At 48.9% G+C, this 115343-nt stretch carries 102 protein-coding genes and 1 tRNA gene (2 of these 103 running past the window's edge); 37 read left to right on the plus strand and 66 right to left on the minus strand.

The features are described from left to right. From hprK to lptC, 7 genes are all read right to left on the minus strand, one after another. Window positions 1-875: the 5' portion of an HPr(Ser) kinase/phosphatase gene (gene hprK, locus R2103_RS10430; RefSeq protein WP_132428131.1), read on the minus strand. It extends 79 nt beyond the left edge of the window; 875 of the gene's 954 nt are visible here — the first part of the coding sequence; its start codon is at window positions 873-875; its stop codon lies beyond the left edge, outside the window. Next, a complete protein-coding gene (locus tag R2103_RS10435; protein ID WP_317531341.1) occupies window positions 862-1329 on the minus strand; it encodes a PTS sugar transporter subunit IIA in 468 nt (155 codons plus the stop codon). Before R2103_RS10435 ends, hprK begins: the two co-directional genes overlap by 14 nt. Window positions 1330-1400: 71 nt before the next feature. Beyond that, window positions 1401-1727 (minus strand): ribosome hibernation-promoting factor, HPF/YfiA family, encoded by a 327-nt coding sequence (gene hpf, locus R2103_RS10440; RefSeq protein ID WP_317531342.1) that lies wholly within the window; start codon window positions 1725-1727, stop codon window positions 1401-1403. Between the two features lie 18 nt (window positions 1728-1745). Then, on the minus strand, window positions 1746-3197 hold the full coding sequence (locus R2103_RS10445) for an RNA polymerase factor sigma-54 (protein WP_317531343.1): 1452 nt from the start codon (window positions 3195-3197) through the stop codon (window positions 1746-1748). 54 nt (window positions 3198-3251) lie between these two features. Next, the gene (gene lptB, locus R2103_RS10450; protein ID WP_317531344.1) at window positions 3252-3974 is read right to left on the minus strand and encodes an LPS export ABC transporter ATP-binding protein; all 723 of its coding nucleotides are present in this window, start codon (window positions 3972-3974) and stop codon (window positions 3252-3254) included. Between the two features lie 34 nt (window positions 3975-4008). Further along, window positions 4009-4542 (minus strand): lipopolysaccharide transport periplasmic protein LptA, encoded by a 534-nt coding sequence (gene lptA, locus R2103_RS10455; RefSeq protein ID WP_317531345.1) that lies wholly within the window; start codon window positions 4540-4542, stop codon window positions 4009-4011. An 11-nt stretch (window positions 4543-4553) separates the two neighbouring features. After that, window positions 4554-5120, minus strand: coding sequence for an LPS export ABC transporter periplasmic protein LptC (lptC, locus tag R2103_RS10460; RefSeq protein WP_317531346.1), 567 nt, complete (start codon window positions 5118-5120; stop codon window positions 4554-4556). Window positions 5121-5334: 214 nt separating this feature from the next. Between lptC and nadA the strand changes: the two genes are divergently transcribed. The 5 genes from nadA to smbP all read left to right on the plus strand — a co-directional run bounded on the left by nadA (window position 5335) and on the right by smbP (window position 10034). Continuing rightward, window positions 5335-6432, plus strand: a complete 1098-nt coding sequence (gene nadA / locus R2103_RS10465; protein WP_317531347.1) for a quinolinate synthase NadA — start codon at window positions 5335-5337, stop codon at window positions 6430-6432. A gap of 124 nt (window positions 6433-6556) precedes the next feature. Then, complete coding sequence (gene clsB / locus R2103_RS10470; RefSeq protein WP_317531348.1) at window positions 6557-7729, plus strand: cardiolipin synthase ClsB; 1173 nt, start codon at window positions 6557-6559, stop codon at window positions 7727-7729. Window positions 7730-7788: 59 nt separating this feature from the next. Further along, entirely contained in the window at window positions 7789-8811 is a 1023-nt protein-coding gene (locus tag R2103_RS10475) for an L-threonylcarbamoyladenylate synthase (protein ID WP_317531349.1), read from the plus strand. A gap of 25 nt (window positions 8812-8836) precedes the next feature. Beyond that, window positions 8837-9607: an HAD family hydrolase gene (locus tag R2103_RS10480; RefSeq protein WP_317531350.1), complete on the plus strand. Its 771-nt coding sequence runs from the start codon at window positions 8837-8839 to the stop codon at window positions 9605-9607. A gap of 73 nt (window positions 9608-9680) precedes the next feature. Further along, window positions 9681-10034, plus strand: coding sequence for a small metal-binding protein SmbP (gene smbP / locus R2103_RS10485; protein ID WP_317531351.1), 354 nt, complete (start codon window positions 9681-9683; stop codon window positions 10032-10034). An 84-nt stretch (window positions 10035-10118) separates the two neighbouring features. Here smbP and R2103_RS10490 read toward each other — a convergent pair whose 3' ends face one another. The 23 genes from R2103_RS10490 to R2103_RS10600 all read right to left on the minus strand — a co-directional run bounded on the left by R2103_RS10490 (window position 10119) and on the right by R2103_RS10600 (window position 32963). Next, window positions 10119-11186, minus strand: coding sequence for a peptidoglycan DD-metalloendopeptidase family protein (locus R2103_RS10490; RefSeq protein ID WP_317531352.1), 1068 nt, complete (start codon window positions 11184-11186; stop codon window positions 10119-10121). 16 nt (window positions 11187-11202) lie between these two features. After that, on the minus strand, window positions 11203-11865 hold the full coding sequence (locus tag R2103_RS10495) for a protein-L-isoaspartate(D-aspartate) O-methyltransferase (protein ID WP_317531353.1): 663 nt from the start codon (window positions 11863-11865) through the stop codon (window positions 11203-11205). A gap of 45 nt (window positions 11866-11910) precedes the next feature. Then, window positions 11911-12654 carry a 5'/3'-nucleotidase SurE gene (surE, locus tag R2103_RS10500; RefSeq protein ID WP_317531354.1) on the minus strand — a complete coding sequence of 248 codons (744 nt, stop codon included), beginning with the start codon at window positions 12652-12654 and terminating at the stop codon, window positions 11911-11913. 96 nt (window positions 12655-12750) lie between these two features. Further along, window positions 12751-12827: transfer RNA gene (locus R2103_RS10505), tRNA-Pro, on the minus strand. A gap of 72 nt (window positions 12828-12899) precedes the next feature. Beyond that, complete coding sequence (locus R2103_RS10510; RefSeq protein ID WP_317531355.1) at window positions 12900-13280, minus strand: MerR family transcriptional regulator; 381 nt, start codon at window positions 13278-13280, stop codon at window positions 12900-12902. Beyond that, the gene (locus R2103_RS10515) at window positions 13258-13566 is read right to left on the minus strand and encodes an integration host factor subunit alpha (protein ID WP_317531356.1); all 309 of its coding nucleotides are present in this window, start codon (window positions 13564-13566) and stop codon (window positions 13258-13260) included. Before R2103_RS10515 ends, R2103_RS10510 begins: the two co-directional genes overlap by 23 nt. A 184-nt stretch (window positions 13567-13750) precedes the next feature. Then, window positions 13751-16117: a phenylalanine--tRNA ligase subunit beta gene (gene pheT / locus R2103_RS10520; protein WP_317531357.1), complete on the minus strand. Its 2367-nt coding sequence runs from the start codon at window positions 16115-16117 to the stop codon at window positions 13751-13753. Between the two features lie 43 nt (window positions 16118-16160). Next, window positions 16161-17180, minus strand: coding sequence for a phenylalanine--tRNA ligase subunit alpha (gene pheS, locus R2103_RS10525; RefSeq protein WP_317531358.1), 1020 nt, complete (start codon window positions 17178-17180; stop codon window positions 16161-16163). A 111-nt stretch (window positions 17181-17291) separates the two neighbouring features. Further along, a complete protein-coding gene (gene rplT / locus R2103_RS10530) occupies window positions 17292-17651 on the minus strand; it encodes a 50S ribosomal protein L20 (protein WP_108698729.1) in 360 nt (119 codons plus the stop codon). 12 nt (window positions 17652-17663) lie between these two features. Beyond that, the gene (gene rpmI, locus R2103_RS10535) at window positions 17664-17861 is read right to left on the minus strand and encodes a 50S ribosomal protein L35 (protein ID WP_090321993.1); all 198 of its coding nucleotides are present in this window, start codon (window positions 17859-17861) and stop codon (window positions 17664-17666) included. 84 nt (window positions 17862-17945) lie between these two features. Further along, window positions 17946-18500 carry a translation initiation factor IF-3 gene (gene infC, locus R2103_RS10540; protein WP_317531359.1) on the minus strand — a complete coding sequence of 185 codons (555 nt, stop codon included), beginning with the start codon at window positions 18498-18500 and terminating at the stop codon, window positions 17946-17948. Between the two features lie 51 nt (window positions 18501-18551). Next, a complete protein-coding gene (gene thrS, locus R2103_RS10545; protein ID WP_317531360.1) occupies window positions 18552-20459 on the minus strand; it encodes a threonine--tRNA ligase in 1908 nt (635 codons plus the stop codon). A gap of 92 nt (window positions 20460-20551) precedes the next feature. Next, window positions 20552-21307 (minus strand): hypothetical protein, encoded by a 756-nt coding sequence (locus R2103_RS10550; RefSeq protein ID WP_317531361.1) that lies wholly within the window; start codon window positions 21305-21307, stop codon window positions 20552-20554. A gap of 160 nt (window positions 21308-21467) precedes the next feature. After that, window positions 21468-22160, minus strand: coding sequence for a NapC/NirT family cytochrome c (locus R2103_RS10555; protein WP_317529995.1), 693 nt, complete (start codon window positions 22158-22160; stop codon window positions 21468-21470). After that, window positions 22160-22879: a cytochrome c-550 CycA gene (cycA, locus tag R2103_RS10560; RefSeq protein WP_317529994.1), complete on the minus strand. Its 720-nt coding sequence runs from the start codon at window positions 22877-22879 to the stop codon at window positions 22160-22162. Before cycA ends, R2103_RS10555 begins: the two co-directional genes overlap by 1 nt. A 97-nt stretch (window positions 22880-22976) precedes the next feature. Continuing rightward, window positions 22977-23969 (minus strand): hydroxylamine oxidation protein HaoB, encoded by a 993-nt coding sequence (gene haoB, locus R2103_RS10565; RefSeq protein ID WP_317532046.1) that lies wholly within the window; start codon window positions 23967-23969, stop codon window positions 22977-22979. Window positions 23970-24004: 35 nt separating this feature from the next. Beyond that, a complete protein-coding gene (locus tag R2103_RS10570; RefSeq protein ID WP_317529993.1) occupies window positions 24005-25717 on the minus strand; it encodes a multiheme c-type cytochrome in 1713 nt (570 codons plus the stop codon). Between the two features lie 379 nt (window positions 25718-26096). Beyond that, complete coding sequence (locus R2103_RS10575) at window positions 26097-26804, minus strand: hypothetical protein (RefSeq protein WP_317531362.1); 708 nt, start codon at window positions 26802-26804, stop codon at window positions 26097-26099. A 132-nt stretch (window positions 26805-26936) separates the two neighbouring features. Continuing rightward, window positions 26937-28184 (minus strand): glycolate oxidase subunit GlcF, encoded by a 1248-nt coding sequence (glcF, locus tag R2103_RS10580; RefSeq protein WP_317531363.1) that lies wholly within the window; start codon window positions 28182-28184, stop codon window positions 26937-26939. Further along, entirely contained in the window at window positions 28185-29258 is a 1074-nt protein-coding gene (gene glcE, locus R2103_RS10585; protein ID WP_317531364.1) for a glycolate oxidase subunit GlcE, read from the minus strand. A 5-nt stretch (window positions 29259-29263) separates the two neighbouring features. Further along, the gene (locus R2103_RS10590; RefSeq protein WP_317531365.1) at window positions 29264-30718 is read right to left on the minus strand and encodes an FAD-linked oxidase C-terminal domain-containing protein; all 1455 of its coding nucleotides are present in this window, start codon (window positions 30716-30718) and stop codon (window positions 29264-29266) included. Window positions 30719-30722: 4 nt separating this feature from the next. Next, window positions 30723-31628: a 2-hydroxy-3-oxopropionate reductase gene (locus R2103_RS10595; RefSeq protein WP_317531366.1), complete on the minus strand. Its 906-nt coding sequence runs from the start codon at window positions 31626-31628 to the stop codon at window positions 30723-30725. Window positions 31629-31721: 93 nt separating this feature from the next. Further along, complete coding sequence (locus R2103_RS10600) at window positions 31722-32963, minus strand: SUMF1/EgtB/PvdO family nonheme iron enzyme (protein WP_317531367.1); 1242 nt, start codon at window positions 32961-32963, stop codon at window positions 31722-31724. Window positions 32964-33240: 277 nt separating this feature from the next. Between R2103_RS10600 and R2103_RS10605 the strand changes: the two genes are divergently transcribed. The 3 genes from R2103_RS10605 to R2103_RS10615 are packed head-to-tail and all read left to right on the plus strand — an operon-like array spanning window position 33241 to window position 35999. After that, window positions 33241-34410, plus strand: coding sequence for a L,D-transpeptidase family protein (locus R2103_RS10605; protein ID WP_317531368.1), 1170 nt, complete (start codon window positions 33241-33243; stop codon window positions 34408-34410). Window positions 34411-34454: 44 nt separating this feature from the next. Next, window positions 34455-34952: a DUF6970 domain-containing protein gene (locus R2103_RS10610; protein WP_317531369.1), complete on the plus strand. Its 498-nt coding sequence runs from the start codon at window positions 34455-34457 to the stop codon at window positions 34950-34952. A 54-nt stretch (window positions 34953-35006) separates the two neighbouring features. Beyond that, a complete protein-coding gene (locus R2103_RS10615; protein WP_317531370.1) occupies window positions 35007-35999 on the plus strand; it encodes an isoaspartyl peptidase/L-asparaginase in 993 nt (330 codons plus the stop codon). A gap of 14 nt (window positions 36000-36013) precedes the next feature. On the opposite strand, the gene R2103_RS10620 is transcribed toward R2103_RS10615, so the two are convergent. Further along, window positions 36014-37831 carry an adenosylcobalamin-dependent ribonucleoside-diphosphate reductase gene (locus R2103_RS10620; RefSeq protein WP_317531371.1) on the minus strand — a complete coding sequence of 606 codons (1818 nt, stop codon included), beginning with the start codon at window positions 37829-37831 and terminating at the stop codon, window positions 36014-36016. Between the two features lie 161 nt (window positions 37832-37992). Here R2103_RS10620 and R2103_RS10625 point away from each other — a divergent pair, with 161 nt between their 5' ends. The 4 genes from R2103_RS10625 (at window position 37993) to R2103_RS10640 (ending at window position 41463) form a co-directional block, all read left to right on the plus strand. Beyond that, entirely contained in the window at window positions 37993-38265 is a 273-nt protein-coding gene (locus R2103_RS10625; protein ID WP_317531372.1) for a BrnT family toxin, read from the plus strand. Beyond that, window positions 38252-38506 (plus strand): hypothetical protein, encoded by a 255-nt coding sequence (locus R2103_RS10630; protein WP_317531373.1) that lies wholly within the window; start codon window positions 38252-38254, stop codon window positions 38504-38506. The genes R2103_RS10625 and R2103_RS10630 overlap by 14 nt, the downstream gene beginning before the upstream one ends. Window positions 38507-39097: 591 nt before the next feature. Further along, on the plus strand, window positions 39098-39916 hold the full coding sequence (locus tag R2103_RS10635; RefSeq protein ID WP_317531374.1) for a polyphosphate kinase 2 family protein: 819 nt from the start codon (window positions 39098-39100) through the stop codon (window positions 39914-39916). A gap of 56 nt (window positions 39917-39972) precedes the next feature. Next, window positions 39973-41463, plus strand: a complete 1491-nt coding sequence (locus R2103_RS10640) for a CHAD domain-containing protein (protein WP_317531375.1) — start codon at window positions 39973-39975, stop codon at window positions 41461-41463. A 20-nt stretch (window positions 41464-41483) separates the two neighbouring features. Here R2103_RS10640 and R2103_RS10645 read toward each other — a convergent pair whose 3' ends face one another. Both R2103_RS10645 and R2103_RS10650 read right to left on the minus strand, forming a co-directional pair. After that, entirely contained in the window at window positions 41484-42413 is a 930-nt protein-coding gene (locus R2103_RS10645; RefSeq protein ID WP_317531376.1) for a GIDE domain-containing protein, read from the minus strand. Between the two features lie 12 nt (window positions 42414-42425). Continuing rightward, window positions 42426-42989, minus strand: coding sequence for a LemA family protein (locus tag R2103_RS10650; protein WP_317532086.1), 564 nt, complete (start codon window positions 42987-42989; stop codon window positions 42426-42428). A gap of 216 nt (window positions 42990-43205) precedes the next feature. On the opposite strand from R2103_RS10650, the gene R2103_RS10655 reads away from it, so the two are divergent. The 7 genes from R2103_RS10655 to R2103_RS10685 all read left to right on the plus strand — a co-directional run bounded on the left by R2103_RS10655 (window position 43206) and on the right by R2103_RS10685 (window position 49572). Then, a complete protein-coding gene (locus tag R2103_RS10655; protein ID WP_317531377.1) occupies window positions 43206-43598 on the plus strand; it encodes a DUF4156 domain-containing protein in 393 nt (130 codons plus the stop codon). A 207-nt stretch (window positions 43599-43805) separates the two neighbouring features. Further along, the gene (locus R2103_RS10660) at window positions 43806-46049 is read left to right on the plus strand and encodes an EAL domain-containing protein (protein WP_317531378.1); all 2244 of its coding nucleotides are present in this window, start codon (window positions 43806-43808) and stop codon (window positions 46047-46049) included. A 165-nt stretch (window positions 46050-46214) separates the two neighbouring features. Continuing rightward, the gene (locus R2103_RS10665) at window positions 46215-47270 is read left to right on the plus strand and encodes a cytochrome-c peroxidase (RefSeq protein WP_317531379.1); all 1056 of its coding nucleotides are present in this window, start codon (window positions 46215-46217) and stop codon (window positions 47268-47270) included. Between the two features lie 252 nt (window positions 47271-47522). Next, window positions 47523-47954: a glycine zipper family protein gene (locus tag R2103_RS10670; protein WP_317531380.1), complete on the plus strand. Its 432-nt coding sequence runs from the start codon at window positions 47523-47525 to the stop codon at window positions 47952-47954. A 324-nt stretch (window positions 47955-48278) separates the two neighbouring features. After that, the gene (locus R2103_RS10675) at window positions 48279-48509 is read left to right on the plus strand and encodes a hypothetical protein (RefSeq protein ID WP_317531381.1); all 231 of its coding nucleotides are present in this window, start codon (window positions 48279-48281) and stop codon (window positions 48507-48509) included. Between the two features lie 76 nt (window positions 48510-48585). Beyond that, window positions 48586-49194: an ADP-ribose diphosphatase gene (gene nudF, locus R2103_RS10680; RefSeq protein ID WP_317531382.1), complete on the plus strand. Its 609-nt coding sequence runs from the start codon at window positions 48586-48588 to the stop codon at window positions 49192-49194. A 177-nt stretch (window positions 49195-49371) separates the two neighbouring features. Next, a complete protein-coding gene (locus R2103_RS10685; protein WP_317531383.1) occupies window positions 49372-49572 on the plus strand; it encodes a hypothetical protein in 201 nt (66 codons plus the stop codon). Between the two features lie 76 nt (window positions 49573-49648). On the opposite strand, the gene R2103_RS10690 is transcribed toward R2103_RS10685, so the two are convergent. Next, window positions 49649-51352 carry a diguanylate cyclase gene (locus R2103_RS10690; RefSeq protein ID WP_317531384.1) on the minus strand — a complete coding sequence of 568 codons (1704 nt, stop codon included), beginning with the start codon at window positions 51350-51352 and terminating at the stop codon, window positions 49649-49651. Window positions 51353-51643: 291 nt separating this feature from the next. Here R2103_RS10690 and R2103_RS10695 point away from each other — a divergent pair, with 291 nt between their 5' ends. Then, entirely contained in the window at window positions 51644-52900 is a 1257-nt protein-coding gene (locus R2103_RS10695; protein ID WP_317531385.1) for a putative Na+/H+ antiporter, read from the plus strand. 50 nt (window positions 52901-52950) lie between these two features. Here the strand turns inward: R2103_RS10695 and R2103_RS10700 are convergent, their stop codons facing one another. From R2103_RS10700 to R2103_RS10710, 3 genes are read right to left on the minus strand one after another with little or no spacing between them, the layout of a single operon-like run. Then, window positions 52951-56139: a CusA/CzcA family heavy metal efflux RND transporter gene (locus tag R2103_RS10700; RefSeq protein WP_317531386.1), complete on the minus strand. Its 3189-nt coding sequence runs from the start codon at window positions 56137-56139 to the stop codon at window positions 52951-52953. A gap of 6 nt (window positions 56140-56145) precedes the next feature. Further along, window positions 56146-57312, minus strand: a complete 1167-nt coding sequence (locus R2103_RS10705) for an efflux RND transporter periplasmic adaptor subunit (protein ID WP_317531387.1) — start codon at window positions 57310-57312, stop codon at window positions 56146-56148. Continuing rightward, a complete protein-coding gene (locus tag R2103_RS10710; protein ID WP_317531388.1) occupies window positions 57309-58577 on the minus strand; it encodes a TolC family protein in 1269 nt (422 codons plus the stop codon). Before R2103_RS10710 ends, R2103_RS10705 begins: the two co-directional genes overlap by 4 nt. A 215-nt stretch (window positions 58578-58792) precedes the next feature. On the opposite strand from R2103_RS10710, the gene R2103_RS10715 reads away from it, so the two are divergent. Then, window positions 58793-60883: a di-heme-cytochrome C peroxidase gene (locus R2103_RS10715; RefSeq protein ID WP_317531389.1), complete on the plus strand. Its 2091-nt coding sequence runs from the start codon at window positions 58793-58795 to the stop codon at window positions 60881-60883. Window positions 60884-60955: 72 nt separating this feature from the next. On the opposite strand, the gene R2103_RS10720 is transcribed toward R2103_RS10715, so the two are convergent. Then, window positions 60956-61309: a DUF3579 domain-containing protein gene (locus tag R2103_RS10720; protein WP_317531390.1), complete on the minus strand. Its 354-nt coding sequence runs from the start codon at window positions 61307-61309 to the stop codon at window positions 60956-60958. Between the two features lie 393 nt (window positions 61310-61702). Between R2103_RS10720 and R2103_RS10725 the strand changes: the two genes are divergently transcribed. Beyond that, window positions 61703-62794, plus strand: a complete 1092-nt coding sequence (locus R2103_RS10725) for an aminopeptidase (protein ID WP_317531391.1) — start codon at window positions 61703-61705, stop codon at window positions 62792-62794. A 36-nt stretch (window positions 62795-62830) separates the two neighbouring features. Beyond that, the gene (gene chrA, locus R2103_RS10730) at window positions 62831-64183 is read left to right on the plus strand and encodes a chromate efflux transporter (protein WP_317531392.1); all 1353 of its coding nucleotides are present in this window, start codon (window positions 62831-62833) and stop codon (window positions 64181-64183) included. A gap of 36 nt (window positions 64184-64219) precedes the next feature. Here chrA and R2103_RS10735 read toward each other — a convergent pair whose 3' ends face one another. Then, a complete protein-coding gene (locus R2103_RS10735) occupies window positions 64220-65413 on the minus strand; it encodes an HD domain-containing phosphohydrolase (protein ID WP_317531393.1) in 1194 nt (397 codons plus the stop codon). A 142-nt stretch (window positions 65414-65555) separates the two neighbouring features. Here R2103_RS10735 and R2103_RS10740 point away from each other — a divergent pair, with 142 nt between their 5' ends. From R2103_RS10740 to R2103_RS10750, 3 genes are all read left to right on the plus strand, one after another. Next, window positions 65556-66833, plus strand: coding sequence for a DUF2130 domain-containing protein (locus R2103_RS10740; protein WP_317531394.1), 1278 nt, complete (start codon window positions 65556-65558; stop codon window positions 66831-66833). A 175-nt stretch (window positions 66834-67008) separates the two neighbouring features. Then, entirely contained in the window at window positions 67009-68730 is a 1722-nt protein-coding gene (locus tag R2103_RS10745) for a flagellinolysin (protein ID WP_317531395.1), read from the plus strand. A gap of 198 nt (window positions 68731-68928) precedes the next feature. Further along, a complete protein-coding gene (locus R2103_RS10750) occupies window positions 68929-70542 on the plus strand; it encodes a multicopper oxidase family protein (protein WP_317531396.1) in 1614 nt (537 codons plus the stop codon). A 25-nt stretch (window positions 70543-70567) separates the two neighbouring features. Here the strand turns inward: R2103_RS10750 and R2103_RS10755 are convergent, their stop codons facing one another. Continuing rightward, on the minus strand, window positions 70568-72955 hold the full coding sequence (locus tag R2103_RS10755) for a PAS domain S-box protein (protein WP_317531397.1): 2388 nt from the start codon (window positions 72953-72955) through the stop codon (window positions 70568-70570). Between the two features lie 436 nt (window positions 72956-73391). Between R2103_RS10755 and R2103_RS10760 the strand changes: the two genes are divergently transcribed. Next, window positions 73392-74306: an HDOD domain-containing protein gene (locus R2103_RS10760; RefSeq protein ID WP_317531398.1), complete on the plus strand. Its 915-nt coding sequence runs from the start codon at window positions 73392-73394 to the stop codon at window positions 74304-74306. Between the two features lie 156 nt (window positions 74307-74462). Here R2103_RS10760 and R2103_RS10765 read toward each other — a convergent pair whose 3' ends face one another. Beyond that, window positions 74463-74876: a multidrug ABC transporter permease gene (locus R2103_RS10765; RefSeq protein WP_317531399.1), complete on the minus strand. Its 414-nt coding sequence runs from the start codon at window positions 74874-74876 to the stop codon at window positions 74463-74465. Between the two features lie 73 nt (window positions 74877-74949). Between R2103_RS10765 and R2103_RS10770 the strand changes: the two genes are divergently transcribed. The 5 genes from R2103_RS10770 to R2103_RS10790 all read left to right on the plus strand — a co-directional run bounded on the left by R2103_RS10770 (window position 74950) and on the right by R2103_RS10790 (window position 79188). Next, complete coding sequence (locus tag R2103_RS10770) at window positions 74950-76113, plus strand: alkaline phosphatase PhoX (RefSeq protein ID WP_317531400.1); 1164 nt, start codon at window positions 74950-74952, stop codon at window positions 76111-76113. 150 nt (window positions 76114-76263) lie between these two features. Further along, entirely contained in the window at window positions 76264-77208 is a 945-nt protein-coding gene (locus tag R2103_RS10775) for a DnaJ C-terminal domain-containing protein (RefSeq protein ID WP_317531401.1), read from the plus strand. A gap of 3 nt (window positions 77209-77211) precedes the next feature. Then, entirely contained in the window at window positions 77212-77529 is a 318-nt protein-coding gene (locus tag R2103_RS10780; RefSeq protein WP_317531402.1) for a chaperone modulator CbpM, read from the plus strand. A 35-nt stretch (window positions 77530-77564) separates the two neighbouring features. Next, window positions 77565-78002, plus strand: a complete 438-nt coding sequence (trxC, locus tag R2103_RS10785; protein ID WP_317532087.1) for a thioredoxin TrxC — start codon at window positions 77565-77567, stop codon at window positions 78000-78002. 31 nt (window positions 78003-78033) lie between these two features. Further along, window positions 78034-79188 carry a S1C family serine protease gene (locus tag R2103_RS10790; RefSeq protein ID WP_317531403.1) on the plus strand — a complete coding sequence of 385 codons (1155 nt, stop codon included), beginning with the start codon at window positions 78034-78036 and terminating at the stop codon, window positions 79186-79188. Window positions 79189-79222: 34 nt separating this feature from the next. Here the strand turns inward: R2103_RS10790 and R2103_RS10795 are convergent, their stop codons facing one another. From R2103_RS10795 to R2103_RS10815, 5 genes are all read right to left on the minus strand, one after another. Beyond that, a complete protein-coding gene (locus tag R2103_RS10795) occupies window positions 79223-80017 on the minus strand; it encodes a PP2C family protein-serine/threonine phosphatase (protein WP_317531404.1) in 795 nt (264 codons plus the stop codon). Between the two features lie 115 nt (window positions 80018-80132). Continuing rightward, window positions 80133-82367 (minus strand): DUF262 domain-containing protein, encoded by a 2235-nt coding sequence (locus R2103_RS10800; protein ID WP_317531405.1) that lies wholly within the window; start codon window positions 82365-82367, stop codon window positions 80133-80135. 219 nt (window positions 82368-82586) lie between these two features. Next, window positions 82587-82739 (minus strand): hypothetical protein, encoded by a 153-nt coding sequence (locus tag R2103_RS10805; protein ID WP_317531406.1) that lies wholly within the window; start codon window positions 82737-82739, stop codon window positions 82587-82589. Beyond that, window positions 82736-83155, minus strand: a complete 420-nt coding sequence (locus tag R2103_RS10810; RefSeq protein ID WP_317531407.1) for a DUF2779 domain-containing protein — start codon at window positions 83153-83155, stop codon at window positions 82736-82738. Before R2103_RS10810 ends, R2103_RS10805 begins: the two co-directional genes overlap by 4 nt. A gap of 48 nt (window positions 83156-83203) precedes the next feature. Next, window positions 83204-84757 (minus strand): adenylyltransferase/cytidyltransferase family protein, encoded by a 1554-nt coding sequence (locus tag R2103_RS10815; protein WP_317531408.1) that lies wholly within the window; start codon window positions 84755-84757, stop codon window positions 83204-83206. Window positions 84758-84967: 210 nt separating this feature from the next. Between R2103_RS10815 and R2103_RS10820 the strand changes: the two genes are divergently transcribed. After that, window positions 84968-85624, plus strand: coding sequence for a hemolysin expression modulating protein (locus tag R2103_RS10820; protein ID WP_317531409.1), 657 nt, complete (start codon window positions 84968-84970; stop codon window positions 85622-85624). A gap of 104 nt (window positions 85625-85728) precedes the next feature. Here R2103_RS10820 and R2103_RS10825 read toward each other — a convergent pair whose 3' ends face one another. The 4 genes from R2103_RS10825 to R2103_RS10840 all read right to left on the minus strand — a co-directional run bounded on the left by R2103_RS10825 (window position 85729) and on the right by R2103_RS10840 (window position 91293). Continuing rightward, window positions 85729-85845 (minus strand): multicopper oxidase domain-containing protein, encoded by a 117-nt coding sequence (locus R2103_RS10825; protein WP_317531410.1) that lies wholly within the window; start codon window positions 85843-85845, stop codon window positions 85729-85731. A 313-nt stretch (window positions 85846-86158) separates the two neighbouring features. Next, window positions 86159-88342, minus strand: coding sequence for a hypothetical protein (locus tag R2103_RS10830; protein ID WP_317531411.1), 2184 nt, complete (start codon window positions 88340-88342; stop codon window positions 86159-86161). A 161-nt stretch (window positions 88343-88503) separates the two neighbouring features. After that, entirely contained in the window at window positions 88504-90786 is a 2283-nt protein-coding gene (locus R2103_RS10835; RefSeq protein WP_317531412.1) for a TonB-dependent siderophore receptor, read from the minus strand. 282 nt (window positions 90787-91068) lie between these two features. Continuing rightward, the gene (locus R2103_RS10840; RefSeq protein ID WP_317531413.1) at window positions 91069-91293 is read right to left on the minus strand and encodes a (2Fe-2S)-binding protein; all 225 of its coding nucleotides are present in this window, start codon (window positions 91291-91293) and stop codon (window positions 91069-91071) included. 294 nt (window positions 91294-91587) lie between these two features. On the opposite strand from R2103_RS10840, the gene R2103_RS10845 reads away from it, so the two are divergent. Continuing rightward, window positions 91588-92967: an L-serine ammonia-lyase gene (locus R2103_RS10845; RefSeq protein WP_317531414.1), complete on the plus strand. Its 1380-nt coding sequence runs from the start codon at window positions 91588-91590 to the stop codon at window positions 92965-92967. 167 nt (window positions 92968-93134) lie between these two features. Here the strand turns inward: R2103_RS10845 and R2103_RS10850 are convergent, their stop codons facing one another. After that, window positions 93135-94490 (minus strand): DUF3422 domain-containing protein, encoded by a 1356-nt coding sequence (locus R2103_RS10850; RefSeq protein ID WP_317531415.1) that lies wholly within the window; start codon window positions 94488-94490, stop codon window positions 93135-93137. Between the two features lie 549 nt (window positions 94491-95039). Between R2103_RS10850 and R2103_RS10855 the strand changes: the two genes are divergently transcribed. Then, window positions 95040-95411: a patatin-like phospholipase family protein gene (locus R2103_RS10855; RefSeq protein WP_317531416.1), complete on the plus strand. Its 372-nt coding sequence runs from the start codon at window positions 95040-95042 to the stop codon at window positions 95409-95411. 7 nt (window positions 95412-95418) lie between these two features. Here R2103_RS10855 and R2103_RS10860 read toward each other — a convergent pair whose 3' ends face one another. Next, window positions 95419-96648 carry an IS256 family transposase gene (locus R2103_RS10860; protein WP_317531417.1) on the minus strand — a complete coding sequence of 410 codons (1230 nt, stop codon included), beginning with the start codon at window positions 96646-96648 and terminating at the stop codon, window positions 95419-95421. Between the two features lie 36 nt (window positions 96649-96684). Between R2103_RS10860 and R2103_RS10865 the strand changes: the two genes are divergently transcribed. Continuing rightward, complete coding sequence (locus R2103_RS10865) at window positions 96685-99285, plus strand: hypothetical protein (protein WP_317531418.1); 2601 nt, start codon at window positions 96685-96687, stop codon at window positions 99283-99285. 231 nt (window positions 99286-99516) lie between these two features. Then, window positions 99517-99978, plus strand: coding sequence for a hypothetical protein (locus tag R2103_RS10870; RefSeq protein ID WP_317531419.1), 462 nt, complete (start codon window positions 99517-99519; stop codon window positions 99976-99978). Between the two features lie 117 nt (window positions 99979-100095). On the opposite strand, the gene R2103_RS10875 is transcribed toward R2103_RS10870, so the two are convergent. From R2103_RS10875 to R2103_RS10940, 14 genes are all read right to left on the minus strand, one after another. Continuing rightward, window positions 100096-100572, minus strand: a complete 477-nt coding sequence (locus tag R2103_RS10875) for a hotdog fold thioesterase (RefSeq protein WP_317531420.1) — start codon at window positions 100570-100572, stop codon at window positions 100096-100098. Between the two features lie 115 nt (window positions 100573-100687). Then, a complete protein-coding gene (locus R2103_RS10880; protein ID WP_317531421.1) occupies window positions 100688-102106 on the minus strand; it encodes an HDOD domain-containing protein in 1419 nt (472 codons plus the stop codon). A gap of 332 nt (window positions 102107-102438) precedes the next feature. Continuing rightward, entirely contained in the window at window positions 102439-103866 is a 1428-nt protein-coding gene (locus R2103_RS10885; RefSeq protein WP_317531422.1) for an HDOD domain-containing protein, read from the minus strand. Then, the gene (locus R2103_RS10890) at window positions 103863-105503 is read right to left on the minus strand and encodes a putative bifunctional diguanylate cyclase/phosphodiesterase (RefSeq protein WP_317531423.1); all 1641 of its coding nucleotides are present in this window, start codon (window positions 105501-105503) and stop codon (window positions 103863-103865) included. Before R2103_RS10890 ends, R2103_RS10885 begins: the two co-directional genes overlap by 4 nt. A 414-nt stretch (window positions 105504-105917) precedes the next feature. Beyond that, window positions 105918-107117, minus strand: coding sequence for an acetyl-CoA C-acyltransferase (locus R2103_RS10895; RefSeq protein WP_317531424.1), 1200 nt, complete (start codon window positions 107115-107117; stop codon window positions 105918-105920). A 23-nt stretch (window positions 107118-107140) separates the two neighbouring features. Next, window positions 107141-109678 (minus strand): 3-hydroxyacyl-CoA dehydrogenase/enoyl-CoA hydratase family protein, encoded by a 2538-nt coding sequence (locus R2103_RS10900; protein ID WP_317531425.1) that lies wholly within the window; start codon window positions 109676-109678, stop codon window positions 107141-107143. 140 nt (window positions 109679-109818) lie between these two features. Next, window positions 109819-110172 carry an arsenate reductase family protein gene (locus R2103_RS10905; protein ID WP_317531426.1) on the minus strand — a complete coding sequence of 118 codons (354 nt, stop codon included), beginning with the start codon at window positions 110170-110172 and terminating at the stop codon, window positions 109819-109821. A 6-nt stretch (window positions 110173-110178) separates the two neighbouring features. Beyond that, window positions 110179-110538: a cupin domain-containing protein gene (locus tag R2103_RS10910; RefSeq protein WP_317531427.1), complete on the minus strand. Its 360-nt coding sequence runs from the start codon at window positions 110536-110538 to the stop codon at window positions 110179-110181. Window positions 110539-110743: 205 nt separating this feature from the next. Further along, complete coding sequence (locus R2103_RS10915; protein WP_317531428.1) at window positions 110744-111148, minus strand: hypothetical protein; 405 nt, start codon at window positions 111146-111148, stop codon at window positions 110744-110746. Next, on the minus strand, window positions 111132-111674 hold the full coding sequence (locus R2103_RS10920) for a hypothetical protein (RefSeq protein WP_317531429.1): 543 nt from the start codon (window positions 111672-111674) through the stop codon (window positions 111132-111134). Before R2103_RS10920 ends, R2103_RS10915 begins: the two co-directional genes overlap by 17 nt. A gap of 260 nt (window positions 111675-111934) precedes the next feature. Next, on the minus strand, window positions 111935-113032 hold the full coding sequence (locus R2103_RS10925) for a S8 family serine peptidase (RefSeq protein ID WP_317531430.1): 1098 nt from the start codon (window positions 113030-113032) through the stop codon (window positions 111935-111937). A 108-nt stretch (window positions 113033-113140) separates the two neighbouring features. Next, window positions 113141-114514 (minus strand): hypothetical protein, encoded by a 1374-nt coding sequence (locus tag R2103_RS10930; protein ID WP_317531431.1) that lies wholly within the window; start codon window positions 114512-114514, stop codon window positions 113141-113143. A 66-nt stretch (window positions 114515-114580) separates the two neighbouring features. After that, window positions 114581-114871: a hypothetical protein gene (locus tag R2103_RS10935; protein ID WP_317531432.1), complete on the minus strand. Its 291-nt coding sequence runs from the start codon at window positions 114869-114871 to the stop codon at window positions 114581-114583. A gap of 105 nt (window positions 114872-114976) precedes the next feature. Next, window positions 114977-115343, minus strand: partial view of a response regulator transcription factor gene (locus tag R2103_RS10940; RefSeq protein ID WP_317531433.1) — the 3' portion only. Its footprint extends 722 nt past the window's final position; only the last 367 of its 1089 coding nucleotides appear in the window; its start codon lies off the right edge, out of view; the stop codon is at window positions 114977-114979.

The following is a 115343-nucleotide window of genomic DNA, read 5'->3' on the forward strand; positions in this document are numbered from 1 at the left end:
AATTGCAATACATAATTCCGTACTGCCGCTTCCACCAGAACGGCCAGATTACGGCCAGCCGCGACGGGAATGACAACCTTGCGGATATCCACACTCATAATGTTTTCGGTGAGATCGCTGATCGGCAGGCGCTCCAACTGGCCTGAACTTGATCCGCCGCTATTTTGCAAATGCACGATCAATTTCATGTTTTTGCGGCGCCGCACCGCCGTTTCGCCGAAAATGGTGCGGATGTTCAGCATGCCCAGACCGCGCACCTCCAGATAATCCCGCAGCATCGGCGGACAGCGGCCTTCCAATGTTTCCGGTGCAATACGGCGTAATTCCACTACATCATCCGCAACCAAGCCATGGCCGCGGCTGATCAATTCCAGCGCCAATTCGCTTTTACCGACCCCGCTTTCGCCGGTGATCATCACGCCCATGCCAAGCACATCCAGAAGCACGCCATGTAGACTGCACGATGGCGCCAGCGCGGTGCTCAGATAGGTGCGGATCAGCCAGATCACTTCCAGGCCGGGATAAGGCGAATGCAGCAACGGAATATTGTTTGCGCTCGCCATATTATAGATCGGCGGCGGCACTTCGGCATTATCCGCGACGATGATGCAGGCCAGATTAATCTGCGTGAGCTGATTGATCTTTTTCTCCAGTGAAGCGGCTTCCAGCTTGTTCAGATAATGAATTTCATCGCTACTGATGACTTGAATCCAATCGGGATGAATGAAATTCAAATGGCCGATCATACCCTGACCCGATTGCGCGATTTCCTCATCGCTGAGCTCAATCGCAGCGCCTGCTTGACCGGTGATCCAGGTCAGTTTGAGTTTGTCTTTTTTATCCTCGAAAAGCTGTGCAATACTAATTCGCGACATTGGGTTCCCAGTCGGTAATGAGCTTATGGATTCCGGCGGCATCCTTGCATTTCAGGATGCTCTCACGAAACTGCTTATCGCTGAACATTTGCGCCAGCTCGCTTAGAATCTGCAAATGCTTGTCAGTGGCTTTTTCCGGAACCAGCAAAATACAGGCAATATTGACCGGTTGACCATCGGGCGCGTCAAACGGTATCGCCTCCTTCATGGTCACCAGTGCAGCGATCGCTTCGCGCAATCCCTTGATCCGGCCATGCGGGATAGCAACACCCTGTCCTAATCCGGTTGAACCGAGTTTTTCACGCGCAAACAGGCTGTCGAAAACCTGGCTGCGCGCAATTTGATTCGTATTTTCAAATAACAATCCAGCTTGTTCAAAAACACGTTTTTTGCTGCTGACATCAAGATTGACAATGACATTGGTCAATGGCAGCAATTGCGAAATTTGATTCATGGAAAATGGAATACTTTCTTCTAAATGATAATGCCGCGGGTCATGCTAAAACCGCATGATGCCGCAACATCTTATTGTTCAAGATCCTGATCTTTCAGTGCGCCGTGATTGCGCCGTTCAAGATTCTTTTCCTTGTGTTTGAGGATTTGCCGGTCCAGCTTGTCAACCAGGCTATCAATCGATGCGTACATGTCTTCGCTGTCGGTCTCGACAAAAATATCTTTACCGCGTATATGAACATTAGCTTCAGCCTTTTGCTTAAGCTTTTCAACCGAGAGAATGACGCTGACATCAATGACATGATCAAAATGGCGTTTAATTTTACTGATTTTTGAAGTGACATAATCACGCATGGCATCAGTAATCTCTACATGGTTACCGGTAAGTTTAAGGTTCATATCCTTCCTCTAATTTGATTAAATGGACTTGCGAAGATTTGCCGCGGGAATCTGTAGCGATTCCCGGTACTTCGCAATGGTTCGACGCGCAACAACAATACCCTGTTGCTCAAGAATACTTGAAATTTTATTATCGCTCAGCGGCTTCCTTGGATTTTCTTCCTGTACCAATTGTTTGATCAACGCACGAATTGCCGTGGCTGAACAAGCGCCGCCTGAATCTGTGGCAACATGGCTGCCAAAAAAATATTTGAGCTCAAAAATACCTCGCGGAGTATACATAAATTTTTGTGTCGTTACCCGTGATACTGTGGATTCATGCAGATCCAAAGTTTCCGCAATCTCGCGCAGCACCAGCGGGCGCATCGCAATTGCACCGTGTTCAAAAAATTGCTGCTGCCGCTCCACGATGGTATTGGCTACTTTCAGAATGGTATTGAAGCGTTGCTGTATATTTTTTATTAACCATTTGGCCTCATTCAGCTGACTGACTAATTGACGCGCGGAATGATGCTCCTGTTTGAGTATGTTAGCATATAGATGGTTTATATTGAGGCGCGGAATCGCATTCGCATTAAGATGTGCAACCCATACACCGCCTCTTTTCGTCACCGTAATATCGGGCACAATGTAGCGTTCGCTATGAGAACCAAATTGCGCACCCGGCTTAGGGTTCAAACTGGTAATCAGTTTGTTGACAGCACGAAGGCTCTCATCATCACACGCCAACAGCTTTTTTATTTGACCGAAATCATGAGAAGCCAGAATGTCCAGATAATCCCGCACTACCTTGATCGCTTGGTCACGGTGACCAGCATTACTTGGCATCGCCTGTAGCTGCAATAGCAAGCACTCCTGCAAATTGCGCGCCCCCACGCCCGCAGGATCAAAATGCTGCAAGCGTTGCAACGCACTTTGCAAATCATCGGCACCGATGTTTAGCTCCACGGGCAGCAGAGTCATCAACTCGTTTAAATCTTGTAACAGATAACCATCATCGTCCAGACTGTCGATCAGCAAGCCGATAATTATTTTTTCACGCTCGGAAATCTGACTCAAGCAGGTTTGAAAATTCAAGTGCTCCCGCAAACTTAAAGGCTTATCAGGTATCTGCGGTCCATCCAGATCATCATCTTCAGGAGTACCATAAGAGACAATATTGTCTTGCTGCCATTCCGGATCGTGCTCAAAATCCTCTTCGCGCTCCGCTTTAACTTCGGTTGATTCCGCTTCTGCTGCAATAGCGTCAGAATCTGCTGATCCGGAAGCGGTTTCCGGGTGTTCGGATGAGACAACCGCTGGCGGGGCGCTCCACTCCTCCCCCAATTCCAGCAATGGATTCTCTTGCACCATTCTCTCAATTTCTTGATTCAGTTCAACGGTGGATAATTGCAACAACCGGATAGATTGCTGCAATTGGGGAGTCAGTCTGAGTTGCTGCGATACTTTTAATTGGAGTGTCTGCTTCATAATCCTGAAAAAACAATAATCGCCAATCGATTCAGTTGTAGTCCGCCCGGAACGCTATAGCCGGAAGTGTTCCCCCAAATAGACTTCTCTAACTTTTTCATTATTGATGATCTCTTCAGGTTTACCTTGGGCCAGCACGTGGCCTTCGCTGATGATATAAGCCCTGTCACAAATACCTAAAGTCTCGCGCACATTATGATCAGTAATGAGAACACCGATCCCCCTTTCCTTTAGAAAGGAAATCACTTTCTGAATATCGATGACAGCAATCGGATCCACGCCGGCAAACGGTTCATCCAACAGAATAAACCGCGGCTGGGACGCCAATGCACGCGCTATTTCAACACGACGGCGTTCACCTCCGGACAGACTGATTGCGGCATTATCGCGCAAATGACTGATGTGCAAATCGTGTAATAAGTTATCTAAATACCGTTGTTTCGTGTCTTCATCAAAAGGCTGCAACTCCAGTATCGCCAGAATATTTTCTTCAACGGTCAAACGCCGGAAAATGGAGGCTTCTTGCGGCAGGTAACTTAATCCGAGTTTTGCGCGCTGGTGAATCGCCATCTGACCTAAATCCTGGCCGTTCAGATAAATTCCGCCGCCATCCAGCGGCACCAAGCCGACAATCATGTAAAAGCAGGTCGTCTTACCGGCGCCATTGGGCCCCAGTAAGCCAATTACCTCACCGCTGCTCAGTGAAAAAGACACATCCTGCACAACCGTACGTGATTTATAGCGTTTTTTTAAATTATTCGCTTTTAATTCACTCATTTTATGAGATTTCTTCCACTCTTTAATCGGTGATTCATTCTTCTGGTTTATTTTTAGGCTGAATGGTGATGCGTACCCGTTTATCCGGACCGCTTTCAACGCCGCGCTCCTTGCTGCCGACGACCTTGAAAAACTCAGTGTTCATCTCATAGGAAATATAGTCGCCCTGCACTTCATCGGAACCGCGCTTCAGCCGCGCTTGCCGGAATAATTCAATTTTGTCCGCTTTACTATCGTATTCCGCCCGTTCGCTCCATCCCTCAACGTACTCATTCATACGGTCGCGTTTCTGCCGGAAACTCACTAAATCCCCCGTTGCAGTGGCATGCCGGAATCCTTGCATATCCTCTTTCATTACCACTTTATTGGCCAGTATGCGCAGCGTTCCTTGCGTCAGTACGACGTTCCCCGTGAATGTGCTAATCCGGATGCCTTCCTTACGATTCACATCCTCCACCGTAGCGTGATCCGCTTCCAGATGCATCGGCTTCTCACGATCGGCGCGCTCAGCCATAGCCGGTTGGATAAAAAATAAACTAGCAAAACCAACAACGAACAGTATCTTCATATTTTATTCAATTACTTTTTATTAACAGCTTTTACATTGGACAGGAGCTGTATCATCCCGGTACGGTTGTTGAACTCCAATCCGTTCGCATTGACCGTGGTCTTAAATCTTGAAATGGTTACGTCCTGGTCTGACTTAATCAAGCTTTCGTCCGGAATAAGATGCAAGAAATTAGTCGCTAAAGTAATCTTGCTTTTATCATCATCCGTTCCTCGGATAGCCGTCACATCTCCGGTTAAATAAATATCCTTACCTTTACTGATTATGACCGCCCGATCCGCAAACAAACGCATCAACGGTTTCTCCGGTTCGATGTTGATAAAATTGACATGCTCCAATTCGGTAACTTTATCATCAAGGTAATGAAATAATTTTTGCGCGGTGAATTTACGCTGAATCGCATGCTCGTATTCTATCCGGATGCCGGATAAATTCTCCGCAATATAATCCGGATTGCGATACAAATCTTCATCCTTCACTTGTTCCGGCGGCCGGGTCAGACGATCCAGCCAGAAGGTCAAAAAGATCAACAAGACTATGAGAATCAAAGGAGATCTGATATGTAGGCGAGCGCTCATCTGGAAATTTTATTCGTTTCTTTAACTGCGGCAATTTGGAATCGGACCAACACTGCCGATTAAAATTTCCACTTTTATGAATTATAACAGAACACTAATTCTCATTTTATGAATCGATTCTCACTGCGGCCCTTTAAATTTCAGCTTGAATCTATATCTTAAAGTAGAGTAATGTGCATCATTCAATCAACAAATTGGGAAGAATAGGATCGCGATGCATCAAGAAGCCTTTGAATTTGAACAGTATGATCAACTGCAGGATGAAATATGCGCGCAACGCATCGTCAGCGCCAAAAAAGCGTTGGGAAAGCGTGCCGTCATTCTGGCTCATCATTATCAACGCGCCGATGTATACCGGCACGCAGACTTGACCGGTGATTCCTTAAAGCTTTCCCATCTGGCCGCGCAAACAGATGCGGATTATCTGGTGTTCTGTGGTGTGCACTTCATGGCGGAAGTCGCGGACATGCTTTCCAGTCCGGCACAAATCGCCATTCTGCCCGACATGGCGGCCGGCTGCTCCATGGCCGACATGGCCAATCTCGCCAATGTCGAGCGCGCCTGGCGTGAGCTTGCGGAAATACTAAATCCCGATGAAGTGATCACTCCCGTGACCTACATCAATTCCGCCGCCGACCTGAAAGCGTTCTGCGGGGAACACGAAGGTATCGTCTGCACCTCCAGCAATGCCGGTAAAGTTCTGCAATGGTCGTTCAAACAACGCGAAAAAGTGCTGTTTTTCCCTGACCAGCATCTGGGCCGCTGGAGCGGAAATCAATTAGGTATTCCGCTGGATGAAATGGTGGTATGGAATTTTGACGAACCGATGGGCGGATTGACGCCCGAACAAATTAAGAAAGCCAAAATTCTGTTGTGGAAAGGCCATTGTTCGGTGCATCAAATGTTTCAGCCGCAGCATATTATCCGTTTCCGCAATCAACATCCCGACGGTATTGTGATCTCGCATCCGGAATGTAGCTTTGAAGTGTGCAAGGCATCGGACTATGTCGGTTCGACGGAATACATCATCAGAACCATCGCAGCCGCAAAAAGCGGCACACGCTGGCTGGTTGGCACGGAATTGAATCTGGTCAGCCGGATCGCCGAGGAATTCAAATCTCAAGATAAAATTGTTCAATTCATGTCGCCGATGGTATGTATGTGTTCGACCATGGCGCGGATCGACCCCCAGCATCTGGCCTGGGCGCTGGAAAATCTGGTTAACGGCAATGTGGTCAATCAGATCAAAGTGCCTGAACATGAGGCCAAACTGGCAAAAGTGGCGTTGGATAGAATGCTGAGCATCTCGTAACCGCGTCGCATCAATCCGTGTCTGGAAATCCGCCGACCGTTTGTTGCAACATGCCGGAACATTTCCACCGGCTGATTGACCGCGTATTAATGCCTATCGCACCGGCACAGCGCTTGTTTTCTCCATGAGAAATTTTCACTTTGTTGAGAACAATCACGTCACTTTACTGCACAATGGCGCGGAGTATTTCCCGGAATTAGAAGCTGCAATCGACAAAGCGCACACTGAAATTCACCTGGAAACGTATATTTTTGAATACGATGCAATTGGTAGAAAAATCGCCGATGCTTTAAAACGTGCGGCTCAGCGTGGTGTAGCCGTGTTTCTGCTGCTTGATGGCTTCGGCTCGCAGGATTTCCCCCGGGAAGAAATACAGCGGATGCTGCAAGCGGGCATCAAAGTGCTTATATTCCGGCCGGAATTTATTTTTTCAAAGCCGCGCCGCTACCGGTTGCGTCGCATGCACCGCAAATTAGCCATCATTGATGCGCAAATCGCTTTCATCGGCGGAATCAATATCATCGACGACGAACATAACCCGGAAAATCTGACCCCGCGCTTCGATTATGCCGTCATTATCCGTGGCCCGTTACTGGTGCAAGTCCATAAAGCTGTGCGGCATTTATGGCTGATCGTCGCCTGGGCGCATTTTAAGAAGCGCTGGGGCCATCCTGCCGCGATTAATCCATCCGGTGAATCATGCGGAAATCAAAGAGCCGCATTGCTGATACGCGACAATTGGCGGCATCGTCACGATATCGAGCACGCTTACTTGGATGCCATTGATCAGGCGCATAGCGAAATTATTATTGCCAGCGCCTATTTTCTGCCGGGAAGAAAATTCAGCAACGCGCTGAAAAATGCTGCACGGCGCGGTGTGCACGTCGAACTTTTGCTGCAAGGTAAAATCGAATACCGCTTGCAGCATCATGCCACCCAAGCCCTGTACGAAAATCTCTTGGGAGCGGGAATTAAAATTTATGAATATAATCGCAGTTATTTGCACGCAAAAGTAGCGGTCATTGATCAGCATTGGGCCACAGTCGGCTCTTCCAATATTGATCCATTTAGCTTGCTGCTTGCGCGCGAGGCCAATGTCGTTATTGAAGATCACGCATTTGCCGCGACCTTAAGAATCAGTTTAAAGACGGCCATTGCGCAGCAATCGACCCCTGTGACGCCGGCCAGCAAAAGTATTTTTTCATGGCGCAACTACATCGTGAATTGGCTAAGCTTTCATATCGTGCGGATGATGCAAGGCATATTGGGGTATGACTGGCATGACAATACACCGTGATCCATTTCACCGCTCCATGGCATGATCGTTTGCCTTAATCGAGAATCGAAGTTACAACAATGCAACCAACGCTATCCACACCGCACTCCGGGTTAACCACGGATCAACAACAGCAAATTACTGCCGCTGCGGGGATATTATGCGCAGGCGGAACGGTTGCGTTTCCAACTGAAACGGTTTACGGTCTGGGTGCCGATGTCACCAATCCTTCCGCTATCCACAAGATATACCGGATAAAACAACGCCCCGCCGATCACCCGCTGATTGTCCATATTGGCGCTATCGCCCATTTACATTATTGGGCGCAAGCGATTCCGGAATCCGCCTGGAAACTGGCACAGCACTTCTGGCCCGGGCCTTTGACATTCATTCTGCAGCGCAACCGGCACATACCGGATTGCGTAACGGGGGGGCAAGATACTGTAGGACTGCGTATGCCGGCGCACCCCATCGCGTTGGCTTTACTGCAAGCATTGGGTCCGGAAAAAGCATTGGCTGCGCCATCGGCCAACCGGTTCGGTCGCATCAGTCCGACCACAGCTGCGCACGTGCAGCAAGAATTAGGTCCGGAAGTCGATATGATCCTGGATGGCGGCGCGTGCGCAGTCGGTTTGGAAAGCACCATCATTAGTTTTCACGATGACTTACCACAAATACTCAGGCCAGGAGGAATTGCGTTATCCGCACTTGAGGCGGTGCTGGAAGGTCCGGTTTTGCTGGCGCACAATAGCCAGCAAGCCATCCGTACTTCCGGATCCTTACCCGCGCACTATGCGCCGGTAACGCCATTGCGAATTTACCCTGCGGAGCAACTATGGCAGCACGCAGTAGCTCTGGCGGAACAAGACTTGCGCATACTGGTCATAACCTGGTCCCACAGCGCTCAGTCACGGCCCGCCTTGAGTCAATCCATCGAACAATTCGCCATGCCGTCCGATCCTGTCGCGTATGGTCAGCAACTGTATGCCAGATTACGGCAGTTTGACCGGGCAGCATTTGATTATCTGCTCGTTGAGGCGCCGCCAGATCATCCGGGATGGTTAGCCATCACGGATCGTTTGCAACGTGCCAGCTACCACTGATTCAATACTTACCAAGACTAATACAATGAATACAAATAATAAATTACAAGCTGTACTATTTGATGTTGACGGCACGCTTGCCGACACGGAACAAGATGGTCATCGTCTGGCTTTCAATGCCGCTTTCAAACAATTCCATCTCGACTGGAATTGGGATATCGATCTTTATGGTGAGTTATTGCAAATTACCGGTGGCAAAGAGCGGATTCGCTATTTCATGGAAAGATACGCACCCGCCGAGCTCGACAAAAGCAATCTGACCGAATGGATCGCCAGTCTGCACAAAACCAAAACCAAGCATTTTGAGTCGTTGATGGAAACCGGCAACATCCCGTTACGCCCCGGTGTCGCGCGGCTAATTCACGAGTTGCGCCGGGAAAAAGTAAAGCTTGCGATCGCAACCACGACGACGATGGAAAATGTCACTGCGCTGCTTAAATCGACGCTAGGTGAAGAATCGATCGGCTGGTTTGATGTGATCGGCGCGGGCGACATCGTGCCGTTGAAAAAACCGGCGCCGGATATTTACCACTGGGTGCTCGATCAACTCAAACTAACCGCGCCGCAATGCATCGCCATAGAAGATTCGGAAAACGGCTTGAAATCAGCACGTGCGGCAAATCTTTCCACCCTCATTACGGTCAGCGGTTATACCCGTTCACAAGATTTTAGCGGTGCGGTAACTATTCTGTCCGATCTGGGCGAACCATCCCAGCCATTCACACACATGGGCGGTATAACGCTTGAACGGGGATGGGTCGATTATAAAACACTCAATAACCTGATCAATCCTTAGTATCCCACTCATACAAAAAAGATCACTATTGAGCATTGGTAACCTTTTCTTAACCAGCACGGAGGGAAGTAGCATGAAACTCAAGCAAACTATAGCGATCACTGTGATCGGCGCCTTGTTTTACTTCAGTTCACAAGCCATAGCAGCGGACGCGCGCCAGCATACAACGGAAGCGATAAAACACGCGGAGGATGCGCAAATTCACGGCAAAGCCGGACATAGCAAAGCGTTGCTGGATCACGCGCAAGAAAGCCTCACCCATGCCAAAGCCGCCGAAAAAGAGTCTGCTGAGGCACATCAACACATAACCGAGTCGATCAAGCATTTAGAAGAAGCGATTGCGCATGCGAAACAAGATCATGCGGAGGAAGCGACCAAACATACTGTCGAAGCGTTGAAACACCTGCGGCAATCAGTTGCTGAATAAAAAAGCAGCGGACATAAAAAAGCGCATAACCTTCTATAGTTATGCGCTTTTTTGCTATTTCTCGAGCTAGTTTACTACCGGCTATTACGATTGATTAGGTAAATATTGTAATGGATCAACCGGTTTTCCATGTTTACGGATTTCAAAATGCAGTTGGATCGTATCCGTATCGGTATTGCCCATTTCCGCGATTTTCTGCCCTTTCACCACGGCTTCGCCTTCTTTGACCAGCAATTTACTGTTGTGCGCATAAGCGCTCAGAAATGTATTGTCGTGCTTGATAATGATCAGATTTCCATAGCCGCGCAGGCCATGACCGCTATAAACCACCTCACCCGCCGCGGAAGCAAGAACCGGTTGCCCTGCTTGGCCGGATATCTTTACCCCTTTGGAATTCTTGGAAAAAGATGATAATAATTTTCCTGTTGTCGGCCAGATCCAATCGGCAACCGAACTAGCCGCTTTATCGGACAGTGATGATTCAGGTTGAGGAGCGACTTCAATTTTGGTATTTTTTTCCGCTACTGCGGATGCAGGCGGTATTGCAGGCGAAGGGTTATTGGCCGGATATTGTGATCGCGCTACATTCTGCTCTGAAAAAGGCAATTTAAGCGCTTTAGGACTGGTTTTTACCTTGCCGCTACTGACTGCGGGACTGCTTTCGGGCGGAACCGGGATAACCCGGTCAACCGGATTCTGCGCCGGTTCAAGCGTTACCGTTTCGGGTTGCTGCGGTAACGCGAATAATGCCGGTTGCGAGCTTTTTGCCGGCATCGATAAATAAATTTTTTGCCCCGGTTTGATCGACTTTGGATCGGTAATATTATTCCATTCCGTCAATTTCTTGAAATCCACACCATGATTAAGCGCGATTCCGTATAGGGTATCGCCTTTCTGCACCGTATAGACTTGACCATCCGTATTGTTCGATTCGACCGGCTTTACAGGTTGCACCGCATCGCTTTTTGCGCGATCGACTACCTGGACGGGAGGCTGTGTCGTACTACACCCAATCAACAGAAGACTGGCGCCGCACAACAAATAAAAATCGCTAATGGGTAACGTTAACCGCTTCGGTAAAGAAAATATCGTAACCATATACTTGCAGATATCAATAGTGTTGATCAGTTTGATCGTTGCATGATTTGCCATTTTATACCTCGCGCCGCTATTGTTTTATGACTCCTGCCAGTAAAGGTACAAAATTCACTTCTTCCAATACCGTCTCGGCAAAACCTTGCGAATTCCGTTCAATAATGCATAAATGCTGCTTTTGGGTTCCCTTCGGGAAAACCATCCTGCCGCCGACTTCCAATTGTTCCAATAAAGAAAGCGGCACGTGCGTCGTCACTGCCGTCATGATAATACCATCAAAAGGTCCCGCTTCGGCAAGCCCAAGCAAACCATCCGCATGTTTTAAATAGATATTCCGGATCTGCAATTCTTGCAGCCGGATACGAGTGCGTGTCAGCAGCGGCCCAATCCGTTCTATTGAAAAAACCTTTTGCGCAATATGTGCCAGCACGGCAGTCTGATAACCACAACCAGTACCAATTTCCAGCACCTTGCCTAAACTTGCATTGGCACGTAAAAGCTCGCTCATGCGCGCCACGATCCAAGGACTGGATATCGTTTGTCCGTAATTTATAGGTAAGGCAACATCTTCATAAGCCCGGCTTGCCAAGGCTTCTTCAACAAAAATATGACGAGGAATGGTACTCATCACGGACAAAACCACTTCATCCGCGATTCCTTGTGCACGCAAACGTTCAATCATGCGCATGCGTGTACGCTGCGAGGTCATACCTATTCCAGAATGACGAACATTCACCAATCAGTACCTATAAAATTTCAACTCTCTCGACATAACAAGCGCCTAGTTATTAAGCCAGCTTGTTATCAGATCCAACTGATCATAACGGGTGAGATCTATCTGTAACGGCGTTACCGAAACCCGATGATGCTGCACAGCATAAAAATCCGTACCTTTCCCAGCGTCTTGCGCCGGACCTGCCGCGCCCACCCAATATACGGTTTCACCACGGGGATTTTGCGATTTGATGACGGGTTCCGCTTTGTGCCGCCGCCCCAAGCGAGTCACTTCGATTCCTTGCAGTTGCTGATATTCGATATCCGGCACATTAATATTCAACAAAACGGGACTCTGAATTTCATTTTTTTTGAAACGTTCCACCATATCAACCGCAACACGTGCGGCGGCGGAGTAGTTCCCCCTGGACGCATCGACCAGGGATACAGCCAATGAAGGAATTCCCAGCAAAAAACCTTCTGTGGCCGCAGCAACAGTACCCGAATAAATCGTATCGTCACCCATGTTAGCGCCCTTGTTGATTCCGGAAACAATCATGTCCGGCATAATGTCGAGCATGCCGGTGACTGCCAAATGCACACAGTCTGTCGGTGTGCCATTGACATAATAAAAACCGCTATGGGATTTACGCAGGCTTAATGGACGATCCAGCGTCAAAGAATTACTGGAACCGCTTCGATCTCTTTCGGGTGCAACGACTATGATTTCTGCAATTTGTGCGAGTGATTCAGCAAGGTAAGCAAGACCGGGAGCAAAATATCCATCATCGTTACTGAGCAATATGCGCATTTTTATGAAGTTATGAAAATCACCGGATAATCAAACGAACATTCGTGCACAGTAAACTCAGCATCTGTCATATTTTTAAGTCGAAGTCCAATCAAGTGGTCGGGGCGAGAGGATTTGAACCTCCGACCACTTGCACCCCATGCAAGTACGCTACCAGGCTGCGCTACGCCCCGAGCGGGCAATTATAGCAAACAATACACGTGAACTTTAGAAACTCTTACTTAGAAAGCATCACTTACTATCACTCATGAGCGCAATTGCGACACAATACTCTGAATTTCACGCCGGATATAACTTAAATCCGTCATTGAAGGCTGCGGACCGGCAGTAATATCTTCCAATGAAATCAATTCGCTTTCAGTATGTTCCAAACGGTTACGCGCGCCACTGATTGTAAATCCTTGATCATACAGTAACTCTTTAATGCGCCGTATGAGCAATACTTCTTGATGCTGATAATAACGTCGATTACCACGGCGCTTTACGGGCTTTAATTGCGCAAATTCTTGTTCCCAATAGCGCAATACATGCGGTTTGACACCGCAAAGAACACCCACTTCCCCGATAGTAAAATACCGTTTGGCAGGAATCGGCAGTAGTGTATTACTTACTTTTTTGTTTTCCATGATAATTTTTCTCAACCAAAGATTTTAACTTCTGGCTTGCATGAAATGTGACGACACGACGGGCAGTAATCGGAATTTCTTCCCCTGTTTTTGGATTCCTTCCCGGACGCTGAGGTTTTGCTCGTAATTGAAAATTACCAAATCCAGAAAGTTTTACTCCCTCACCATTTTGCAAAGCGGTACGTACTTCTTCATAAAAAGACTCGACCATATCCTTGGCCTCACGTTTATTAAGTCCTACATTTTCAAACAATAAATCTGCTAATTCAGCTTTTGTTAATGCCATACTTCACTCCAGTTAGTTATTAATTTTATAGCTATAATTCATCTATATTAGAATTATTAAGCAGTAACACTTTTACTTTAAATAAAAAGAGATTAATAACTTATCTCATACATTCAGTTTTTGCGGAATCAATCCAAACAATCAATACCGAATAAAATATCGACGCACAGGTAATAGAAATGCATCAATTGCGCAATGTAGCGGAAAATTTATTCTTCAATATTTCTACTATGCTTGCCACCGCAGAATCGGCTTCTTCATCGGTCAATGTTTTCTCAGTATCTTGTAACAACACCCGGAATGCAAGACTTTTTTTGCTGTCACCCATCCCCTTGCCGCGATAAATATCAAACAAAGAAACGTCTGACACTATCGCTGATTTTCCCGCATTTATGGCATCGAGCAGGGAATGCACACTAACGTCATTATCGACGATAATTGCAATATCGCGCCGTACAGGTGGAAATTTAGAAATTTCTTTAACCGCTGGTAGCGATTTAGACATCAAACTGCCTGATTCCACTTCGAATAATATGGTGTTTCTCTGTAATCCATATTTCTTCTGCCAGCGCGGATGCAATTCACCCAGCCATCCAATCGGCTGATCGTCAACCAAGATTTGCGCAGACTTCCCCGGATGCAATGCCGGATGAGAAAACTTTCTAAAATAGAGAGCCTTGCCTTGACACAAAGCCTCCACATCTGCTTTGGCATCATAAAAATCGACACCTCTTGCCGGTATTCCCCACTGTTCCGGCGCTATATCGCCATAGCTCAATCCGGCAAGCTTCTCCACTTGTTTACAGTCGCTTTCATCATCCCTGATAAAGCAGCAGCCGATCTCGAATAAACGCACTCTGGCTTGCTTCCGGTTTAAATTAAACTGCAAATTGGAAATCAAGCCGCCTATCAAACTACTTCGCATGACACTCATTTGACTCGCAATCGGGTTTTGCAATGCGATTGGTTTACTGTTATTGACCAAGTCAAGTTCCCAATCGGCATCGACGAAAGCATAATTAATCACTTCCTGATAATCTCGTGCTGTCAACGACCGTTTTATATCGATTGTGGAATATTTTGTTTCGGATGCCGGAAGCATCGCCATTCCACCATGTGGGAAATGCACCGGAATCCGGTCATAACCATAAATCCGCGCCAGTTCCTCTATAAAATCCTCTTCAATTGCCAGATCGAAACGATAACTTGGCGGTGTCACATTAAAGGCATCATCATTCACTAAAAATTCAAATTGTAAGCGCTTGAAATAATCATTGATTTGCTGCTTGCCGATATCGATACCCAATACTCGTTTGATTCGCTCAACACGCACGGGGACAGACGATCGTTGCGGCAGTTCATGTTCGACCTCAGTCACCGGCCCCGCCTTACCGCCACAAATCGTTTGTATCAGGTGAGTCGCATATTCCAGCACATCTTTCGTGGCTGCATAATCCACTCCGCGTTCAAACCGATAAGCCGAATCCGAGCTGAACCCCAATTGAAAAGATTTACCGCTGATCGTATCCGGACTAAAGAAAGCACTTTCCAGAAAAATATCCGTCGTACCCTGAGTCACTCCGCTATCCAACCCGCCCATGATGCCAGCCAGTGCCAGCGGCTTTTGTTCATCGGCAATTAACAACATCCCGGAATCAAGGTCAATCTGATTACCATTCAGTAACTGCATTTTCTCATCCCGGCCAGCATACCGGACTTGAATAACTCCCTTAATTTTGGCGAGATCGAAGGCATGCATGGGCTGTCCGGTTTCCAGCAATACATAGTTGGTAATATCGACGATGGGATTTATCAACCGCAGCCCGCTGCGTTCCAGACGCTGGGTCAGCCACAATGGCGTCGGCACATTGAGATTGATATCCCGCATAATCCGGCCGCAGTAAAGCGGACACGCGCCCGAAGCCGTGACCTGCACACCCAGCGTATCGTTTATTTCTCCCGGAACAGGTTTTCTCTCCAGCACAGAGAGTCCGGCCGATGTTATTGCCGCAACCTCACGCGCCACGCCCAGCACGCCAAGACAATCCGCCCTGTTTGGTGTCAGCTTTAACGTAAAAACATGGTCATCAAGCTCATAATAACCACGGAAATCCATGCCTACAGGCGCATCACCGGGAAGCAACAACAAACCATCCACAGCATCGCTGATGCCTAATTCTTTAGCCGAACATAACATACCGGCCGACTCGATACCGCGCAGCTTTGATTTTTTGATGGTGAAACCCGGCAAAGTTGCGCCAATCAGTGCGCACGGGACTTTTACGCCCGTGCTTACATTGGGTGCACCACACACAATTTGCAATACATCGTCCTCGGCTTTTCCAGTTCTGACTTTACACACTTTGAGCCGGTCAGCTTCCGGGTGCTTTTCGACGGCCAGCACCTCGGCCACAACAACCTTATCAAAGGTGGCCGCTACCGGTTCAATGCTCTCCACCTCGATGCCGGCCATCGTCAGTGCATGCGCAAGCTCGTCACTGGAAAGCGGTGGATTAACAAAACTGCGTAGCCAATTCTCGGAAAATTTCATAAAATTCAGTTGTTATTAACGATGATGAGTAAATCAATCAGATTCAATTGAATTGTTTGAGAAAGCGCAAATCATTTTCAAAAAACAGCCGCAAATCATTTACACCGTATCTGAGCATTGTCAGTCGCTCGACTCCCATACCAAAGGCGAACCCAATATATTGCTCGCTATCAATGGCCACATGTTTTAGTACATTGGGATGAACCATTCCGCATCCCAGCACTTCCAGCCAGCCGGTATGACTACAAACACGGCATCCCTTTCCGTTGCACATAACGCAACCTATGTCCATTTCCGCCGAAGGCTCGGTAAATGGAAAAAAAGACGGACGGAAGCGCACGGGTAAATCATCTCGTTCAAAGAATTGCGCCATGAAATTTGCCAGAACACCTTTCAAGGCGGAAAAATTGGCATTTTCATCGATCCATAAACCTTCCACCTGGTGAAACATGGGCGTATGCGTCACATCGGAATCACACCGGTAAACACGACCGGGCGCGATCACCTTAATCGGCGGTTTGTTATTCTGCATATAATGAATCTGTACTGGCGACGTATGCGTGCGCAGTAAATTACCATTATCGATGTAGAAGGTGTCGTGCATTGCACGTGCGGGATGATTCTCAGGGATATTAAGCGCCGTGAAGTTATAGAAATCGGTTTCTATTTCCGGCCCCGAAACCACATCAAATCCAATTGAATGGAATAATGTCTCAATCCTCTGCAACGTTTTTGTTACCGGATGCAAGCCGCTGACTCCACATCCTCTACCTGGCAAGGTAATATCCAGAGCTTCCTCGGTTAATTTAGCTTCCAGCTCTTTTTCCTGAATTGCATGACGGCGTAATTTAAGTGTCGCTTCCAGCCGGTTCTTTGCTTCATTGATCTGGCTTCCCATTGCGGGACGTTCTTCAGCAGGCAGTTTACCCAATCCTTTGAGTAACTCAGTCAGCACGCCGCTTTTACCGAGATAACGCGCTTTAACATTTTCCAGCTCGGCAGGGTCTTTGATGTTATCCATCTGACTTATTGCTTCAGTGATAATTTCTTCCAGGTTTTTCATGTCAACAAGCGCATTAAGATTAAATAACAACTACCCTATCGTTCCACTTCACAAGAAAAAGGGAGGTTCAGGTTTTACCCGACCTCCCAATATCTATCGGTTTACATCCAATTATGGAGTAAGGCTCGCTTTTGCTTGTGCTGCAATTTTCTCAAAAGCGCTTTTATCGAATACAGCTAGATCAGCCAGAACTTTCCGGTCGACTGCAATACTTGCTTTCTTAAGACCATTCATAAATACGCTGTATGACAAACCGCATTCACGGGCAGCTGCATTGATACGCGCAATCCATAATGCACGGAACTGTCTTTTACGTTGACGGCGGTCCCGGTAAGCATACTGGCCAGCCTTCATGACCGCTTGTTTGGCTATACGATAAACATTCTTACGACGTCCGCGATAACCTTTGGCTAAGTCTAAGATTTTCTTATGCCGCGCATGAGCGGTTACACCACGTTTAACTCTTGGCATTATCTTCTCCCTTTATGCGTACGGCATCATAGCGCGAACCGATGCTTCATTCGTGGCATGCACAGCAGCAGTACCTCGCAGTTGACGCTTATTTTTGGTTGTTTTCTTAGTCAAGATGTGGCGTTTAAAAGCTTGTGAGCGTTTGACACTCCCGCTCGCTCTAAACTTGAAGCGTTTTGCCGCTCCACTTTTAGTTTTCATTTTAGGCATAAATACTCCTCTTTGATATGAAACCAGGTGCTCTCATGTTTGAGAAACTTTACCAACCTGGAGATCACTTATGATGACACTCAACTACTCTACTGCGGATGAATCTTCCGCTGATACTTTTGCTTTATCGGCTTTGGTATCTTTCTTTTTGGGAGACAACACCATTACCATTTGCCGTCCTTCCATCTTAGGAAATTGCTCCACTATTGCAAACGCTTCTAGATCACCTTTGACACGCTCCAGAAGACGCATACCGAATTCCTGATGCGCCATTTCACGTCCGCGGAACCGCAATGTCACTTTAACTTTATCTCCTTCGTTCAAGAAGTTGATTAAGTTTCTAAGTTTTATATTGTAATCCCCTTCATCCGTATTCGGTCTGAATTTAATTTCTTTAATCTGAACTTGCTTCTGCTTGATCTTCGCATCGTGCTTCTTTTTACTTTCTTGATAACGAAACTTACCATAATCCATCAAGCGGCACACCGGCGGCTGCGCAGTGGGTGCTATTTCAACCAGATCGACTCCCGCTTCTTCCGCCAAGGCATTTGCTTCAGCAAGTGTCACAATACCGATCTGCTCCGCATTCACACCAATCAAACGAACTTCTTGCACATCGATTTCTTGATTGATGCGCACTGATTTTTCCTGAGCTATGGTAAATTCTCCAAGAGTAATTTATAAAGAAATTTATACTTTTGCAGATAGTTCTTCATTAAGACGCGCAACCAGTGTTTCTAGCGTCATCTGACCCAAATTATCACCTGCGCGGTTACGCACTGCTACTGTATTCGTGCGCACCTCTTCATCCCCGACTATAATTTGATAGGGAAGCTTCTGCAAGCTATGCTCGCGGATTTTATAGGTTATCTTCTCATTTCTCAAGTCCAAGGTAACTCTAATGCCATGCCGCTCCAATTGTGCAGCTACTTCCTGGGCATAATCGGTTTGTGCACGAGAGATATTGAGCACGACAACTTGCTCGGGTGAAAGCCACAATGGTAATGCACCCGCGTAATTCTCCAGTAATATGCCGATAAATCTTTCCATAGACCCGAGTATGGCCCTATGCAACATTACAGGTATCTGCCGGGAATTATCTTCTGCGACGTATTCTGCGCCCAGACGATCCGGCATGGAAAAATCCAGTTGCAGTGTACCGCATTGCCAAACTCGCCCAATACAATCTTTTAACGAAAACTCAATTTTCGGACCATAAAATGCACCTTCGCCAGGCTGTAGTTCCCACTCGAGCTTAGCTTCAGTTAATGCCGCTTTCAGCGCTGCTTCCGATTTATCCCACTGCGCTTCCGATCCGACACGTTTCTGCGGCCGGGTTGAAAGTTTAACCATCAATCCTTTAAAGCCAAAATCGGCATAAACACCTTTCAGCAGATCGATAAATCTCACCACTTCATCTTGTATCTGATCTTCCGTACAAAAAATATGCGCATCGTCTTGAGTAAACGAACGTACTCTCATGATACCGTGCAGCGCTCCTGAAGCTTCATTGCGATGACAAGAACCGAATTCAGCCAATCTTATCGGAAGCTCTCGATAGCTCCGCAAACCTTGATTGAATATTTGCACATGACCGGGACAATTCATCGGCTTGATAGCAAAATCGCGTTCGTCCGCATGCGTAGTAAACATATTCTCGCGAAAGTTTTCCCAATGACCTGAGCGCACCCATAAATCCTTATCCAAAATTTGCGGCGTGCGAATTTCCTGATAGCCATTTTGCTTCAGTATATTTCGCATATATTGTTCAATCTGCTGCCACAACAGCCAGCCTTTAGGATGCCAGAACACCATGCCTGGCGCTTCATCTTGCGTGTGAAACAAATCCAGTTGTTTGCCAATTTTGCGATGATCCCTCTTTTCCGCTTCTTCCAAGCGATGCAAATAATCTTTCTGATCATCCTTATTGGTCCACGCGGTTCCATAAATACGTTGCAGCATTTCATTACTAGAATCGCCACGCCAATACGCACCCGCCACCTTCATCAGCTTAAAAACTTTTATTTTCGATGTAACCGGCACATGTGGTCCTCGGCACAAATCGGTAAAATTACCCTGAGAATAGAGTGATAAATCTTCGTTGCCCGGTATCGATTCAATGATTTGCGCTTTGTAGTGCTCACCCTGATCCTTGAAAAAACTGATCGCATCCGTACGTTCTAAAACTTTTCGTTCTATCTTTAAGTCGCGCTTGCTGATTTCCAGCATGCGTTTCTCGATTGCCTGTAGATCTTCCGGTGTAAATGGCCGTTTATAAGAAAAATCATAATAAAATCCATCTGAAATCACGGGTCCAATAGTAACCTGCGCATCAGGAAATAATTCTTTTACCGCATGCGCGAGTAAATGCGCGCACGAGTGCCGGATAATCTCCAATCCTTCAGCATCTTTCTCCGTAATAATAGCGAGCTCACTATCATCCTTAATCTGACTATAAACATCGACCAGCTTTCCATTAATTTTTCCAGCAATAGCCGCTCGTGCGAGACCTGGCCCAATGGACGTAGCCACGTCTAATATAGTTACGGGTTGATCAAAATTACGCTCAGATCCATCTGGCAAACGAACAACAGTCACAGCAATCCCTTCCAAGTAATCAGATAATTTATTGAATAATCCAGTCTTAATAGCCGCAATTCAAATCCCTAATGGTTCTTTAGAGTAGAAAATTACTTAATAAATGACGTTTTATACCAGCTATTCATTTTTTGCAATCCGTTTAGAATTTTTGGTGCGAAACCGATTGCTACCGCATCCACAAGACAATACCAGGCAGCAACACCGCTCGGCGGATTTCCTTGTGTCCAATTGAAAACCGGCTCTATGGATGCCCACTTCCATGTACCGGCTGCTGTCCCCACAATTTCGAGCCAAGTGCAAATGAAAAAAGCACCCAGATATACCATCGGCGATCGGCCTTTGAAAAGACAAATAACAAAAATACAAAACAAAAACGCACCAACCTGATCTCCTTGCTCAGGAATACCGCTGATCCCCCACAACGACCATAGGCCACCGGCTGCGATTACAAAAACCGCTAACTTCCTGGCATTGATCAGGAAAAATCTCGAGCGTGAAAGGGCAACCGCTGTCAAATAAACCATACCATGACCGGGCGGCACATAAAGCGGCACATTTCCAAACCGATAGGTATAGCCTTCCATATAAATCGATGCAAAGTGTTCTCCGGCCGTTGCAAATGCCACAGCAACGACAACTTGCATTCTTACTTCTTTATTCTCACCGATCAGCAGCCCAAACAGAAAAATCCAGGCGATCACACCCAGTAAATTCTGCATTTCTTTACTTGCGCTACCGTCAATCACCAAACTGACTCCAACACAGAAGAAAGTAAAGCCCGCGATAAAATAATCCCTATTCCGATGCGGATAATCAATATTTGGTTTTGGAAAATGATTCAACATCTTTTTAAAAAACCTTACTGTAATAAAAAGCCCGCCATAGGCGGGCTACTGAATTTCCATAAATATTACAACATTTGCTTATACTTACCAATATATTATCTGCAAACGCCTCGATATATCCCACATAGTTTATATTTACTTCAACGAAGTGTGAAGATAATTACTCTTCATCCTCATCTTCATCATCACTCTGGGCTTCCGCGCTGCCAGCTGATCCGCCAGCAGATCCTTCACCCTCGTCTTCTTCCTCGTCTTCGTCTTCTCCACTACCGCCTTCATCTTCTTCCTTCACCAAAACCAGCTTGCCAGCTTTCAAGCTCGCATTCAGGTCGGTCTTCGGTACTTCTTCATGTACCAGGTTCTGATGGCAGTCTATACACGTCGCACCTTCCGTCTTCATCTTCTTGTGCGCTTCTTGGGCGTCAGCTCCCGGTGGATTCGGGTTCTTATGGCAGTCACGGCAGGTGATGCTGTCCCATTTCTTCAGGTTCATCCGCGCATCGTGCGCCATGATCAAGCGGCGTTCGTTAAATTTCTCCAGCGTCGAGTAGTCATTCATCAGTTCCAGATACAGTTCTCTCGCGCCATCCACTGCGTGGCTATACACCGCTAAATGAAAGTTCTTGAAGCCTTGCGGTATATGACAATCTTTACAGCTGGGATTGACACCCAACGCACCATAGTGCGTCGATTGTCTTAATTCCGTTTGCGTATAGGTCATCGAGTGGCAGCTGGTGCAGAATTCTTCGGTCGAGAGTGCCGCTTCCCCGCCAAATACGACCGCTACCAGTACGATGCCCAGCAGACCACCTGTCAGCAGCGTGCCTATCGCTCCTTTTTGTATGCCTGTCATTACTCTTTTCCTTTATCTTTTTTGTCCCCTGTCTTTTCCTTTGCGCTGGCTTGGAATTCGTCATGGTACTTGAATTTTGGCTCGCCTACGAAAGTGCCGTCCAGTTTGTAATGCTCGTGCATTGCTTTGACGTCTTTGACCATCTTGTCAAAGTCAAAGGTGTATTTAGGGTCTACTGCAGGGGTGAATGGGGTGTAAGGGGCTTTCGCGCCTTTCCAGGGTGAGCCTTCGTAGTTCAAATGGCAAGCTGCGCAGGCTTCTTCAAAGTGGAAGTCTTGGCCTTTGTCAGCAACCACTTTACGTTGTGTGGTGGTGCCTTTGCTTTCAAATGCTTGTCCTGCCTTGCGGTGGTCGCCACGGTAGTTCTTACCAGGTCCGTGGCACGATTCACAACCTACTGCCGCTAGGGGCTTCTTCGCTGCTTCTATGGTATAGCCGCCTTTCTTGCCGAAGCCGTCTACGTGACAGCCTACGCAGTCTTTGTCTTGGGTGTAGTCTTTTTCCGGATCCAGTTTGGCTTTAACTTTGGCTTCTTTGCGTGCGCCAGGTTTCAGCGATTCCATCGCTTTGGCGTGCGCGGTGTCTTTCCATGCTTTAGCTTGCGATTTGTGGCAGGAGCTGCATTTCGCGCGTCCTTCAAAAGTGTCCGCTATCGCTGCGCCTGAGAAAAATGCGGCTGCTGCCAGAACAGCCAGTAGATAGGTTATTGGGTGTTTCATCCTTCCTCCTTTATGCTTTTTTAATTCAAGTTTTTGATGGCTCGTATTGTACGCTATCGCCGCTTTGTGTAAATGGCTATTTCGCTGGCGTTTCCGTTTACGGTAGCCGGTATACCCAGTAGCCGCCTTGTTGATAGATCAGTTGCGCTACGTCCAGTTCGGTCGGGGCTTTTTTGTCTACAAACGGTAACATCCTCGCCAGTAGGGTTTGGCTGCTCTTTTCGTCACTCAGGAAGAATACTCTGATTTCTTCGTCCGCGACCGATTGCAGGGTGTAGGTGTCAAAGTCGTTTTCCTTCAGTTGCACTTTCATCTGGTTGATCATGCCGTGCATGTTGCCGGTCATCGGGAAGTTCTGAAACGCTACGCCGATTCTGTCGGGGTGCATGAGTCCTGCTTTATACAGGTCGGTGACATGTACAATGACATAGGTTTCCCGGTCTGAGCCTATCAGTTCCCGCAGTTGCTTGACGCCTTCTTCCGCAGGGGCCGTCAGGGCTTCGCTGAAACGTTTGAATTGCTCCCGTTCTTTTTGACTGGCTTTGCTTCCCCAGAATTGTTTTTCATAGGCTTGGATGGCTTCGCTTTGTTCCAACCAGGGGACCGGTATCATCAGCGGTTCGTTCAGGTGGCTGGTAAAGAGTGTGTCGTGGCCGGTGAGCAGTTTGATTTGCCGCGATGTGTCCCACCATGAGAGTATCAGGGCGTCTTTCGGGGCGTGTTTGGCTATCGCCGCTGCCAGGGTGCTAAGTTCCGATGGTTTGCGGTCAAAGTTGTAGAGTATTTCGTTGGTGCTGTTCTTCCAGTAAATTAGTACCGGTGCTTCATCCTTTTGTCTTGCGACGATGAATTCGGCGATGGGTTTGGCTACGCCGTCCGCTTGTACTTTGTATTGGCTTAGCTTGAGTTCGGGCCAGCCCGATAGGTCCATTTTGCTGAACTTCTGGCTGTCGCCTTCCGCGACCAGTTGATATTGATAGGGGGCCGGTACCGGTTTAAACCATAAATACGCAAACCAGCCCAATAAAAGCAAACCTCCCGTCACTAGGATGATTCCTAATGACGGGAGTAGCTTGTCTGACGATCGCACTGCCTTGGCAGTGCGATCTTCTGCGTTAGCGCTTATCAAGCTTCGCTTTGTTTACGTTTGCGCCAGCCTGCCAGTGCCAGTGTTCCGGCTAGCAGCATGCCACCGCCTAAACCGCCCAGAGAGATTTTCTCTGCTGTGCCGTCTAAGTCGAGTAGGCTGGTTTTCTTGGTTTCAAGATTTTTAACACGTTCTTGCAGTGCAACCATTTCACGGATGCGGGTGTTTTCGTCTTGAATCTCAACATAAGCGCGGTTGATCGGACCCCAGCCTTCGGTGTAGGTCCAGCCGCCTGGGTTAACGTGCGCTAGGCCTACGTGCATCTTGGCCAGGTCGTTTTCATGCATTTCCAGCACTTTCAGTTCGATGGCTGCAGGGCTGTTGCCTTTCGACCAGAACAGTTGGGCAAAGTAGGCGTAGCCTTCTTTTTCCGGTGCAGGTGGTGCAGGACGGTTGGTTTTTTGACCGGTCAGCAGGCCTTCTTTGTACAGTTGATGTACGACTGCATTGGCTTCTTGGTATTTAGCCAGTCCTTCCAATGTGCCTTTGTCCATCAGATCGAGGTAGGAGCGGGCAAAACGTTCCGAGTGGCATTGGGTACAAGTGACTACCCATGAGTCCAGACGTTTTTCCGACCATTCACTCTTGATGTTTTCCGCAATTCCAGGAACAAACGGGTAGTTCGCCCAGCGGATTTTTCTGACCATGTTGTGGCTATATTCGCCTTCGTATTCCATGTGGCAGCCGGCGCAGGTTGGTGCGCTTTGTCCGCCTACTGCATAGGCGTCTTTTAACGGTGCTTCCCAGTTCCATTGGTTGCCCAGCATGCCGACAATTTTGCCGTGCTTGGACATGGAGTACGCTTCCCAGTTGTTGTGGTCTACACCGCTGTGACAGGTTGCGCAGGCTTCCGGTCTGCGGGATTCCGCTGCTGAGAATTCGTGACGGGTGTGGCATGAGTCACATTTGTTTTGGTTGGTGTGGCACATTGAGCAGCCTTCGGCCACTTCACGTTGTGGCATCGCTGCCCATACGGTGGTTTCCACGTTAGCTTTGTAGTCCAGTGCGTGCGATGGGCGTCCATCCGGCCATTGGTCGTGCGGCCAGATCATCGTGTCGCGTTCCGATTCACGTTCCGCAAATTCTGCCAAGTGACAGGTGCCGCATACGTCGGCCGTCGGCATTCTGATGTCTTTGGTGTGGTCGGCTTTTTTCTTCGCACCAATGTCTACGTGACAGTCGATACAGCCAACTTCTTTCAGGTTCTCGCCTTCAGCCAGTCTGCCCATCGAGCGAAGGTTCTTTTCGACTTCTTCCAGTTTGGCTTTCTTGTAAAAAGTAGGTTCGCCCGGTTTCAGGTTGCGCACTTTGTCCAGGTTCGCATGGCTGCTTCTCTTCCATGCTTGTACCCATACCGGTGATTCGTCGGTGTGGCATTCCACGCATTCTTTACGGCTTGCTACTTCTTTGTTCGTGGTCGGTGATTTGTAAAATGTCGCCGGATCCAGGTAAATTCCGTACGGGATCGGTTCCCAGTATTGCGCCAGTGTGCCGCGTCCCGCTCCTTGCGCAGGATCTTTGTAGCGCTTAACCAGCGCTTCGTGCAGTTCCTTCGGCGTTACTTTCGTACGGTCCAGTTTCAACGCTTCATACAGTTCGTTCGGTACGCTCGGTATGTCAGCCTGGGCCGCTCCTATCAGCATCCCTCCTAACAGTACCGCTACTATCCTCGGCCATAGCTTGCCTTTCATCTCTCTCTCCTTTGGTTTTCCATAAGTTTCTTCCTTGCCTCTTCTTTACTTTGCTCTTCTTCTTGTTCTCTTCCACCATGAATACCCTTCATATACTCAGTATCCAGAGCTTTTACTTCCTTTATCTATCCATTCCCTCTGCCCATACAATTCCTCATCCCACAGGCAGTAAGCATCTTCTAGACTACTTAGTCACCTCATCACTGTCAAGGGATTTTAGCTGACATGGTAGCGTAGGAATAATTGGTATTATCTTACTCACTGGTTTTGATTCAAAAAATCAAATTGCACCGCTTGATTCAATCACAACCTAAGCGGTGCATATCACATCCGTTCCACCAATGAAAAAAGCCTTGTCAGTTTACACTGAAGTTTACGCTTAAGCTTCCGATGCCTTTTTGCGGCGCACAAAATAGAATGCAGCGCCACCGCCAGCAACTAGGACTAATACAGCAATTTCCATCACGCCAAGACCGCCGCCATGACTGCCATGGCCACCGCCTTTACCAACACCTAATGGAATTTTAACGACTGTTTTGACATTGCCTGCGTCGTCTTTCTTTTCCAGTTGTATAGCGTACTGACCTATTTCCTGGATATTGGCTGCTACCACAATGATTCCGGAGTTATGCTTTTGCGCGGGCATATAAACCAAACCATGTTCAGCAGCATGTCCTGCGTGCTCGTCATGATTCATTCCTTCGTGTCCCGCATGATCACCTGCATCCGCTGCTTTCTGCTCCGCCGGTGCGGCTGATTTGGCACCATGTCCTTCATGTCCGTCCTTAACCAAACGAACCGCCAAAGGAATTTCGCGTGCTTCATGCGGTAATTCAATGGTCAAATTGACTTTGCCGGTTTTCGGCAGATTCTCGCAGAATGAATGCATCGGTGGTATGCCGCCTTCCGGTACTTCATATGCGCTGAACGTTACCGGGAATTCGCCAGTTTTGATCGTACAACCGCCAGCATCGTGATGACCTTCGTGAGCGAGCATTAACTGCGCATACGATGGTAGCGCTATAAAAGATGCCAATACCGCGCCACCAAATTTTGCTACCCAATTACTTTTAGAAACTACCTTCATATCTTCTCCAATTGATTATCTATATGCCTGTTACTCATTTATGTATGCCCAGAAATTTCGCCCGAACAACTTAGCCAAGGATTGTATAACAAAAAATTTAGAATATTAATCGAAATGAAAACTTTTCGCCGCTCAGCTGCCGGATAACCGCTCATCCAGAAGCTCAATCCAGTGCTTGACTGATAATGCGGTGCCGGTCTGCAAATGCATCAAACAACCGATATTTGCAGTGGCTATCTGATCAGGTTTACCCGATTCCAGTGCTGTCACTTTATTTTTCAGCAGCTGCTGCGAAAGTTCAGGTTGCAGAATTGAATACGTGCCCGCCGAGCCACAACATAGATGCGCATTGGGCACAGTAGTCAAATCAAAACCGGCGCTGTGCAGAATTTTCTCGACCACGCCGCGTATCTGCATACCGTGCTGCAATGTACAGGGAGAATGAAACGACAATTTGGTCCTTCCAGCGCTAATACGCTGCTGAGCAAGCAATTGCTCAATCTTATCCAATTCTGCATGAACGATTTCGCCAATATCCTTGGCAAGCGCCGAAACTTTAGCGGCTTTCCCGGCATAGACCGGATCATGCTGCAAAAAATGTCCGTATTCTTTCACGGTCACGCCGCAGCCGCTGGCAGTGACCACAATCGCATCGACTTCACCCTGCTCCATCCATGGCCACCAAGCATCGATATTACGGCGCATGTAATCGAGTCCATCCTGCTGCGCATTCAAATGGAAAGCCACGGCCCCGCAGCACCCGGCATTTTCCGCTTTCATTAACGAAATTCCCAGACGATCCAGCACACGCGCGGTAGCGGCGTTAATGTTGGGTGCCAATGACGGTTGCACACACCCATCCAGCACCAGCATTTTCCGGGTATGACGCGTTTCAGGCCACGCTTTGGCGGAGCCGAGTTTAGGTGGAATTTTTCTTTTTAAACTCTGCGGCAAAAACGGCCGCACGATCTGACCTGCCTTGAACAAGGTGTTAAATACCCAAGCATTGGGCAATACTTTACGCAACGTAAAGCGCAACACTTCCGATTGCGTATCGCGTTTCACTTGTTGTTCAACCATAGCACGGCCGATATCGACCAAAGCGCCATAGCGCACACCGGATGGGCACGTCGACTCGCACGCGCGACACGTCAGACAACGATCCAGATGCAATTGGGTTTTTTGTGTAACTGGTTGTCCTTCGAGCATCTGTTTCATCAAATAAATACGCCCGCGCGGACTATCCAGCTCATCGCCCAGAATCTGATACGTCGGACAGGTTGCCAAACAAAAACCGCAATGCACGCAACTGCGCAAAATAGCGTCGGCTTCCTGGCCTTGCGGGGAATTTTTTATAAAATCAGCGAGCTTGGTTTGCATTTAAATCTCGGAATAAAGTCGTCCGGGATTGAAAATCCCGGATGGATCAAATTTTTCTTTCAGCGTGCGATGAATTTTCATCATGCCGGAAGGTAAAGGGTGGAACACGAAAATACCTGATTTATTATGACGAAACAATGTAGCGTGACCACCCGCTTCTTTCGCGGCGGCACGAATAGCTTCAGCGTCTTCGCCGCCATCGGTGCGCAGCCAGCGCAAGCCGCCATTCCATTCCAGCAGCTGCTTACCCGGCAACAATAAGGGTGGTGTTGTCGATTTGATCGATAAACGCCACAGCGGTTTGTCCGGCTGGAAAAAATCATGCGTATGTTCACGCACCGATCGCCAGAAAATATCATCATCTTTCAGCATCTCTCCACCCAATTTTACTTGTGCCGCACGCACCGCCGGTTCGGCGCCGGAGAGTCTGAGAAACAGCTTACCATCGATGTAACATGTTGCCGAAACCGGCAGCGGTTTGCCCGCCCACTGGTTCATTTTTTCGATTGCAGCCACTTCATCCATTGCCATGCACAGCGTCAATTCGGCCACCGGTTTGGGTAAAACTTTGAGCGAAACCTCGAGCAACACGCCGAGTGTACCCATCGATCCCGCCATCAATCGGGAGACATCGTAACCGGCGACATTTTTCATCACCTGCCCGCCAAAATGCAAATCCTCACCCGTTCCATCGAGCATGCGCACACCCAGCACAAAATCGCGCACACTGCCAGCTGCAGCACGGCGCGGGCCGGATAAACCGGCGGCAACGCAACCGCCCAGTGTAGCTGTCGCGCCGAAATGCGGTGGTTCGAATGCCAGCATCTGGCCATGCCGGTCAAGCTCGGTTTCCAGATCGGCCAGCCGTGTACCGGCGCGTGCTGTGATCACCAATTTGGTCGGCTCGTAATCCACGATACCGTTGTAATCGCCCATATCCAGCAAGGTGCTGTTTTGTTCTGCTGCCGGATTACCGTAAAAATCCTTGGTGCCGCCACCGCGTATTCGCAGCGGAGTTTTAGATTCAGCCGCGGCGCGAATAATCGCTTGGTATTGATCGATCGTATTCGGCATGGCATTCAAAAACGCGGTAAATCGGCAAATTTTTGCTCACCATGATGCACATGCATCGCCCCTAATTCTGCGCAGCGGTGCAAGGTAGGAACGGCCTTGCCGGGATTCAACAATCCCGCCGGATCAAACGCCGCTTTCACGGCATGAAACATGGCCAGTTCTCCGGTTCTGAATTGCGAGCACATCTGATTGATTTTTTCCATTCCCACACCGTGTTCTCCGGTGATCGTGCCACCGGCATGTATGCACATTTCCAGTATTTTGCCGCCGAATTCCTCGGTTCTTTCCAGCTCACCCGGTTTGTTTGCATCGTACAAAATCAGCGGATGCAAATTGCCATCCCCGGCATGAAACACATTCATGCAGCGCAATCCATAGGCTTGTGAAAGCTCCTCAATGCCGCGCAGCACATCGGCCAGATGCTTGCGCGGAATGGTACCGTCCATGCAGTAATAATCCGGTGAAACCCGGCCCGCCGCGGGAAAAGCCGCTTTACGCCCGGCCCAGAACTTGAGCCGCTCGGCTTCATCGCGCGAGGTGCTGATGTTGGTCGCGCCGCTGTGCTGCATGATGGTATAAATCCGCCGGATCTCATCCGCCACTTCCTCGGTGCTGCCATCGGATTCGCACAATAAAATGGCTTCCGCCGCCAAATCATAACCGGCGTGCAAGAATTCCTCCACCGCATGAATCGTAATTTTGTCCATCATTTCCATCCCGGCAGGGATGATGCCGGCGCCGATGACATTCGCCACCGCGCTACCGGCCTTCTGCACATCGTCAAACGCCGCCATCACCAATTGCGCTTTTTCCGGTTTGGGAATCAGCTTGACGGTGATTTCCGTGACGATACCGAGCATGCCCTCACTGCCCGTCATCAACGCCAGCAAGTCATAACCCGCGCTGTCTAGACTGTCGCCGCCGATTTCCAAGCACTCGCCGTCGATGGTCAGCACTCGCAATTTGAGAATATTGTGCACGGTCAGGCCGTATTTCAGGCAATGCACACCACCGGAATTTTCCGCGACGTTGCCGCCGATCGAACAGGCGATTTGCGACGAAGGATCGGGCGCATAATACAAACCATACGGCGCCGCCGCTTCGCTGATCGCCAGATTGCGCACGCCGGGCTGCACGCGCGCGGTGCGCGCCAGCGGATCGATGGCGATGATTTGTTTCAGTTTCGCCAGCGACAGCAAAACACCTTGCGCATGCGGCAATGCGCCGCCCGACAAGCCGGTACCGGCACCCCGTGCCACCACAGGTGTTTTCGTCGCGCAGCAAAGCTGCAAAATTTTAACGATCTGTTCTTCGCTCTGTGGCAACACCACGATCATCGGCAATTGCCGGTAAGCCGACAAACCGTCGCACTCGTACGGTTTCAAGTCTTCGGCTTCATGCAACACCGCTTCATGCGGTAAGAAAGCCCGCAGTTTATTGACCAGTTCTTGAGAAGGCATGTGATTATTCAGGGTGTTTTTGAATTTCGTGGTTGGCCAGTTTTTCCAGCATTTTGACAATGGCGGAATTATCCCACTTTGCGCCGCCGTGCGCGAGACATGCGGAAAACAATTCGCGCACCGCCGCCGTAGTCGGCAGGCTCACACCCAATTCGGCGGCGCTTTGCAACGCGATATTCAAATCCTTATGGTGCAATTCGATGCGAAACCCCGGCTCGAAACGCCGTTCGATCATGCGCTGCCCGTGCACCTCCAGCGCCTTCGACGCGGCAAATCCGCCCAGCAACGCTTGCCGCACTTTGGCCGGATCGACACCGGCCTTGGACGCGAACAGCAGCGCCTCGGCCACCGCTTCGATTGCCGACGACACCACAATCTGATTGGCGACCTTGCACACCTGCCCGGCGCCGACATCGCCGATATGCGTCACGCTCTTGCCCATCAACGCGAGGATCGGCTGAATCCGATCAAACACCGTTTTGCTCGCACCCACCATGATTGTCAGCGTGGCATTTTGCGCACCGATATCGCCGCCCGACACCGGCGCATCGGCATAGTCGTGCCCGAGCGCATTCAGCCGCACGGCAAATTCTCGCGTCGCCAGCGGCGAAATCGAACTCATATCGACGATGATCCGGCTCCGTCCAGGATCGGATTGCAGCCCATCGGCTACACCATGCTCGCCGAACAGCACTTTTTCCACGTCCGGCGTATCCGGCAGCATGGTGATGATGATGTCCGCATGCCGCGCCACTTCCTCGGGCGAAGATGCGGCACTGCCACCCAATGCAACCAAATCCGCAGGCACGCCGCTGCGCGAGTGTAAAAACAGACGATGCCCGCCTTTGATCAAATGCTCCGCCATGGGTTTGCCCATGATGCCGAGACCGATGAAACCGATAGTGGTCATATCAACAATTAACCTATCAGAAATTGATTTATACGATAGTGGAGGCGCTTCGCTGATCCAATCTATCCAGCCACACTCCACAAAGAATAAAAGTCACAAATCCTTGCTGATGCGAAAACCGAAGATGTTGAACATATCATCGGTTTTAAATCCGAGACGAATGGTCGACCGTAAGGCCTGCGATTCATTAACCCACGACCCGCCTCGCACAACCCGGCGATTACAATCGCCACAATCTTTTTTCAACCACACCGAGCCATCGGCTGGTGCACCATTATAGTTATCATGCCAGCAATCCTGCACCCATTCCCACACATTACCGGCAGTATCATGCAATCCGAACGCATTGGCTTTGAACGAACCCGCCGGTGCGGTTTGCAGGCCATCCCATTGGCTGCCGCACTCACCGCAATTGGCATTATTCTCTCCAATGTCATCACCCCACCAATAGCGGGTTTGCGTACCGGCTCGCGCAGCATATTCCCATTCGGCTTCGCTCGGCAACCGGTATCTTTTGCCGGTTTGCTGCGACAACCACCGCACATAGTCTTGCGCATCGTTAAACGAAACATTGATCACTGGTCGCTTGCCGCGTCCCCAGCTTTGATCATCCGGCAATCTACGATTGGTTGCTTTAGCAAATGCATCGTACTCATCGAACGTCACGGCGTATTTACCGATTTCAAACGGGTAACCGATGGTAACTTCATGCTGCGGGCCTTCGTCAACATCTCGACCGCCTTCGGTCTCAAGTGATCCCATCAAGAATTTTCCTGGTGGAATACGCACCATTTCGGGCTCAAAGGAAAGTCTGGTTTCAGTAGATTGTTCAATACCAGAAGAGAAAGAATTTGGTAATACCGGCGTTGGCTTTTCACTCAAAACCTTTTCCAATATTTGGATGAGCTTATCGACATCCGAATGGAACCGGTGATCACTGATCTCGTAAGCTTGCCGTCGCGCCAATGGCGCCAAGCTTTCGGGCAGTTGCGTCGATTTGGGCATCGCCGCGCCGCCAACCAGCACCGGGATGACGCGGATATTGCGCTCGAGCACTGCGGCGATTTCGAGCCGCACCCAATCATTCGGATGATCCAAACGCCGCTGCCCATCAGCATCGGCGATTTCCAGCCAGTGTTCGCCGATCAGCACCACCGCCGCTTGCACCGCTTTCAGTTTTTCCTGAATGACTTGGTCGAAAACCTCACCCGGTTCGATCTGATCGATGTCCATAAACACATGATCAGGGCCGAAATGACCGGCCAGCCGGTCGTATAACCGGCCTGCGTAGGGCGCGCTATCCTTGCGGCGGTAGTTGATGAAAATTTTAGCCATGAAATGAAACAATAAAATCGAATGCAGTTTTCTCAAACCGGCAATCATACTGGCAATCAATTTTTCCGGTCAAAAAATGTGTTGATAACAACTTCAAATCACCACTAGAACTTATCGCCCTCGTGGTGATTAGCGTACTCTCAGTCCCCTCAGCCAATACTTTAAATGACCCTGCGAATATCCTGATTTGTTGGAGTTAAAGGTTGTGTCATCGTGAGAAATCTAGTAAATTGACCGTCATCGATCACGTCCAAGTTTCACGATCCTTTTGATTATTATGCATAAAAAATATTTATCGTTGTTCCGTGATGGCCTCGCGTGCGGCTTCTGTGCCGGTCTTCTGTTCCTCACCGGTTGCCAATCGATTCCAACCCAACAAGCGGCGTCGCCTGTACCTGTGGTGAAGCCATTGCCTATCCCGGTCGCCAGTCATGAGTTCAGTTTTGATCCGGCGCGCGACGATGTGGTTGGTTCGGTGCAAGTTATCACAGCGGGCAAGGACGATACGTTGTCCGACATCGCGCGGCGTTTCAACCTGGGTTATGAAGAAATCGTCAGCGCCAATCCCGGTATCGATCCGTGGTTACCGAAAGCGGGTACCAGGATTGTGATCCCCACGCAGTTCGTGCTGCCGGACGCGCCGCGTCAGGGCGTTGTGATCAATCTCGCGGCGATGCGGTTGTTTTATTTTCCCAAGACCAAGCCCGGCAAACCGCAAAAAGTCATTACGCATCCGGTCGGCATTGGCCGGGTGGAATGGAAAACGCCCGAGGGCATGACGCGCGTCGCCTCGAAAACGGAAAATCCCAGTTGGATTCCGACGCCTTCGATCCGCCGGGAACACGCCAAAAACGGCGATCCGCTGCCCGCCGTGGTACCACCCGGACCGGATAACCCGATGGGCACGCATGTATTGAAACTGGACTGGCCGAACTACGCCATTCACGGCACCGACAAACCACCCAGCATCGGCTTGCGCGGCAGTCATGGTTGTCTGCGCATGTACCCGGAAGACATCGTCGGCATTTACCGCGATGTCCCCGTCGGCACGCCGATCCGCATTGTCAATCAGCCGCGTTTGCTGGGCTGGCGCAGCAATCAGTTGTATTTGCAAGCTTACCCGATCCTGGAAGACGACAAGCGCAATCACGCCAATCTGCTCAAGAAATCGTTAAGCACTGTGCGCGCAACGCCCAAAGGTAAGCGCGATGCGCGGCGACAGGCCAAGGTCAATCAAACCCTGCTCACCGAAGTCACGCGCAACCCGCGCGCCATCGCCATTCCGATCACACAACCGGAAATGACGCTGCATGCTTATCTGGATCGCGCCAAGCTGGTGCAAAATACGTTGCCGTTCAACGCCACCTGGGATGGCGACATGAGCAGGCAGCTCACGGCAAACGATGTATTGGAAATGGCGAATAAGGAATCTACCCGGGTTCGATAGCTATCGTTAAGGCCAATTCGCATTTAAATTCAGGAAAAAGAAAAATGTTAAAGAAATATGCGCTAGGGTTGATGATGAGTTTAGGACTTTTTGCTTTTTCTACGATAACTACGGCATCGGAAGAACAGTGCACCGCGCGCTACGATGTTTCCAAAAACAGAGTACATGTTCCTTGCGTGATGATCGGCGAGGAAAAAATCTGGGCAAATTTAAAATTGATTCAGCCAGAAAATACTTTTGCTATTGAAGGATTCGACAAAGATTTTCTTCCTTTATGGCTTGTGCAAAAAATTGATGGTTTCATAAAAGTGCCTACTGCTACTGATCGCCCCCTTTTGATCAGACAATTTGAATATAAAGGTGCAAGAGTTTATTACTTCGCCTCGCAATGCTGCGATATGTTCAATATCTTGTACGACACAACCGGCAACGTCATTTGCGCACCCGATGGCGGCTTTACGGGCCGCGGCGATGAAACATGTCCGGATTTTGCAGAAACAAGCATAGCGGGTACCATTATTTGGGATGACACAAAAAAGTAACTTGGAATCAGCACTCGCTACACTCACTTCTCATTCTTTCTGATTCATCAAACCGTGACCGGAAAACACCAGACTCTCATTGATACCGCGCCCATCCGCCTCATCATTCATGGCGGCGCTGGCGCGATCAACCGCAACCGCCTGACTGCGGAACGCGAACAGGCTTACCGGCAAGTGCTGGCTGAATCGCTAACTGCCGGCCACGCCGTCCTCAAAGCGGGCGGCAGCAGTATCGACGCCGTGATCGCCGCGATTGTGTTGATGGAAGATTCGCCGTTGTTCAATGCCGGCAAAGGCGCGGTGTTCAGTCACGAAGGCCGTAACGAACTGGATGCATCGATCATGGATGGCGCTACGAGCATGGCGGGCGCTATTGCCGGGGTCACCACGATCCGCAACCCGATCCGAGCCGCGCATGCGGTCATGACGCAAAGCAAACATGTGATGCTGATCGGCCAGGGCGCCGAGACTTTCGCTGCCGAGCACGGCGTGGAAATCGTCGACCCAGCTTATTTCTACACACAGCACCGCTGGGATCAGCTGCAAAAAGCCATCGCGAAAGAACAGGTGGTGCGCGATCACGACATGGACTCAGGCACGCCGTCGCCCGATGGCGATGAGAAACACGGCACTGTCGGCGCCGTGGCACTGGATCGCTCCGGCAATCTCGCCGCAGGCACCTCGACCGGGGGACTCACGAACAAACGCTACGGGCGCGTCGGCGATTCACCTATCATTGGCGCGGGCACCTACGCGGACAATCGCTCGATCGCGGTATCCGCAACCGGCAGTGGTGAAATGTTCATCCAAACCGCAGCGGCGTTTAATACGGCGGCACAGGTGCGGTTGCAACAAATCCCACTTGCCGAGGCTGCCGACCGTACACTCGCGGAAGTCGCCGCGCTCGGTGGCGACGGCGGTTTGATCGTGCTGGATGCGCAAGGCCGCTTCGCGATGCGTTACAACACCAGCGGCATGTTCCGCGGCAGCATCGGGGACGATGGCGTTGCACGGACGGGTATTTTTCCGGACGATCCGGATTTTTAATGTCACCCGGGTGCTTAGTCCGGCTCCCGCTCCAGACCGCAGCAATGCGGCGCTGCATGTTCTACATCCGGTTTATGCAAAATTTCGCCAGTCACCGCATTAGGCCGGAACGTAGTGCAGCCTTTCAAGCCGAAATCGTACGCTTTCTGATAAAGAGTACTAAAAGCTTCGAAATCATAATCCGCTGGAACATTGATCGTCTTGGAGATCGCCTGATCGACATACGGCTGGATCGCTGCCTGCATATGCAGGTGTTCGTCCGGTGTCAGCGCATGCGCCGTAACGAAAGCCGGAGGCAGATCGTCACGCGCACGTTCTTTGCGCCATAGAGCGGCAGCATAATCGGTCACTTCATAATCCGCGTAACAGCCGTCACGCTTAAGTACCTGGCGCATGTAATCACTGCCAAATACCGGCTCCAGCCCGCTCGAAACATTATTGGCCAGCAGACTGATGGTACCCGCCGGAGCGATGGCGGTCAGATGGCTGTTGCGAATACCGTGTTGCTTGATGCCTTCACTGATGGATTCCGGCAAGGTGCGCACAAAAATACCAGCCAGGTATTTTTCTTTATCGAACAGCGGAAACGCGCCTTTCTCCCGCGCCAGTTCTATCGAAGCTTGATAAGCCGCGTGACAGATGTGCTGCATGACTTGCTGCGTGATTTTCTCCGCTTCATTGCCGCCGTAACGGATTTGCAGCATGATCAATGCATCGGCCAAACCCGTGATACCCAGACCAATACGGCGCGAACGCTGCGCCTGTTCAGCCTGGCGGGCTAAGGGAAAATGCGAAACATCGATAACATTATCCAGCAGCCGCACGGCGGTTGCAGCTACCGCGCCGATGCCTTCCAGATCGAGACTCGCCTGTGCAGTAAAAGGATTGCGCACGAATTGCGTGAGATTGATCGAACCCAGGTTGCAAGCGCCGTAAGGCGGCAGCGGCACTTCGCCGCACGGATTGGTGGCTTGAATCGTTTCGCAGTAATACAGATTATTCAGCCGGTTGATGCGGTCGATGAACAACACGCCCGGTTCGGCGTAATCATAGTTGGCTTGCATGATTTTCTGCCATAACGTACGCGCCCGGATGCGTTTGTACACCTTGCACGGCACCGCATCGTCATAACCCGGCCAGTTGCGCATAAGCAGCTCGCTACCGGTTTCACTTTCGCCCGCAGGAAAAACCAGCGGCCAATCGTCATCACGGCTGACGGCGGCCATGAACGCATCGCTGACGAGCACGGAAACATTGAAATGCCGTAACTGGCTGCGATCCTGCTTGGCGGCGATGAATTCCTCGATATCCGGATGATCGCAGCGCAACGTGCCCATCATCGCACCACGCCGCGCGCCGGTCGACAGGATGGTCGCGCACATGCTGTCCCAGATGCGCATGAACGAAACCGGCCCGGAAGCCACCGACCCCACACCGGCGGCTTGCACACCGCGTGGCCGCAACGTCGAAAAATCATACCCAGCCCCGCCGCCCTGCTGCATTGTCAACGCGCCTTCCTTGAGCGCGTCAAAAATACCGTCCATCGAATCGACAATCGTCCCCATCACGAAACAATTAAACAATGTTACCTGGTGCGCAGTCCCCGCCCCCGCTTGAATCCGCCCGCCGGGCAGGAATTTAAAATCGCGCAGGATATCGTAGAAGCGCGCCTGCCAATATTCCGGATTTTTTTCCGGCGCAGCCAGTGCCTTCGCAACGCGCTGCCAGGTGTCTTCGATGCAAGTGTCCAGCGCGGCACCACGCTCATAGTGGCGGTATTTGGTGTCCCAGATGTGTTGGGCGATGGGAGTGGTGAAATGGGGATCGTTCATGGCTCTTTTGGGCAATACTGATCGGCAACAAACATTTTTGGTGATAGCGCAGATTCTGAATCGATCTGGATACGTGCATGTATTCTCAATCTATGAACCCATCCATTTCAAAATACTATAATATCAATAATATTACGTGAGAAATCGGGTACCGATCGGCCATGAAATTTGACTGGGACTCAAAGAAAGCGGAAACCAATCGCCGGAAACACGGTGTTTCATTTGACGAAGCGGCCACGGTTTTTCTCGATCCTCACGCGGTATCGGGCTCGGATCCCGATCATTCGACCGAAGAAGAACGCTACATCACGTTCGGTTGTTCCAAGCTGGGCCGTTTACTGGCAGTCTGCCACACTTACCGGCCAGGTACGATGCGAATTATCAGTGCACGCCGCCTGACACGAGGCGAAAGGAAACTCTATGAAGAAGGATAAGGAAGACATGCGCAAAAGCTACAAGCGCTCCGATTTCGCAACGCTGGAACGAGGAAAATTCTTCGCGGAAGTCGCCGAAGGCACGTCAGTCGTACTGCTGGAACCTGAAGTAGCCAAAGCATTCCCCACATCGAAAGCGGTCAACGAAGCCTTGTCGGATCTGTTGGCGTTGACTGAGAAAACGGCGCGTTTAACACGGCGTTCAACTAAAACACGCCTAAAAGCAGAGAATACCGATTAAATCTGTTCGTTAGTCATCATGAAAGAGAATGAGCACTGGTCACATCTTGCTACTCTTGATGATCAATTTCTAAAAGGCGGAGTAATTCTCTCGAAATGATGCAGTTTTATTGTTCGTGAAGCCGACGTTGCTTTTGTCAATGGCGCTCATTTAGCTTCAATACTAACCGCAGTCTCTGGCATCGAAACTTACCTTCGATCAGAATATTCAGTCACTGGAAAGGAACGGTTAGTCGAACTTATCGATCAAGCCAGTATTAACTATGACTTAAAAAGTGATCTTCACACACTCAGAAAATATCGAAATAAATGGATTCACATTGATGAGCCGTGGGAAGATATTTCATTGCTAGAGAATCCCGAACAAATCGAAAATGAGCTCGAAAAAATGGCATTTTTTGCGGTGCGCGTTCTACGGCAAGCTATCTATGAAAATCCTTGGATTTAACCCCAAAAACTGCGATCCGTGTGTTTAAGTCACATCGCATAGCCAGATTCAATATCTAGGTGAGAAACATTTAATACATTTTTTAAATGTCGTCATTCTTAAACAAGGGATTAATTCTGCAAGTTAATATCTGAGAAAAATACCATGAAAAACCACCCAGTAAAACCCGGCAGCAAGCTCGATCTGTCGCAATGCGATCCCGGCGACACCGGCGATTACAAAAAGAGCGAGCAAGGCAAGGAAGAAGCCAAAGCTGTCACGGAAAAATTGATCGGTAAATTGGATGATTTGCAGGAGCGTTTGTTCGCCAACGGCAATTGCGCGTTACTGATTGTGTTGCAGGGTATGGATACCAGCGGCAAGGATGGCGTCATCAAGCATGTGATGTCGGGCATCAATCCGCAGGGGTGCAAGGTGGTGACGTTCAAGACGCCGTCGGCGGAAGAGCTAAAACATGATTTTTTGTGGCGCGTGCATCAGAAAGCGCCGGAGAAAGGCCAGATCGGTATTTTTAACCGTTCGCATTACGAAGATGTGCTGATCACGCGTGTGCACGGCTTGATTTCGGATAAGGTGGTGCAGCAACGGTTTAACCAGATCAATGAATTCGAGGAACTCTTGTCCGAGAGCGGCACGTGCATTCTGAAGTTTTTTCTGCACATTTCCAAGGATGAACAAAAGAAACGGCTGGAGGAACGCATCAACAATCCGGAGAAACGCTGGAAGTTCAGCACCAGCGACATCGAAGAACGTAAATTCTGGAAAAACTATATGGATGCGTTCGAAGCCATGCTCAGCGCCACCAGCACCGATCTCGCACCGTGGCATATCGTGCCGGCCAATTACAAGTGGTACCGCAATCTGGTCATTGCGCAACAAGTGGTCACCGCACTGGAAAATATGAAACTGGCAACACCACCGGCGCCCGAGGGAATCAATTTTGATACCTTGAAGATTGAATAGTACAGTATCCGCTCCAACTGCTGCCCGTCGCGACACCACTCTCACGGAAAAATTATATGGAAATCGAGCTCAAGCTGGCTTTGCAGCCGCGTTATGTTGCGCGCATCCGGCATCATCCCTTGCTGCACGCCGTTGCTCCGCAACAGCGCACTTTACTGAGCATTTACTTCGATACACCGAAATTCGATCTGATGCAGCGCGGTATCGCGTTACGCGTGCGCCAGGCCGGTGATCAATGGATACAGACGTTGAAAGCGGAGACGCAATCGGTCGGTGCGTTGACGAGCCGCCCGGAGTGGGAAATGGCGGTCACGGACGGCCGTCATCCGGATTTCTCCGCATTGCCGCAAGCAGCGCTGGATCTGCTCGCCGGAATCAAACTCAAGCGCATCGCGCCGGTATTCACCACCGAGTTCCGGCGCACAACGTGGCAAATCGGCGAAGGTGCCGCGCAAGCGGAAGTGGCGCTCGATACCGGCAAAATCTTCGCCGCTGAGTTATCGCGCGATATTTGCGAAGTGGAAATCGAACTCAAATCCGGTCCGGCGGAATTTTTATTTGATATTGCAACGCAATTACTGCAACAAGCGCCATTGCATATCGAACCGCGCAGCAAAGCGGAACGCGGCTATATCCTGTGCGGCGCGTTTAGTCCCAGCCCGGTCAAAGCCATTCGCCCGGGTATCGACCGGGACCAACCGGCGGGTGAAGCATGGCATGCCATCGTGCAAGCGGCACTGGTGCAATTATCCGCCAACGTACCTGGCTTTCTCGAACAGGCAGAGAACATCGAGTATCTGCATCAGCTGCGCATTGCGTTGCGCCGTTTGCGTGCCGGTGCGCAATTGGCGAAATCGCTGGGACAGGAAATACCTGCTTGGGAACAACCGTTGCGCGCGTTGACCCACGCACTGAATCCAGCGCGCGACTGGGATGTGTTTCACCAAGAAATTCTACCCGGCATCCTGCCCGTTCTGGCTACATCAGCCGAAAATACTGCCGTTTCCGAAACCGCATTAGCTTTGTTGCACAATGCCGCTGCGCAAGCGAGGCAAAGGGCGCAAGCATTATTGCTGGCACCGGTGTTCACCCAGCTCACGCTCGACATCGGCCGCAGCCTTTTGATAACACCAATTAATGAACACATGCGCACGACCGGAACATGGGCTGAAGTCATACTGGAGAAACGCTGGCAGAAGCTGCGCAAATGCTGCCGCGGTTTTGCCCGGCTGGATCCGGCCGAGCGCCATTTTGCGCGTATCGCCGCCAAAAAAATGCGTTACTGCGTGGAAGCGTTTGCACCGCTATACGGAAAACGGGTGAATCGATTCTTGAACGCTTTGACCGCTTTACAAGATGAATTGGGAATCGAGAACGACCGGCGTATCGCGCTGCAGTTACTGTACAAGCTACCGCATAAATCCGCCGCGCTCGGCTTTGAGTTTGGCTGCCTCAGTGGCGTATTGGCGTCCGAAGCCGCGCAGCATCCACGGTTATCTCCAGCCTTGTGGCATCGTCTGGCGCGATCCAAATTGTTCTGGCATTAGTGGCATGGCGATTCAGCGCATTATCCATGCACATGCACCAGCCAAGCAGCAGCGCAGATCGATAGGATGCACCCCGCCAAGGCGGCATAGCCGCTGCGGCGGTATTTCCGTGCCAGCAAGGCTTGCGGATACATCGAGATAATAAAAGGCCGCGACGGATTGTTGGGTTTGACCATGATGCTGGTATCCGGCTCCAGTGCCAACTCATCATGAATCTGCTGCGCTGCGGCGTGCGCTTCGGATCGCGCCACTTCCCATTCCTGCTGGTCGATGTTGCCGTCCTTGTTGCTGTCGAACCGTTCCCGCAACGTGGCTTGGTCCTTTTTCCAATCGTTGATCACATTGATCATCACGTCGCGCATTGATTTCTGTGTTGCAGCAGACCAAGTGCTGAATTGCCCTAATATGTACAGCGGCTGCCCGGGCAGTATCAGCCACTCGCTGTAGCGGTAGTTGTTGGTCATGGCATGAACGATCGACTGGCTTTCCAGTATTTGTGTCCGGGTTGGCCATTCGCTATTGCCGTACCACACCAGTTTCTCGATACCGTTGATTTCCGCGCGATCCGGATCGACATAGCAACTGCTGACACCATCGGTGAGCCTGAAACGGTGATCGCTGGTATTGGTGTACACCACATTCCAGCGCGTTTGCGTGCGGCCTTTTTCGGTGAATGTTTCCTGCTGGGCAATTTCACTGCGGTACCAAAGACAGGGGTGATTGGATAACGGCGCGTAAATCGGCCGGTCGTCGATGAATTGCCCCTTTCCTTCCAATTCAACATAACCTTGATGCGCCGAGCGTAATTTAGCGGTTGGTGTGTCCTCAATGAGGCGCAGCCGTTTCCAGTTATGCATAAAAAAATAAAAACCGGTCAATGCCGCAACGATCACCGCACCCAGCACATAGGGATAATCCTGCGGCGGAATGTCAGCCAGTATTTGGTTCATGCGCCCTCCACGTCAACCAAACAGCTTGCCGATATTGACATCCTGCTTATCGGCATCGCTGAATTCCAGCAGATCGCGCGGTTTGAATTTAAACCAATTGGCGATGATGACATCGGGGAACTGCTCGATGCGCACATTGTTGATTTTGACTGCTTCGTTGTAATACTCACGGCGGTCGGCGATGCTGTTTTCCAATCCGCTGATACGCGCCTGCAAATGGCGGAATTTCTCGCTGGCTTTCAACTCGGGGTAGTCTTCCGCCACGGCAAACAGATTGCCCAATCCCATGCGCAGCATATTTTCCGCCGCGCCCAGCGCACCGATATTACCGGCCTCCCGCGCGTTGGAAACCTGTGATCGCGCCGCAATCACTTGCTTCAGCGTTTCCTGTTCAAAACCCATATACTGCTTGCAGGTTTCCACCAGCTTGGGCAGCTCATCATGGCGCTGCTTCAAAAGAATATCGATATTCGACCATGCCTGCGATACGCTGTGCTTAATATCCACCAAACTGTTGTACAACATGACGCCGTACACAAACACGATGGCCAGTCCCGCCAGGGAAATATAAATCATGATATCCAACGTCACACCTCCTGTTAGTTACATTCCTGCAATATACAGCACCGATAATCCCGTAAGCCGTTTGAAAAGATGCCGTGAGTGGCTTTATTTCCTCCTATTGCCGCCATTATCCGGCCGAGCTTCGACGAATGCTATTGACGGGCCATACTGCGCTTCTCTATGCTAACCGGCTTTAAGAATACAATTCGTATGTATCAGGAGTCAGCAATGAATGTTTGCAAAGAATTAAACCAGTTAACCCAAGCAGCCATGTTCGTTTCAATCATCCTGAGCTGTACCGGAGCTTCGGCACAAACGGGCGAAGTCCCGCCGCAACCGGAAAAAACCAAAACCGTCACGATGGTGGTCGGTGAACAAGGTCCCGATGGATGCGAGTTACTCGGTAAAGTGAAGGGTTCCTCGAAAGAAAATGACAGCGGAGAGGTCAATACTCCTTATGTGGACCGGTTGATCAAGGCCCGTAACAACTTAAGAAACGAAGCGCAGCAACTGGGCGGCGACACCGTGCATATCATTTACTCCAATAATTCAGGACGGTATGAAATACCGGGAGCTGATAAGGAAATCATATTTGTCGGTAATGTGTATCGCTGCGAATAATTTTGAAACAATCCGCTGACAAATATCTCCATGCAGCGACACGCAAAAGCAGAAAAATGTAAGTGATTATCCTAGCAGTAAGTTTTTTAACATGTGAGTAATTTATCGTATAATTCCGGCCAACTCAGCTCATTTATTGACATCCTATCCGGCATTCAATGCCATTGCTAATCTCTCATGAAACCTTACTGGCCATGCTAACCGCGAATGAGTAAGAATATTCTTGTGAATAAGGATTTATCCGCGCAGATTTTTGCACCGACCAATTATTTTGACCTGACCAATACCGAACAGGGCAGGATCCTCCAGTTTCAGCAAGAAATTCTTCAACTGGTGGTACTGGGAAATGATTACAAGGAAATCTGCGAGAAAGTCTGCTTGTTGATGGAGCAGCTGCTGGATAACGCGGTGGCATCGGTCATGCTATTGGACAAGGAAAAGCAATGCATGAATGTGTTTGCCGCACCCAGTGTTCCGGAAGCGTGCATTGTGCAGCTCAATGGCCTGCGTCCGGGTCCGGGAGCCGGCTCCTGCGGTAATGCCGTTTTCCGCCAGGAACCGGTTTTTGTCGAAAGCACGCTGGACGATCCGCGCTGGCAGAACATCCGCCAGCTGGCCATCGATTTCAATATCCTTTCCTGCTGGTCCATGCCGGTGCGCAGCAAAGGCGGCGAATGCGTCGGATCGTTTGCGCTGTCCAGTTTCGAGCATCGCTTACCCAGCACTTTTCACCGCAAGCTGTTGGAAATCGGTTCATTTATTATCGGTATCGCACTGGAACAAAAGAAAGTCAACGAGCAGTTATATCTTTCCAGCAAGGTTTTTGAAAACAGCACCGAAGCAATCATGATCGCGGATGCCAACAAGATCATCATCTCGATTAACAAAGCGCTGCACAAAATAACCGGTTATGCGGATGAAGAGATCGTCGGAAAATCTGTAACCATCGTTACATCCATCAGGCACGGCAGCAATTTTTTTCAGAAAATCTGGCAAAGCGTCAAGCAGCATAACCATTGGTATGGCGAAATCTGGAACCGGCACAAGCAGGGGCGCGAGTATCCGGCGTGGTTCAATATTATTCCGGTACGTAGCAAGGACGGACGGATCAGCCATTACTTGATCAACTTTTCCGATATCACCAGCAAGAAGAAATCGGATGAAATCATCTGGCGGCAAGCCAATTACGATTCATTGACCGGATTACCGAACCGCAATATGTTCTATGACCGGTTAAATCATGACATTAAAAATGCAGCCCGGATCGGCGCGGGATTGGCAGTGTTGTTTATCGATCTCGACCGCTTCAAGGAAGTAAACGATTCATTGGGGCATAGCGTGGGCGATGCGCTACTGGCGGAGGCAGCCAAGCGGCTAAGCAGCTGCGTGCGGGAAACCGATACCGTGGCGCGCCTGGGCGGGGACGAATTCACCATCATACTGAACGGCATCAGTGAGCATCGAAGTGCCGAAAAGATCATGCAAATGATCTTGCTGGAATTGGCCAAACCGTTTCATCTCAATACCAAGCAAGCGTATGTTTCCGCGAGTATCGGTGCCACGTTTTTCCCCGATGATGCCAATAATGTTGAAATATTGATTAAGAATGCCGACCAAGCCATGTATGCCGCCAAAAACAATGGCCGCAACTGCTGGAGTTGTTTCACATCGAATATGCGCACGGCAACCGAAGTCCGTTCGAGAACCGCGTACGAATTGCGCAACGCACTGCGGGATCAACAACTTTATTTACTGTATCAACCGATCGTGGAACTGGCAACCGGCAATGTCTACAAAGCCGAAGCCCTGATCCGCTGGCAGCACCCGGAACGGGGCACTGTGTATCCGGGGGAATTTATCAGCATCGCGGAAGAAACCAATCTCATCACCGACATCGGCGACTGGGTCTTCAAACAAGCGGTCAATCAGGTTGCCCTCTGGCAAACCCATTTCAACGCCGGTTTTCAGATCAGCATCAATAAGTCACCCAAGCAATTCATCAGCAAAATGAGCGATTGGGTCAACCATCTCAATGAACGCGGCCTGGACGGGCAAAGTATCATCGTTGAAATCACCGAAAACTTGCTGCTCGATGTGCACGAATTGGTAGTTAAACAATTATTAAATTACCGCGATGCCGGCGTTCAGGTAGCCATTGATGATTTCGGCACAGGTTATTCTTCATTGTCCTATCTGAAGAAATTCGATATCGATTATCTCAAGATCGACCGTTCATTCATTTCCAATCTGGACAGCAAATCCAACGACAGAATTCTGTGCGAAGCGGTTATTACAATGGCGCACCGCTTGGGCATGAAGGTAATCGCCGAAGGCGTCGAAACCGATTTGCAAAAAGAATTATTGATTTCCATGGGCTGCGATTTCGGGCAAGGTAATTTTTTCAGCAAACCAATGACTGCCGATAAATTTGAAACACTCCTTCTACAATAGAAACAAATCCGCTAGTATCTCGTCTCCGTCCTTCAGCGCTTCCGCTGAGAACCGGATAAGAAAGATAAAAAAACGTTTCTCCTGTAAGTAATTGTCTGCAATTAAGCATTTTGCTTATTCAATAAAATCGATCAAAGTGCTAATGTTAATTTTTTTGGAGGTCATATGAAAATATTTTTATTCCTGACATTCATAGTAAGTTCATACAGTTATGCTCAGAGCGGGCATGATCATCAAGGTGATGCGAAAAAAAAGGACGACCATCATAGCGAAATGCACGATGACGGCCATCACGGAATGGGCGGCATGATGCACGGCGGCCACCACAAACTCGATAAGACCACCTTAAAACAATTCTTCGAACCACTGCCAGCATCGATTATCGACGAAAAAAAGAATGCTGCTTTAATCGCATTGGGCAAAAAACTGTATCTCGATCCCAAACTGTCAGTGAATGACACCATTTCCTGTAATTCCTGCCATCAGCTGAACAATTTCGGTGTCGACAGCCAACCAACGTCACCGGGTCATGAAGGCAAACGCGGCGGCAGAAATTCTCCCACCACGTTCAATGCCGCGCTGCATATCGCGCAATTCTGGGATGGACGCGCGAAAGACGTTGAAGAGCAGGCATTGGGACCGATTTTGAATCCGATCGAAATGGGCATGCCGAGTGAAGCTGCGGTTGTCGACAAACTGAAAAAAATCGACGAATACAAAGCCATGTTTGCCGAAGCGTTCAAGGATGAAAAAGATCCAATTCAATACAAAAACGTGGGCAAAGCCATCGGCGCTTTTGAGCGTACGCTGATCACGCCATCGCGCTTTGACGATTTTCTCAAAGGCGATGAAAATGCGTTGAATGATGCCGAAAAAAGAGGCTTGCAAAAATTCGTCCATATGGGATGCGCCAATTGTCATAACGGCGTCGCCATCGGCGGCAATTCCTATAAAAAAATCGGTCTTGTCGAAGAATATAAAACATCCGATGTCGGCAGATTTGCTGTAACCGGACTGGAAACCGACAAGAAAGTGTTTAAAGTGCCCAGCCTGAGAAACATCACCAAAACAGCACCGTACTTTCATGATGGTTCGGTCAAAACATTGGACGAAGCCATTGAAGAAATGGCGGAACATCAGCTCGGACGGAAAGTGGGTCCTGGTTTTGTCGAGGATGTCAAAGCCTTCCTGGGCGCTTTAACCGCAAAAGATAGCAAATAAAACACCACGTTTGATTGTTATCGTCTAACTTGACGGATGCCGCTGCCAGATGGTCTGGGCAGCGGCATTTTCACAGCATCAGTGATCACACTCCGTTTCATCGCAATTCAGTTTCCTCAACTACCCTCTGCAATTCTCAATCCGCATCGGCCAAGTTCTATCCGGCAGCTGCTTTCTTTGCAGAATAGTGAACACCATAACCGCTATACTATCCACTCAGTCAGTATTATTTCTTCAACCGGAGGTGAAACAATGAAATTGGGAATGACGTTGATCGCGGGATCTATCTTTCTGGGTTTATCGGCTTGCTCCAGCACCGGACCTGTTATATATCCCAACACGCATTTTCTATCTGTCGGCAAAGCAGCTGCTGAAAAAGATATTGAAGCTTGCAGAAAAATGGCTGAATCAGCCGGTGCCAAGGAAGGCGGCGGCCAGTTGGGTGATGTGGCTAGCAGCACCGCAATGGGAGCCGGTGTGGGAGCGGCAAGCGGTGCAGCAGGCGGAGCGATATACGGTGCGGCCGGGCAAGGCTCTTTAGTGGGCGCGGCCAGTGGCGCGGTTGCAGGATTATTACGAGGGATTCTGTTTTCCCCGAGATCCTCACAACCCAGCCAGGCGTATGCCAATTTTGTATCGCGCTGCCTGGAAGAGAAAGGCTATGAAGTGACCGGCTGGCAATAACCGGAAACGATGATCGCTCAAACACCGCTGGCTATTCCGGATACCAGCAGGCTCAAAATCATACTGTTCTCCATGATATAAACCGGAATAACCGCCATACCCAATGTCAGTAGCACTATTTCATTAACAAACTTTTTCCGCCAGGAAAAATCAAATAGCGTATATTTACAATTAAGAGGCATCTCTTAGTAAATGATTTTTCGACGAATATTATTCAAATCCCAGAATTACCGTGAAAAACCCCGGGTGATCTTTAATTGTTTCAGCGGCAAGGTCTGTTATCAATAGCGTATCTTCAAAAATATTGACATGGAGGTAATGGCAATGATTAAAGAACTTTCTTTCGATGACGACGACGGTATCTATCCTACTGATAGTTTGAATGATGAGGATGATGTTCTGACGGATAGCAAAATACCGCCCGGAAAATTTGCAAAAATAATTGATGAATTTGAGACTGCCAAAGATGAATTTGACGATGACGAATTCGATACCGTCAAAAATGATTTGGACGACGATGACGATGTGACACTCGATACGTTGGGACTGCGTTAGCTCTAGCCGCTGCAATAGCACAGCCTGCGGTATAGCACGCGCAGCATAACAATTTTTCCGCATGGGATAAGCCGCTGTGAGTGCAGAGGTAGAAATTTTAGAAAAAACGATTTGTTTTGAAGGTTTCTTCCGGATAGAAAAATACCGGTTGCGTCACCGGCTATTCAACGGCGGCTGGAGCCGCCCGCTGAGCCGTGAGCTGTTCGAGCGCGGCCATGCCGCTGCCGTCCTGCCGTATGATCCGATCCGCGATGCAGTCATCCTGATTGAGCAATTCCGCGTTGGCGCGCTGACTGCACCGGGCGGGCCATGGCTGCTGGAAATCGTCGCCGGTATGATCGAAAGCGGTGAAACAGCACAAGACGTGGTCAAACGCGAAAGCATCGAAGAAGCCGATTGCATCATCACCGATTTGCTCCCGGTGTGCGACTTCCTGGTCAGCCCCGGCGGCACCAGCGAACGCATTGCCCTGTTTTGCGGCCGGGCCGATGCGGCAAAAGCCGGTGGTATTCATGGCTCTCCCGAAGAAGACGAAGACATCAAAGTACATGTCGTTCCGCTGGATACTGCGTTCACATTTCTACAATCGGGCCGGATCAATTCGGCCAGCGCCATCATTGCATTACAGTGGCTGGCTTTGAATCGCGAGCAGGTGCGAACCCAGTGGCACAGCCGGTCTCCATAACTTAGCGGCACCGTTGACATCATCCCAATTACCGGCAACCGGCATTAACCTCAATTCCGAATGCGCTTTCCAAAGCCCGGAATTGTTACAAAGAACCCTTTCTAATCCTTCCTTTCCACTGTACTGCCATATGTTCTAATGATTGCGTATTCAACCCACATCGCAAGGAGGTTTGCCGTGGCATTGAAAAGACTTTCGTTTGATGATGAGGATAACGCTGATCCTTCGGATATTGATGATGACAGCGTATTAGCCGATGGCATGATTCCGGATAGCCGGATCGTGGGATTGATTGATGAATTGGAAGAAAGCTGTGATGAGCTCGATGCCGAGAATGAGGACGATGAAATCGTAGCGGATCCTCAGAAATTGCAGTAAGCGCTACGATCACGCCGAGCATCGGCATTGGCGGTGAAACAGCCTGATTGCGTTTCACCTCCCAATGCCTTTTTCCTCAATCGGATTGATCCGAGCACACGCAATTACGCCCCTGTTTCTTGGCGCGGTAAAGCTGTTGATCCGCCTGGGAAATCAATTCATCCAGCGATACATTGGTCACGAAGGTATGAGCGACGCCAAAACTGGCGGTAAATAAAAGCTTTTCACCTTTGACACTTGTCAGTTGAATCGCGTTGATTTTGTTACGCATCCGTTCCGCAATGGCAATTGCATCGGCTAAACGGGTTTCCGGCAGAAAAACCAGAAACTCTTCGCCTCCCCAACGCGCCAGGATATCCCCGCTGCGCGCTTCTTTCTGCAATGTTTCCGCCATTTGCACCAAAACCCGGTCCCCCAGGGCATGACCGTACGTGTCATTAAGCAACTTGAAATTGTCGATATCCAGCATGATGACGGAGGTACTGCTCTTGCTGCGCAATCCCATGGCCCAGATTGGTTGAACATACTTATAAAAAGACCGCCGGTTATTCAGATTGGTCAATGAATCGATACCGGCCATTTTCTCCGCCAGTAATTTCTCGTTCTGATTGATATTAAAGCGTTCGGCCAATGCCAGCGCCAGTAAGATGGCATCCATCATCATGCCGATATCGGTCGCCCGGTAAGTCCATTCGTTAAACGGAATCAATCCCCAGACGGCATTGGCGGTAATCGCACCGCCGCATATCGTAAAAATCGACGCCAGCAGAAAATACTTGGCGAATTGATTACCGGCTTGCAGTGAAATGACACCCAGCACGATCGAAGAAATATAGAAAAAGAAGATGAACACAAGCGCTATCAGCAGTGACACGACAAACTCGCCAGCCAGCATGGCCAACAACATGAGTACGCAAAAAACAGCCGAACTGGCAATGACAAAGCGATATACACGGGGCCAAGCGGTTTTGATATTGAGAAATTGCAACGCGAATGCAAATCCGCTTACCGTGCAGGCCATGATCAATAACGGATTGGCCCATTTCTGCCATTGCGGCGATTCCGGCCACAACCATTGATAACCATGACCGGTATAAGCGGTGTTCAACAGCAGAAAGAACAGCAGATACAGCGAATAAAACAGATAGGGGCTGGTACGCAATCCAACATAAAGCATCACATTGTAAGCAACCAAAGCCAAAATCACGCCGTACATGAAGCCATAGCTGTACGCTTGCCATTGATTTCTATCCGCCAACGCCTCGTTGCTGATGAAGTAAAGCGGCAAAACCATGTCATCATCGGATTCCACCCGGATCAACACGGTCGTCTCACCGGTGCTGAAATCATGACCGGCGACAAAAAAACGGTGATCCAGCGGACGCTGGGCAAATAGTAAACTGTCTCCCGTATGATAGCTGCCGGTCAGCTCATCCTGCCGCAAAAAATAAATATCGACTTTATCCAGCCAAGAGGTTTCCAGCAAAAGATTCCGGCGCACTGCGTTATGTCCATCGTTTCTGACGTTAAATGCCAGCCATACCGGTTTTGCACCGATCCCAAAATTGATGACGGAATCGCCGGACTGTGCGAACCGGCCATCTCGATACGCTGCCAGGGCATCCTGCATGCCCCAACGAGTATCTTCATCCTGATAAACCCGGGTATGCTGACCGATCGCTTCCTTGTACTCCGCCGCCACATTGATTTCAGCATTTGCCGTCAGACACCAGAAAACTGATATGAGCATCATGACTAGCAGCGTTGATAGGTTCTTCATGAAACGCTCGTTCTGACGGTTAAGAATGGGATAAATAAATAGCAGGCGGATTGAACACAGAGTGACCTCATTATGCCAAAGGGAGCTATAGTAAATTACAATCTATGAAAATTGCAGATTATACCCCTTCTCCACGATACGAAAAAAGTTCGTACTCATAACCCATTCATTTCCAACAGACTCTATAGCCCAAAAAGTATCCGGCATTTTTACAGGTTATAAAAAGTTTGATTATGCTGTAACAAAAGCATGTTATCTTCACGGTATACCTGACTATTTATAATCATTACGATGAATCCAACTACTATACAACTCATCGCCGCAGCGTTATTCGCTTTGGCGATCATGCACACCTTCTCAACCAAATTCTTTGAACATCTGGCACATAGCCAGCCACGCCACGCAGGTATCTGGCATTTATTGGGTGAAGTGGAGGTGGTGTTCGGTTTCTGGGCGATGGTCTTGATCCTGTTTATATTCACTGCAAGCGGAAAGCATGAAGCGATAACCTACCTCGAATCCCGTGATTTCACTGAACCCATGTTTGTATTCGTCATCATGGTAATTGCCGGAACACGTCCGATTCTGGATTTCGCGGCGGCCTCTGTTCGAAGCGCGGCCATTGTTTTGCCGGTAAATACCGGTACAGCAATGTACTTTCTATTGCTGGCCTTTGTCCCGCTGCTCGGTTCATTCATTACTGAGCCTGCTGCCATGACTCTGGCAGCGTTGATGCTACGCGACACGTTATTCAGCAAAGAAATATCGACTCGCTTGAAATATGCCACGGTCGGTGTGTTATTTGTCAATATCTCAATAGGCGGCACATTAACACCCTTTGCCGCACCCCCGGTATTGATGGTGGCCGGAAAATGGAACTGGGATATTTGGTTCATGATGACAACTTTCGGCTGGAAAGCGGCATTGGCCGTTGCTGTCAATGCGTTTGCGGTAACCTGGTTATTCCGCCACGAACTCGGACATGTCAGTCAGAAGGACACAGTCGCAGCATCGCAAACACCTTTACCGGTGGTATTGATACATATCATTTTTCTTGCACTGGTTGTATTGTTCGCGCACCATCCTGCGGCATTTATGGGCATTTTTCTGTTCTTCCTGGGATTTACTGCCGCCTATCAGCAATATCAAAATCCATTGATTTTACGTGAGGCGCTGCTGGTTGCCTTCTTTCTGGGAGGATTGGTGGTATTGGGCGGGCAACAACAGTGGTGGTTGCAACCATTGTTACTGAAAATGGATGATACTGCGGTCTTTTTTGGCGCCACGGTATTAACTGCCGTTACGGATAATGCCGCGCTCACTTATCTGGGTTCGCTGGTTGAAGGACTCAGTGAGGAGTTCAAAATAGCTTTGGTTGCCGGTGCGGTAACCGGTGGCGGATTGACAGTTATTGCCAATGCGCCGAATCCGGCAGGCTTTGCGATTCTAAAAGGCAAATTTCATGAACAGTCCATTCATCCACTGGGCTTATTAATCGCCGCACTGCCGCCAACCATAGTAACTATCATTGCGTTTCGCGTACTATAAATAAAAACAGCGCTGCAAACCACCTTGCAGCGCTGTTTATCAATAGAACATTAAGCTTCTTTGGCCGGGCTTTGCAAAGTCTCCGCTAAAGGTAGCGGTAGCGGTAGCGGTTCCGGTTCATCTTTCTTATCCGGCATATCGTCAAACCAGCGATAAATCATCGGCATGACCACCATCGTCATTACCGTCGCGGTCATTAACCCGAAAATGACTACGATTGCGAGCGGCTTTTGCACTTCGGAACCCAACCCTGTTGCTGTCAGAAAGGGTGCCAAACCGAGCACCGTTGTAGCGGCTGTCATCATGACGGGGCGAAAGCGTTGCGCACAGGCTTTCCTCGCGGCTTCTTGCACGCCGAAACCTTTCTCGCGCAACTCGCGCAGAAAAGAAATCAGCACCACACCGTTCAAAATGGAAGTCCCCCACACCGCAATAAAACCTACCGATGCCGGTACCGATAAGTATTGACCGGTTACAAATAGCCCGACTATTCCGCCGACCGATGCAAACGGCAGCACCAGATAAATGAGTATAGCCATTTTGACCGAGTTAAACAGCATGAACAGCAGGAAGAAAATTGCGGCTAGCGTTATCGGTACAATGACCGCTAATTTCGCCATCGCACGTTCCATGTTTTCAAACTGCCCGCCCCAGGCAAAATAATAGCCTGGCGGTAATTTAATTTCTTTGGCAGCCCGCTGCTGGAGTTCGGCAACAAAACCACCCAGGTCGCGCTCATGCACATTGGCACCGACAACCACACGGCGTTTAGCAAACTCGCGCGAGATAATCGCCGGGCCATCGATTACTTTAATTTCCGCTACCGCACTAAGCGGCACCAGCATGCCGCCGGCTCCCATTCCAGCTCGTGCGCCATCAATAGCCGGTCTGAGCAGCAATTCCTTGATAGCTTCCACATCATGGCGGAACTCTTCCGGGAATCTCAGCAACAATGTAAAACGCCGTTCTCCCTCGAAAACCTGCGTGACCGCTTTGCCGCCCACGGCGGTGGCAATCATTTCATTGACATCCGATACATTCAGGCCATGACGGGCGATTGCACGACGATCGATATTGATAGTCAATTCCTGCTGCCCCGACAAGCGCTCAATACGGATATCACGGGCACCGCGGGTAGATTTGACGATACGCGCGACTTGTTCGGACAATTTACGTAATTCTTCCAGGTCATCGCCAAAAATTTTGACCGCAACTTGCGAGCGCACCCCGGTGACCATCTCATCCACCCGTTGCGCAATGGGCTGCGAAATCACGATATTGACGCCCGGCAGCACAGTCAGCGCTTTACGGATATCCTCCTCGATTTCCGCCTGGGTGCGGCCCGATCCAACCAGATCGAGATCGGCAATCGGATCGGATTCGTTTTGCGAGGCCGGATCGGCAGGGGTATCGCCGCGACCCAGTTTGGAAACGACCGATTTAACACCGGGGATCGCGGCAATCGCTTTCATGGCCTCCGTTTCAATTTTGATGGCTTCGTCCAAAGAAATCGACGGCGCGCGAATAATTACCGGTGTTACCGCGCCTTCCTTCATGATCGGAATAAACGATTTGCCGAGTAACGGAAACAGCGCAAAGGCCGCCATCAGTGCGGAAATTGCGATGATCATGGTTTTCTTCTGATTGCGGTTGGCCAAATCGTAAACGTACAGATAGGCATTTTTCATCACGGCGATGATCTTGGTGTCTTCCTCACTACCGCCTTTTAGCAAGTAATCACAAAGCACGGGAGACAACAATAGCGACACAATCAATGCAATAAACAACGAAATCGAAATTGTCACCGCCAATGGACTGAAGGTTTTTCCTTCCATGCCTTCAAGCGTCATCAACGGCAGAAATACCAGCACTGTTACGATTAAGCCGAAAATAACCGGCGTACCCACCTCAGCCGTCGCATCCACGATTACATTGAATTTGGATTTTCCGGTGTCTTTGGCTTCTCCCAGTCGCTGATAAATATTCTCAACCACGACCACCGTCGGATCGACCATCATACCGAGCGCAATGGTCAATCCGCCGAGTGACATTAAATTGGCAGGCATACCGTAATGATTCATCACCAAGAAAGTAATCAGCGGTGTGATAATCAGCGTGAAACACACGACAAAACTGGTGCGCACGGTACCGAGAAAAAGCGATAACACCACAATAACCAGAATCAAGGATTCTATCAGGGTGCTTTGCACCGTTCCTAATGCCGCATCGACCAGATCGGTGCGATCGTAAAACGGTACAATTTGCAAGCCGCCAGACAGGATTCCACGTTCATTAATTTCTGTGACTTTTTCCTTGATCCGTCCAACGATTTCCTTGGCATTACCGCCGCGCAGCATCATCACGATACCGGCGACCGACTCGGTATCGCCGTTCTTAATACTGGCCCCCTGACGCACTTCCCCGCCAAAAGTCACATGCGCAACATCGCGCACATAAACCGGTACGCCATCCATTTCCCTGAGCACGATATTGCGGATATCATCCAAACTAGAAATCAGACCCACGCCACGAATCAAATATTGTTCGTATTGCAGCGCCAATATGTTGCCGCTGGCGTTGGCATTATTACTCGCCAAGGCCCGATCCACTTCGGTCAGCGTTAAATCATAATGCCGCAGCTTATTCGGATCGGCGTACACTTGATATTCCTTGACATGCCCTCCGATCGAATTAACCTCCGCGACACCTCGGATTGAACGTAGCATCGGACGCACCACCCAATCTTGAATGGTACGCCGCTCCATCAGCTCTTCGACAGTCAATTCGCGTTTTCCGTCATCCGGGTGTTCAATCGTATATTGATAGACTTCACCCAGACCGGTAGAAACCGGCCCAAGCACCGGCGTGATGCCGGGTATCAGACGCGGCGTGACATCGATAATGCGTTCCATCACTAATTGGCGCGCAAAAAACACATCGGTCTGATCGGTGAATACCAGCGTGATTAACGATAATCCACTCTTGTTCATCGAGCGCATTTCAACCAATCCCGGCAAGCCGGTCATGGCAATTTCCACCGGCACGGTCACCAAGCGTTCCATTTCTTCGGGGCTACGGCCAATTGCTACCGTAGCGACTTGCACTTGAATATTGGTCACATCCGGAAATGCATCCACAGTCAGTGTTTTAATCGCTCCAACACCGGCAGCACACAATATCAACCCGATAATCAACACCAGCAAACGCTGGTTAAGCATTGCACGAACGATCGCGGTCATAACCGGCTACTCCAATTCTGCAAGCTTGCGCTCGCTGTCTAAATGAAATGCACCGGCAGTCACAATTCGTTGATCGATCGTCAGTCCTTTTAGCACGGGGCGTAAAGTCGCCACTTCCTTATCCAGTTCAACCGGCACGCGTTGAAAATGGTTGTCGCTGATTGCGGTGAAGACATAATCCTGATTCAACTCTCGAACCACGGCCGATTCAGGAACAACCAGTACTTTGTGTTGCGGATCCGTGATGTGCATATTTGCCAGCATATCCGGCTTCAGTTTACGTTCAGGGTTTTCCACCATGACACGCGTCATCACCGTTCGTGTTAAGCGATTGACGGTATCCGAAACAAAAATGATCACGCCATCCAGAAGATGCGATCCCAATGCAGGCACATTGATTTCAACATGCTGTTCCAATTCGACGTCACGAGCGATTTGTTCGGGCACATCGCCAACCACCCAAACGTGAGAAAGATCGGCAATCTGAAACAGCGGATCGGCAGGTTGTACTATTTGACCTACAATGACATTACGTGCGATTACATAACCTTCCCGGGTAGATTTTATATCCAGCCAGGGCAGTATCTTCCCTCGTTTTTTGAGTTCCTTGAATTCCGCATCGCCCATGCCAAATAATCTGAGTTGATCAGCAGCTGCGCCAAGTTCGGCTTGCGCAATTTCCAGCTCGGATTGCCGCCGTTCCACTTCAGCCAGCGGTATGGCGTCAGCAGTCAGTAAATGGTTTGCGCGCTCAAGCGATTTGGTAGTGACCACCACGCGCGATAACGCACGCAAATAAGCCAGTTGAGAATTAGTTAAATCAGGACTGGTAATGCGTACTAGTTTCTGTCCCACCTTGACGTAATCACCCAGAATGACAAACAGATCAGTGACACGCCCCGTGACGTAAGAACCGATTTGTGCGGTTCTTTCTTCATCGACCTGAACCCGGCTCGGTACTTGGATTTTATCCGCCAGATCAACCAGGAATGGCTGTCCGATTTGCAATCGGCTCAATACTTCCGGACGAGCAGTAATACTGTTGAAGTCTCGTTCTTCAGCCGGTTTTTGTTGCGCTTTGTCAGCGGAGTCAGTGGGTTCGCTTTTATCACATCCTGTTAGCAGTAAAGTTACAGCGACTGTAAAACCGGTAAAAATTATTTTGAAATTCATTCTGGGACTAACTCCTTGGGATAATGAGCGCGTAGACGGTCAATTTCAGCTGCAGCGGTTTGTAGCTCAAAACGTGCCTGCATGGAATCGCTCAAGATTCCCCGGAGAATACGTTGCGAATCCAAAAATTCGATTAACCCGCGTTCACCGAACCGATAGGCGGTTTGCGCGACTTGCACCACATTTTCCGCTTCCTTGATCAAACCACCTTCAAATAAATCCACGCGCCGTTGTGCAATCTGTAAAGCTTGCCAGGCTGCTTCAAATAGCTGGCTGATCTCATAGCGGCGAAACTCAAGCGTCTCCCGTATGCGCGCGGAGTCATAAATAGCAGTATCGATTTCACCACGACGGCGATACCAGATCGGAATTCTGACGCTTGCACCAGCAATATTGGATGTGAATTGCGCGTCTTGATAATTGGTGTACAACACACTGATCTGCGGCAGTACTGAAGCTTTTTCCTGAGAGATGCGATGATTGGCGCGTTCCTGTTCCGCCTGCAGCCGCACTACTTCCGGATTAACCTTGGGTACTTGTTCACGCAATTCTGTTAACGGTGGTAACAGGACTGGATCTTTCAATGAGCCGCTAATCTCAAAATCAATTGGAATGGCGCCGGCTGTCAATTGCAGCAACATCACCCGGGCGCGCTGTGCAGTCAGGTGTGCTGCCTGCGCCCGATTTGCCGCGCTTTGCAATTCAGTCTCAGCACGAATCAATTCAAATCGCGCTATTTCACCTCTTTGCACATTGGCGGCAATTCGATTCCGCAAATTTTCCAATAAGTCGTAAATACCCTGCTCGATCGTTGCTTGCTCCAGGCGTAGCATCAGTTCATAGGCTCTTACACGCAGCTGCGCCGCCAAATCGGCACGCACTTGATCTAAGCTTGCACGGCTTGCGTCCACCCCGGCTTCCGAAGCATCGATGCGAGCACTCCGCATAAAAGGATTCTCGATCGGCTGATTGACCGTTAATGAACGTTGCATGGAAGTGGGCCCAGTAACAGTAAGTGGATAGCGATTGCTATCAGGCCCGGCGGTTACGGTTACTTCCGGATTCAGGAATGCTGATGCGGCGACTACCCCAGCTTTGGCCATATTGACCTGCGAACGCGCGGCTTGGACGAGACCATTGGCTTCCAATCCTATGCGTTGTATTTCTTCTATTGTAAGCTTGGCTTTTGATTGTCCTAATGCAGGCAGCGGTGAGATGGCTAAGAATATACTTAACACGAAATAAAAAGACGGTGAAATCTGCATAAGTTCCTTTCAATTATTACAACAACATTATGTTTTTCACATATTCTTCACATAAAATTAACTGCCAATCATATATGAAATTTAAGACTTAGTACTCTCAATAACAGGGATAATGAATTTCTTCTTGTTATTTTTACAACCATTAATGAGTTAAGGACTATTGATTGTCAGTTACCGGGTATTTAAGCAAAAGAATCCTGAATAATTGCTGAACGATGACATTTATCCCAATGTATCCCAGACCATTTAGTCGTTATTTATCCCGCATAAAAATTTTATTGCTGATTTCCAGCTTATTAGCCATTACCTGGCTTGTAACCGGCTTATCTTGGCGGCTATACGAGCTTCGTGACAATGATTCCAATCGTGGCGCTCCCATAAGCGGCATCGATAAATTTGGCAGCCAGTTTTCCCGGATTGTCTATCTTGATCAAGGCTGGTCTGCTGCGGATAGTCTATGGTTCTATACTGCAACGCAAGGCTCCAATTTGTTACCGTACAGTTTCTTCCTGGTATTGGAGCAATCCGGTTCGCCCGCTTTGTTCCGCGCGGATGAAAACATGGATCGCTACGGCTATCTGCCGCAGCGCCAAACCAGCAGCAATCCCGATGGTTTACCTGCCGGGATGGTGCGGGATGAATATCAAGGCAAAGCATACATGGGGTTTACTTGCGCAGCCTGTCACACGACCCAGATCAATTACCAGGGTACCGGAATCCGCATTGACGGCGGCCCGGCATATTCCGATATGGAAACATTCATGATCGATCTGGCTGAAGCTTTGTATGCCACTCTGAAAAATCCGGGAAAATTGCAACGCTTTGTAGCGAATGTATTGCAACAAGGTCATTACAATAATACGAACGATATCCAAGCTGATCTCAGGCAATATGCGCAGCGCATCAAAACCTACACCATCGTCAACAGCCCACGCGATACTCAACGCCCATTGACACGATACGGCTATGCCCGGCTGGATGCATTCGGACGCATCTACAACCGTGTGCTTGAACACCTTATGAGTGCACAGCAAATGCGTGAATTGCTTGCCGGGTTACTTTCCCCGGAAGAGCTGACGCAAGTAATGACAGACATCGAACCTGTTCTCAGCAGCAGTAATCGCGACCATATTGTCGAACGGACCCAGATACACCTGACCGGTAAGCAAAGCATTCAATTGCGCAATAAAATCTATAATCCGGCCGATGCGCCGGTCAGTTATCCGTTTCTGTGGGATGTACCGCAACACGATTATATTCAATGGAATGGCCGGGTCGACAACAGCGGATTGGGACCGATGGCGCGCAATGCCGGTCAATTGATCGGCGTATTCGGCACACTCGATTGGCAGGAAAAAGACGGCTTTACCTTATCCTCGGTATTAGGCGGGCAGGGATTCGGCTCCAAACATATCGATTTTCAATCTTCCATTGATATCCGCAATTTGCGCCGGGTGGAGAATCATTTGCGCAAATTAAAGTCACCGCAATGGCCGGAGCACATCCTGCCTAAAATCGATACCTCACGAATGACCCGAGGCGCCGAATTATTTTTACACTATTGTTCCGCTTGTCACAGCCAAATTGACCGTGCCGCCCCCGATCGCCGCGTTGTCGCTCAAATGATCGATGTGTCTTTGGTCGGAACCGATTCTAAAATGGCGGAAAACGCCATTGCGTTTACCGGCTATAGCGGTATCTTGCGCAATCAATACGTCAGTGTCGGCACGGGAAATATATTGCTGCAACAACAAGCACCCGTGGTCGCGTTGCTCACCGCCGCAACCCGCAACGTAGTGACAACCCCCGATCGCGATAAATGGTTCGCACGGCGATGGATTGAGCGATCATTTGATTTTGCCTACACTTTCTTTGACAACGAAGTGCAGTCTTCCCTGAAAAACGGTCACTACACACCCGACACCACCGTGCGACCTTTTGCTTCGGCAATGGCGTATAAAGCCCGCCCGCTGAATGGCATTTGGGCAACTGCCCCTTACTTGCACAACGGCTCGGTACCGACACTGTACGATCTGCTGCTGCCAAAAAGAAGACCGGATGATCCGGTAGAGGGAGAATACCGCCCAGATGAGTTCATGGTCGGATCGCGCGAATTTGACCCGGACAAAGTAGGATTCAAATCGGCGGGTTATGACGGTTTTTTGTTCCGTACCAGCATTTGGGGTAATCACAACAGCGGCCATGAATATGCTGCCGGCCGCACACCGCTACCGGATGGAACACTGCTGCCTGCGTTAAGCAAGGAGCAACGGCTGGATCTGCTGGAATATCTTAAGTCTTTGTAAGGAAGCAGGAAGCAATCTGTCTTAACTACTTAGAACCCGGAATTAACCGGAATCGATTTTCCTTCGATACCATCACATTGCAAATGTCAGTTTCCGCACAGGCACAACAATCTCCTGCACTACAATGGATTCCTGTGGATGGATTATTACTTCTTCTTCCAGTTCTATTTTTAAACGATTACTGGATGCAAATGCCATGATAAATTGATAAGTGGCCGGATCGATGTCTTGCAGTATCTTTTCCACTCGCACGCCTATCTTGCCTTGGCATATGACCGGCTGGGCATAATTCGAATACACCCACCGCCCCCGGTTATCGTAGCTGGCCAATGCGCCACACAGCCGCTCCGCCCAATCACTGGGGCGAAATGGCGGCCCCTCGGAGGTAACACCTAAAATGAGAAAGAACTCAGATCCGGCTTGCATACACAAAACCATGTCGAGAAAAAAAATTAAGCGGATTTAAAAATGGAATAAATCGATGCCATAATGGTCTTTTACGCTGGCATGCCAGCATGGCGTGAGAAAATCTTTTGCAAGCACGGCCTAAATTCATCATGAGCACCCTCTTTCCTTTTTAATCCAGATGCTTATTATCGGCAGCACCGGAGAAAAATAGAGAGTACCGATAGCAGATGCTTAAAAATTGCGATGGAATTAACCGGAGAAATTAGAATCTGATGACTTCACAACTGAAATAGCACACAATTCAATCTAGGTTTGATCTATCTCATTTATCGGGCTGAATCCAATGAACATGATGACAGCACATACAACCGCGGTGTTTACCCAAGCTCTATTATCCCGCCAGGAATCGAAGTGTTAGCACGCGTTCCACGCACCTTATTATTTGCCGCGATCATAAGTCTGATCATCTGGCTTAGCGCTTGCACTAATCTTCCTTATTACGCGCAGGCCGTCGACGGACATTTCGGCGTCATACACCGTTCGCAGCCGATCAGCAAAGTGATTGCAAACCCGGATATTGATCCGAAGTTGAAACATTCACTCACCAAGGTGGTGCAGTTGCGTGAGTTCGCCAGCCGCGAATTAAAGTTGCCGGATAATCTGAGCTATACCAGTTATGCCGATTTAGAGCGTCCTTTCGTAGTATGGAATGTTTTTGCAGCCCCCGAGCTCTCCGCCAAACTGAAAGAATGGTGTTTTATTCAGGTTGGTTGCGTTAACTATCGCGGTTTTTTCTCGCAAGAAAGCGCCGAGCGCTACGCGGAAGAACTCCGCAAGGAAGGCTATGACGTCCATGTTGGCGGAATCCGTGCTTATTCCACATTAGGCTGGTTCAGCGATCCGATCTTGAACACATTTATCGGTTACTCGGAGATGGATCTGGCGCGTTTGATTTTTCACGAACTGGCGCATCAGGTCATGTATGTATCCGGCGACACCGTTTTCAATGAATCCTTTGCCACTGCGGTGGAACATGAAGGCATCAAGCGCTGGTTTGAACGCAGCGGCACAGCTACGGAACAAATTGCTTTAGCCGCGCGGCAGGAAAGAGAAACCATCTTTACCGGTTTGGTACTCAAACATCGTAAACGCTTGCAAGAACTCTTTCAGTCGGACTTGAGTGACACTGAAAAACGGACACGCAAAGCGCATATCTTCGACGAATTACGCGCCGAGTTCTTGCACCTGAAAGCCGGAAGAAACGATCTCAGCAGTTACGACCGGTGGTTTTCGCAATCGTTAAATAATGCCTTGCTGGCAACGGTTTCGATTTATACGCAATTGCTACCGGCATTCCAGGGAATTCTGAGACAGCATGACCGGGATATGGAAAGATTCTTCGATACGGTTACAAAACTAAGCAAGCTGCCGGAGCATGAGCGGAATTTGATACTGCAAAAAGCTGCCGAAGGCAGTCAACCCTGGAAAACCGCTGAGCAATAACTTTCACCTCCGTTCCAACCTTCTTATTCGTCCACTATGCCACCTGAAGAACAACAAACCGTAACCCGGCCGGAACCGGTATCTTTCCTGGAAGCATTTCTCTATTGGCTGAAACTGGGTTTTATCAGTTTTGGCGGACCGGCTGGGCAGATCAGCATGATGCACCAGGAATTGGTCGAGAGACGGCGCTGGATTTCCGAGCAACGTTTCTTGCATGCGCTGAATTACACCATGGTGCTGCCCGGCCCGGAAGCCCAGCAACTAGCCACCTACATCGGTTGGCTAATGCACGGCACCTGGGGCGGTATTATGGCCGGCGCGCTGTTTGTACTGCCGTCGCTTTTGATTCTGATCATTCTGACGTGGATCTACCTGGTTTATAGTGAAATACCGGCTGTCGCGGGTATTTTGTATGGCATCAAACCCGCGGTTACGGCAATTGTGCTTTTTGCGGCTTACCGGATCGGTTCGAGAGCGTTGAGAAACAATCTGCTGCGCGCTATTTCGTTCGCGGCATTCATCGCCATCTTTTCATTCAACATTCCCTTCCCCTATATTGTGCTAATAGCGGGCTTGATCGGATACATCGGATCGCACTTTGCACCGGACAAATTCAGAGCAGGCGGACATCACGAAAAATCAAAAAATACCTATGGCCCGGCTTTGATCGATGATGACACCCCTATTCCGGAACACGCCCTATTCCGGTGGAGCCAGTTCATACTGCTTATCGTAATCGGACTGTTCATCTGGAGCGGTGTCATGCTATTGCTCGCCATGCAGTATGGCTGGGATGGCACGCTGACACAAATGGGCTGGTTTTTCACCAAAGCAGCGCTCATGACATTTGGCGGCGCTTACGCGGTGCTGCCTTATGTTTATCAAGGTGGTGTCGAGCATTACGCGTGGTTGAATCCGGCACAAATGATCGATGGACTGGCACTGGGTGAAACCACACCCGGCCCGTTGATCATGATCGTCGCGTTTGTCGGTTTTGTCGGCGGCTGGACCAAAGTGCTGTTCGGACCAGATTTACTGATGTTAGCGGGAATTTGCGGCGCCGCTATTGCGACGTTATTCACATTTTTACCGTCTTTTCTTTTTATTCTTTTGGGTGGCCCTGCGGTGGAAGCAACCCGTCACGACCTCAAATTTACCGCGCCGTTGACCGGCATCACGGCTGCGGTTGTCGGGGTTATTGTCAACTTAGCGATATTCTTTGCTTACCATGTCCTGTGGCCGCAAGGATTTGATGCCGGATTTGAATGGTTCTCCGCTTTGATCGGAGCCTGCGCATTTATCGCTTTATTCAACTATAAAGTGGGAATTGTTACGGTGATCTGCACCTGCGCCACTGTGGGGCTGGGATATACTTTGCTGCTGAATTGAAACCCGCGCGTTTAAATTAACCGCCAACGCGCCACTTTAATTGCTTACGGCAGTTAACCGGGAAGTTATTTGTTGCTGGATTGAGTCCTCGGTTAAATCTTTGTATTGCTCCCGTATCGCGATAATTTTATCGATATTCTCAATAAATAATTCCACTAATTGAGGATCAAAATGCGTTCCCGCTTTACTCTCGATATATTCGATTGCTTTCCGCACCGGCCACGCTTCTTTGTAAGGCCTTTGTGACGTGAGCGCATCAAATACATCGCTGATCGCTGTAATGCGGCCTTCAATAGGAATCGACGCTGCTTTCAGTTGTTTGGGATAACCGCTCCCATCCCAATGCTCATGATGCGACAGTGCAATACTCGCTGCCAATTGCACCATCAAGGATCCGTGACTGGCCAGCAAATCGGCACCCATTTGCGCATGATTACGCATTCTCTCCCATTCCATATCGGTAAGCTTCCCTTGTTTCAGCAAAATATGGTCAGGGATACCAATTTTGCCTATATCGTGCAAAGGCGCGGCTTTTTCAATCAGATAACAAATATGCGCGGGCAGACCCAATGCTTCCGAGAGAATACGCGCATATTTACCCACGCGTATGACATGCTTTCCGGTATCGTTATCACGCATTTCACTGACTCTGGCCATGATATTGATTAATGTATCCGTGGCTTTATCCAGCTCTGAAGTGCGCTCTTTTACTTTTTTCTCCAGTTCTTTTGCAATATCTTGCTTTGCTAAATAAGCGGCCCTTACCCGTAGTAAATTCTTTACGCGCAAAATTACTTCCGTTTGGTCGAATGGTTTATTCACAAAATCCTGCGCACCCAGCAACAATGCTTTATTCCGGGTCTCGTTACCCTGTTTTCCGGTTAATACCAGAATGGGCACGAGTTGCTCGCTGACCGGCGACGCATTGATTTGCCGCATGACCTCGAATCCATCTATTTTTGGCATTTCAATGTCAAGCAATAACAAATCGTAATTATTCTCCTGCATGGCAGGCAAAACCCGCGTGGGATCCGTCAAACTCGTATGATGATAGCACCCTTCCGATTCCAATAACTTACTCAATATCAATATATTAGTAACGGAATCATCACAAATCAGAATTTTTAAATGTGCTGTATCGATGGCCATAATGCTTTGTTTCTTTATAGTTGTAATACCACTTGGTAGCGGCAAAAATGATAGATTATTGAGTGGTATTGGCCCGTTCATTCCGGGTGTGACTGACGCACTCCTGAACTGCTATATCAGCTTATGAGCAATAAAATTAGCTTGTCACGCAATAAGAATTCTCCAGCTGATATGATTCCGTACCCAATAAAATTCCCGATATTCTGATTACGAAGGAATCACCATGAGCGAACCCACCATTCATTGCCCCAATTGCGCAACGGAAATCAAACTGACCGAATCGCTCGCCGCCCCGCTGATACAAGCAACGCGGCAAGAATACGAATCGAAATTGGCGCAAAAAGAAGCGGATGTTTCCAAGCGCGAAGCCACACTCAAAGCCCAGCAGAGATCACTGGAAGACGCGCAGAAAACCATTGATGAGCAAGTCGCCAGCAAATTGAAGGCGGAACGCACACTGATCGCCGCCGAAGAAGCCAAAAAAGCAAAATTGGCAATGGCAATCGACTTGGAAGCGAAATCAAAAGAACTGACCGAATTGCAGGAAATTCTCCAGCAACGCAACAGCAAACTGGAAGAAGCGCAGAAAGCGCAGGCCGATTTGATCCGGAAACAGCGTGAACTGGACGATGCCAAACGCGAATTGGATTTAACCGTCGAAAAACGCGTGCAGGAATCGATCACCCTGGTTCGCCAAAAAGCAAAACAAGAAGCCGAAGACGGCCTCCGGCTCAAAGTCAGTGAAAAAGAGGAACAGATTGCGTCAATGCAGCGGCAGATTGAGGAGTTAAAGCGCAGAGCCGATCAGGGTTCGCAACAACTCCAGGGCGAAGTTTCGGAACTCGAACTGGAAACCACACTGCGGCTCAAATTCCCGCTGGATAGTATCGAGCCTGTTGCCAAAGGCGAATTCGGTGGCGATGTGCTACAGAGAGTCATGGGGCCATTGGGACAATGGTGCGGTGCGATTTTGTGGGAATCCAAAAGAACCAAGAATTGGAGTGACGGTTGGCTGGCAAAACTACGCGGCGATCAACGCAGCGCGAAAGCGGAAATAGCGGTGCTGGTATCCAGCACGTTACCGAAAGACATTGAAACATTCGGTCAGATCGATGGAGTCTGGATTACCGAGCCTCGTCTGGCGCTGCCGCTTGTCATCGCTCTGCGTCAATCCCTGATCGAAATCGCCAGCACACGGCAAACCCAGGAAGGACAAGAAACCAAAATGGAATTGGTCTATCAGTATTTGACCGGACCAAGATTCAAACATCGCATCGAAGCCATTGTCGAGAAATTCTCTGACATGCAAGCTGATCTCGACAGAGAACGCAAAGCCATGACGCGGCTCTGGGCCAAGCGGGAAATGCAAATTCAGGGTGTCATTGAATCCACCGTGGGCATGTATGGCGATCTGCAAGGCATTGCAGGGCGGGCGCTACCAGCCATTGAGGGATTGGAGTTACCGCTGCTGGATTTGAAAGACTCCGGTAACGAACCTTAGCCAGCAACTTCATATCCACTGCAAAAACCCTCCTTATCCCACGCACCACAATAGCTTCAGGAAATTTCATCCGACCGGCCGGGATAAACTCAGTAAGAAAATTTACTCGAGTATCTAAAGAAATTTAACCAGCTTTCGTTAAAAAAAGCGTACTTGTCACGCCACATGATAAAAAATGAGTTTATCGATCAATACCAATCTAGGAGCGCTGAATAGTTCGCGGTATTTGTCCGCAACTACAAACGATCTCGGCCGTTTATTGGAACGGCTGTCATCGGGTATGCGGATTAACAGCGCTAGGGATGACGCGGCGGGCCTCGCCATCTCGGACCGGATGACATCGCAAATCCGCGGCTTAAATCAGGCGACCAGAAATGCCAGCGATGGAGTCTCGATGCTGCAAACCGCCGATGGTGCATTGACCTCGATGACTTCCGCATTGCAACGTATCCGTGAACTCTCCATACAAGCAGCGAATTCAACTAATAGTCTCAGCGACAAGAAAGCATTACAAGAAGAAGCGAATCAACTGATTCAGGAAATAGAAAACGTTTCCACCACAGCTACATTTAACGGCGACAAAATATTCGATAATTCCGGCAGCAGTGTTCTCGGTAATTCCGATCAACTGGCTGTTATGTATGGATTACAAAATGGCTGGCTGGAAGATGCGGAAAGCAAGATCCAGCAATATTTCGGCATTTCCGCCGATGGCGCCGATATGAATATCGAACTGACAACGTTTACCGATGGCGCGGGTGGAACTGCTGCCCGGGTGGTAGGTTCGGTACCCGGAAGCTATACGGGTAAGGCGGCTAATGTCAAATTGCAGATCGATATGAGCGACTTCACGCCACCCAATTTACCCGACGGCGGCAATGCGCCATTTTATAACGACCGGATTATTGCGCATGAAATGGTACACGCCGTGATGTACCGGAGCATGAATATCGGTTCGATGTTTGATCCCGCCGGAGATCAAACATGGTTTATGGAAGGCGCTGCGGAATTCATTCATGGTGCCGACGAGCGCTTACAATCCTCGATCAGCGGTGTCGGCATCGGCGGTGTCATGGCTAAAGCAGCAACTTTCGGCTCAGCCGGTGCAGCCTGGGGAGGAACTTCGGATGATTACTCCGCAGCCTACTCCGCCGTGCGCTACTTGCATCAAGTGATCAAGGACAACGGCGGCTCGGGCATCAAAGATGTCATGGTTTACTTAAACCAGCATCAAAGCGCCACACTCAGCGATGCCATTAATGCCGCGACGGGCGGTTTATATGCAAACGCCGATGCCTTTAATGCCGATTTTGTCACGAACGGAGCCGCATACATTGCCGGTATGAATCTGACCGACACCGATACTGGTGCGATCGGCGGCTCAAATGCCGATGGAGGCGCAATCCAAACCGCCAAAAGCGTTATTTCCGATACCAGTTCAAGAGGCGGCACCAATCCGCTCGGCGGATTTAACGAAATCTGGGAAAATATAAATGCCGCTGCGGTCGGTAATAACAAACAGTTGCAGGTCGGTGCAAACAAAACCGACACCATGAATGTCACATTCGGAGCGGTCAATACTGCCGCGATGAGTATCCAGAGTGTCGATCTGGTTAACAATGCTGGATTTGCCACTTACATGATGGATCTGGCGCTGAATCATGTCAATGAAGAAAGATCGAAGATCGGTGCACAGCTGAACCGGCTGGAATCGGTCATTACCAACAACAATACCAGTGTCGAGTCTACCGTGGCGAGCCGGTCACGTATCCAGGATGCCGACTATGCGCAAGAGACCACTACGCTGACCAAAACACAGATTATGCAGCAGGCCGCCACTGCGGTATTGGCACAAGCCAATACATCGCCGCAAATGTTGATGGCGCTGCTCAAGTAAGCCAGTCGTATTCTAGACTTCCCATCCCGCTTTTTATCCTCCTGTTTTTTGCACAAGAATTATTTCACTCACCTGAAATCCGGTTGCTTATTACGTTTGAGCTGATACACTGAATTCCAGGAAATAGTGACAGCGGAATCATCCGCAATTTGATGTAAACCGCTCGAAACTGATTGTTAATCACACGAGAGGTTTATCATGACAGACATTGATTATAAAAGGCGCCAATTCCTGCAATACAGCGCTTTAGGCACCCTGGCTGCCACCCTGCCCGGTTTCGCATTGGCCGATAACCGCGTTATTAACAAAACGCCCGATCATTCATTCAAAGCCGACGTTGAAATTGCGTTAACCGCTCAGAATGCGGACGTTTCTATCCTGCCGGGTGCTCATACGCATGTTTTCAAATACACCGGAAAATTACTCAAAGGACCTCAAACCGCGCTCAAGGAATTGCCCGGTTATTTGGGACCGATCCTCAATTTTGAACGAGGTCAGAAAGTCCGGATATTCTTTTATAACCAATTGCCGGAACCATGCGCTACCCATTGGCACGGCATGCATGTACCACAAGTGATGGATGGCCATCCGATGTATGCGATCCATCATGGCGAGCAGTATGTTTACGAATTTGAGGTAAAAAACCCAGCCGGTACCAATTGGTATCATTCACATACCCATGAATTAACGGCTTCTCAGGTATATCAGGGCTTGGCCGGACTGATCACCATCACCGATGAAGCCGAGCGTAAACTGGAATTACCCAGCGGTGAATATGACATTCCGCTGGTCATCCAGGATCGCAGTTTCTCGCAGGGTAATCAATTACGTTACATGCTCAATATGCACCAGCGCATGCGCGGCTTTCTGGGCGACACGATCCTGGTGAATGGCCAAAGTGACAGCCCTATCGCCGTTAAAACACGGGCGTACCGCTTGCGCATCCTGAATGGATCGAACTCCAGAATCTACAAGCTGGGCTGGGATGACGGCACACCGTTAACCGCGATCGGCACCGATGGCGGGTTACTGGAAAAACCGGAAACTTTCCCCTACATCATGCTCGCCCCCGCCGAGCGGGTAGAGCTGTGGGTCGATTTCAGCGGCCGCAAACCCGGTTCAGACCTAACGCTGCAAAATCTGGCTTACCAGGGATCCGCCGCGCATATGGGAGGAGGCATGGGAGGCGGGCGCCACGGTATGGGCCGGATGGGCATGATGGATGGCGCTTCAGGTCAGAATGACGTGTTTCCTATCGTTAAATTCCGGATCACCGGACAAGTCAGCGATTCACCCGCATTACCGGCCGCATTGATTCCATTGCACCGCTTGACTGCCACGGATGTTACCCATCCGGACACCACTGTGCCGATTACCATCGGCATGCGGCATATGGCATTCAATCTCAACGGCAAAACGTTCGAGATGCAAAACTATTCCGAACTGGAAAAAATTCCGCTTAACTCCGTTCAGAGAATCAAAATATCCCATGATAACCAGGGAATGGGTGGAGGAATGCGCGGCGGCCGAGGTGGCGGCATGGGCATGATGATGGCATTGCCGCACCCTATCCACATCCACGGCCAGCAGTTTCAGATCCTATCGCGCAAACAAAACAACCAGGGCGGCGCTTACGATACGGTCAAAGACGGATTCATTAACAGCGGCTGGAAAGACACTGTCTTGGTCATGCCGGGCGAAGAAGTGGAAATCATTAAACCCTTCAAGGACTATAGCGGCTTATTTCTTTATCACTGCCATAACCTGGAGCACGAAGACATGGGCATGATGCGCAATTACTTTATCAGTTGATTTCTCGCAAACCGGCTTGCTGGGTTTATCGCGCATATTCCACTGGCAACTCAATCCAGAAAGTACTGCCTACGCCCAATTCACTGTCGGCGCCAACCGTACCGCCCATTAACTCGACAATCTGGCGCGTAATGGATAATCCGATACCGGTCCCTTCAATGCCGCTATTGGTAGCATCCAATCGATTAAACGGCTGGAAGAGTTCGGCCATTTTATGCGTCGCGATACCGTTCCCGGTATCGGTAATGAGTATCCGCAAATTGCCCGTGGTGTCCGGTGAGGCGCTCGCGCCGATATGCACTGTGCCGCCTTTGCGGTTGTACTTAACGGCGTTGGATATCAGATTGAGCATGACTTGCTTAAACCGGATTCGATCGGTATGAAGTACCTTACCGGCCACGCCAGCTTGCACCAGTTGAACACCCAGCTTATCCGCTTGGGTCTGCACCAAGCTGATACACTCCTCGATAATCGGACCAATTTCAACCGGCTCCAACTTCAGATCGATCCGTCCCGATTCGATCCGGGCCAAGTCCAGCACTTCATTAATCAATGCCAGCAAATGCGTGCCCGCATTCCTGATTTCCTTGATGTACTTAAGATGTTGACTGCGGGGATCTTCCAGTTCCATTAATTGGCTAAACCCCAGAATCGCATTCAGGGGTGTGCGTAGTTCATGGCTCATACTGGAAAGAAATTGGGATTTGGCCTGGTTGGCCCGCTCCGCTTCTTGCCGGGCATGAATAAGCGCCTCCTCGGCAGCCTTGCGCTCAGTAATATCTTCGGCGATACCCTCGATGCACAAATCGCCGTTCGCATCACTGGCTGGATGGGCCGAGGCCAGGATCGTGTGCTCGCTGCCATCCGGATGAACAAAACTCATCTCGAATTGCACAAAATCCATTTTTCCTTGCGCAATCTGGGTAGCGACAGAATAAGCATGATCCAGCGAATCCGGGTGCCAATTAGTAATGCGATCCCAGAATCTTCCGATGGCTTCTTCCTTCGTAATACCAAAAACTTTATCGACCCCGCTGCTGATGTAGGTGAGCTCCCCTGTCAGCGCTTTGTGGCTATAAATGACAAATTTACCACCGATGTCTTCCACCAAGCGTTGATATCGTTCCTGACTTTCCCGCAGCGCCTGTTCCGCCTGCAAACGCGCGGTAATATCTTCGATAATCGACCAGATCAACTTCCGGCCGGAAGCATCGCGGATCACGACACCGTTGAGTTGAACCTGATACCGGCTACCATCCTTGCGGATATATTCCTTGCGGTAAGGACCGAAACTGCCCATCGCTTGTAGACTCTCAAGCTGGCGCGCCTCATCGGCGGCATACTCCCGCGGTGTAATATCCCAGTACGTCAGATTAAGAAATTCCTCGCGCGTATAACCGGTAGGCGCTAACAAGGCATCATTGAATTCGATGAATTGACCGGTAGCATAATCATTTAAGGCAATACCAACCGGTGACATTACGAACAACGTTCTCAGACGTGTCTCACTATCCTGGTTCTTTTGATGAAATCTGGCTATCGCAATCAGCGGCAATAGAATTAAAACACCGGTTAGAATCAAGCCCAGCCGGAAAAGAATAGACTCGCCACTTGCGGCAGACCAGCCACCTTTGGGGATTGCCGCCATCTGCCAGGAACCATTATCCGGCAAGGAGATATCGAGTAGTACAGGATGCTGATCGAAGATTTGACTGGTTCCGAAAAACACTGTGCCGTTTTCCGGCCCATCGTTCCGCCGCAGCGCAATATCAAATTCTTCCGCAAGAACCAGTAAACCGCTTGCCCGGTATAACTGATCCACATCGATCACGGCGGAGATCACTCCCCAAAATGCGTGATCCTCTCTGGATTCATGGCGATCGAGAAATACCGGGATGCGCGCGATAAAACCTTGGCCACCTTGAACCAGATCGACTGGCCCGTCAAATATAAGACTTTCACTGTCTCGCGCTCGCAGCACGGCTTGGAGTTGCTTGGGATGATGGCGGAAATTCAAACCGATGGCCGCTTCGTTGCCTTCGAGCGGATACATATACTTTATGATTAAATCGGGCGCGGCGCCGATATTGCGCAATTGCGACCGGCCTTTGAACAAATACTGAGCTAATTGGGCAAATTTATCCGCCGGCAGATCCGGTTCAACCGAAACCGACGCGACCAGACCCTGAACCAGTTGCGCATTACTGGTGATGTGACCTTCCAAGGTGGCGCGCAACAGGCTAAGCCGGGTAAATACCGCATCACGCAAATCGCGCTCTTGGTTACGCGTATGCAAATGATCGACATAGAATCCGACCGGCAGAAGGCAAATTCCAACCACGAACACCGGCAAAAAAATAAATTGCCTATTGTGCAGGCAAGACAGGAAACGAGCGGCGGCGTTATGCATCATAAGTCACGAATAATGAAGCCGGATCAATCATTGACCACTGGAATTATCGATTTACGGGCAATCCGTACATGGCGCATTGCACCGGATAAAAAAAGAGTTGCATGAGAAAGCATAGCTGAGCAATGGAATAAAAAATTACATGGCCGATGATTATCCGCCCAATCGTATCAGACACTCTGGCGTTTTTTATTATTGTTTTCCAATTTCTCATCATATCCGTCGTTCGATTCCATTCATCAAAGAAACGCTGAGAAAACTAATTTTGCTCGTCAGTATCGGAAAAACCGCAGAAAAGATTACCTTTCACATCGCTGTTTATCCTATAGAAATCACGCCAGCTTTTTATAATGACACATCCCGGCATGCATTCCGGCCATCGATAATTTAATGATTTTGGAACGGCATCAATGTTACTCATTAATAATAGGTAAACAACATGAATCAAATTGCATTCAATGAAATGAAATACCGGCCGGAAGAATCCGCCATATCCGGTCCTATCGATTTGCAGCAGATCCTCGCACGCATCAATACGCTGCCCGCCATGCCGGCCATTGCGCAAAAATTGCTCGGGCTGGCGTTGAACACAGATCATGGCGAAACGCAGATGCTCAAGCTGGTCGCGCAAGACTCGCAGATCTCAGCCAAGATCATCGGATTATCAAACTCCGCTTTGTTCGCCACGCCTGGCATTATCACGTCGATCATCGATGCCGCCATGTATCTCGGCTTGACGCAAATCAAATCGGTCGCCATCGGCATGGCAACCGTTTCGGCATTGACCAAACCGCCCGAAGGCAAATTGAAATCCGCCGATTTATGGGCTCACAGTATGACCATAGCCTCGGCCATGCGCGTTATTGCCAAATACATGCCCGCAAAAACCAGACCCGTGGACGAACAAATTTTTCTCGCGGGACTGCTGCACGACATCGGTTATAACGTCCTCAATTTTATTGCCAAGGATACGTGCAACGCACTCTACGAAAAACTCAACACCCCATCGGATGCATCACCGCTGGAAATAGAACATGCGCTGCTCGGCACGCATCATGGCGAGATCGGCGCACAACTCGGTATCCATTGGGGATTACCGGCTGAAATCATTGCCGTCATCCGCTATCACCACATCCCTAATAGCGCGAACGCTGAAATCGGCCAACCGCTGGTACGGCTCGTCAATCTGGCCGAGCGAATGCTGCCGGATTTTGCAATCATCGAATCCACCGCGCAAGAAATCACTCCACAGGAATGGATCGCACTTGGCATCGATCCAGGCAAAGCAGACAGCATTGCCGAGGAAATCAGCAGTGTGGCAGAGCAGGCCAAGCAACTGATCAGTATCATTTAACCATGCTAACCAGCCACTTAGCCGAACCGGCTTCGATTCTTACAGTAGCTATCGAAGCCAGCGCAAGTAAAATTGCCGTCAAAAATGAATTCGCCCGCTTCTAACTTTTGAGCGAATCCAATTTAAGTGTTGAGCTATAAAAGGTAGTAAGAAACATCAATTTTCCTCAGCCGCATTCTGCCTCGACGCATAAACATACCCCCCAATCGCTCCCACGACCAGCCCTAGCGGTGCCGCGATAAAGAGTCCGATCATCGATCCTTGGCTGGTATCTTTGGAAATGACCATCGGCCCGAGAAAACCCAGGGTAAAGAACAGTCCGCCCAGGATTAATGCGCCGCCGGTAACCGCAATCCAAGTGCTTATTCTTTCTCCCGCAACCAGTTTCCAGGTAAACCACGCGGCGAAGGTTGCGCAGACAACCGAAACGGTGGCGGAAAGCCAGGCAGGAAAGCCGGTTGTAATCGTTAGAATGGTGCTGATAGAAAACAGTACAATCAAAAACATCAAAAAAGAGACGAGTGGTTTAAGGATCTGAATCATTGCAGCGTGTATCCGTTGAGTGGTCATTTAACAGCGCAGCATTGTAAACTATCTCCCGGACATCCACCGCTTGGTTTTACCACATGAGGCCAGCTTCACTATGAACACATTTAACCCGCAGCGGCGCAAATTATTGCAGTACGGTTTCATGGCATTGGGTGCGTTTGCCGGTAATGTTTTGCTGCCGTCCGCTGTCCGGTCGGCAGCGTCGCTGGCAGTGCTGGGCGATCTTTTGCCGCCGGACCGGAACGGTGTGCGTTTGCCTGCGGGATTTACTTCACGCATCATCGCACATTCGGGTCAGAAAATTTTCGATTACCGCTGGCACGCGGCGCCGGATGGCGGGGCTACGTTTGCCGCCCCGGATGGCGGCTGGATTTATGTTTCCAATAGCGAATTGGACAACCAGGCGGGCGGCGTAGGCGCGTTGCGCTTCAATGCTGCCGGTGATGTTGTCGATGCATATCCGATCCTGCAACATACTAACCGCAATTGCGCGGGCGGGCATACGCCGTGGCAGACTTGGCTGTCGTGCGAGGAAATCGATAAAGGCCGGGTGTGGGAATGCGATCCGTTTGGCCGCCAGGCGGCGCAAGTCCGCAGCGCGCTCGGCGTATTCCGGCATGAAGCGGTTGCGGTGGATACGCAGAACAAACAGCTTTATCTGACCGAAGACCAGCCGGATGGCTGTTTGTACCGCTATACCGCACATGCACTCGATGCCGGCGGAAATCCCGGTCTCGACGAGGGTATGCTGGAAGTGGCTGAAGTCACCGATGGCCGCATTGGCGCAGTGCGCTGGCACACCCTGCCCGACCCTCAAGCGGTTTCCATACCAACCCGAAAACAAGTCGCCAACAGCACCCGGTTCGATGGCGGGGAAGGCATTTGGTATCACCAGGGCATCGTTTACTTTTCCACCAAGGGCGACGATCGCGTGTGGGCGTATGACGTGCAGCGCCAGCATCTCAGCATCGTGTACAACGCCGCGTTATACCCGCGGCCAGTCTTGACCGGTGTGGACAATATCACCGGCAACGCGGCGGGAGATTTACTGATCGCCGAGGATAAAGGCGATATGCAGATCATAGTGCTGGCCGCCGGTAAGATTTTGCCGCTGTTGCAGCTGGCGGGTCATGACCGCTCGGAAGTCACCGGCCCGGCGTTCAGTCCCGATGGTTCACGCTTGTATTTCAGTTCGCAGCGCGGCAAAACCGGACGCGCCGAGGATGGCATGACGTTTGAAATCTCCGGGCCGTTCTGAAGCTATTTCCTGACACTTGATAAATTCCTGCCGTGAACCCATTTAGTCGAGGAGAATGGGTGAGCAATACGGATATGCATGCAACTTCACTAATGCGCTGAAAGCGGCAATAATGCGATGCCGGAAGCGTAATCAACGAGGGGAACTGACTTGGAATTTAAGGATTACTACAAAACATTAGGTGTCTCGCGCGATGCGACAGCGGAAGAGATCAAAAAATCGTTCCGCCGCCTGGCACGCAAGTACCACCCGGATGTTTCCAAGGAAACGGACGCCGAGCACAAAATGCAAGAAATCAACGAGGCTAACGCGGTACTGTCCGATCCGGAAAAACGCGCTGCCTACGATCAATTGGGGCAAGGCGGATTTCAGCCAGGCAGCGATTTTCAGCCGCCACCCGGATGGGATAGCAATTTTGAGTTCCGGGGACGGGGATTTAACGGTGCGCAAGCAGCGGATTTCAGCGATTTCTTTGCCGAATTATTCGGCGGCGGCATGGGCGCGGGCACGCGCCATACGCATCAACGCAAACGCGGTGAAGATCATCACGCCAAAATCATGCTCGACCTGGAAGACAGCTATCACGGCACAACCCGCAGTTTGACGCTGCGCATGCCCAAACTCGACGATCAAGGGCGCACCGTGCTGGCCGAGCATACGCTGAATGTGCGCATTCCCAAAGGCGTACACGCCGGGCAAGTGATCCGGCTGGCCGGACAAGGCGGTCCGGGGCATGCCGGTGAAGCGGCCGGAGACTTGTTCCTGGAAGTTCACTTCAAGCCGCATAGCCGTTACCGGATCGAAAACAAGGATGTCTATGCCACATTACCGGTCGCGCCCTGGGAAGCAATGCTGGGTGCAACCATCAAAATACCGGTGCCGGATGGTCAAGTCGAAGTGCGCGTGCCGGAAAATTCCCAGTCCGGGCGTAAACTGCGTTTGAAAGGACGCGGCATTCCGGCGGCAACACCCGGCGATTTGTATCTGGTGCTGGAAGTCGTGCTGCCACCGGCCACCGGTGAAAAAGAACGCACGTTTTATCAAACCATGGCGCAGGAACTCGCATTTAATCCGCGCCAAAATCTCGGAGTCTAGGTCATGTCGAATGAGATTGAAGCCATTTTACTGGAAGATGCCCTATTCAGCCTGGATGAGCTGGCACGAAGCTGCCATGTCAGCCGGGAGTGGATCATCGAACGCGTGCAGTGGGGCTTGTTGCGCAATGACGATTTAATCGGCGCCGACCCGGATGTATGGATATTCGATAGCCGCAGCTTTATGCGCATCAGAAGAATCATCGCGGTAGAACGCGACTTCGAGGGCAATCCGGAATTGGCCGGACTGGTCGCCGATATGATCGAGGAAATTGAATCGCTGCGCGCCCGCCTGAAAGCATCCGGACTGGATGAAAGCTAAGAAATTATCGATTCGATAAACGTATCCATCAGGAAATCACCATGTCTTTACATATCGTATGCCCGCACTGCCATGCCACCAACCGCGTACCGGCAGACCGTCTCGAGGCATCGCCCCAATGCGGCGCTTGCCATCAACCGCTGTTTGCCGCACAACCGGCCGAATTGACGGAGCATCATTTCAACCGGCACATCACCAACAACGATATTCCGGTGCTGATCGATTTCTGGGCGCCGTGGTGCGGCCCCTGCCGCATGATGGCGCCGGCCTTCAGCAAAGCAGCGGCTGCTCTGGAACCGCACATGCGTCTGGTCAAAGTCAATACCGAAGAAGAGCAAGGATTGGCCGCTCGTTATAACATCCGCAGCATTCCAACCTTGGTACTATTTAAAGGCGGCCGGGAAATCGCCCGGCAAGCGGGCGCGATGAGCGAGCACGATCTGATACGATGGGCACAAGCCTATAGCAAATAATGAAAAATAATCACTAAAGGAGCGAATATTCATGCCCAACGGATTCTTTTCCCGTTTCATCTGGTACACGCTGGCCGGTGTATTGCTGGTGTTATTTTTTCACAGCTTCCTTTACCACTATTTTCCGAATATTTTTCATTGGAATCCCTTTTCCGGCCAGAGCCAGCAAGAGAGCGCGGAACCCCGCGTCGTACAGGCGCGCGGCAATCTGGCGGAAGACGAAAAAAGCACGATTGAATTATTTGAAAATTCGCGTGACTCGGTGGTGTTCATCACCACCCGCCAGCGCGTCATGGATGCCTGGACGCGCAATACATTTTCCGTTCCCAGCGGCACCGGCTCAGGGTTTATCTGGGATGATAGCGGGCACATCATCACCAATCTTCACGTAGTTAAAGGCGCCAGCGAAGCCACCGTGCGCCTGGCCGACGGACGCGATTACAAGGCTTCCCTAGTCGGCGCAAGCCCGGCGCACGACATCGCCGTGCTGAAAATCGGCATCGGCTTTCAGCGGCCAGCCCCGGTGCCAATCGGCACCAGCAACGACCTTAAGGTGGGGCAAAAAGTATTCGCCATCGGCAATCCTTTCGGTTTGGATTGGACATTGACCACCGGGATCGTCTCCGCGTTGGATCGTTCCTTACCAGGCGGCGATGGCCGCACCATCGACAATCTGATTCAAACCGATGCCGCCATCAACCCCGGCAACTCAGGCGGTCCGCTGCTCGATTCCGCAGGCCGTCTGATCGGTATCAACACTGCCATTTACAGCCCCAGCGGCGCCAGCGCGGGTATCGGTTTCGCTGTGCCGGTCGATACCGTCAACCGCGTGGTGCCGCAGATCATCAGCCGCGGCAAATATATCCGCCCGGCCATGGGCATCACCGTCGACAGCAAACTGAACAACCGTTTGACTCAATTTCTGAAAGTGAACGGCGTGGTTATCCTAAGCATCGGCCCCGGCTCAGCCGCCGACGAAGCCGGATTGCGCGGCGCAACACTGACCCCGGAAGGCAACATCATCGCCAACGACATCATTGTTGCCGTTGATGGAAAACCCATGGATTCAGTGGAAAAATTGCTGAACCGTATCGATAGCTACAAAGTCGGCGACACCATCACGATTACCGTGCTGCGTAAAGGTGAGAAAATGGACGTGCCGGTTACGTTGCAACCGGGTGAGTGATTGGATAAATCTGATTCCGCATAAAGGCGGCTCGTCATTGTTTCAGGGTAACTGACGAGCCATTCAATTGCCCGTCATTCAGTACAATCAGGGAAAAATCATCGCTGCCGCCCGCGCGGCGCGCAGCTTTGAATGCATTCACAAGATCCGTTTCAGACTCATTGGCAAAGAGCGCAGCAATTTGCGCATCATCCAGAGCTTCGTTCAATCCGTCGCTGCATAGCAGAATACGCTCGCCGGGTCGCAATTCATGCGTGGCGATATTTACCCTGAAGTCATCGCATTCGGCGTCTGCAATGAACTGGCAGGTCAGACCTTGCAAAATACTGGCGGAATCAACCGCCTGCTCGGCAGTAATTTCACCGTCATCAATGAGATCGTTCAGCAAACTATGATCACGGCTCAACAGGTCCGCCCGGTCATCCATCAGAAGATAAGCACGCGAATCCCCAACATTAAAAATGGTCGCTGTATCTCCAAGCAATCGCACCCCAACCAAGGTGGAAGCCATACCATAGAATTTGGGATTATTACTCAGCGCCACATAGTCTTGCTGCACTTGATGAAGCAACAATGAAATCGATTCCGTAGCAGATGCAGAAACAAGATGATCGCGCAAAATTTCCAGCAAACGACGGCTAGCCAAGCGCGGCAACGTCCCGATGGCCACTCCGTCGGCAATGGCAAAATAGCGTGGCTGCGAAGTATCTACCATCCTACCTTCGCGAACACTGCCTTGATACACCTGACCGTCTAGCAAAACAGCGTCCTCGTTATGTGATTTGCCTCGACCACGCTGACTGAAGGCCGCATACTGGGAAATTTTCATTGTTATTCAATACACTCCCCAAAGGATGGTAATAAAACTGATTGTTTTTCTATCAAAAAACTGTAATCCGCTATCCACAATACCAATAAATTCTCTTAACACATGATTATTCTGCCTAATCAATTTGAAGATTGTCATACCATTCTTGGTATATCTTAATTAGCCGTTTTTTGTTAGCAAGTACAAAACTTCGAGCAGGATTTAGCGGATCATTTTTACTTTGAAGATCTGAAAGATTTAATTTAAAACTTTCCAACTCATCATCGCTTGCAAAAACATCGAACCCGCGCTCTTTTAAGTTGTATCCCTTAATCTTCACTGATTTATATTTTTCGATAGGATCGATATCTTGCGCCGCCCGATTAAAAGAAAAATCGACTGCAACTTGATTACCTATCGATTGCTGCCAAGCTTTACAGATCTCATGAAACTTTAGCTGTTCACGCTTCCCCTTTCCCGTGCCATTCAGTTTCTCAGATGCAAGAATATGATCATAATCCCATGGCCTATTATGTCCTTTCCACATTAATTTATTGGATGGATCGAATCCTTTGAAAGCATCCTCAAGATATTCGCGTTGCGCATAAACCAATAACTCTTGTTGCTGACGAAGTTTCTCGATGAACAAACCTATACTCTCATTTTGCTCATCCGTTTTTTTCTCTTTACCATCTTTATTGCGAACTACAACGCCCTGCCAAAAACTTGACCAGTTAATCAATTGCTCAGGTGAACTATTTTCATCAAGCTGAAAAGCCTCATTAAGATCCGTAATATTCAAAGGAACAAGAACTAATCTTTTATCGCTATTCTTATTCATATCTGCGATCTTTATACTTGATAAATCACTTTCATTAATCAATCTATTGATTGCTTTCTCTTTATCTATCCCAAACCAATGAACAACGAGAGCTAACCCAATAATCCTTCTAGTATTTTTATCTTCGCAAGACATGGATATGTATTGATATCTCTTGGCAAGTAGCATCAACCAAGCAAATACTTCTCGTGATGACCAAGCAATGCTACTCCTCAGATAGGCAGGCAAACCATAGGTACGACTCTTCTCTTCGTATAAAAAGCTTTCATCAATCCAAATTAATGCCTTCTCTAATTCACCTGAACCAAAATATTTCTCAATTCTTTCCCGTTTCTCAAGATCTTTTATATCCTTATCAGGATTTTTGCTGAAAATTTTACGGATCTGATCTACTGTTAATTGAGATTCAATTTTTTGATCACTTTCTTCAGTCAATGCAATGCGTATGCCTAAGTTCACTAATCTCACATCAGTGATTGGCTTTTTAGCCAATTTATTCATTATTTCCTCAATTTCAGGCCAATAAGCTTTGATCATCGAATAGATAAGTTCTTCATTATCTAGTGGTGTTCCCTGTCCATTCAACCGCTGAAATATTTGCTCAATATTATCAATACTATTTTCTATCCCCTCGTTTGACACCAATAACGCAATAAGACGACATTGTTCTGCCTTTCTCAGACCCGATTCAACAATTTCACGCTCACCCTTACTTATATCACTAATTTTATTAGCTTCCTTCGCCCAACTCTCAACAAAGCTTATCCATTCTTCCTGAGCTAGTGCATCCCAATCTAACTTACCTTCTTTGAAGTGTCTGAATAACAAAAATACGGGCACGGGAAATTCTGCATAGTAAGGTAGTGCTAAGCTCGGTAAAGGTCTTTCATTAAAATTCTGAGAAAGGTATTTTTCTTTAAATTTATACGACAGTTTTTCACAATCATACTTTTTAAAATTTTCCTTAAAGTTATCTACTTTCTCCATAAATTCTTTTCGCTGCTCTACTTTTAAAATGCTTGCCTCATCTCCATTATGAAATCCCCATGGATGCGCTTTTGTTGCAACCCGAAACAGATATTTGCGAGTGGTATTTTTGAGAAGGCTTTTAGGAATTAGATCAAGCCACAAAACAACGTCATTACTTATTCCATCTTTCCAAGGATCAACAAACCCCCAGGCTATTGCGTTGCAGCGTTGTTGACCATCAAGAATGTGATGCGATGTATCCACTTCAGATTCTTGTGTCTGTTCACTTTTTGCATGCGTTGGGTTGGATTTATCATGTTGTTCTTTAATTCTATCGATGATAACTATTGAGCCTATGGGAAAGCCCCGAAAAATCGAATCCCAAAGCAATTCAATTTGTTGGGGCTCCCAAACCAAACCACGCTGAAAAGAAGGCACTCTGGCTTTGATTTTATTACCAGGTGCATTATCTTCTACATTTCCCGACCATGATCCGACTTGCCTTAATGTAAAAATAAAATAATTTTTTGTCTCACAATCAGAGTATTGAAAATATTTCAATTGATTTATTCCTTTTTTATTGTTGTTGCATCAATGGCTACTTATTAACATTCTAAATACCTCCCTCAACCACCACTCCAGCATTGCCGAATTAACCACTGATGCAACAACCTTGCAGACATCATCTAGCTCGACCACATGTTGATCTTCGGACAGCAGTGATTCCAATTTATGAAATAGGCGGATGGCTTTCAGAAATCCAGAGTATCAGGTCATGATTCAGAGATTCAAATCCGTACACCCGGAAAATACCTGCCACAAACGCACCATAGCGTAAGTATCCAATTTGCAGTATGCCAGAAGCTGTTGTTCGATCTGGGTTTTGCGTTCGGGTGCGGTATCCGGATGAATGCCTTCCAAAAAAGCATTCATCGCCATACCGCCATCCTGCACGCCATCCAACGTATCGTAACGTAATTCAGGCACGACAAAGCAGGCAGCACTTTCTTGATGCTCCAGCTGCCTTTCTGGCTCGGGTGGTAGTAGCGTTCACGCGTAACCGGTAGCAGATCGACGATTCGATCATTGATCGCTAGCAGCGGTTGGCTTAAAGAAGGGAAACGCTCCGCCAATTCGCGTATGCGCGCCGTCTCAAATCCGGCGTTGTAGACAAATACCGGCTCATCTTCTCCACAAGCGGCAATCAGGGATTGGGTGAAAGATTCCGATGGATCGTTACCTGACAGGTCGAGAAATTCAGTATGCGCAAGCCGACCCGACGCATCAAGGCGGTGCAGGCTGAACTGGAACACAATTTGACGCGTGTGGTTTCGGTGGAAGTTTGCCACATTGATGAAAACCAGATATTCCCGGGTGTGCAGAATTCTTTCTGGATGTTACTCGCGTTTTATTTGCGTTTCCTTACTCCCTGCACCATCGAGTATGCGCGTAACGAGTTCGGATGTAGAAATACCCGGAGTGTAAGGCAGCTCCTGAATCATTTCAGCCGGTAAAGACTCGCAGAGTTTGTATTTATCCTGGCGCTCTTGTTCCGATGCGCAGGCGAAGGTGTAAATATCGAAACCGTATTGCTGCATGAATTCCACAGTTACACTCGCCGGGGTTTCCGTCATGACGGCGTCGACATACTTGCAGGCGGCCACCACCGCAGCGCGTTCGGCTTGCTTCATGACGGGCAGCTTGCCTTTATTTTCCACCACACGTTCATCGGAAACCACGCAGACGGTCAAGTGCGTGCCCAATGCGCGCGCCTCCCGTAGAAAATTGATATGGCCTTCATGAAACAGATCGGCCACCATACGGGTATAAACATGCTTTTGCCGTTGATTTTTCGGCCACACGGGAATTTCCCGATTCAAGCGCGCCATGGCGCGTTCCATCCACTGACGGCTGCGCAGTGCAAGTACGTCGTCGGGATCCTTCAGGACAATTTGATGCGCATAACACCACGCTTTGGCCAAATCTCCCAGCAACCAGCGTTGTATCAGTCTGTGATAGGCATAGCAACGCACCAGCTGGGTAAAGTTTTCCAGATTGCATGCGGATATCACGGTATCCCAATTGGGATTCGGCGTGCGCCAGTCGCCGTAGAACGCGGTCAGAATCTTTTCCGGCTGGCGCGGAAACCAGACTTCACCGTAATCCGTGCTGCGTTGCGTCAGATCAAATTTGGGGAAAACCGAGACACGTTGATACTCATCCGGGTAACCGGGCAATGCAAAACCGCCGACGATCTGTTTACCGCGGGCTTGCAGGCCACAGACATCAAGCGTAATCCCCAATTCCGGATGGATATAATCGCGATAATTGGCGTATTCGATCCGCATCGGTGCGCGTACCCAGCCCGCTTGCTCAAGCGTCGCGCAGCAGGCATCCCAGAACTCCATTTGCACGGCGATATCGAGATCCTTATCGAAATCCAGCAAGCAGCCATTGCGAACCAAACCCAGCAAAGTACCGGCAAAAGGAAATACCGGAATATTCAACTTGGCCAGTTCCGCGCAGGTCGTCCAAAGCAATTTTTCCGCTTCTCCCGAAGCGAATACATTGGTATCGGCTTCGCCAAGTTTGGCTTGTTCTTTATGCGGCGGGATTTTTCCGGATTTAGCCAGCGCCATCAAATGATTCAGCGCATAAGTGAAATGCGCATGCGCGGTGGATAAATCCAGCAAAATAAAACTCGCGGTTCCGAGCACATGCGCCCAGTGTGCTTTGTGAAAATCACCTTGCACATGCGCGTAGATTTTTGCGGCATACGCGGACACATCGGCCGTCCGGCCCGTGCGCATCGCCAACGAACACCACGCGCGAGCAACCTCCGGGGATAGTGGATATTCACTTTTCAACGGCTCGAGAATCCCGTCAGCATCGTTGTACTTGCCGACGATGATTAATTCCTTTGCCTTTAATAACAATTCATCAAGCTTCATGGTTATATTTAGCAGCTATTGCTTTATTTCCAGCCACTTAACCTTTTCAGTTTCAATAATCGGTAATAATAAAGATTGCATTTTAACCATTATTTAATATAATAGGAATCATTCTCATTATTATTTATTCAATATAATGAGACGAGACAGAAAAATCGCCGCATTTATTTGTTAAATGCACACATCAGATTAGAAATAGGAGGCAACATTATGGCAGTCACCACTAGACCTCGTCCCAATCTAGGATCGGGATCGGTCAAATTTATCGATGGTTTTCCTTTTGAAGGGATTGGTTCCGCCGGATTCACCGACAATGATTTACTGTATATAGGCGATGACTTAGACAATGCCATCACGGGAGGTACAGGGCATGACGAGTTTCAAGGCAGAAACGGCAATGACACGCTGAAAGGCGGGGATGGCAATGACACGCTGAATGGCGGAGATGGCAATGACGATATCGACGGCCAGGAAGGTACTGATAAATTATTTGGCGGCGCAGGCGACGATATCCTGAGAGCGGGTGGCAGCAAGCCGGTCATCATCACTGTAGAAGGCGGCAGAAGAACACTTGTGCAGGGTGACCTCGACCGGCTCACTGGAGAAAGTGGCAACGATACCTTTGGCTTCTATGGCTATGGAAGGTTTCAAGTCACGGATTTCACGATTGGTGAAGACCGGTTATTTTTCGACTCGCAAGCCCTCGGAATCGACTCGGTGCCGCAACTGCTTTCTTTTATCACGAATATCACCGATAACGGTGACACCGGTTTTACCGCTGAATTCCTCAACGGCGCAGCTTCCATTGAACTGGTTGGCGTCAACGTAAACGCGATCACCGCCGATATGATTGTCTTCAATCTGTAAACTTCATTCTCAATTCTCTTTTAGTTCTTCCTTACTCATAAGGGCCAACCCCGGATCTTCCAGGATTGGCCCTTTTCTTTTCTTTTCTTCTCTACAGCTGAGTTTTATTCAACAATGAAGCTCGTCATCATGACGGCATTGATATGATCATTGACATGACAGTGATACATCCATCGTCCACGGACATCGGGTTGATAGGAATACAGAGGGCATAATTTCATTGCACTTCGTCTGCCGCTATCCAATATTCACGGGCTGTGAGTGCCTGTATTGACCATCAATGCCAGCCAGACAATAACGTTCTCCTGTTCCCATCTCTCGCTTGATGTAAGCGTTACATTAGACATTGGCAGCGATCGCTCATATTCTTCGATCGCATCGGTGATAAGAATGGCTGGCTAAAGACAGGGGGTGTCGTGGCTGGCTACGACTGGCTCCACGATCGCGGAGCCGGGTTTGAAATACTGTAAGTAACCTTTTGAACACAATCCTCCCTCGTAGAAGGGCTAAAACTGCGAGGGAGGGAACCTGCTGTTACAACAACTTACTCTCGTATTCCGCAAGAATTCCGGTCATTATGGACCGCAATGCAACGGCTCTATCAGTATTACCGTTATTGATTGCATCTTTCAGATCGCGAATTGCATTTTCCAGACTGGCGCGTTTCGATGTATTCAAGCGCTGAGCGAGATCAGCCAAGAAAACGCCGGTATACAGCGACAATCTTTCCAAAGCCAGCAACGCTTGATTCTTATCGGCTGTGAAATTGGCTTCGATTTGATGAATACTTCTTTCTACCTGCCCCAGAATGCCTTTGCTAATTTCACTGACGATTTTGTCGGCAACGACATTGGATAGTTCGCCAGTAAACTGGGTTTTGATCTGATTGCTTCCCGATGGATTATCCTGAGCGATAAAACCTTCCACGATGCGGTAAAAATATTCGCCTTCGATCTGTTTCTCCCTGGCTTCGTCGGCTTCCGCGGCTCTATTTTCGATAATACCTTGAACTTCCCGTAGCACGCCGATCAGAAAACTCCTGACCAAGGGAATGACGATATTTTCACTAGCCAGCGCTAATGTTTGCGCATCGCCTGCGTCGGTCTTATCGAATGCCCGTTTGCCTTGAATAAAAGCAGCGGTGATTTGATAATCCAGATCGGGATCGCTACCCGACACAATCGATTGTTTATCCGAGGAAAGCACTTTGTCTTCCTTATTCGCTGTTTTAGCAATCGCCGAGTAAGCGGTGTACGCTCTGTCCCATTCGAGCGCGAGCGCATCGGCCGATAAATTGCCGAACTGCTCCTGAACCAGTGTGACACGGTTATAAACAACCAACGCAAACATTTTCTGCAGCGACTTATCGATCACTTGCAAAGCCAAGGGAACTTGATTGCCAGAACTTACCTGTGCAATGGCTGCGGTAACATCTTGGCCGATCGTCAAGCCATAAATTTGATCGACCAGTTGCGTCAGTTGCTGTAAATCTCCAGCATATTTCCCGGCGATGGCGTCAGCATCGATCGGCACTTGATTCCGCAGCGCATCGATTGCCTGGTAATCGGCCAGGGCATTTTCCACAAGGGCAGTATGTTGCGCCACTTCATATTTGGCCCGATTCAGCGCGTTCTCATACTTTGTCAACAGAGCCGATATGGCATTGCGCGCCAGCTCGGATTTGGGAGCACTGAGTTCATTGCTGGCAGTCATTAAATTTTCCAGCTCAGTTTCCAGACTGCCCCGGTCAGCAGCACCCAATCGCAACTCGAGATCGGGCAACAGGACTCTGGCAAAATATTTGGCGCCTGCCGCTTCGGCCACGGCATGCGGGCGGTCTTTTTCCGTGATGGCGCTTGCTTGACCATTCATTTCAGCAACGACACGGCCAATAAAACCTTTTCCTAGCTCACTGACAATCTCATCGGCAACAACTTTGGATGGATCTCCTGTTAATTGCGCTTTTATCCTCAAGCTGCCGGCAGGATTTCCTCTGGCCACCAGCGATTCAATAACGCGATAGAAAATCTCTCCTTCCTTGAGTTCAATGCTGGTTTCTTCCGGATCCGCGGCTCTATTCTCAATGGCACCGGCAACTTCACGTAATACCGCAATGTAGTAAGCACGTGCAAGTGACATCCGTATCGCGTAACGGGCGATTTGCACCGTGACGAAATCTTCTTCCGGATTACTTTTATTGATTGCTGTTCTAATTCTGGAAAAGTGATCGTTCACTTCCACATCGAGTCCTGGATTGCTGCCAGCTTCGAGTGCTTGACGGTCGGCAGTCAATAGTTGATTTTCTCTGGCCACAGTGGCGGATATGGCTTGAAATGCGGCCACCGATTCATCCAGCATAGCTATCAACGCAGTTGATGTGCCGGTTTCAAATTGATCGCGGATGGCAGCAATACGATTCCAGATCGCTTGATAAAATACGCGCTGCAACGTCTTGTCGACGACTTGCGCCGCGAGTCTTGGCGCATAATCGTTTTTAATATCGTCGATGGCCGCCAGCACATCACTATCCAGACTTAATGAATTGGCGGTATCGACTTCTTGCACCAATGTTTGTAAAACACCGGCATAAGCATCTGCAATGGCATCACCGTTAATCGGCACTTCTCTACGCAGCGTTCCAATCGTTCTATAAGCAGTGACCGCAGATTCGATAGCTGCGGTATTCGAGGCCGCAACCGCATTATTAATTACAACCATGAAACATAAACTCACGATCAACAACATACTTAGTGAATTTATGAGTCTCCTCAATAAATACATAAAAACTCCTCTATACAATAAACATTAACGAGAATACAAATGATAACTATTATTATTTACAGTCGCAACTAAAAAATATATTTTTTTATTTTTGTGAACTAAAAATTGGCAATCAAAGTCGCTCTGATCGCAATGGGTGAACCTGGAGCAATGTTAAAATCGTTTTGTGCAGAAGCGAAATATTTCGTATTAAATAAATTTTCTATATTTAACTGACCGCGGAAACTTTTGGTGAATTGCGTAAAAAGCGCTGCATCCACGCGAGTAAAATCAGGTAAAGTAACGCGATTCGTCAATGAAGCAAGCATACTATCCCGGTGAATCACACCAAATGCTGCGCCGATACTCGGCGTAATATCGTAGCGGCTCCACATTGAAAAAGTATGGCGCGGAAGCTCCGCTACCGACGCACCTTTCTTCGCAACGCCTTGGATGTCGCTGGTGATTTCGCCGACTTGATAGGCATACCCCCCCATCACGCTCCAATTTGAAGTCAACTGCCCGGACAAACTGACTTCAACACCTTCGGTACGTTGCCCTTTGGTTAGAAAGGTTTGTCCGCCGACCACCGAGTTGATGACATTGGTGCGATCCAGCTGATAAACCGCAGTGGTAAACGCTAAATCCGGCCGTATATCCCATTTCACCCCTGCCTCCAGCGTTGTAAATTTTTCCGGTTTTAGTGTTTCAGTCGTGACGTTCAAGGCTGTCAGCTGATCACCGGCACGCGGCACATAGGCCTGGCTATAGGTTGCATAAAATGAAACAGGAGTAATAGGTTTATAGATCAAACCAAAACGGGGTGCAATCAGATCGTCTCTCGTTTTTAAATGCTCTCTCGGGCCATTTTTCTGCTGAAAGTCCACTTCAAACAAGTCATAACGCACCCCTACAATCGCTTGAAGCTGCGGAATGATCTCGATCTGATCTTGAATATAAAGCGAAGTCACGTTGACAATGCTACGGTTCAATGCATCGACATCCCCGTCCCTGCCGCCATTCCTGGTTCTAAAAGTAATGGGAACATGAGTGATCGGATTACTGAAAGATACCGGCAGGCTTGTCATAGCCAGACTATTATTAAATAAGCCCGTTTCACGCCGGTTATGGGTTTCCTGGCGCCCCACTTCGATACCGGCCATCAGCGTATGCGCAATAGGGCCTGTGTTTAAGGAATACAGCAAGTTTGTCTGATTAAAAACATTCTCTCGCTTAGTCGCATTGCTATAAGCTCCCAGCGAAACTTCATTGAGCACATTATCCAATCCGCCGTTAGCAAACACATTTTGATAGAACTTATCGTAGGTCGCATAATTGGTGCGGTTTTGCAGCGTGATGCCATTGTCAAATTTATGTTCGATCAAGGAATTAAAGGCCAGCACATCGACATTAGCGTGGCTACGTCGCGGATCCCCGAAGAATTGCGATCGATCCACATCGACAGGCCGCCCCATGAATGAAGTAATGCCTCGATCAGCGGTACGATCGTCGTGATACCGTTCCATACCGGCAATAATCTTGGTGCGATGCGTCGGTTTTAGCGTCACCGTTGGGGAGATGCCCAGCCGCTCCATACTGACACCGTCGCGGAAACTGCCGGCATCCTCGTAGAGCGCATTCAAACGAACAGCGGCCATATCATTAATCACGTACCCGACATCGGCGGTCATTCTTTTCAGATTGAAAGATCCCCCTTGGAAAGAGAATTCTTTTGTGGGATTCCAATTGGCCTGCTTGCTGACACGATTAACCACACCACCCGAACCACCGCGGCCGAAAATCATGCCGTTAGCGCCTTTGAGCACTTCGACACGCTCGATGTTATAGAGATCGCGGTAATATTCCACGTCATCGCGAATACCATCGGTAAAGAAATCGCCGGTGGAACGGTTACCGCGAAACACCAGCGCATCGCGATTGCCTTCGCCCTGGGAGATACCGACGCCGGGCACATAACGGACCGCATCGCCGATGCTTCGCACCGATTGATCTTTAATCAGCTCATTGGTTATCACTGAGATAGCTTGCGGTACATCCCGTAGCAACGTATTAGTTTTTGTCGCTGTGCTGGTGCTCACCGCCGCGTAACGATTGGTATTGCTGGCCGTGACTTGTATCGCTGGCAATGTGGTGACGGCCGGTTCAGAAGAAGCCGAAGGTACCGCGACGATAGCAAAACCATCGTCGCGCTGCGTCACTTGCAAGCCGGAACCGGTCAGCAACTGATCGAGCGCTGCTTTGATCTCAAAATCACCCGTCAAACCATGCGTGACTTTCCCCTGCAATAGCGCAGGATCCAGCGCAAGTTTAATTCCGGCCTGTTGTGAAAATTGCATGAGTGCGTCGTGCAGATAACCGGCAGAAATATCGTAGGTCCGCACTGCCGCTGAAGTATTTACTGATTGTGCAACGCTAGGCTTAGGCAAAAAAGCTGCCGCTAGACACACACTGACGAATACCGCACAAAAACAGATGTATCTAGTAAAACCACGAATAGTCATATCATGAGTGAGTGCAAAATTATTTTTGCAGTGCTTACCCGATTCGCGGGTAAATATTATTATTAAAATGCAATGAATTGAATAACTAACCCGGATTCACCAGCAAGATTCCACAATCAGCCGGGAAATCCTTATTGCGCCCAAACTATTCTTGGATTTCCCTCAGATTGCTGTTTCGCACACGCAAGTTGATTGAGGAGTAAAATTTTGCAGCTGAGATTTCTGCACCAATGTTTGATCCAGAACCTCTTTTGCATGGCACGCGCACAGACCACATTGCTCCGTTACTCCCAAGCTGGCTTTTAAGTCCCTCATCCGGCCCGCGCCTTGATAAATTGCTTCACGCAGCGCGCTTTCGGTTACACCTTTGCAGATACATACGTACATTTTAAATACCTTGCGATCTATATTTAAAAAATTCTCGTCTTACAAATAACGATCTAATGATCATTAATAATGAGAATGATTCTTAATTATACCCATTTCTTTATGAAATGCAAGATATCCAGCAAACCAGCTATTAAGCAATATAAAATACCCGATAGTCAGTCCTATCTTGGTTATCAACAAAAATTTGTTGAGTCGGTGCAAGACATATAGCATACTTACTGCGCTTCGATTTTCAGTACGCACTTTCCGCGGAACATCACTCAGATCCTCTAAATTTTCACAGGCAATTTAATGTTTATCAGCGTTCTTGATCTTTTCAAAATAGGTGTAGGCCCCTCCAGTTCGCACACCATGGGTCCCATGGTTGCAGCCAAGGATTTTCGCGGCCGCGTTCAGACTTTTGTCACCAGTCATCCAATTCCGGATTTCCTGCAAGTACGCTGTACTTTGCGCGGATCATTGGCGTTTACCGGGAAGGGTCACGCCACCGACCGCGCGGTGACTTTAGGCATGCACAATCACACCCCGCAAGGACTGGCCAAATTGGATGTAAATGAGCTGTTCCAGAAACTCTGGCAGCAAAATAAGCTGCCGATCAACGAATCGATCACCGTTCATTTCAATCCACCCGAAGACATTATTTTCGATCGTGGCGAGCCATTGCCGGAACATCCGAACGGTATGATTTTTCAGTTACTGGATGGAACCGGCAAGACGCTGCTGACAGAAACTTATTTCTCAATCGGCGGCGGTTTCATCTCCACTTTGTCCGAGATTGGTCAGATCGTTGCGCCAATCAAAATGGAAGCAACCAGTTCGTGCGGTTTTCCTTTCGATTCCGCTAATCAAATGATGAAAATGTCCGCCGACAGCGGTCTATCGATTGCCGCCATGAAACGCAGCAATGAGCTTGAACGCATGAATGAAAAAGCATTGAACGACGGTCTGGACGCCATCTGGGACGCGATGCACACCTGCCTGGAAAAAGGTTTGGTGGCCGAAGGCCGGTTACCAGGCGGGCTTAACATCAAACGGCGCGCGCACGCTTTGTATCTGCAATTGCAAAACAATCCGCAAAAAGCCAACTTGAACGATTGGCTGTGCGCTTACGCCATGGCCGTCAATGAGGAAAATGCAGCAGGACATATGGTTGTTACCGCACCGACTAACGGCGCTGCGGGTGTCATTCCGGCGGTGATTTATTATGCGGTCAAACACGAAGGGGCAACGCTGGAACAAGTACGCGATTTCTTATTGGTGGCCGGTGCGATTGGTGGTTTGATCAAGCACAACAGCTCGATTTCCGGCGCCGAAGTAGGTTGTCAGGGCGAAGTCGGTTCTGCTTCCGCGATGGCAGCCGCCGGTTTATGCGCGATCAAAGGCGGCTCGACAGCACAAATTGAAAATGCCGCGGAGATTGCATTGGAACATCACTTGGGTATGACTTGCGACCCGGTAGGCAGCCTGGTGCAGGTACCCTGTATCGAACGCAATGGCTTCGGTGCGATCAAGGCGTACACTGCGTCATCATTAGCAATCCGCGGCGATGGCCAGCATTTCATGTCGCTCGACAACTGCATTGCCGCAATGAAACAAACTGGATTGGAAATGTCGGTGAAATATAAGGAAACATCGCTCGGCGGATTGGCGGTCAGCATCACCGAATGCTAGGGAAACGCTGATTAATTCGGCGAACGAGATGAAGCACGAGGCGCACGGAACACAGCAACCGAGACATCTCTACAAGATAGGCAAGGGAGCGAGTACCGCGCAACGAAGTGATTCGCTCGTGTAGTCAATTAATCAGCGTTCTCCTAGCATCGGGCAAATTGCACCGCTCACTTATCCCGGTGCAATTTGCCAATCACTGAACGCACACCGCGCACGACAAAGTAAACGGCGAGAACAACGAACGGGATCGCGATGCCGGTCAACAATTCGACGTTGATGTCCTGCCCCGCCGCCTTCAGCGCTTTCAGTCCGTAACCGACGATGCCCAGCAGATAATAGCTCAACACCACCACGGACAAGCCTTCCACCGTTTCTTGCATGCGCAGTTGCACGTGCGCCCGATTGTCCATGGATTTCAGTAAGTCCCGGATCTGCCCTTCCATCGACAAGTCGACACGGGTGCGCAATAACGCCGACGCACGCCCCAAACGGGTCGACAGCGTTTCCAGCTTGGTATGCACCAGCTCGCACGTCCCCATCGCCGACGACAGCCGCTGGATCATGAATTCCTGCAGCATCTGTAACCCTTCGATACGCTCCTCGCGCAACTCGGTGATGCGCAATTTCACGATATCGTAATACGCTCTAGAAGCATTGAAGCGGTGACTGGTGAGCGCCGACAAACGTTCGGTTTCCGCCGCCAGCTGGGTCAATTCATTCAGCAAGCTCTGCTCATCTTCGATGCAGGTCAGTCCGGCGCTGTTTGCGGTCAATTCGGCCAGGCGCTGATCGGCACGCGCTAGTTGCGGTATGATCTTACGCGTGACGGGCAGCGGCAGCATCGCCAGCATGCGGTAGGTTTCGATTTCCAGCAAACGCTGCACCAGCCGCCCGACCTGACGGCTACGCAAGTTGTCGTCATGAATCAGAATACGGCCAAAATTGTCGGCATGAATCTGGTTATCGCTCCATACGCTGGCCGCGCCGCCCGCCACCTTGGAGCCGATCACCGTTCCGGAAGCGAATAAATTCACCAGTTCATGCAAACTGCGTTTGGGACGCGAACGGTCTTCCAGCGCGATATGCGTCGCCACCAGCAACTCACCCGGCAAACGCGCCAGCCAATCCTGCGGCACATACGCAACCGCGGGATGCTCAAACGGCGTGTCAAACGGCTTGGCGCGATAAATGGTATATGTCGAGTATTCGGTATGCCGCTCCCAGCGCAGGCGAAACTCGCCGCAATCCGCGCTGAAATCGTTTTCGTGCGCATTCGGCGGATCGATGCCGTAGCGCGTACATAACTCACCCACCAATTGACGCTCCTGATCGACCCGGTCGCGTTCCGACAACAAGACCAAATGCGAAAGCTCAAATGGCGGCGCCAGCAACTCATACGCCACTGCATTCAATTCGGCATGCAAATCCTGCCGCTCTGGATATTCCGGAATCGCCAGCAATTTTTCTTCGGCAAGCACACCTAGTTCAGTGGCAACGGATGACAACGAGGCAGGGGAATCCATAACAATAGCCCGACTAAATATAACGAGCCTGTAGCATACCGAATTTTTATGACCCGCAAATGAATCTTTTGTGGAATGATTGCAGAGGAATGGGTTTAAAGCAGCAGAAGCTGTACCGCGCACCATAAAAAAAGATCAACGCTCAAAGAACGTTGATCGACTAACATTCAGGAAGATACTACGTACTACGCAACGAGTCTAGCACGGCAATTGTGAAGGTTTTGTGAGAGTAAGAATGTCGAAGAGTCGGCATGGCAAGACAGACTCGACGCAGGAAAATAAATTAACATGAAATCTTGTGCGCGCCTGACCGTCAATTTAACAGATCGAGTGCTATAATTTCTTATAAATCAACATATCAATGAATAAAATAACGCATATCTGGAATGGTTAATTGGAGCTGACTAATAGACAAATTCGGCCGCCTCAGACTCTTGTAACTCAGGATTGCCATATTGATGCCGGCATTATGCAAACAAAGTTCACAGAACAGGTTACTGTTTTTTTTCCAAAATCTCAATTACGAATACTCAAAGGAGTATTGAAATCATGGCGACAAAATTTAAGGATGTACTGCAAGAAGAAAAAGACAAAATCGGTAAGAAAGAAAAGCTAATCGGATTGGCTTTTTCGGGCGGCGGGATACGCAGTGCAACTTTTAATTTAGGCGTCATACAGGCACTCGCCAAGAAAAAGCTTCTGCATAAATTTGATTACTTATCCACCGTATCCGGAGGCAGTTATATCGGATCGTGGTTGACATCATGGGCTTATCGTGAACAACAAAATGCTCCACAGTGGAGTGGAATCGAGAAAGTACAAAATAAGCTTAACGACAAAACCGACCTAAATCAGAATAAAGCTGAGCCTAGTGAAATATCGTGGTTGCGTCAGCACGGGGGTGTCCTAGATTTTGTGTAAACGGCGGTTAATAATGCCGAGGCATTCTTTCGTTAAATTGAATAGTAAACCTGTTTAGTGCCGGTTTCCAATCTCTTAGTGGCATAGACCATTTTTTGGCGATATTGCTGAGAGCCAAATAAAACAATTTGATCACGGCTTCATCGTTGGGAAACGATCCACGGTTTTTGCTGACTTTGCGTAGGCTCATATTGACTGACTCAATCGCATTAGTGGTATAAATGATGCGCCGTATCTCAGGCGGGTAGTCGAAGAATGGAATGATGCGTTGCCAGTTATTGCGCCAAGATCGGGCGATCGGTGGATAAGCATAGTTCCATTTATCTTCAAAGTCGGCTAACGCGTGTTCAGCCTCATCAATCGTGGCGGCGCTGTAGACCAAACGTAAATCAGCAGCTACTTCCTTGCGTTTATTCCAGCTGACGTAGTTGAGACTATTACGAACCATGTGCACGATACAGAGTTGTACAATGGCATGTGGATAGATGGTTTCAATCGCTTCGGGAAAGCCCTTTAAGCCATCGACACAGGCGATAAAGATATCTTGCACGCCACGATTTTTGAGTTCAGTGACAACGCTGAGCCAGAACTTGGCACCCTCGGTCTGAGCAATCCATAAGCCCAGTATTTCTTTATGGCCCTCCATGTTAATGCCGATCGCCAGGTAAATCGCTTTGGTACGAACGCTACCAGCGTCACGAACTTTGGTATGGATACAATCGAGATAGATCACAGGATACACCGCATCGAGAGGCCGGGATTGCCACTGCTTCACTTCATCCATTACGCCATCAGTGACCGTAGAAATGAGCGTAGGCGATACTTCTGTGCCATACATTTCAGTGAGGTGCTGTTGGATTTCACGCACTGTCATGCCACGGGCATACAGCGAGAGGATCTTGTCATCAAAGCCCGCCCAGCGGGTCTGATGCTTGGAAATGATCAGAGGCTCGAAGCTGCCCTCACGGTCACGGGGGATCTCGATGGGTAACTCACCGAATTCACCTTTCAGGGTCTTACGGCTTTTACCATTTCTGGTATTGCCAGTGGCATTGACTACCGTTTCGTGCTTATCGTGACCGAGATGCTCGGCCATTTCTGCTTGCAAGGCACGTTCAACCAACGCTTTGGTGAGTTGCTTGAGAAGACCATGCTCACCGATTAAATCTTCTGGCTTTTTGTAATCGGCCAGCAGGCTATCAATTAAGCCGGCTGGCAGGGGTTTGGGTGTGGTCATTTTTGCTCCAAAAATATATAAACAGTTTCCTGCAATATGACCATTTACACAAAATTATTTACACCTCCGTCAGCCAGTAACTATCTGACTCCCCGGAAAGGTCTTCTTTCTCTCGATACGTTAACCGATCTGACCTATCATTTCAGAAACGTTTTTTTATCCAGCGTGGTTATCGGCTTGTTTGTCTTCGGTACAATGTCGCTTTTCTCAGGAATGATGCTTTTAATTGAAGAATACCAGCATCAATCAATTGCAGGAATTGAGCTCTCTCAAATAGCTCTTATTTTGGATTTAGCTTTTGGATTTTTTGCGACAGCAATAGTTTGGTTTCGCTTACCATTGGTGGCTGGCGTGCTCAAGAACCAACCGAATGAGACTCTCTCCGACAAGAAATTCACTGTAAAAATTATTGCAATTTTGGCAACTATCTTTTCAATATGCTTAGGTATGTGGGGAACTCAGATCACTGCAAATGCCCCTCTCCTCTGGGGGATAATCTTAAGCAGTACCTATGCTTGCGCAGCTTCGATTGGAATAGATTTTGCAAAACACTGCAAACAGAAAATTGATGCAAAAGTAAACTGGGTGTGGCTTCACTGGTGTGCAGTTCTAGGAGCGATACCGATACTCGCATTAGGATATGTCCTTCCTCACTTACCCGGCTGGATTCATGAGATTTTATTTGGTATCGGCATCGCGGAAAAACAAAGTCACTCGGTCTGGTTTTTAGCTGGAATTATATCCCCCATCGTCTGTTTATTATTGGCCTTAGCGATCTCAATTCATCTTGGGATTACTGGTAGAGCAATTTCCTCTGAAGCCTATTTCTGGGTTAGCCGCGTTGCAGCAAAAATGGCTCAATATTCACTAATTTTTGCACTCCCCGCAGTATTATTTCTTTTTTTCCCTCCTTTACTTGACTGGACAGAAGCTATATTTACGGTGGGAGGTATTTTTGCATTATTCGCAATAATTGTTCGATGGCTTGCAGCAAGCACGACAACAGGCTCGAATAAGAACAAGCAAGCTGATTGGAAAGAAAAATTGACTGAAGGTATAGTTTCTATCGCACCATTTATTCTGGTATTTGCTCTATTGGGATTTGTATCTTTGGGAGTGCGCACTGCCTTTGAAAACGATTCACCTCCCAAATCTTTTACTGAAAACCTAAAAAAATTTCAACTCACATGTCACGAAAATTCAACACCAGTCACAGAATTATTAGTCCATCAGTTATTAGTTCCTCAGGAAAATGCTAAAGCAATTACATTCAAAACTCTCAGAGATGGTCTTCAAGGATATTATTATTTTGAAACAGTAAATTGCATTCCATCTTTTAAAGATTATTTCCAATTGAATATTCTTGCCTTGAATTCCATAAGTTTATCTGCGCCTTTCGTATGGGGATTATTTGCAACTGCAATCGCGATATTCTTAGCACTACAAATTAATGCAAACCTATTTTCGATGCATACCTTCTATCGCAACCGCTTAACCAATGCCTATCTAGCTGCCAGCAACAAGACCGATACAAATGGCGCCTCCATCATCAGAGATGCCGATATTGGGGTTCATGCCACTGATGCGATTAACTTAAAAGATTTAATTGATATTAAGCCCTATCTTATTGTGAATACGACGCTAAATCTCGCCGGAGAAAATAATGATCTGGCTTGGCAAGATCGAAAAGCTGCATCTTTTATAATGTCTCCCCTCTACTGCGGTTACGCACTTGATGGCACGAGAAATCCATCGGAGGAATGCTTCCAAAAAACAGAATCTTATGCCTCTAAAAACAGGGCAGCTTATGAGGAAGAGAAAGAAAATCCACCCAATGAATATTTTCTTAAATTGGATTTGGCTATGACCATTTCAGGCGCAGCGAGCAGCCCATTGGGTGGTTTTCATACCAAGCCGGGGGTCTCGATGTTAATGGTCTTGGGAGGTGCTCGCCTTGGCTGGTGGTTATCTAATCCGCTTAAAGAAGAGTGGTGGCAAGGTCAGGATAAAAGATGGCAATTTTCTTCGGACACACCATTGTTAACCACACTTTACAAAGAAATGTCGAGCGATGCTAATGAAAAAGAAAAAAAGATCTACCTAAGCGATGGCGGACATTTTGAGAATCTCGGCATTTATGAATTGGTACGCCGCCGCTGTGCTTTAATTGTGGTCAGCGATGCCGGCGAAGATCACTTGTTTAATTTTGACGATCTGGCCAATGCGATCCATAAGATCCGGGTAGATTTTGGCGTGGAAATCGAGATCGATGTTTCTGAGCTTCGTCCGAAAAAAATACCTGGGGATGATGGCTCAGAAAAATTCTCGGCAAAAAGTAGATTCAGTTCCAAAAACTTTGTCATTGGAAAAATCAAATACGCCAGTAGCGCAAAAACAGAATTCAAGAATGAGAAAGACGGAATATTGATTTACATGAAATTATCGTTTCCGGTATCAGCGGAATCACGTGCAATTGATGTCTTAAATTATGCTGCACTGAACAACCAATTCCCGCACGAATCAACACTGGATCAATGGTTCAGCGAAGAGCAATTTGAAGCGTACCGGCAAATAGGTTACTTAATCGGAGAAGATGCTGCTCAACTTATCGATGCAAAATTAATCGAGATGACTTGATTGATCTATAGTGACTTGCAGTAACTCAGATTTGATCTCACAGTTACTCCCGACTTGAGGAATGACCGGATCAAATCTGAACTACCGTGAGTTGCTTAGAATCTGTTAACTTTAACCTTTCCGCGATCAGTACAATTTTCGCGGCGATCTGTGTATCATAAGCCCGAATACTTCCGGTCTTTGATGCATTCCGATTTTTTAACCGATAAACCAGATCAATAAGGAAAAACGATGGGCGCTATTTTCTTTTATATTTTTATCTATTTCATTGGATACTACGCTTCCAATGTGCTGAACATGCTAACGGTACGACCACTGGTCACCAACCGCTACATGGCAGCATTGGTGCCGGTTTACGGCTTTGCGTTTGGGCATGCCTACATGGTCGTCACCAAACCGCTGCCGGCAGGAGCGGACATCTCGATGGAATACGCGTTGCTGGTGTTCATCACGCTGCCAGTTGTGGTGGTAACCATGGGTGCGGCTTATTTCATGTGGAACAATAAAGGTAAAGAAGAACACGCAGACAATCAGTCCGCAGCCAATAACCAGGAATCTGCGGAAGCTGTTACCGCCGAGGCCGCTGGCGATAGTGGCGAACCAAGAACGGAAAATCCAGCCGGTACTGCCGGATCATCCGATACACCATCCGCGGCAGACAGCCCTAAGAACAAAGACAGCAAGGACGCTTAGGAACATTTACGCTGCACACATTGTTGTTACGTCTGCCATTAAAAAACCCTCATACTTGCAACTCCGGTGTGAGGGTTTTTTAATGCAACCGGTTACCGGTCGATCCGGCAAAACATTTTATGATTCCCTGTCGACGATCACATGTTCCTTCTGCGCGCTGAGTGTGCCTTGGTCAATAATCGCCAGCGTTAAACGCGAAATCGCCACGCGTTTGCCGGTGGATTCTTCGACAATATCCGTCTGCCAGACTTGGGTACGGCGGCCGGTGTGCAACGGTGTGCAAATGCCGATGACATGGCCTTTGGTCACGGCGCGAATGTGATTAATATTCAACTCCAGCCCGACCGCGCGATACTTTTCCGGATCGATAGTCATCCAGCCGGACACGCTGCCAAGCGTTTCCGATAGCACGCAACTGGCGCCGCCATGCAAAATCCCGAACGGTTGCGTGGTGCGTTTGTCGACCGGCATGCGCCCTTTCAGAAAATCCGGTCCGAGCTCGGTGAATTGAATACCGATATGCTCGCCCATGTTGGCGTTGCGCAATCCTTCCAGATAATCGACGGTATAGTCTTTAAACCAAATAGCACTCATGAAACGTTTCCTTTGTATTGTTTTGGCAATACCGGATTATAGTGCAAGGAAGATGACTGGCGTCACATCTATGACGATCGGCACAGCCTGGAACTGAGGCTCCGGCTGTATCCGTTCATTTCATCAGTGCTTTCATCAAATAATTTCTGAGCATGACCAGCGAAGAGAATTCCCGCGGCCTGATCACACGCGTTTGCCCGGCCCGCCAATCGGCGTATATTATGCCGATGGTGCTGTTATTGAAGACCAAGGGCAGCAAAATGAAAGAACGGGCATCCGGCAGCGTTTTTCTGAACCAAATGGGTATCGTGGTTTCCCTGCTTAATGCGACATCCTGAATAAATACATCGGCTTTCTGACGCAGCGCCAAGTGAAACACATCGGCAGCATATTTTCTGGAGAAATAGAGATCCGCCATTTTTTCCGGCCGCAGATTGCCAACATATAGTCCGGCTTTGAATTCTTCGTCATCGCGGAAAAAGGCGATCACCCGGTTAAACCCCATGCTGTCATGAAGCACCTCCAGAGTGATACTGAGAGCGCTTCTAAAATCGATCCCCCGGCCCAGCGCGATACTCAACTGCAGCAAACCGGCTGCAATCCGCTTGCGGGATCTGTTCCACTCGTCATTCATTATCTCCGTATCGGAATGCGCGGCGGACTTACCGGTTTTATTCTGTATCGATTCGATGGATCGCCAGATCACTTCATGCGGAATCAGGAGCGACTCGCTATGATGTGAAATGAAATTTTTCAGGATGTGCGGACTGATATTATTCGCTAATAATGCCGCCATTCTTTTCGAGAAACCGGCCATCGTTTTCACCCAACCGGTAGAGCCCAGTCCATCAGCCTTACTGAGCGAGGATAGATCGCTTACCGTGCTGGAAATTTTCGCTGGTAACTGCCAATCCTTGGCGATTTCATGCGATATTTCATCGATGGTCATACCGATCACTTCCAGTGCGGCACTGTCTTCACGGGTATGATCACCGCCGCAAACTTGCTGGATTCTTGCCCATTCCTCGGGAAAATAAAAAACCAGAATCAAGTGCCCAAGATGGTGCAATTGCGTGCAAACAATCGCCTCTTCACCGTTTGCGACGTTCGATTTCGATACGATGCTCTTGGCAATATCGCTCGCTAAGAATGCTTTCTCCAGCTCGGCATATACCGTGCTTGATGCTGCTTTTGCTGCCGATGGGGTATCGATGGTGCGAACATTGTGTGCAATGCTGGTAATCGTATCCAATCCGAGCACCGCGATGGCATGAGAAATGGTGGTAATTTCTTGATCAGCCTCGGCGTACATGCCCGAATTAACCAGTTTGATGATTTTCTGGGTTAAGGTGAAATCGCTTAAAATGGCATTGGCAATGTCGGCAATATTTCTCTCTTCTTCGTATATCAGTTGCCTAAGGCCCTGGATTGATTTCGACAGTGCCGGAAAATCCCCTTTTTCACTGATTCTTCTTTCGAGTAGTGCAAAAAAATTAGCTTTACTGAGCTCAAATGTTGAAGTTAATGTCGTCATGCTTTGTAATTTTTTTCAGAGATTTAGAATCTTCCGGTTCATCAAGCCCGCATTTACAGTCATTCCAGGAAAAATCCTACACTTCCCGCTGTAGAGTTCATCGAATGACCGGTTCAGGCTAAAATATTCGAAACCGCCGTGTTTACTAAATTAATTGCAATGCGGTGTTAACGAAATATAATCGTTTAACTTGAGCTTAAAAGCTGTTGATTTAGGAATTTTTATCAGAAAATACTGACAGTATGCTGCTTACAATTTTGACCGGTATGGATTTCTGGCAAGACTTTTCAGAAGGGGTAGGAAATAGCTTAGGAAGGAATACGATCGGACCGCTATTTTCTTTTTATCAAGGCTCTCATCAAGTAATCCCTCAGCACACCCATCGATGAGAGCTCGCTGGGTTCGATCCGACTGGTTGTTCCCGCGCACCAGTCCGCGTAGATCAAACCGATAGCTTTGCCATTGAAAACCAACGGCAACAGGATAAAGGCATCGACATCCGGCAAAGTTTCCCTTAACCATGCCGGTATACTGGAAGAGGATCGGGTGGAAGCAACATCCTGGATAAATACGTCCGCTTTATTGGCAAGGGACAGATGGAACACATCGGCTGCGTATGCTTCGGGAAAAATCAATCCGGGTAACACTTCCGGTACGCCACTGCCGAACCCGACTTTGGCTTTTAACATACCGGCATCGCGAAAGAAAGTAATCACACGGTTAAAACCCATGCTCACGTACAACGATTCAAGAGTCATGCTCAATACGACATTGAAGTCTGTTCCCTGCGCCAGCGCCATCTTGAGTTCACGAATACTGACAGCCAGACGTTCGCGCGAGTCATCGGGTTTACCAATGGATTTTCCGCTTTCCGGAATACCGGAAAATTCAGCAGCTGTCTGCTGCGCCAAATCGACCGATTCAGCGAGATCCTCGGTAGAAATCAGTAATGATTCGCTATAACGTGACACATACTGCTTTAAATCATCCTCGTTGCACTGATGCGCTAATAGCAATGCAACGCCACTGGCAAAATTGGCCATTACCTTAAGCCAATCGGACGAACCCGGTATGCTGATTTCCGTGAAGTTTGCCGAACTGATCATGCAGTGGGATATTTTCTTGGGCAGACACCAGTTCCTGGCAATTTCCTGAGAAATTTCATCAACGGATGCTCCGGTTACTTCCCGCGCCGCGTCGTTCTCGCTTATCACGTTACCCTGCGCGATTTCTTGAATCCTGGACCATTCATCAGGTAAATAAAATACCAGCATCAGACGGCCAAGATGATGCAGCAACGCGCATACGACTGCTTCTTCGCCGTTCACCATATTCATTTTAGTCACAACATTGCGGACAATATTTCCAGCCAATATCGCTTTTGCCAGTTCCCTGCGCGCTTCGTCCGATACCGGTGCGGAAGCGGAAAGCGTATCGATGAAACGGATACTGAGGGTAATATGCGCTATGGTATCGATGCCAAGTACGACCGCGGCTTGGGTGATGGTGGTAATTTCCCCGCCCATTCCGGAATACATGGCGGAGTTGGCCAAACGGATCACTTTCTGGGTCAAAGTGAAATCATTCAGAATCACACGGGCAATATCGGCGATATTTTTATTTTGATCGTGCATCAACTCATCTAGATGCTGCACGGATTTTGCAAAGGCAGGGAAATCACCTTTCTCGCTCATGCGCTTTGTCAACAAGGCAAAGAACCGATCTTTACTGTTTTCAAGCTCAGGAGCAGATTCCGTCATGCCATGTATTTCTCTTTAAATGCATCCGAGTGCACCGGCCTGCCGGTCAAATAGCCTTGCACCAGATTGCATCCCTCTTGCTTCAAGAAACCCAGTTGCGCATCATTTTCCACACCCTCGGCGACGACCAGCAGATTCAATCCTTCCGCCAGACTGAGAATTGTGCCGACAATCGCCATATCTTCCGCGCTGTTCACCACGTCATCCACAAACGACTTATCAATCTTCAACACGGATAGCGGAAATCTCTTCAAATAAGCCAATGAGGAATAACCGGTGCCGAAATCATCAATGGCGATTTTTACCCCCGCTGCATGCAGTTGCGTCAAAACCGCCCCGGAACGCTGCGGATTTTCCATCAATACACCTTCGGTGATTTCAAGCATCAGATTACCCGGCAATAACCCGGATTCATCTAATGCTTTATGGATCATATCGAGAAAATCCTCTTGCACAAATTGGCGCGGGGATACATTGACGGAGATATAAAAATCTTTAAGGCCAGCTACCTGCCATTGTTTAGCTTGATAGCACGCACTGCGCAAAGCCCATGCACCGAGAATTTTTATCAACCCGCTGTTTTCCGCCAAGGGAATAAATTTCATCGGTGAAACAAAGCCCCTGCTTGGATTCTGCCATCGCATCAACGCTTCCGCACCTTTCAATTGACCGGTTTGCGTACAAAATATCGGTTGATAGTGCAGCATGAACTCACCATTCTCGATCCCCTCGTACATGGCCGATTCCAGCGATAAATCGCTTCTTTCGGTATCATCAACCTGATCGCTATAAATTCTCCAGTAATTCTTACCTTGCGCTTTCGCTCTGTACATCGCCATTTCGGCATTCCGGTACAAGAGCGAAGCGTCTTGGCCATGTTCCGGATACATGGAAACACCCAGACTGGCACTGATATGCAGGGTATGTTCGCCAATGCGGAAAGACCGCTGCATCGCGGCTAAAATCTTCCTGGCAATCAATTCGATATTTTCCCGCCCCGCACTCAGCATGATCATGGAAAATTCATCATCACTGACACGCGCCACCGTATCGCTGCGCCGCACGCAATTTTGCAGCCGCTCCGCTACAGCTTTAATCAGCTCGTCACCGATACTGTGTCCCAGCAAATCGTTAATTTTTCTATAACCATCCAAACTCAGCACAATCAACGACAAGACATTCTTTTCCCGCTGCGCCGTTTGAATGTTCATGGCAATACGATCGTCGAGCAAGACTTTGCCCGGCAATCCGGTCAAGACATCGTGCGTGGAGAGGTAAACCAGGCGGCTTTCGCTATCCTTCCAGTGCGTAGCGTCAAATGCCGCGATAAGATATTTATCCTCCGGCAACGCATGCATGTAACAATCAACCCAAACCGGCAATACACGCTGCCGCAGAAGACGGCAGATGAAAGTTTGTTTCTCACCGCTCTGCTTGGCTTTTTCCCGCGCCTCGGCAAACAATGCCATATCTTCAGGTTGAATGAATAATTCAATAGATTCTTGCAGTAACTCTGCCGGTAATTGCAAAAATGCCTGCGAAGGTTTGGATGCTTGTTCAATGACGCCGTGCGTATTTATGCACACCGCAAAGTCACTGACACAGGAAAGCAAATCGAAAGAGGCATGTGGATTCACTATAAAACAACCTCCAAATAGCGATAATCTGATTTAGTACGGAAACTATTGTGCAATCGTTCATCCATTGCAGACTGTTACAAAACGCATGCGTATCATCAAATTTTTACAAAACAACCGGAATACCCATACAGTGAACTGATTGTTACGGCTTACTAATGACTTACTTGAGGTTTCGCAGGAATGCGCAGAGGCTAATCGAGAAAAGAATGGATCGTGAAATAAGCAGAGCGATCTGCTTTAAGAAAAAAAACAGCGAGGATTACGCTGTTCCGGTTCCCTTGGGCTGAGAAAAAACCACTACCTGCTCTGGCATAGCAATTAGTGTGAACCGTTGCCGTTCCTTGCGCAGGTTTTTACGAAGATCGATCTATGCCATAAGCGATGATAAGCAGCTTTCTGTTATTTCCAGCATTAAAGCGCTTCAAACACACCGGCTGCGCCCATGCCACTGCCGATACACATGGTCACCATGCCATATTTCAGTTTATGGCGGCGCAATCCATGCAGCAAGGTTGCCACCCGGATAGAACCGGTTGCTCCAAGTGGATGGCCCAAGGCAATCGCTCCACCCAATGGATTCACTTTGCTGCGGTCCAACCCCAGATCGTGAATCACGGCGAGGCTTTGTGCCGCAAACGCTTCATTCAATTCGATCCAATCCAGGTCGTCTTGTTTGATGCCAGTTTGCGCCAATACTTTGGGAATCGCTTTGATCGGCCCAACACCCATAATTTCAGGCGGCACACCAGCAACCGAGAAACCGATAAAGCGGCCGAGCGGCGATAGGTTGAAACGCTTCAATGCAGCTTCGCTCATCAGCACCACCGCACCCGCGCCATCAGACATTTGCGAACTATTGCCCGCAGTGACCGATCCTTTTGCCGCAAACACCGGTCTCAATTTCGCCAAAACCTCGGCATTAGTGTCGGCACGCGGCCCTTCGTCGGTATCCTTGACCGCAATCTCCTCATGCACGGTATGCGTAATCAAGTCCGGCCGTTTTTCATCGACGGTATAGGCTGCAATTTCATCTTTAAACTCACCCGTCGCGATTGCCTTTATCGCCCGCTGATGACTGGTCAGGGCAAATTCATCTTGATCCTCGCGCGAAACCTTCCATTGCTCCGCCACCTTCTCGGCGGTCATGCCCATGCCATAAGCAATCGCGACATTTTCCTCATGTTGGAACATCGCCGGATTCATGGAAACTTTGTTACCCATCATCGGCACCATGCTCATGCTCTCGGTACCGCCGGCAATCATCACATCGGCTTCGCCGAGACGGATACGGTCCGCCGCCAGCGCAACCGATTGCAGACCGGATGCGCAAAAACGATTCACCGTCATCCCCGCGACACTGTTCGGCAAACCGGCCAGTAACAGCGCCACGCGTGCGACATTGATGCCTTGCTCCGCTTCCGGCATGGCGCAACCGACGATGACATCGTCAATCGCGGCTGGATCGAGTCCTTCACACTGTTTCATCACCGCGTGCAGCACATGCACCAGCATGTCATCGGGACGCACATTCTTGAACATACCGCGCGGCGCTTTTCCAACCGGTGTACGTACGGCAGCGACAATATAGGCTTCTTGCGTTTGCTTGGTCATAGGATTCTCCGTGAATCGTGAAATCAATTTCTTAGCGGTTTGCCAGTTTTTAAGGTGTATTCAATGCGGGCCTGGGTTTTTTCCGTCGCCAGTAATTCCATAAAAGCTGCGCGCTCCAATTCCAGGAACCAGTCTTCGTCGACCAGACTGCCCGGCGTTAAATCGCCACCGCACATCACATGCGCCACTTTATTCGCAATCAGATTGTCATGCTCGGAAATGAAACCGCCTTCGCGCATGTTCACCAGTTGACTTTGAATCGTTGCGATACCGGTGTTACCCGCCACTGGAATTTCCCGCATGCGTAATGGCGGACGATAACCGGCTTCCGCTAACGCCAGCGCTTGCGCCTTGGCCACGTGCAGCAATTCGAAACGATGCATCACGACGGTATCGGCGCTGCGCAGGTAACCGAGCTCTTTCGCCTGCTCGGCGCTTTTCCCCAGTTCCGCCATCGCCACGGTTTGGAAATAATATTTCAATTGCGGGAAAGGATCGCCGTCTTTGGCGTTTTGCGCGGCCCGCATGGCAAACTCCTTACAGCCGCCGCCTGCCGGCAGCAATCCGACCCCGGTTTCCACCAGGCCGATATAACTTTCCAGCGTAGCCACAGCCCGGTCGCAGTGCATGACAAACTCGCACCCTCCGCCCAACGCCAGACCATCCACAGCGGCCACGGTCGGAATCATCGAATAGCGCAGCCTCTGCGACGTTTGCTGAAATTGCTTGATCATGCCTTCCACTTCGGCCAGTTTCTTGGCCATCAGCACATCGGCCAGATCCAATTCGCGCGCCACATGCAAGACAGTTTCCTGGGTCGATTTGCGCAATTTCTTCAGGAACGACTGAAATGCTGTCGGCGGTTTTGGTGGTGCAGGCGGTTCCGCCGGTGCATTGCTATGTTGCGCGTCTAGCTTAGGTTTTTCGGTGGCTTTCTGCAAATTGGCACCGGCGGAAAACGGCGGTTCGGTTTGCCAGATGACCAAGGCGCGCCAGTTCTGCTCGGCTTCCTGGATCGCTTGCTGCACCCCTTCCAGCACATCGATACCGATCGTGTGCATCTTGCTTTTGAAACTCAGAATGGCAATTTTATCGCCGGTATGCCACAACCTGACCGCATCCGTTTCAAAGATGGTTTCCCCGTAGGCCGCCGGTTCGCCGATCAGCCGGTCAGGGTACAGTTGGCGCTGGTACACCGGCAATGTCGAGCGCAGTTGCGGTTTTCCGGAAGCTGGCGCAAACGAACCTTGCGCGGAATGCACGCTTTGTGTCCCACTTTCGGCGATTGCCGTGACCCATTGCGGCAACGGCGCCAGACTCATGCTTTTACCGGCGGCGATGTCTTCCTGGATCCAATCGGCGATTTGTTTCCATCCGGCGGCTTGCCAGATTTCAAAAGGCCCTTGATTCCAGCCGAATCCCCAGCGCACCGCCAGATCCAAGTCACGGGCATTATCGGCAATGGTTTCCAGCTGGATCGCGCAGTAATGGAACAAATCACGGAATATCGCCCATAAAAACTGCGCCTGCGGCTGATCACTATTGCGCAACGCGGCAAACTTCTCGGCCGGGCTGCTGTATTTCAACAAACGCTTCAGATCGTCGTCCACTTCCGCACCTGAAACCCGGTACGTCTGTGCTGCAAGATCAAATACATGGATTTCATTCTTGATTTTCTGATACACCCCGCGCTTCACTTTCTCACCCAGCGCACCGGCTTGAATCAAGCCTTGCAACCAATCCGGGGCCGCAAAATAGCGATGCCAGGGATCGTCCGGCAGCGTGTCGCGCATCGTATTGATAACGTGCGCCAGCGTATCCAGACCCACCACATCGGCGGTGCGGAACGTCGCGCTTTTGGGGCGGCCAATCAGTGCACCAGTCAGCGCATCGACCAGATCGAAACCGAAATCGAACGCGCGGCCATGATGCATTGTCGCCAACAGCGAAAAAACGCCAATACGGTTAGCGATGAAATTCGGCGTATCCTTGGCGCGGATCACACCCTTGCCCAAATTCGTAACGAGAAATTCTTCCAGGTGATCGAGCATATCCCCATCGCTGGTCTGACAAGGGATCAATTCGACCAGATGCATATAGCGCGGCGGATTGAAGAAATGAATACCGCAAAAACGGTGCCGTAGCGCTTCGGGAAATGCTTCGGCCAGTTGGTTGATCGATAAACCGGAAGTATTACTGGCAAAAATCGTGTGTTCACCCAGATGGGGCGCTACTTTGACGTACAGATCGCGTTTCCAGTCCATGCGTTCGGCAATGGCTTCGATCACCAGATCGCAATCTTTCAGCAATTCGAGATGTTGCTCGTAATTCGCTGCTTGAATACAGGTCGCTTTGGTCTTGACCGAGAGCGGCGCAGGCTCTTGTTTTTTCAGCTTCTCCACGGCCTTAATCACGTTGGCGTTGGGATTACCGGCATCGCCCGGCAGCTCAAACAGCAATGTTTCGATATTGGCATTCACCAAATGCGCCGCAATCTGCGCCCCCATCACACCAGCCCCGAGTACCGCCGCTTTACGCACCAAAAAACGTTGCCCGCTCAATTTCGCCTCCTGCTTGATCCGGTTATGGAATAAGACACTGTTCGCATCGAACTGTGCTGCAAGAGTACAAGCATGAAGCCCAAAGCGCAAGCTTGTTTGTTTATGCGGCTAGACGGGAACCCAAACTTTACTGAGGGGCATCAACCCCATACCGCCGCAAAGTGTTCCGCATTGAAACCCACGGTGGCACGTTTTCCGTCGGTAACCAACGGGCGTTTGATCAAACGGCCATTGCCCGCAAGCAAAGCCAGTATCTCCGACCCGGATAACGCTGGCAGCCGTTCCTTGATTTTCAATTCACGGTACTGCACGCCGCTGGTATTGAAAAGCTTGTTCAGTGGAACATTGGCGCGTTCGACAATCGCAGCGAGCTCTTCCGCGCCGGGTGGATTTTCGGTGATATCGATAAATTCGTAAGTAACCCCCGCTTGCCGCAAAAATTGCTCCGCCTTGCGGCAAGTATCACACTGTTTATAACCATAGAATTTAAGCATGACTTGTCAATCCGCTGTTCCCGGGCTTTTCTCGCCACCCTTAGGTCCCCAAAACACCACCCAGGTCGTAAAATCCGGCGAAAAATTCTCGAAGCGGTGCTCGACATGCGCCGCGACAAAAAATACCATACCGGGCTCAAACGCATGCCGCTCACCGGCCATGACGATTTCTCCCCGTCCGGTATGAATGAAATACAACTCGTCCTGATCGTGCGGTGTTTGTATATCGGAACCTCTGGGCGCATATACCTCAACCGACATCGTGCCATGCGCAAACGCCAGCGTAAAAGGCTCCCCCATCGGCCATTCCGGACTCGCCTTGCCGGGTATGCGTTGCATCAGGTCAGATAATGTTGCTTTCAGCATTTTTGTCATTTTTTTGTTTTATGAAATGCCTTTATAAACGATCTAACTGCACTTACTCAGCACAGGGATTTTGGATTGTAACATCACAGAAAATTATGATGAAGAAGGTTTTGATTAAGAAATAGCGACTTGACGCATACTTTACTCATTTCGCCAGATAGAGTGAAGTTCTGATTCTCACAAAATTTAGATTACCCAAACTCAATTATAATTTTATCTGCCATGGTAGAGCAGAATCATATTTTTCCTTTTCGCCATTTACAGATATATGACAATGCTTGTTATGAGGATTAACTCCTGTATATGGACGCCACTCCCATGGCTTAAATGTCGAGCTAATTATTTTACCATTATAAATTATATACTTAATTCTTTGATCTTTACTAGAAATCAGTGAATCGACCAATTTCTGTGCATCACATCCATGTATAGGATCATGTGTGACATCTAGTGCAGTAACCACCCCAATTCCATTTTCGATTATCCACGGATTATGATCAGATTTTCGTGATACATGCGCTGCATCGCCGATAGTTCCATCACTGGAAACGCTACGATTAGGTGCAATTTGATTGATTTGCTCTCTTAATTTTTTAAGACTGCCTGCCACTCTCCACGCCATTTTGTTTCCCTCCTTCTTCGTCTATATCGTAACATTCATTTGAAGTTATACACTCTTGTCCAAGATTCAAATCTTCATATACTTCATTACGCTGTTGAGCCACAATTTCGTTACCTTCTGATTGCGGACTATACTTCTGCTTGATCTGAGCAAACACCGTTGGCCAACCTAGCCCAATCATCACAGCTGCTTGAGCCGAAGCTTGAAATAAGCCCACTTGATTCCCTAAGAAACCAACTATTGAGGCTGAAGCAAACCACAATGACCATTCTATCAATGACCCTTTCTGTGTAAAGTTTTGTAATTTTTGTACAGTCTCAATTTGATTTAATTTGATCGCATGATCAACTATCTTGACTAAAATGCTTATCAATCCACACCCGAAAATAAAAAGCCAAAACTCCGAATCATTTATATTGTTCAAAGTATTCTTGTGAATTTCAGCATCATTCTCAGCAAAAACATTCTTAAAACTAACTAACAGCATCAAAAATATTAAGATTCTTAATTTCATATTTTATCCTTAACTATCGTATAGTCATCTGCAACCCTATTTCCAACCCAATAAATCTATTAGATTTTATAGCTCGATTCTAATTTTCATGAATTTGAGCATGAGAAAATTCCAATTCGGATTTAACCTTCTTCATCAATTTTCCTCTCAGAATTGAGGCCAGGCGTGCTGAGATGATTCAAATCGACTCATCACTTTCCATATAGGTGGCGCAAGTAAGCATTCTTGGGGAAATATGCTCAATAGTTACTATGATTTCTTTAAATGTTTCCTAGTTGTATTGCCTTGTGTAATGCCGTGATGGACTGAAAAACATTAATTCTGGGGTATTTTTTGTTTGTATGTGAAACATTGTCGTCTTCGTCATCGCCATCGACAATCCAAGTAGATGTCGCTCTAAGAAGATCTTGGAGTAAAGGTATCGGCGGACGAACCCCTTTAAGCCTTATGTAGTATTGCTGCAGTAACAAGATAGCTCCTGCAACGGTTGGCGCTGCTTGACTAGTACCATCTTGTACAGATGTATCATTGTCATGTGCAGCACCTGCAGAAGTTGCGGCACCTCCGGGAGCAAATACGTCGGTATAACAATCGGGGCTGGCTTCTCTTGAAAGCCTCTGAGAAAAAGGCGTTATCTGATCAGCGTGAGTAGAATTCGCTACTGCACCATTTCCATAAGAGCGCGAGCCAAATGAAGCATCATAAACGGCACCAACCGCTATTGTTTGGCGAAAAATTGCGGGTAAGCTCATACCTTCATCCTGATGTTCAAAATAACCATTACCTGCGGCAACAACTACTGCAACTCGTTTTGCCATTAATCCTTCGAGAAGTTTTGCAAGCTCTGGAAAGTTGCTTCTTGCTTGATTGTCATCTTTGTAGTTTAAGCCTGGTACACCTAACGATAGGTTTGTGGTGGTAATATTTAATCGCTCGGTATTGTCATAAACCCATTGTAAAGCCTGCAAGACTGGATCGAGTGAAGGCGCAGGCAAGACTTTTAATGCTACGATACTAGCCTTTGGAGCGATACCCCGCCGTTCATCCGATGTACCTGCAGCAATAATTCCGGTGACATTCGTTCCATGTCCATTGAAATCGGTCACTTTCTCACTATTACCACCGTCATCGCTAGTAAAGTTACGGGTAGCGATGACTCGATCAGTAAAACATTTATGAGTTACACGCAATCCAGTATCAAGAACTGCTACAGCAAGCCCACTACCATCGACATTGAAATTTGTTCTTGCCCTGGGAGCTTCTAACAATCTATCTATTTCGAGATCAAATGTGGAAAATAAATTTGGACTGATCGATTTTGGTGAATCTGGACTTGGTATATTGAAATTCTTTGTCATGATAATAACCTTTCTGAGAATTTACGAATGCTTTACGAATGCCTAAATTTTAAAACTTAAAGAGCTGGCGTATTATTATGCGGCTTATCCCCATTTATATGGTCGCTATCATCTGTTGTCGTTAGCTTTACCATCCCAGCAGGTTAAAAATACGCTCACTCCTCCTAATGGCTTATAAGGCTCGGGAACCGACAACGTAACGCCTATTTTAGGTGGCTCTCCACTAGGAGCTTGTACAGTAATATTCGATGCCGTATCAGGTTTGTCTTTCGCTAATCTTGATCTTTCGAGTGCGTTGATAAGTTCTATTTCACCCCCGACCGCAGCAGTTCGCGCTGTAAAAGATCTACCGATTGCAGTAAAAAATGAAGCCGGCATTTCAATAACAGCACTACCAATTCTTAGGGGCAGTTCTGCAGCAGCAAGCGCAACACTAGGTGTATTAATCGAAGTTCCAGTAAGCAATCCGTTTGTGAAATCTAAACGATTAACTTTTCTTACCAGTAATGTACGTTCAACATTGATACATTGATTGGTACTTTGATTTATTGCCGGAATGATAATATTTCCCAACGGAATTTCACCCGTTTCATACGCATGTTTTAAAGAGATTTTTACGGGTTGTGTGGTTAATGTTCTATAGTAAATTACACCCCCGTCCTTATTATCATTTGCGGTTTCGCAAGCTTTGTCATTTGCACCAGCGCTGCCGAGATCAGCACCTATTTTAGAGAAAGAAATCTTCAAAACATCCTTGTTAAAATTCAGACCCTTAGGACGCAGACCTGAAAGATTCGCATTCTTACTTTTCGATTGTTCCCATTCTTTAATCTGCGCTTCTCTCTTCGATTCTCTAAATCCCAATTCATTTTTGAGAATTCCAGTGATCTGTTCTTCAATCGCTTGTATCTCTACTTTTAACTGGTTATCAAAAATACCGGTATAAATAAGATCAAATTGATTACTGTCTGGCTTGACTTCCGTAAGCCGGATCAGATTCCGCAGCAATTCTTTTTCTTCCGGAGCTCCTAGAGCTTCTAATCCCATAACTCCGACAGGAGATGTTGGCACTCCACCTGCGGCAAGAGCAAACATTGCAGCGGTTTCAGCCATTCTAATCAAAATATCACCTGCGCGATTGGTCGATGAAAATTGGACCGTACTTAGCAAACCATCGATTGTACGTGCTACACATAGATGCTCATCATTAAATACACTGGGTTTGTAATCTATGGTGTATCTCTTACTTGTATCCGGATAAGCAGGTCCCGAACTTATCTGCAACATAAATATGGGATTTGCATCAGAACTCTTGTTTCTATAGAGCTCTGCTTTTGCACGTTGAGCTGGTAGATAATAAGAAACACCGGGAATACTGACATTTTCTGGATTGCTACTAGTTGATTTTATTGTTCCGCAGCCACTCAACACAAAGACACTAATGAAAAACAAGAAGGTAACATTGCCAAGTATTGGTTTCATTTCAGTTTCTCCTTCATATTAATTTTATCTTTTACAAACCACTGATTTTAATTACTTGCTTTACACTTAATTGCCAGCGAGCGGTAGTCGCGCATTTTTTGTTATTTTAGGATACACCTTGATTCTCTCCGCATACCCTAGCGTTAAGCCACGATCACCGGAGTGCGTGCTGATAAAACCACCCCAGGTGTTTTGTTTCGTCATGTAGCTGGTAGCATTTTCAAAGCAACGCAATTGTGTAAAACCTTTATCGTTGATGGCGCACCCGGTTACCAGTGTGGTCAGCAATATAGCTAGCAAAACCGGTATCGAAATCACCGCTACACACCTGTTATTATTTTCATTTGATAAATACATGGTTACTATCCCGATGGTGCTATTTATATAACATTCCCCTTTTTCTAAAAATAGCCCAATTGAGTCATTTTCAATTTTTATCGATTGATAATGGCCGCACGGATTTCACTCAATGCGCGACAGCAATTCGCTTCGTGTCGAAACACCCAACTTACTGTAGATGCTCTTAATGTGATTTCGCACGGTGTGATAACTCAGGTGAATCTCCTCAGCAATTTCCCGGGCAGCTTTTCCTTGGCATATCAGTACCGTTATTTCCATCTCGCGATGGGTTAACCGGGTCTTATCGAGTTGATTGAAGACTTTTCCAAATTTGTGAGTAATGCGGGAGGGATGCAATAAATAGATGCAGTGGCGGGAATCTTCATCCGCATGAATCAGGGTCAGTTTGATTTCATAGAGACGCTTACCTAATTGCGATAGAAAGCTGTACCCGGTGATCTTATTACTTTGAAGGAAATCGATGAGCGCA

The sequence above is a fragment of the Nitrosomonas sp. Is24 genome (genome assembly GCF_033063335.1).
Classification (GTDB): Bacteria; Pseudomonadota; Gammaproteobacteria; order Burkholderiales; family Nitrosomonadaceae; genus Nitrosomonas.

Excerpts from the sequence above, each read along its gene's own strand:
- R2103_RS10865 (WP_317531418.1), top strand. The coding sequence starts at position 96,685 with ATGACCATTTACACAAAATTATTTACACCTCCGTCAGCCAGTAACTAT.
- R2103_RS10625 (WP_317531372.1), top strand. The coding sequence starts at position 37,993 with ATGAAATTTGACTGGGACTCAAAGAAAGCGGAAACCAATCGCCGGAAA.
- R2103_RS10805 (WP_317531406.1), bottom strand. The coding sequence starts at position 82,739 with ATGAATGCTTTTTTGGAAGGCATTCATCCGGATACCGCACCCGAACGC.
- R2103_RS10475 (WP_317531349.1), top strand. The coding sequence starts at position 7,789 with ATGCAACCAACGCTATCCACACCGCACTCCGGGTTAACCACGGATCAA.
- R2103_RS10880 (WP_317531421.1), bottom strand. The coding sequence starts at position 102,106 with ATGACGACATTAACTTCAACATTTGAGCTCAGTAAAGCTAATTTTTTT.
- R2103_RS10870 (WP_317531419.1), top strand. The coding sequence starts at position 99,517 with ATGGGCGCTATTTTCTTTTATATTTTTATCTATTTCATTGGATACTAC.
- R2103_RS10860 (WP_317531417.1), bottom strand. The coding sequence starts at position 96,648 with ATGACCACACCCAAACCCCTGCCAGCCGGCTTAATTGATAGCCTGCTG.
- clsB (WP_317531348.1), top strand. The coding sequence starts at position 6,557 with ATGAGAAATTTTCACTTTGTTGAGAACAATCACGTCACTTTACTGCAC.
- lptB (WP_317531344.1), bottom strand. The coding sequence starts at position 3,974 with ATGAGTGAATTAAAAGCGAATAATTTAAAAAAACGCTATAAATCACGT.
- R2103_RS10660 (WP_317531378.1), top strand. The coding sequence starts at position 43,806 with ATGAGTAAGAATATTCTTGTGAATAAGGATTTATCCGCGCAGATTTTT.
- R2103_RS10820 (WP_317531409.1), top strand. The coding sequence starts at position 84,968 with ATGGCAGTCACCACTAGACCTCGTCCCAATCTAGGATCGGGATCGGTC.
- chrA (WP_317531392.1), top strand. The coding sequence starts at position 62,831 with ATGCCACCTGAAGAACAACAAACCGTAACCCGGCCGGAACCGGTATCT.
- R2103_RS10735 (WP_317531393.1), bottom strand. The coding sequence starts at position 65,413 with ATGAACGGGCCAATACCACTCAATAATCTATCATTTTTGCCGCTACCA.
- R2103_RS10690 (WP_317531384.1), bottom strand. The coding sequence starts at position 51,352 with ATGAAGAACCTATCAACGCTGCTAGTCATGATGCTCATATCAGTTTTC.
- R2103_RS10815 (WP_317531408.1), bottom strand. The coding sequence starts at position 84,757 with ATGAAGCTTGATGAATTGTTATTAAAGGCAAAGGAATTAATCATCGTC.
- R2103_RS10605 (WP_317531368.1), top strand. The coding sequence starts at position 33,241 with ATGCATAAAAAATATTTATCGTTGTTCCGTGATGGCCTCGCGTGCGGC.
- R2103_RS10935 (WP_317531432.1), bottom strand. The coding sequence starts at position 114,871 with ATGTATTTATCAAATGAAAATAATAACAGGTGTGTAGCGGTGATTTCG.
- R2103_RS10445 (WP_317531343.1), bottom strand. The coding sequence starts at position 3,197 with ATGAAGCAGACACTCCAATTAAAAGTATCGCAGCAACTCAGACTGACT.
- R2103_RS10755 (WP_317531397.1), bottom strand. The coding sequence starts at position 72,955 with ATGATGCATAACGCCGCCGCTCGTTTCCTGTCTTGCCTGCACAATAGG.
- R2103_RS10840 (WP_317531413.1), bottom strand. The coding sequence starts at position 91,293 with ATGTACGTATGTATCTGCAAAGGTGTAACCGAAAGCGCGCTGCGTGAA.
- R2103_RS10920 (WP_317531429.1), bottom strand. The coding sequence starts at position 111,674 with ATGAAATTAAGAATCTTAATATTTTTGATGCTGTTAGTTAGTTTTAAG.
- R2103_RS10780 (WP_317531402.1), top strand. The coding sequence starts at position 77,212 with ATGTCGAATGAGATTGAAGCCATTTTACTGGAAGATGCCCTATTCAGC.
- R2103_RS10655 (WP_317531377.1), top strand. The coding sequence starts at position 43,206 with ATGAATGTTTGCAAAGAATTAAACCAGTTAACCCAAGCAGCCATGTTC.
- R2103_RS10600 (WP_317531367.1), bottom strand. The coding sequence starts at position 32,963 with ATGGCTAAAATTTTCATCAACTACCGCCGCAAGGATAGCGCGCCCTAC.
- R2103_RS10760 (WP_317531398.1), top strand. The coding sequence starts at position 73,392 with ATGAATCAAATTGCATTCAATGAAATGAAATACCGGCCGGAAGAATCC.
- R2103_RS10925 (WP_317531430.1), bottom strand. The coding sequence starts at position 113,032 with ATGACAAAGAATTTCAATATACCAAGTCCAGATTCACCAAAATCGATC.
- R2103_RS10770 (WP_317531400.1), top strand. The coding sequence starts at position 74,950 with ATGAACACATTTAACCCGCAGCGGCGCAAATTATTGCAGTACGGTTTC.
- R2103_RS10435 (WP_317531341.1), bottom strand. The coding sequence starts at position 1,329 with ATGAATCAAATTTCGCAATTGCTGCCATTGACCAATGTCATTGTCAAT.
- R2103_RS10510 (WP_317531355.1), bottom strand. The coding sequence starts at position 13,280 with ATGGAAAACAAAAAAGTAAGTAATACACTACTGCCGATTCCTGCCAAA.
- R2103_RS10700 (WP_317531386.1), bottom strand. The coding sequence starts at position 56,139 with ATGACCGCGATCGTTCGTGCAATGCTTAACCAGCGTTTGCTGGTGTTG.
- glcF (WP_317531363.1), bottom strand. The coding sequence starts at position 28,184 with ATGCAAACCAAGCTCGCTGATTTTATAAAAAATTCCCCGCAAGGCCAG.
- R2103_RS10620 (WP_317531371.1), bottom strand. The coding sequence starts at position 37,831 with ATGAACGATCCCCATTTCACCACTCCCATCGCCCAACACATCTGGGAC.
- R2103_RS10590 (WP_317531365.1), bottom strand. The coding sequence starts at position 30,718 with ATGCCTTCTCAAGAACTGGTCAATAAACTGCGGGCTTTCTTACCGCAT.
- R2103_RS10895 (WP_317531424.1), bottom strand. The coding sequence starts at position 107,117 with ATGACCAAGCAAACGCAAGAAGCCTATATTGTCGCTGCCGTACGTACA.
- R2103_RS10720 (WP_317531390.1), bottom strand. The coding sequence starts at position 61,309 with ATGCAAGCCGGATCTGAGTTCTTTCTCATTTTAGGTGTTACCTCCGAG.
- pheT (WP_317531357.1), bottom strand. The coding sequence starts at position 16,117 with ATGAAATTTTCCGAGAATTGGCTACGCAGTTTTGTTAATCCACCGCTT.
- R2103_RS10790 (WP_317531403.1), top strand. The coding sequence starts at position 78,034 with ATGCCCAACGGATTCTTTTCCCGTTTCATCTGGTACACGCTGGCCGGT.
- rplT (WP_108698729.1), bottom strand. The coding sequence starts at position 17,651 with ATGCCAAGAGTTAAACGTGGTGTAACCGCTCATGCGCGGCATAAGAAA.
- R2103_RS10515 (WP_317531356.1), bottom strand. The coding sequence starts at position 13,566 with ATGGCATTAACAAAAGCTGAATTAGCAGATTTATTGTTTGAAAATGTA.
- R2103_RS10765 (WP_317531399.1), bottom strand. The coding sequence starts at position 74,876 with ATGACCACTCAACGGATACACGCTGCAATGATTCAGATCCTTAAACCA.
- R2103_RS10480 (WP_317531350.1), top strand. The coding sequence starts at position 8,837 with ATGAATACAAATAATAAATTACAAGCTGTACTATTTGATGTTGACGGC.
- R2103_RS10745 (WP_317531395.1), top strand. The coding sequence starts at position 67,009 with ATGAGTTTATCGATCAATACCAATCTAGGAGCGCTGAATAGTTCGCGG.
- R2103_RS10830 (WP_317531411.1), bottom strand. The coding sequence starts at position 88,342 with ATGGTTGTAATTAATAATGCGGTTGCGGCCTCGAATACCGCAGCTATC.
- R2103_RS10570 (WP_317529993.1), bottom strand. The coding sequence starts at position 25,717 with ATGAAAGGCAAGCTATGGCCGAGGATAGTAGCGGTACTGTTAGGAGGG.
- rpmI (WP_090321993.1), bottom strand. The coding sequence starts at position 17,861 with ATGCCTAAAATGAAAACTAAAAGTGGAGCGGCAAAACGCTTCAAGTTT.
- R2103_RS10645 (WP_317531376.1), bottom strand. The coding sequence starts at position 42,413 with ATGAACCAAATACTGGCTGACATTCCGCCGCAGGATTATCCCTATGTG.
- R2103_RS10630 (WP_317531373.1), top strand. The coding sequence starts at position 38,252 with ATGAAGAAGGATAAGGAAGACATGCGCAAAAGCTACAAGCGCTCCGAT.
- R2103_RS10825 (WP_317531410.1), bottom strand. The coding sequence starts at position 85,845 with ATGAAATTATGCCCTCTGTATTCCTATCAACCCGATGTCCGTGGACGA.
- nadA (WP_317531347.1), top strand. The coding sequence starts at position 5,335 with ATGCATCAAGAAGCCTTTGAATTTGAACAGTATGATCAACTGCAGGAT.
- lptC (WP_317531346.1), bottom strand. The coding sequence starts at position 5,120 with ATGAGCGCTCGCCTACATATCAGATCTCCTTTGATTCTCATAGTCTTG.
- R2103_RS10910 (WP_317531427.1), bottom strand. The coding sequence starts at position 110,538 with ATGCTGAAAGCAACATTATCTGACCTGATGCAACGCATACCCGGCAAG.
- smbP (WP_317531351.1), top strand. The coding sequence starts at position 9,681 with ATGAAACTCAAGCAAACTATAGCGATCACTGTGATCGGCGCCTTGTTT.
- surE (WP_317531354.1), bottom strand. The coding sequence starts at position 12,654 with ATGCGCATATTGCTCAGTAACGATGATGGATATTTTGCTCCCGGTCTT.
- R2103_RS10640 (WP_317531375.1), top strand. The coding sequence starts at position 39,973 with ATGGAAATCGAGCTCAAGCTGGCTTTGCAGCCGCGTTATGTTGCGCGC.
- R2103_RS10595 (WP_317531366.1), bottom strand. The coding sequence starts at position 31,628 with ATGACCACTATCGGTTTCATCGGTCTCGGCATCATGGGCAAACCCATG.
- glcE (WP_317531364.1), bottom strand. The coding sequence starts at position 29,258 with ATGCCGAATACGATCGATCAATACCAAGCGATTATTCGCGCCGCGGCT.
- R2103_RS10740 (WP_317531394.1), top strand. The coding sequence starts at position 65,556 with ATGAGCGAACCCACCATTCATTGCCCCAATTGCGCAACGGAAATCAAA.
- R2103_RS10610 (WP_317531369.1), top strand. The coding sequence starts at position 34,455 with ATGTTAAAGAAATATGCGCTAGGGTTGATGATGAGTTTAGGACTTTTT.
- R2103_RS10875 (WP_317531420.1), bottom strand. The coding sequence starts at position 100,572 with ATGAGTGCTATTTGGTTTAAAGACTATACCGTCGATTATCTGGAAGGA.
- R2103_RS10845 (WP_317531414.1), top strand. The coding sequence starts at position 91,588 with ATGTTTATCAGCGTTCTTGATCTTTTCAAAATAGGTGTAGGCCCCTCC.
- R2103_RS10885 (WP_317531422.1), bottom strand. The coding sequence starts at position 103,866 with ATGACGGAATCTGCTCCTGAGCTTGAAAACAGTAAAGATCGGTTCTTT.
- R2103_RS10675 (WP_317531381.1), top strand. The coding sequence starts at position 48,279 with ATGATTAAAGAACTTTCTTTCGATGACGACGACGGTATCTATCCTACT.
- R2103_RS10695 (WP_317531385.1), top strand. The coding sequence starts at position 51,644 with ATGAATCCAACTACTATACAACTCATCGCCGCAGCGTTATTCGCTTTG.
- R2103_RS10750 (WP_317531396.1), top strand. The coding sequence starts at position 68,929 with ATGACAGACATTGATTATAAAAGGCGCCAATTCCTGCAATACAGCGCT.
- R2103_RS10575 (WP_317531362.1), bottom strand. The coding sequence starts at position 26,804 with ATGAAGGTAGTTTCTAAAAGTAATTGGGTAGCAAAATTTGGTGGCGCG.
- R2103_RS10930 (WP_317531431.1), bottom strand. The coding sequence starts at position 114,514 with ATGAAACCAATACTTGGCAATGTTACCTTCTTGTTTTTCATTAGTGTC.
- R2103_RS10795 (WP_317531404.1), bottom strand. The coding sequence starts at position 80,017 with ATGAAAATTTCCCAGTATGCGGCCTTCAGTCAGCGTGGTCGAGGCAAA.
- R2103_RS10635 (WP_317531374.1), top strand. The coding sequence starts at position 39,098 with ATGAAAAACCACCCAGTAAAACCCGGCAGCAAGCTCGATCTGTCGCAA.
- R2103_RS10715 (WP_317531389.1), top strand. The coding sequence starts at position 58,793 with ATGACATTTATCCCAATGTATCCCAGACCATTTAGTCGTTATTTATCC.
- R2103_RS10490 (WP_317531352.1), bottom strand. The coding sequence starts at position 11,186 with ATGGCAAATCATGCAACGATCAAACTGATCAACACTATTGATATCTGC.
- R2103_RS10850 (WP_317531415.1), bottom strand. The coding sequence starts at position 94,490 with ATGGATTCCCCTGCCTCGTTGTCATCCGTTGCCACTGAACTAGGTGTG.
- R2103_RS10710 (WP_317531388.1), bottom strand. The coding sequence starts at position 58,577 with ATGCAGATTTCACCGTCTTTTTATTTCGTGTTAAGTATATTCTTAGCC.
- R2103_RS10670 (WP_317531380.1), top strand. The coding sequence starts at position 47,523 with ATGAAATTGGGAATGACGTTGATCGCGGGATCTATCTTTCTGGGTTTA.
- R2103_RS10665 (WP_317531379.1), top strand. The coding sequence starts at position 46,215 with ATGAAAATATTTTTATTCCTGACATTCATAGTAAGTTCATACAGTTAT.
- R2103_RS10550 (WP_317531361.1), bottom strand. The coding sequence starts at position 21,307 with ATGTTGAATCATTTTCCAAAACCAAATATTGATTATCCGCATCGGAAT.
- lptA (WP_317531345.1), bottom strand. The coding sequence starts at position 4,542 with ATGAAGATACTGTTCGTTGTTGGTTTTGCTAGTTTATTTTTTATCCAA.
- cycA (WP_317529994.1), bottom strand. The coding sequence starts at position 22,879 with ATGAAACACCCAATAACCTATCTACTGGCTGTTCTGGCAGCAGCCGCA.
- R2103_RS10905 (WP_317531426.1), bottom strand. The coding sequence starts at position 110,172 with ATGCTTAAATTCTATGGTTATAAACAGTGTGATACTTGCCGCAAGGCG.
- R2103_RS10650 (WP_317532086.1), bottom strand. The coding sequence starts at position 42,989 with ATGATTTATATTTCCCTGGCGGGACTGGCCATCGTGTTTGTGTACGGC.
- hpf (WP_317531342.1), bottom strand. The coding sequence starts at position 1,727 with ATGAACCTTAAACTTACCGGTAACCATGTAGAGATTACTGATGCCATG.
- R2103_RS10855 (WP_317531416.1), top strand. The coding sequence starts at position 95,040 with ATGGCGACAAAATTTAAGGATGTACTGCAAGAAGAAAAAGACAAAATC.
- R2103_RS10555 (WP_317529995.1), bottom strand. The coding sequence starts at position 22,160 with ATGACAGGCATACAAAAAGGAGCGATAGGCACGCTGCTGACAGGTGGT.
- R2103_RS10705 (WP_317531387.1), bottom strand. The coding sequence starts at position 57,312 with ATGAATTTCAAAATAATTTTTACCGGTTTTACAGTCGCTGTAACTTTA.
- pheS (WP_317531358.1), bottom strand. The coding sequence starts at position 17,180 with ATGAAAAACCTGGAAGAAATTATCACTGAAGCAATAAGTCAGATGGAT.